Source organism: Lactiplantibacillus songbeiensis (genome assembly GCF_005405125.1).
GTDB classification, from domain to species: Bacteria; Bacillota; Bacilli; order Lactobacillales; family Lactobacillaceae; genus Lactiplantibacillus; species Lactiplantibacillus songbeiensis.
The window spans coordinates 1-90,983 of the sequence record NZ_BJDL01000021.1 but is presented as its reverse complement, the minus strand read 5'-3'; the positions used below and the strand labels follow the sequence as shown (position 1 = coordinate 90,983).

86 protein-coding genes, 1 other RNA gene and 1 pseudogene are annotated in these 90,983 nt (G+C 43.5%); 26 read left to right on the top strand and 62 right to left on the bottom strand.

Annotated features, from left to right (window positions below; all coding sequences use genetic code 11):
- Window positions 1-143: 143 nt before the first annotated feature.
- Entirely contained in the window at window positions 144-1,364 is a 1,221-nt protein-coding gene (locus FFM77_RS09000) for an MFS transporter (RefSeq protein ID WP_137635441.1), read from the bottom strand.
- Window positions 1,365-1,466: 102 nt separating this feature from the next.
- Between FFM77_RS09000 and FFM77_RS08995 the strand changes: the two genes are divergently transcribed.
- On the top strand, window positions 1,467-2,360 hold the full coding sequence (locus FFM77_RS08995; protein ID WP_137635440.1) for a helix-turn-helix domain-containing protein: 894 nt from the start codon (window positions 1,467-1,469) through the stop codon (window positions 2,358-2,360).
- A gap of 55 nt (window positions 2,361-2,415) precedes the next feature.
- On the opposite strand, the gene FFM77_RS08990 is transcribed toward FFM77_RS08995, so the two are convergent.
- The 3 genes from FFM77_RS08990 to FFM77_RS08980 all read right to left on the bottom strand — a co-directional run bounded on the left by FFM77_RS08990 (window position 2,416) and on the right by FFM77_RS08980 (window position 4,878).
- Window positions 2,416-3,786, bottom strand: coding sequence for an MFS transporter (locus tag FFM77_RS08990; RefSeq protein ID WP_137635439.1), 1,371 nt, complete (start codon window positions 3,784-3,786; stop codon window positions 2,416-2,418).
- A 136-nt stretch (window positions 3,787-3,922) separates the two neighbouring features.
- Window positions 3,923-4,210 carry an ArsR/SmtB family transcription factor gene (locus FFM77_RS08985; RefSeq protein WP_137635438.1) on the bottom strand — a complete coding sequence of 96 codons (288 nt, stop codon included), beginning with the start codon at window positions 4,208-4,210 and terminating at the stop codon, window positions 3,923-3,925.
- Between the two features lie 44 nt (window positions 4,211-4,254).
- Window positions 4,255-4,878, bottom strand: a complete 624-nt coding sequence (locus FFM77_RS08980; RefSeq protein ID WP_137635437.1) for a TetR/AcrR family transcriptional regulator — start codon at window positions 4,876-4,878, stop codon at window positions 4,255-4,257.
- Between the two features lie 33 nt (window positions 4,879-4,911).
- Between FFM77_RS08980 and FFM77_RS08975 the strand changes: the two genes are divergently transcribed.
- Window positions 4,912-5,175, top strand: a complete 264-nt coding sequence (locus FFM77_RS08975; RefSeq protein ID WP_223876811.1) for a kinase to dihydroxyacetone kinase — start codon at window positions 4,912-4,914, stop codon at window positions 5,173-5,175.
- Window positions 5,176-5,220: 45 nt separating this feature from the next.
- Here FFM77_RS08975 and FFM77_RS08970 read toward each other — a convergent pair whose 3' ends face one another.
- The 8 genes from FFM77_RS08970 to FFM77_RS08945 form a co-directional block, all read right to left on the bottom strand.
- Window positions 5,221-6,012 (bottom strand): hypothetical protein, encoded by a 792-nt coding sequence (locus FFM77_RS08970; protein ID WP_137635435.1) that lies wholly within the window; start codon window positions 6,010-6,012, stop codon window positions 5,221-5,223.
- Between the two features lie 331 nt (window positions 6,013-6,343).
- Complete coding sequence (locus FFM77_RS14310; RefSeq protein ID WP_171001594.1) at window positions 6,344-6,562, bottom strand: PBECR4 domain-containing protein; 219 nt, start codon at window positions 6,560-6,562, stop codon at window positions 6,344-6,346.
- A gap of 1,076 nt (window positions 6,563-7,638) precedes the next feature.
- The gene (locus FFM77_RS08965; RefSeq protein ID WP_137635434.1) at window positions 7,639-8,553 is read right to left on the bottom strand and encodes a hypothetical protein; all 915 of its coding nucleotides are present in this window, start codon (window positions 8,551-8,553) and stop codon (window positions 7,639-7,641) included.
- Window positions 8,554-8,558: 5 nt separating this feature from the next.
- Window positions 8,559-8,888, bottom strand: a complete 330-nt coding sequence (locus tag FFM77_RS14270; protein ID WP_307722471.1) for an ATP-binding cassette domain-containing protein — start codon at window positions 8,886-8,888, stop codon at window positions 8,559-8,561.
- Between the two features lie 5 nt (window positions 8,889-8,893).
- Entirely contained in the window at window positions 8,894-9,280 is a 387-nt protein-coding gene (locus tag FFM77_RS14265) for an ATP-binding cassette domain-containing protein (protein ID WP_307722470.1), read from the bottom strand.
- 89 nt (window positions 9,281-9,369) lie between these two features.
- Window positions 9,370-9,915 carry a helix-turn-helix domain-containing protein gene (locus FFM77_RS08955; protein WP_137635433.1) on the bottom strand — a complete coding sequence of 182 codons (546 nt, stop codon included), beginning with the start codon at window positions 9,913-9,915 and terminating at the stop codon, window positions 9,370-9,372.
- Between the two features lie 453 nt (window positions 9,916-10,368).
- Window positions 10,369-10,893 (bottom strand): hypothetical protein, encoded by a 525-nt coding sequence (locus FFM77_RS08950; protein ID WP_137635432.1) that lies wholly within the window; start codon window positions 10,891-10,893, stop codon window positions 10,369-10,371.
- Between the two features lies 1 nt (window position 10,894).
- Window positions 10,895-12,610: an MFS transporter gene (locus tag FFM77_RS08945; RefSeq protein ID WP_137635431.1), complete on the bottom strand. Its 1,716-nt coding sequence runs from the start codon at window positions 12,608-12,610 to the stop codon at window positions 10,895-10,897.
- A 90-nt stretch (window positions 12,611-12,700) separates the two neighbouring features.
- Between FFM77_RS08945 and FFM77_RS08940 the strand changes: the two genes are divergently transcribed.
- Window positions 12,701-13,240 (top strand): TetR/AcrR family transcriptional regulator, encoded by a 540-nt coding sequence (locus tag FFM77_RS08940; protein WP_137635430.1) that lies wholly within the window; start codon window positions 12,701-12,703, stop codon window positions 13,238-13,240.
- Between the two features lie 312 nt (window positions 13,241-13,552).
- Here FFM77_RS08940 and FFM77_RS14000 read toward each other — a convergent pair whose 3' ends face one another.
- From FFM77_RS14000 to FFM77_RS08915, 6 genes are all read right to left on the bottom strand, one after another.
- On the bottom strand, window positions 13,553-13,696 hold the full coding sequence (locus tag FFM77_RS14000) for a hypothetical protein (RefSeq protein ID WP_171001593.1): 144 nt from the start codon (window positions 13,694-13,696) through the stop codon (window positions 13,553-13,555).
- 407 nt (window positions 13,697-14,103) lie between these two features.
- The gene (locus FFM77_RS08935) at window positions 14,104-14,775 is read right to left on the bottom strand and encodes a bacteriocin immunity protein (RefSeq protein ID WP_137635429.1); all 672 of its coding nucleotides are present in this window, start codon (window positions 14,773-14,775) and stop codon (window positions 14,104-14,106) included.
- Window positions 14,776-14,874: 99 nt separating this feature from the next.
- Entirely contained in the window at window positions 14,875-15,870 is a 996-nt protein-coding gene (locus tag FFM77_RS08930; RefSeq protein WP_137635428.1) for a DUF4428 domain-containing protein, read from the bottom strand.
- 196 nt (window positions 15,871-16,066) lie between these two features.
- On the bottom strand, window positions 16,067-16,804 hold the full coding sequence (locus FFM77_RS08925) for an SDR family oxidoreductase (RefSeq protein WP_137635427.1): 738 nt from the start codon (window positions 16,802-16,804) through the stop codon (window positions 16,067-16,069).
- Window positions 16,805-16,824: 20 nt separating this feature from the next.
- Window positions 16,825-17,466 carry an NAD(P)H-binding protein gene (locus FFM77_RS08920; protein ID WP_137635426.1) on the bottom strand — a complete coding sequence of 214 codons (642 nt, stop codon included), beginning with the start codon at window positions 17,464-17,466 and terminating at the stop codon, window positions 16,825-16,827.
- Window positions 17,467-17,635: 169 nt separating this feature from the next.
- The gene (locus FFM77_RS08915) at window positions 17,636-17,992 is read right to left on the bottom strand and encodes a bacteriocin immunity protein (protein WP_137635425.1); all 357 of its coding nucleotides are present in this window, start codon (window positions 17,990-17,992) and stop codon (window positions 17,636-17,638) included.
- 226 nt (window positions 17,993-18,218) lie between these two features.
- Here FFM77_RS08915 and FFM77_RS13995 point away from each other — a divergent pair, with 226 nt between their 5' ends.
- The 4 genes from FFM77_RS13995 (at window position 18,219) to FFM77_RS08900 (ending at window position 20,430) form a co-directional block, all read left to right on the top strand.
- Entirely contained in the window at window positions 18,219-18,374 is a 156-nt protein-coding gene (locus tag FFM77_RS13995) for a hypothetical protein (protein WP_171001592.1), read from the top strand.
- A 258-nt stretch (window positions 18,375-18,632) separates the two neighbouring features.
- Window positions 18,633-18,980, top strand: a complete 348-nt coding sequence (locus tag FFM77_RS08910) for an iron chaperone (RefSeq protein WP_223876812.1) — start codon at window positions 18,633-18,635, stop codon at window positions 18,978-18,980.
- A gap of 102 nt (window positions 18,981-19,082) precedes the next feature.
- Window positions 19,083-20,027: an NADP-dependent oxidoreductase gene (locus FFM77_RS08905; RefSeq protein WP_137635423.1), complete on the top strand. Its 945-nt coding sequence runs from the start codon at window positions 19,083-19,085 to the stop codon at window positions 20,025-20,027.
- 154 nt (window positions 20,028-20,181) lie between these two features.
- Window positions 20,182-20,430 (top strand): hypothetical protein, encoded by a 249-nt coding sequence (locus tag FFM77_RS08900; RefSeq protein WP_137635422.1) that lies wholly within the window; start codon window positions 20,182-20,184, stop codon window positions 20,428-20,430.
- Between the two features lie 89 nt (window positions 20,431-20,519).
- Here FFM77_RS08900 and FFM77_RS08895 read toward each other — a convergent pair whose 3' ends face one another.
- The 14 genes and pseudogenes from FFM77_RS08895 to FFM77_RS08830 form a co-directional block, all read right to left on the bottom strand.
- On the bottom strand, window positions 20,520-21,605 hold the full coding sequence (locus FFM77_RS08895) for a GDSL-type esterase/lipase family protein (RefSeq protein WP_137635421.1): 1,086 nt from the start codon (window positions 21,603-21,605) through the stop codon (window positions 20,520-20,522).
- Window positions 21,606-21,718: 113 nt separating this feature from the next.
- Window positions 21,719-22,558, bottom strand: a complete 840-nt coding sequence (locus tag FFM77_RS08890) for an alpha/beta hydrolase (protein WP_137635420.1) — start codon at window positions 22,556-22,558, stop codon at window positions 21,719-21,721.
- A gap of 21 nt (window positions 22,559-22,579) precedes the next feature.
- On the bottom strand, window positions 22,580-23,152 hold the full coding sequence (locus tag FFM77_RS08885) for a sugar O-acetyltransferase (protein WP_137635419.1): 573 nt from the start codon (window positions 23,150-23,152) through the stop codon (window positions 22,580-22,582).
- 388 nt (window positions 23,153-23,540) lie between these two features.
- Window positions 23,541-27,575, bottom strand: a complete 4,035-nt coding sequence (locus FFM77_RS08880) for a BspA family leucine-rich repeat surface protein (RefSeq protein ID WP_137635418.1) — start codon at window positions 27,573-27,575, stop codon at window positions 23,541-23,543.
- A gap of 205 nt (window positions 27,576-27,780) precedes the next feature.
- Window positions 27,781-32,472 (bottom strand): BspA family leucine-rich repeat surface protein, encoded by a 4,692-nt coding sequence (locus FFM77_RS08875; RefSeq protein WP_171001591.1) that lies wholly within the window; start codon window positions 32,470-32,472, stop codon window positions 27,781-27,783.
- 277 nt (window positions 32,473-32,749) lie between these two features.
- Window positions 32,750-33,340, bottom strand: a pseudogene (locus FFM77_RS08870) (histidine phosphatase family protein).
- A gap of 119 nt (window positions 33,341-33,459) precedes the next feature.
- Window positions 33,460-35,613: an L-type lectin family protein gene (locus tag FFM77_RS08865; RefSeq protein ID WP_137635416.1), complete on the bottom strand. Its 2,154-nt coding sequence runs from the start codon at window positions 35,611-35,613 to the stop codon at window positions 33,460-33,462.
- A gap of 169 nt (window positions 35,614-35,782) precedes the next feature.
- Window positions 35,783-38,338 carry an ATP-binding protein gene (locus tag FFM77_RS08860; RefSeq protein WP_137635415.1) on the bottom strand — a complete coding sequence of 852 codons (2,556 nt, stop codon included), beginning with the start codon at window positions 38,336-38,338 and terminating at the stop codon, window positions 35,783-35,785.
- On the bottom strand, window positions 38,335-39,417 hold the full coding sequence (locus FFM77_RS08855; RefSeq protein ID WP_137635414.1) for a carbamoyl phosphate synthase small subunit: 1,083 nt from the start codon (window positions 39,415-39,417) through the stop codon (window positions 38,335-38,337). Before FFM77_RS08855 ends, FFM77_RS08860 begins: the two co-directional genes overlap by 4 nt.
- A gap of 33 nt (window positions 39,418-39,450) precedes the next feature.
- Window positions 39,451-39,981, bottom strand: a complete 531-nt coding sequence (gene pyrR / locus FFM77_RS08850; RefSeq protein ID WP_137635413.1) for a bifunctional pyr operon transcriptional regulator/uracil phosphoribosyltransferase PyrR — start codon at window positions 39,979-39,981, stop codon at window positions 39,451-39,453.
- A gap of 161 nt (window positions 39,982-40,142) precedes the next feature.
- Window positions 40,143-41,066 carry an RluA family pseudouridine synthase gene (locus FFM77_RS08845; RefSeq protein ID WP_137635412.1) on the bottom strand — a complete coding sequence of 308 codons (924 nt, stop codon included), beginning with the start codon at window positions 41,064-41,066 and terminating at the stop codon, window positions 40,143-40,145.
- 16 nt (window positions 41,067-41,082) lie between these two features.
- Window positions 41,083-41,532, bottom strand: coding sequence for a signal peptidase II (gene lspA, locus FFM77_RS08840; protein ID WP_137635411.1), 450 nt, complete (start codon window positions 41,530-41,532; stop codon window positions 41,083-41,085).
- Window positions 41,533-41,696: 164 nt separating this feature from the next.
- Window positions 41,697-43,352, bottom strand: coding sequence for a formate--tetrahydrofolate ligase (locus FFM77_RS08835; protein WP_137635410.1), 1,656 nt, complete (start codon window positions 43,350-43,352; stop codon window positions 41,697-41,699).
- 95 nt (window positions 43,353-43,447) lie between these two features.
- A complete protein-coding gene (locus FFM77_RS08830) occupies window positions 43,448-43,837 on the bottom strand; it encodes an EbsA family protein (RefSeq protein ID WP_137635409.1) in 390 nt (129 codons plus the stop codon).
- Between the two features lie 35 nt (window positions 43,838-43,872).
- On the opposite strand from FFM77_RS08830, the gene FFM77_RS08825 reads away from it, so the two are divergent.
- A complete protein-coding gene (locus FFM77_RS08825) occupies window positions 43,873-44,259 on the top strand; it encodes a ribonuclease HI family protein (protein WP_137635408.1) in 387 nt (128 codons plus the stop codon).
- Here FFM77_RS08825 and FFM77_RS08820 read toward each other — a convergent pair.
- The 8 genes from FFM77_RS08820 to FFM77_RS08785 all read right to left on the bottom strand — a co-directional run bounded on the left by FFM77_RS08820 (window position 44,256) and on the right by FFM77_RS08785 (window position 52,376).
- On the bottom strand, window positions 44,256-45,362 hold the full coding sequence (locus FFM77_RS08820) for an NAD(P)/FAD-dependent oxidoreductase (protein ID WP_137635407.1): 1,107 nt from the start codon (window positions 45,360-45,362) through the stop codon (window positions 44,256-44,258). The two genes, FFM77_RS08825 and FFM77_RS08820, sit on opposite strands and share 4 nt — an antisense overlap.
- 642 nt (window positions 45,363-46,004) lie before the next feature.
- A complete protein-coding gene (locus FFM77_RS08815; protein WP_137635406.1) occupies window positions 46,005-47,312 on the bottom strand; it encodes a DUF5776 domain-containing protein in 1,308 nt (435 codons plus the stop codon).
- A gap of 343 nt (window positions 47,313-47,655) precedes the next feature.
- A complete protein-coding gene (locus FFM77_RS08810; protein WP_137635405.1) occupies window positions 47,656-48,258 on the bottom strand; it encodes a nitroreductase family protein in 603 nt (200 codons plus the stop codon).
- A 198-nt stretch (window positions 48,259-48,456) separates the two neighbouring features.
- On the bottom strand, window positions 48,457-49,068 hold the full coding sequence (locus FFM77_RS08805) for a response regulator transcription factor (protein WP_137635404.1): 612 nt from the start codon (window positions 49,066-49,068) through the stop codon (window positions 48,457-48,459).
- Entirely contained in the window at window positions 49,065-50,096 is a 1,032-nt protein-coding gene (locus FFM77_RS08800; protein WP_379893207.1) for a sensor histidine kinase, read from the bottom strand. The genes FFM77_RS08805 and FFM77_RS08800 overlap by 4 nt, the downstream gene beginning before the upstream one ends.
- A gap of 73 nt (window positions 50,097-50,169) precedes the next feature.
- Window positions 50,170-50,928: an ABC transporter permease gene (locus FFM77_RS08795; protein WP_137635402.1), complete on the bottom strand. Its 759-nt coding sequence runs from the start codon at window positions 50,926-50,928 to the stop codon at window positions 50,170-50,172.
- Window positions 50,925-51,812: an ABC transporter ATP-binding protein gene (locus FFM77_RS08790; RefSeq protein ID WP_137635401.1), complete on the bottom strand. Its 888-nt coding sequence runs from the start codon at window positions 51,810-51,812 to the stop codon at window positions 50,925-50,927. The genes FFM77_RS08795 and FFM77_RS08790 overlap by 4 nt, the downstream gene beginning before the upstream one ends.
- Window positions 51,813-51,977: 165 nt before the next feature.
- Window positions 51,978-52,376 (bottom strand): hypothetical protein, encoded by a 399-nt coding sequence (locus tag FFM77_RS08785; RefSeq protein ID WP_137635400.1) that lies wholly within the window; start codon window positions 52,374-52,376, stop codon window positions 51,978-51,980.
- 178 nt (window positions 52,377-52,554) lie between these two features.
- On the opposite strand from FFM77_RS08785, the gene FFM77_RS08780 reads away from it, so the two are divergent.
- Entirely contained in the window at window positions 52,555-53,514 is a 960-nt protein-coding gene (locus tag FFM77_RS08780) for a cation diffusion facilitator family transporter (RefSeq protein WP_137635399.1), read from the top strand.
- A gap of 50 nt (window positions 53,515-53,564) precedes the next feature.
- Here the strand turns inward: FFM77_RS08780 and FFM77_RS08775 are convergent, their stop codons facing one another.
- The 4 genes from FFM77_RS08775 to FFM77_RS08760 all read right to left on the bottom strand — a co-directional run bounded on the left by FFM77_RS08775 (window position 53,565) and on the right by FFM77_RS08760 (window position 56,713).
- On the bottom strand, window positions 53,565-54,242 hold the full coding sequence (locus FFM77_RS08775; RefSeq protein ID WP_137635398.1) for an ATP-binding cassette domain-containing protein: 678 nt from the start codon (window positions 54,240-54,242) through the stop codon (window positions 53,565-53,567).
- Window positions 54,243-54,995: a hypothetical protein gene (locus FFM77_RS08770; RefSeq protein ID WP_137635397.1), complete on the bottom strand. Its 753-nt coding sequence runs from the start codon at window positions 54,993-54,995 to the stop codon at window positions 54,243-54,245. It lies immediately after the preceding gene.
- Between the two features lie 220 nt (window positions 54,996-55,215).
- A complete protein-coding gene (locus FFM77_RS08765) occupies window positions 55,216-55,722 on the bottom strand; it encodes an acyl-CoA thioesterase (RefSeq protein WP_137635396.1) in 507 nt (168 codons plus the stop codon).
- 79 nt (window positions 55,723-55,801) lie between these two features.
- A complete protein-coding gene (locus tag FFM77_RS08760; RefSeq protein WP_171001590.1) occupies window positions 55,802-56,713 on the bottom strand; it encodes a DMT family transporter in 912 nt (303 codons plus the stop codon).
- 253 nt (window positions 56,714-56,966) lie between these two features.
- Here FFM77_RS08760 and FFM77_RS08755 point away from each other — a divergent pair, with 253 nt between their 5' ends.
- Together FFM77_RS08755 and FFM77_RS08750 are read left to right on the top strand one after the other, a co-directional pair.
- Window positions 56,967-57,647: a TetR/AcrR family transcriptional regulator gene (locus tag FFM77_RS08755; protein WP_137635394.1), complete on the top strand. Its 681-nt coding sequence runs from the start codon at window positions 56,967-56,969 to the stop codon at window positions 57,645-57,647.
- 86 nt (window positions 57,648-57,733) lie between these two features.
- Window positions 57,734-59,479, top strand: a complete 1,746-nt coding sequence (locus FFM77_RS08750; protein ID WP_171001589.1) for a YhgE/Pip family protein — start codon at window positions 57,734-57,736, stop codon at window positions 59,477-59,479.
- Window positions 59,480-59,524: 45 nt separating this feature from the next.
- On the opposite strand, the gene FFM77_RS08745 is transcribed toward FFM77_RS08750, so the two are convergent.
- The gene (locus FFM77_RS08745) at window positions 59,525-59,845 is read right to left on the bottom strand and encodes a MazG nucleotide pyrophosphohydrolase domain-containing protein (RefSeq protein ID WP_137635392.1); all 321 of its coding nucleotides are present in this window, start codon (window positions 59,843-59,845) and stop codon (window positions 59,525-59,527) included.
- A gap of 352 nt (window positions 59,846-60,197) precedes the next feature.
- On the opposite strand from FFM77_RS08745, the gene tnpA reads away from it, so the two are divergent.
- Both tnpA and FFM77_RS08735 read left to right on the top strand, forming a co-directional pair.
- Window positions 60,198-60,617 carry an IS200/IS605 family transposase gene (gene tnpA, locus FFM77_RS08740; RefSeq protein ID WP_137635391.1) on the top strand — a complete coding sequence of 140 codons (420 nt, stop codon included), beginning with the start codon at window positions 60,198-60,200 and terminating at the stop codon, window positions 60,615-60,617.
- 82 nt (window positions 60,618-60,699) lie between these two features.
- The gene (locus FFM77_RS08735; protein ID WP_137635390.1) at window positions 60,700-61,452 is read left to right on the top strand and encodes an alpha/beta fold hydrolase; all 753 of its coding nucleotides are present in this window, start codon (window positions 60,700-60,702) and stop codon (window positions 61,450-61,452) included.
- Window positions 61,453-61,623: 171 nt separating this feature from the next.
- Here the strand turns inward: FFM77_RS08735 and FFM77_RS08730 are convergent, their stop codons facing one another.
- The 4 genes from FFM77_RS08730 to FFM77_RS08715 all read right to left on the bottom strand — a co-directional run bounded on the left by FFM77_RS08730 (window position 61,624) and on the right by FFM77_RS08715 (window position 64,380).
- Window positions 61,624-62,772 (bottom strand): THUMP domain-containing class I SAM-dependent RNA methyltransferase, encoded by a 1,149-nt coding sequence (locus FFM77_RS08730; RefSeq protein ID WP_137635389.1) that lies wholly within the window; start codon window positions 62,770-62,772, stop codon window positions 61,624-61,626.
- Window positions 62,773-63,000: 228 nt separating this feature from the next.
- An RNA gene (gene rnpB, locus FFM77_RS08725) (RNase P RNA component class B) lies at window positions 63,001-63,378 on the bottom strand.
- 15 nt (window positions 63,379-63,393) lie between these two features.
- Window positions 63,394-63,735 carry a cell division regulator GpsB gene (gpsB, locus tag FFM77_RS08720; protein WP_137635388.1) on the bottom strand — a complete coding sequence of 114 codons (342 nt, stop codon included), beginning with the start codon at window positions 63,733-63,735 and terminating at the stop codon, window positions 63,394-63,396.
- Window positions 63,736-63,810: 75 nt separating this feature from the next.
- Window positions 63,811-64,380 (bottom strand): SLOG family protein, encoded by a 570-nt coding sequence (locus tag FFM77_RS08715; RefSeq protein ID WP_137635387.1) that lies wholly within the window; start codon window positions 64,378-64,380, stop codon window positions 63,811-63,813.
- Window positions 64,381-64,486: 106 nt separating this feature from the next.
- Here FFM77_RS08715 and recU point away from each other — a divergent pair, with 106 nt between their 5' ends.
- The 3 genes from recU (at window position 64,487) to FFM77_RS08700 (ending at window position 68,022) form a co-directional block, all read left to right on the top strand.
- Window positions 64,487-65,110, top strand: a complete 624-nt coding sequence (gene recU / locus FFM77_RS08710) for a Holliday junction resolvase RecU (RefSeq protein WP_137635386.1) — start codon at window positions 64,487-64,489, stop codon at window positions 65,108-65,110.
- Window positions 65,111-65,121: 11 nt separating this feature from the next.
- The gene (locus FFM77_RS08705; protein ID WP_137635385.1) at window positions 65,122-67,410 is read left to right on the top strand and encodes a transglycosylase domain-containing protein; all 2,289 of its coding nucleotides are present in this window, start codon (window positions 65,122-65,124) and stop codon (window positions 67,408-67,410) included.
- 177 nt (window positions 67,411-67,587) lie between these two features.
- Window positions 67,588-68,022 carry a hypothetical protein gene (locus FFM77_RS08700; protein ID WP_137635384.1) on the top strand — a complete coding sequence of 145 codons (435 nt, stop codon included), beginning with the start codon at window positions 67,588-67,590 and terminating at the stop codon, window positions 68,020-68,022.
- Window positions 68,023-68,076: 54 nt separating this feature from the next.
- On the opposite strand, the gene FFM77_RS08695 is transcribed toward FFM77_RS08700, so the two are convergent.
- The 4 genes from FFM77_RS08695 to FFM77_RS08680 all read right to left on the bottom strand — a co-directional run bounded on the left by FFM77_RS08695 (window position 68,077) and on the right by FFM77_RS08680 (window position 73,471).
- Window positions 68,077-68,793: a DnaD domain-containing protein gene (locus FFM77_RS08695; RefSeq protein ID WP_137635383.1), complete on the bottom strand. Its 717-nt coding sequence runs from the start codon at window positions 68,791-68,793 to the stop codon at window positions 68,077-68,079.
- Between the two features lie 76 nt (window positions 68,794-68,869).
- Window positions 68,870-70,072 (bottom strand): pyridoxal phosphate-dependent aminotransferase, encoded by a 1,203-nt coding sequence (locus FFM77_RS08690; protein ID WP_137635382.1) that lies wholly within the window; start codon window positions 70,070-70,072, stop codon window positions 68,870-68,872.
- Window positions 70,073-70,094: 22 nt separating this feature from the next.
- Window positions 70,095-70,595 carry a cell wall elongation regulator TseB-like domain-containing protein gene (locus FFM77_RS08685; RefSeq protein ID WP_137635381.1) on the bottom strand — a complete coding sequence of 167 codons (501 nt, stop codon included), beginning with the start codon at window positions 70,593-70,595 and terminating at the stop codon, window positions 70,095-70,097.
- Window positions 70,596-70,669: 74 nt separating this feature from the next.
- A complete protein-coding gene (locus FFM77_RS08680; protein WP_137635380.1) occupies window positions 70,670-73,471 on the bottom strand; it encodes a helicase C-terminal domain-containing protein in 2,802 nt (933 codons plus the stop codon).
- Window positions 73,472-73,901: 430 nt separating this feature from the next.
- Between FFM77_RS08680 and mvk the strand changes: the two genes are divergently transcribed.
- The 6 genes from mvk to FFM77_RS08650 all read left to right on the top strand — a co-directional run bounded on the left by mvk (window position 73,902) and on the right by FFM77_RS08650 (window position 79,613).
- A complete protein-coding gene (mvk, locus tag FFM77_RS08675) occupies window positions 73,902-74,840 on the top strand; it encodes a mevalonate kinase (protein WP_137635379.1) in 939 nt (312 codons plus the stop codon).
- Window positions 74,841-74,854: 14 nt separating this feature from the next.
- Window positions 74,855-75,835 (top strand): diphosphomevalonate decarboxylase, encoded by a 981-nt coding sequence (gene mvaD, locus FFM77_RS08670; RefSeq protein ID WP_137635378.1) that lies wholly within the window; start codon window positions 74,855-74,857, stop codon window positions 75,833-75,835.
- Between the two features lie 74 nt (window positions 75,836-75,909).
- Window positions 75,910-77,001, top strand: coding sequence for a phosphomevalonate kinase (locus FFM77_RS08665; RefSeq protein WP_137635377.1), 1,092 nt, complete (start codon window positions 75,910-75,912; stop codon window positions 76,999-77,001).
- Window positions 77,002-77,070: 69 nt separating this feature from the next.
- On the top strand, window positions 77,071-78,111 hold the full coding sequence (gene fni / locus FFM77_RS08660) for a type 2 isopentenyl-diphosphate Delta-isomerase (protein WP_137635376.1): 1,041 nt from the start codon (window positions 77,071-77,073) through the stop codon (window positions 78,109-78,111).
- Between the two features lie 210 nt (window positions 78,112-78,321).
- Window positions 78,322-78,813, top strand: coding sequence for a DUF6978 family protein (locus tag FFM77_RS08655; protein WP_137635375.1), 492 nt, complete (start codon window positions 78,322-78,324; stop codon window positions 78,811-78,813).
- 20 nt (window positions 78,814-78,833) lie between these two features.
- On the top strand, window positions 78,834-79,613 hold the full coding sequence (locus tag FFM77_RS08650; RefSeq protein ID WP_137635374.1) for a DUF1828 domain-containing protein: 780 nt from the start codon (window positions 78,834-78,836) through the stop codon (window positions 79,611-79,613).
- A gap of 160 nt (window positions 79,614-79,773) precedes the next feature.
- Here the strand turns inward: FFM77_RS08650 and FFM77_RS08645 are convergent, their stop codons facing one another.
- A complete protein-coding gene (locus FFM77_RS08645; RefSeq protein ID WP_137635373.1) occupies window positions 79,774-80,547 on the bottom strand; it encodes an ABC transporter permease in 774 nt (257 codons plus the stop codon).
- Between the two features lie 16 nt (window positions 80,548-80,563).
- Window positions 80,564-81,496, bottom strand: a complete 933-nt coding sequence (locus tag FFM77_RS08640; protein ID WP_137635372.1) for an ATP-binding cassette domain-containing protein — start codon at window positions 81,494-81,496, stop codon at window positions 80,564-80,566.
- A 152-nt stretch (window positions 81,497-81,648) separates the two neighbouring features.
- Here FFM77_RS08640 and FFM77_RS08635 point away from each other — a divergent pair, with 152 nt between their 5' ends.
- On the top strand, window positions 81,649-82,167 hold the full coding sequence (locus tag FFM77_RS08635; protein WP_137635371.1) for a MarR family winged helix-turn-helix transcriptional regulator: 519 nt from the start codon (window positions 81,649-81,651) through the stop codon (window positions 82,165-82,167).
- Between the two features lie 450 nt (window positions 82,168-82,617).
- On the opposite strand, the gene FFM77_RS08630 is transcribed toward FFM77_RS08635, so the two are convergent.
- On the bottom strand, window positions 82,618-83,985 hold the full coding sequence (locus FFM77_RS08630; RefSeq protein WP_137635370.1) for an RsmF rRNA methyltransferase first C-terminal domain-containing protein: 1,368 nt from the start codon (window positions 83,983-83,985) through the stop codon (window positions 82,618-82,620).
- Window positions 83,986-84,127: 142 nt separating this feature from the next.
- Here FFM77_RS08630 and FFM77_RS08625 point away from each other — a divergent pair, with 142 nt between their 5' ends.
- Entirely contained in the window at window positions 84,128-84,937 is an 810-nt protein-coding gene (locus FFM77_RS08625; RefSeq protein WP_137635369.1) for a Cof-type HAD-IIB family hydrolase, read from the top strand.
- 75 nt (window positions 84,938-85,012) lie between these two features.
- Here the strand turns inward: FFM77_RS08625 and FFM77_RS08620 are convergent, their stop codons facing one another.
- The 6 genes from FFM77_RS08620 to lepB all read right to left on the bottom strand — a co-directional run bounded on the left by FFM77_RS08620 (window position 85,013) and on the right by lepB (window position 90,281).
- Window positions 85,013-85,282, bottom strand: a complete 270-nt coding sequence (locus FFM77_RS08620; RefSeq protein WP_137635368.1) for a hypothetical protein — start codon at window positions 85,280-85,282, stop codon at window positions 85,013-85,015.
- 138 nt (window positions 85,283-85,420) lie between these two features.
- Complete coding sequence (locus FFM77_RS08615; protein ID WP_137635367.1) at window positions 85,421-86,179, bottom strand: potassium channel family protein; 759 nt, start codon at window positions 86,177-86,179, stop codon at window positions 85,421-85,423.
- 218 nt (window positions 86,180-86,397) lie between these two features.
- Window positions 86,398-87,321, bottom strand: coding sequence for a cation diffusion facilitator family transporter (locus FFM77_RS08610; protein ID WP_137635366.1), 924 nt, complete (start codon window positions 87,319-87,321; stop codon window positions 86,398-86,400).
- 6 nt (window positions 87,322-87,327) lie between these two features.
- Entirely contained in the window at window positions 87,328-87,948 is a 621-nt protein-coding gene (locus tag FFM77_RS08605) for a TetR/AcrR family transcriptional regulator (RefSeq protein WP_171001588.1), read from the bottom strand.
- The gene (locus FFM77_RS08600; protein ID WP_137635364.1) at window positions 87,929-89,443 is read right to left on the bottom strand and encodes a YhgE/Pip family protein; all 1,515 of its coding nucleotides are present in this window, start codon (window positions 89,441-89,443) and stop codon (window positions 87,929-87,931) included. Before FFM77_RS08600 ends, FFM77_RS08605 begins: the two co-directional genes overlap by 20 nt.
- A gap of 211 nt (window positions 89,444-89,654) precedes the next feature.
- Entirely contained in the window at window positions 89,655-90,281 is a 627-nt protein-coding gene (gene lepB / locus FFM77_RS08595) for a signal peptidase I (protein ID WP_137635363.1), read from the bottom strand.
- A 161-nt stretch (window positions 90,282-90,442) separates the two neighbouring features.
- Here lepB and FFM77_RS08590 point away from each other — a divergent pair, with 161 nt between their 5' ends.
- Entirely contained in the window at window positions 90,443-90,676 is a 234-nt protein-coding gene (locus FFM77_RS08590; protein WP_137635362.1) for a type II toxin-antitoxin system prevent-host-death family antitoxin, read from the top strand.
- Entirely contained in the window at window positions 90,676-90,975 is a 300-nt protein-coding gene (locus FFM77_RS14305) for a type II toxin-antitoxin system RelE/ParE family toxin (protein WP_137635361.1), read from the top strand. The genes FFM77_RS08590 and FFM77_RS14305 overlap by 1 nt, the downstream gene beginning before the upstream one ends.
- The last annotated feature ends 8 nt before the right edge of the window (window positions 90,976-90,983 follow it).

Sequence of the window (90,983 nt, the reverse complement as noted above, 5' to 3'; positions counted from 1 at the left end):
ACAAACGTGGCCACCACGTTCCAGCCGATTCTGGACCAACCAGAGTGGCAATTTAAACCAACTAGCACCAAGCATAATTCTCTACATTTATTATACCGATAACTAAAACAACTGAATAGTCAAACCATCTATTAAACATTCGGTTATACCGTAAAATGTCGGTTTAAAATCACGAAAGCTAGCACCAGCAGACTAATCATCACGATGGCACTACCACCACTAATCACTAATATTAGTGGGGCCACTGATGCACCAATTGTTGCAATCAAAATACCAATTGGCATCACAATTTGAACTACGGCAAATTGAAACGCAAAATAACGACCTTGAATCGGCACTGGCACTCGTTTTTGCAAATAAACACTCATCGGGACTTCAGCAAAAATCAAACCAAATCCGAGTCCAAACGAAGCGACTGCAATGATCCCAATGCTTAAGCTAGACGCTCCCCAGAATACCCCAGCTAATCCAATTACACTTAACCAACCGCCAATACTAAGTAGTGCCACTGTACAAATCTTCAGTGGCTGTCGTAATGGCGGCAACCCAACAGTTAAACCACTGGCAATGATTGCGCCCAGTCCCATCAAGGCCTGTTGCCAGCCATATTGCTGCGTGGTCACGTGCATGATTTTCAATAACATCGTTGGGATGGCCATATTACCAATCGCTAAAACCAAATTGACAATAATCGCCAAGCCCATGACATACCATAAGACTGGTTGTAACTTTAACCATGGCCAAAGTAGCACGGGAGTAGCCTGATGAGTTATTGGCGCTGTATACAGTCCAAATTTCAAGCAGCTAACTAAAACTAACGTGATTAGAATCGTTAAAAACCGTAGTCCAATTAAATTAACCATCCCTAACACCGTTAGTAAAATGGTCCCGAGCATCGGTGCGAGTGTTTGAGCCAGCATCCCAGCAAACTGTTCCAACCCGTTTAACCGCTGCATTTGTGATGATGGCACCAACGTAACAATAGAAGCTTGGTACGTCGTTTGTTCTACTAATGCTAATAATTTAATCCCGATAAGCGCCAATATCGTATCAACTAGCCTCATCTTTGATGTTAAATTTAGATGGATAATCGCAAAATAACCACCAGTAACCAAGCCTTCCCAAACATAGGCCCACATTAAAAGTCGCCGATGACTTATTCGATCCACTAGTTGACCTAAAGGCCGCGCAAATAATAACGCTAACATTGGCGCGATTAACTGCGTTCCGGCAAACCAATTCACTGAAGCACTCGTCCGTAAAACATACAGATCAATGCCAAAACTGAAAATGCCACTCCCCAGACCTGTCACTAAATCCGCCGATGAGGCTAATATAAATTGCCGTGCAATATTCTTAACCAACTAAACCACGCCCTTTCAGTTACGATTAGGCTTAGTTTAGTTAAAAATATGCTACACTAGTCAATAAATTAGTGGCATTGATGCTACAAGGAGGCATTGGAAATGGAAGACTTAGGTACAACGATTCGCCAAATTCGTTTAAATAAAGGTTTCAGTCAAAAAGAAATCTACACCGGTATCATGTCACATTCATTTGCCGTACGTTTTGAACAAGGTGGTCATGATATCAGTGCAACTAAATTATTCGCTATTTTAGATAATCTCGCCATCTCCGTCGATGAGTTTCGCTTTATTCAGCAACAATACCAACTCAGTCCACTCGAACAAGCCTTAGCCAAGACCGAAGCAGATTATCAGCAACAAAACTTTCCCGCATTGACTGAGTGGGTTCGAACCCATCGCGATAGTGACCACCCTTTTGAACGATTAGTTGCCAGCTACAATAGTATTAAATTACTCGCCTTTGATCATCGCCATGTACCAATCACCCCAGCGGTCCGGCCAGCTTATGACAAATTATTAGCGACCAGCAATTGGACCTTACAAGAGTTACGCCTAATGTCACTACTTGTTCCCTTAGTGGCAACTAATCAAGGTATCGCTGCAATTCCTGCTCTGACAACTAAAGTCATCAAAAATAGTCGCCACTATTTGACACCGTTTGGAGATCCTTTTGATATTCAAGCTAAATTATTAGATTATTACGGGACAGTCTTTCAATGCGCTTTAAATTGGCAGGATTATGACCAAGCTCGACAACAAAAAGCTCATTTAATGGCCATAAAAGTTGCTAACCTAAGCTGGGATGGTCGGCTAGTTCAGCAATTTTGGCTAGCCATCTGGGAACTCTACTTTGGTGAGGTCACCACCGGTCAAGCTAATTTAGATAAAATCATGGCAATTGAAAATCTCTTTCCAATAGTTCCAGATACTAATTTGCGAACAATTTTAACAGTCCGCCAGTCAGAAGCTCAACAATATCGTGCCAACCACTGACTAACAAAAAGAAACTCGCATTCAGCAGTCACTGAAGGAGTCCCTTTATTATTGATTAATCCAAATTCACGACACGTTCGGCTGCCAAGTGCCATGACCAAATGACGCCCAAGAACGACAAGACCGCGGTTCCCAGCATGGTTGCCTGAAAACCACTACTAAAAGGCGTGCCCGAATATTGGTAAAAAATCATCACTGCCACCGTCGTGCCCAGTGCCCCGCCTAATAAGCGAAAGACATTATAAACACCCGCAGCTTTGCCAATCATCACTCGCGGTACTGCTCCCAGTACCGCTTTTTGCAACGCTGGCCCCGCCATTGACAAACCAACACCCGCAATCATTAAGGGTAAGACGAGCCAAAGATAACTTTGATGGACTAACAACGCAATCAATAAGTAACCGACGCCTTGTAATACCAAACCTAAAGTTGCTACCCAACGATCTCCAAAACGATCAACCGCACGCCCAGCAAACGGTGCCACGACCACTAATGTTCCAGTCCAAGGTAACAGCGCTAATCCGGCCGTTAATGCGGTGGCTCGTTGACTAACCTGCAAGTATTGCGGCAAAAAGAAAACGACGCCATACATCGATCCATACAGACAAGCCGTCGCTAGATTTCCCCCGGTAAACGTTGGATTATGAAAAAGGGTCAGTGGCAACATCGGTAAAGGATCAATTGCCTGCCGATAAATAAACCCAATCCCACAGCCCACACTGACGAGTCCAATTACTACCACCAGGCCAAGTTGGCTCGTACCGGTAACACTTGTCGAGGCCGACAACGCCCAAACTAGTCCAGCCATCGCCATAATAAGTAACAAATTATCAATCAGCTTGATTGGTTCATTTTGCCCATGACTTTCTGGTAAATGGTGCTGCGATAACCCAATTGCCATGATTCCGACGGGCACATTCAGCCAAAAGATCCACTGCCAAGTCAGTTGGGCCACAATCAAGCCGCCAAGTGATGGCCCAACAATTAACGCTAACCCACCAATACCACTCCATATGCCCAATGCGCGGCCTCGCTGGTTAGCTGGCACGGCATTGGTCAAAATTGCCATTGACATCGGCGTCATGACTGAAGCACCCAGCCCTTCGACAATTCGGGCCGCAATTAACCACTCGATGTTATTGGCCAGCGCACAGAGTACTGACCCAATCGTAAAAATGAAGATCCCCCAATTGTAGATTTTCCGGCGACCCCAACGTTCGCCTAAAGCCACACCAACCAATAAAACAGCAGCGATGGTAATATTGTACGCATTCAATGCCCATTGCAACAGTCCAACCGAAATTTGAAACTCCGTGCGAATCGCGGTTGAAGCAGTGGTCACTATCATCGCATCCATCATTGCCATAAAAAATCCCAACGATGTTAAACCTAGTACCCACCTATCTTTAACGGTTTCCTCGGTCATGCTTACATCCCCCTAGTGTTTTAAATAGTTCAAATATTTTTGAACTATTTAAACATAGCATTGCCCTTAGCCGCTGACAAGGACTAAAACAAAAAAGAGCCAATCTTGATGATTGCCTCCCCATTGGTCTAACGCTCTATAAGTTTTGCCAGAAATGTATTAAGTAGTGATCAAAAGTTACACGGTCTAATTTCACAAATTTTTCGCGGCCTACCTTACGTACCGTAATCAAACCGGCCTCCTGTAAAATCTTAAAATGATAAGACCCTGACGTCTTACTAATCTGCATCGCTTGCCCAATCTCTCCACAAGAAAGCGCCTGGTCATGTTGACTCAAATACTGGATAATCGCTAACCGAATTGGATCAGCCAGTGCCTTGAATACGTTAATACTAGCTTCAGTTGAATGTGTTTGTTTTGTCATATCTTTTATCCTACTAGAAATAAAATTTTACGCAAGTATTCGACTTAGTGTTTAACATCAGTAATTCCATCACAAATTTGCCGACCTTTTAACGTTAAATATGGATAGATCGTATTTATACTCAAAGTCGCCGTATCAACTGCCAGTTTAAATTCATATTTAGGCGAATATCTCATCTCCCATGCGTAATCCATAGTCAGTAATACAAGTATTAACTCATCATATTGCTGCTTTGACAGATCCTGACGAAAGATGTCAAACTTGACCATTTTGTCAAAGCACTGTTGATACGCAACATACAAGCGGTTGCGAAACGACTGCACGGTTGCCCTAAGCGTCTGATTATCGCCAACAATTGACTCAAAATCCATGAAAAAGAACTTGTTATGCGTCTTTAATGCCGCAGATTTATTGAAAATTTTAATCAGTTCCTTTAGTGCTTCCTCCCCGCTTACCGCAGAATCGTCCGCAAAACTAAGAAAATCTACCTCAATTTGTTGCTGAATAGCTACCAATAGATCTTCTTTATGATGAAAATGATAAGTCAAATTGCCGATAGTCGTTCCGGCTGCCTTAGCAATATCACGTAAAGAAATTGACTCATAACCACTTTCATTAAAAAGCGCGATTGCGGTTTCAACAATTCGTTTCTTAGTACTGCTTGTCATTCATATCACCTCATCTACTTAAAATTATAGCATATGGGAATAAATTTGAATCAATACAAATATGATACACAATGCTTAATCGATGGTCAGAATCTAGATGAGGACGAAATTAGAACTTACTTTCAAACTAATTTTAACGGTGATTGTCTCATCGCAGTTGGTGATGAGTCGCTAATAAAAATTCATTTTCATACCAATGAGCCATGGACAGTGCTCCAGTATTGTGGATCTTTAGGAGAAATATTCGATGTTGTAATAGAAGACATGGACCGTCAAGCTCGTGGTCTGAAAGGATAGCGGTTTCTAAAAAGGAACGATGGCTTTAGCCACCGCTCCTTAACTTTAATTAGGCATATTATAAAGGGTATAATAATTCTTACCGCCAACCTTAAAGTGCGTATACTGCACTAATGACGTCCCAGCGCCATGCGACGTCAGCTTCTTCTGCCGAACAAGTTTCAGTCGATATTGTGCCTGACCACGCTTAGCAACGCGTTTGTCAGGGACCCCTTTAACGTGATGCCGGTAATAGACTTTCTCAGTTCGACCGGTCCACTTTGTCTTGGTAATCTTCGCGGAACTATTTGGCTTTGGCTGCGTGCGGCTATTCCACTTCTTAAGGGCCGCAAAATGGGCCACATAGCCGTCCGTCGTGATGGTGAACCATGGGTCTTTACCCCAAGTTTGAGTCATTTTGCGGGTGAGCACACTGCCGGTTTCACGTGAGCCAATCGCCGTTTGGACTGGCATATACACTGGTGCCGCTATCGGTTTCAAATGAACCCTAGCGGTCGCACTAAAACTAGCTGTACCACCCGCATGCGCTTTCGGCCAATTTTGTCGCAATTTATAATTTAAGTTCAAAAAGTTAATGTCGCCCGATTGAACTTGAACGGTTTGACCGGCCTGATTCGTTACTGGAATATAATTGGCCTCCGCCTGAACGACCGTGTTCTTTGGGATCGTCACTTTTTGATTGGTCCCATAAATATTGATTTTAAATGTTTTAGTCGCCCGAAAGTAACCTACCGTTACGCCATGAATAACTGTGGCTGACGCTGACTGGGCTGTTCCGAACCCAACGACCCCTAATGCTAAAGCAACTGTTCCTAAAATAACACCTTTTAGTTTCACGTTGAATCCCCCTCAATTTACTGGTCAATCTTAATTGAAGTATACCACGATTTAACTAGTCGTACCGCCACACTCAACGTTCAAAGAGATTATTGGCCATAATCGTTCAACTTAAAAACTATTTTAAAAAATTAACAGAATTCAATACTATTCATGCTAGTACGACGATTTTTGGCATAACGATTATGCTTGGATTCAGTGTGTAGTGTTGTAGGTGTGAACTTTCTACTGCCTGGTCGAATCTCACGCAACCCCAAGATAAGATCTTCTGCGGGAAATTCCTTTAAGAAAACAATGTCCAGTCTTAAAGGATTAGGCTTTATGTTACTAGTCATGATGCAAAAATCGACATTTTGTGTAATAAAATATCATGCAGATAGTTATAATTCAAGAGACGATTACGGATGGAATCAAAATTGTGATGTTTACGAGTACTTGCCAATGTGAATTTTTCGTCGTCTATTTGATTAATTAAGTACTTGGCGTTGGATCTACCATTTGCCACTTTTTCCCATCCCATCAAGTGTGGCAGATCGTTCTGATTAAACACCACTCTAAATTCCTAAAGCTTTTTATAATTTGTGGTTATCAAGACCGCTTTCCCATGAAAATGATTGCGATAATCATCGAGGATTGCTTTGTAGTCAATGTCATTAAACCTATTTACTTGATAAAAAGCACTCTCGTCATTCATGATTCACGTCCTTTAAGGCAAAAAATAAAGATCAGCGCAAACTTTGCACTGACCTTTTTATGTATTGGGGTCGGACAAGTAGACGTCACTTGCCGGGACTAGTGGTCAGATACAAAGCCTCTGCCGGGCAACATGGCAACCTCCAGCCACACTCAAACATCCAACAAGAACCACTCACCATACCCTACTTTTAAAAGAGTCGTTCTTCATAGATTACTGTACATGTGCTCTAGTAAAATTGCAAGAAATAACCTTATCCTCCCTAGTTTATTTAAAACTGAATTTTTTTGTTTCACACGCATTCGAAAATCAACAAAATTAGGGCTATCCAATTCTTCTATACGTAGATCTAGAATTGTGAAAAAGTTTACTTTAGTGACATAATGATCCAAGTAATCTAAAAATTCTAAGGAGTAAATGTCACCATCAATCTTCATAGATTAACGATTGATGGTGACATTCCGGATACTTTCCTCATCCTTCTCAAATAATCATCTCACCCTTGCTTTCAGGTCTACTTCGACCATCTTTTCCTTTCCCACAGATTAGTCTGCTTCAGTTTGCCGAGAACTTGATAAACTAATCTTGTAAATATAAGTGCCATCTACAATCAGAATAAAAATGAACACCATAATACCTGTAACAGCTGGCCATTTGACAATTGACCACCAACTATCGTACATCTGCGTATGGGTAGCATATGACGCTTTCAAAACTAGCACAAAAAGCAAGGCATTCCTGATTACGCCCTGAACAAAGACTATCAAACCATAAATTCCTGCCTCGACCTCTTTCTCATGTAAAAGATTTTTCAAAGATAACCCAATAATCTGTAATTGACGACTACTAACCGTTCGCTCAGATTTTGAAATGACTGTTAGCGAAATGGTATTGGCCAAAATAATCAAAAATCATATACATAAAGTATGAAGCTACCAGTGAAAAATAAATAGCGGCACTGTCACTGATCGTAAAAGATCTTGTTTACTCAATACATGCCAATAGGCAATTTTAAACGTTTTAATAAGGGTCGCTGGAAAAATAGCAGTCAAAGTTTTTACTAACACAGGTAATATTAATCTTTCGGAGGCATTAGTTGCCATAATCATCACGAAAATTAATACTAGTAAAGCCTGTGAGTACGTGTTTTCTAACGATTGACTGCCAAACAATGCTGACAGGTACTCTGGTTTTCGGTAAAAAAGTGAATAGACACCAATTAAACTCCCACAGGTCGTCACACACCAAAGCCAGCCAATTATAGACAGTTCAAATTTTCGCTTTTTAATTAAGCTGTGCTGGTTATGCCCACTAGAAAAGAGTCGCTTTCCATTGATAAATCCGATAGTCCCAGTAAAAGTACCCAGAAGGACGATTGTTAAAATCAATGAACCAAGTTGTAATTTCATATTAATCGCTGGAAATTCACGCATTCCACGAGTAGTTATTACCCACGCGTAGTATTTATCAACAATTGGGAATGACAAAAAATATCCTAGGCACCCGCCTATCACGCCTGCGAAACTCATTTGGCTGCCAATCAGTAAGGCCAATTGTGGCGGATTTGCACCTAGTATCGCCCACAATTTATAGTCATCTTTGAACTTGTCGATTAAAAGTCTAATCACACCACTTATGACTAACACTAAAGTTATTAGGCCAAAAACGGCTGGCATTGCAAAAAAGCCTACAGGATTAAAGTTACCATAATCTAAATGAGCACTAATCGTGGAGGCGACGCCAATTAAAGTAAACCCTAAGACTAAACCGGCCGCTGTCAAAACAACTAACGACCCAACCCAGGCTTTCCAAGTATACCGAAGCTGCCAAATGATTAACTTTAGCATTCCACTCACCTTTTTCCTATTTCTTCGAGGAGTTCTGAAGCACTTGGTTTAATGAACGTCTTTATGAGTTGGCCATTCTTTAATACAAGTGCTCTATCGGTCTTAGACACCAAATCTACGTCATGCGTCACCATGACTACACATGCGCCATTATCAGCAAGCTTTCGCAAACGGTCAAAAATTATTTTTTTAGAATTCGTATCTACCGCACCAGTAGGTTCATCAGCAGAAATAATCTTTGCGTGCGTTACCAGGACACGAGCAATCGCCACCTTCTGCCGCTCGCCGCCAGACAAAGTCCCCACAAAACTAGCCAATTCGGCAGTAAAATTCAAGCTTTTTAACAGCCGTTCAACACTTGCTTTATCGACTTGTTTGCCAGACAGCGCAACGGTAACACGACATTTTCAAACACTGGTAAAGCGGGTACTAGATTATACGACTGGAAAATAAAACCAATCTTTGTTCGATGCATTCTTGCAGTCTTTGATGGCAACAATCGGTATGGATCGATAGCGTCAATCTTTATTGAACCTTGAGTCGGCTTCAAAAGTCCTGACATACATTTTAGCAAGGTCGATTTACCACTTCCTGATGGACCAACAATACTGATAAACTCATTTGCATATGCAAAAAATGAGATGCTTTTTAGAACGCTGATGAATTTACCTTTTCCCAAACTAAAATTCCTTGAAAGCTCTTGTACATTGATCACTTTTGCATTCATCACCTTAATCCTCCAACAATCTCAAAATTTTTTATATCCAAAGGTTGTCCGTCCTTTAAAAGGTAATTTCCTCCACACCTTTAGCAGACCTATTGTCTTGGTACCACCTCATACACAATTTCGTTTAAGTTATAACGATAATAGGTCCGTAAAAGATGGCCAGCATAAATAAGCAGTTGCTTGATAATCGGCAATGCCACTAACGCCACAATAAACATCACTAGACTGGCTAATAATCGACTGCTGGTGAATGGTTCAATTTGCTGAGCATTTTGCCAAAGAATAACGACGGGGGCGATTAGACCTGCTATCGCTAATCCTAAAATACCAAGTTGTAAAGGAATCAATACCACTAGTGCAATGATAAAAAGCAAAAAATTAACAATCAAACTGCCAATTAGCGCCAGTATATTAAATTTGTGGGCAATAATTCGATCTTCTCCGAAGAAGTAAGCAGCGTCAACACCGAAAAGGTCCGAAAGATCTTGAATCGCCTTAACCGGTGGCACATGTTTATCACTCTCCCAACGGGCGATTGTCTGCTGCGTGACATATAGTCTTTCGGCAACTTGCATTTGCGTTAATGCTAACTTTTCTCGTTGCTGTTTAATTCTTTTGCCAATTGTGTCAGCCATCCTTATCTCCTCCTTAGTTTCCACTTTAAGTAAACCAAAGAATTGGCTATTTAGCTAACAATTTATTTGATGATTGCCGTTATACTAAGGCTTATCGGTATTCACCACAAAAAGGTTTTCTGAGAGTGTCGCTTCGCTTGGCCCTCGTAATTATGATATGAAACGACCACCTTTCCAGTTATACTTAGTATGAAAATATTTTTATTATTCATCGTGTGCTTATAGGCGCTGTTTTTAAGTCCGTCAAGCCGAAAAAAACCAACGTAAGGCAATTACGTTGGCTACAAACATTTAAATACTAGCTAGTACTTTCAGCATACTAGTTTTTTAAACACTTTCGAGTGCTTGGGTTTAGTGCTTTCTAAATTCATTTTGTTTCAAATAAATGTGTCATATTCCTTACCGTCAACCTTAAAATGCATATACGACATTAGTGACATCGTCATCATCATTTTAGTCATCCCGTGAACGTCGGCGCTGATGCCGTTCTGTCTGCAATTGTTGATTAGCTTTAAGTGCTGCGGGATACGTGCGCCGAGCTAACCACCAGACCCAACCGCGTTGAACACCGAGGGTTACGCCAACGTACAATAATAACGTGACACTACTCCCCGTCCACAACTGGTCAACTGCAAGATGTCCCACCAAGCTCAAGACCCACCACAATAATGTCAGCCAATTGCCTTGCCGCATCACTAATCCGGCATCATTGACCCAGAAATGGTAAGACCAAGCCCGTAACAAAGCAAAGCCAACCGCACTAATCAGACTGAGACACCCAAAAATGACCGCTTGACTGCTTGTAATGGTAACCTGTTGCTTAGTCAAAGCATCACCAATCGAGGCCATTCCCATTAGCATAATTAAAATAAAGAAGTTTGCTTTGAACTGAATCACCCGTGGTGCCAGTTGCCGGCGAATAATCACGATAACTAGCCATCCTGCTAGGACCCAATTCGTTAGATTTAAATTTTGCAAATTAGTTACCCCCGTTAATTTTAGTCACATAGTCCCGCCGCTTTTTAAAGCAACCAATCAATAAGAGCATTACAAACGTTGTCGGCATCGCCACACGATATGGCTGTATAAAAGCCTGGGTTAAAGCTGACTTTGAAGTTGCTTTAACAGCTGCGACGGCACCGACCAATTGCCGATTTTCAGCGGTGACTTTGTGGGCCACTTGTTGCTTAACTTGGCGATGAAGCTGAGTTTTGACTTTGTTGGGCGCTGCTTGTAAATGCTGCTGCTTTAAAAGGGATCGATAGGTGGTTTGCACGAGCTTGTTTTCCTTGACCGCCGTAATAAAACGGTGCGGTGTGGTTGTCGATACCGTTTCAGTTGCGAGTTGCGTTTTGATTGCTTGCAACGTATCGCGCTTGGTCTTGGCCGAGACAGTCAACGTTGCCACCTCCGTTTTGGCAGCATGCCAAATATCATGTTTGGCAGTTACTAAGTTAGTTGACAAAGCCGCCACAAAGATGGCGACGGCCAACGAAGTTCCAATCTGCCGAAAAACGCCAATGACACTTTGCGATGCAGTTAAGAGTTTGCCGGTAAAATCGCCCGCCGCTAAAACAGTGATTGGGCCAATAATAATGCCATAACCAGCCCCAACTAGCAGTAACGCCACAAGAACTTGCCAATAGTGATTCGGGTTCATCACACTGAGCCCGACGTAACCGACAATAATCGCTAACGAGCCGGTCAGAATGACTAATCGTGGCCCAATTTTTGCCAAAATAAAGCCACTGAGCGGTGAAAATAAGAAGATCATCAGCGAGGCCGGCGTAATCATCAAAGCCGCCATCAATTCATGGTTACCCTGAACTTTTGTAAAGAAACTCGGCATTAAGACCAGCACGGCCACCATAAACAGTCCGGAAGCAACCGTTGCTAAGGCCGCGCCAGTAAATTGGCGATCCTTAAATAACGTTAATGGCACCATCGGCTGGACAACATGCGTTTCCAGCCACACAAAACACCCTAGCGCTAAGACGCTAATACCAATCAAGCTTAAACAAGCTAGGCTAGTCCAACCCCAATCATTCCCCTTCACTAACACAAGCGTCAAACTGAATAACATCAGCATTGAACTTAAACTCCCGCCAATATCTAAGCGTTCCTTGTTCGACCGGGGCTGCTGCCAGTCAAGCAGCCATGCACACAATCCTAACGACAGGATGACAAACGGCACGTTGATCAGGAAAATGCCACGCCAACCAAATAGTTGCGTTACCGCACCACCGATTGTCGGTCCTAAAGCTGCGGCCAAACCTTGTGTCACTCCTAATAATGCGATAGCGCCAGTCCGTTTTGCAATCGGTACACTTTGAATACCGATCGTCATGCTAGCCGGGAAGACAATGGCTGCTCCCAGGCTTTGAATTCCCCGGCCAATAATTAGCCAGCCAACATTAGCCGCAAAGCCGGAACTAAGTGAGCCAATTAAAAACAAACTCAATCCTAATAGGTAGATCCGGCTACGACCGTAAATATCGGCTAACCGTCCCAATGGAATCGTTAATGTGGCGAATAAAATCGTATACAGATTAAGTGCCCACGAAAGCTGTGATAAGCTAGTCGACAATCCCGTTTGCATCGCTGACAAGGCAATATTCATGACGGTCGTATCAAGCATACATAGAAAAATCCCAATAGCCATCGTCCCAACTAACTGTGTTGATTTTTTCATCATGGTCATCCCCCTTTAAGTGTTATCGCTAGTTTAGGTGACCCGATGACGATAAACTAGCTTTAGGTTACAGAAAAGGAGATGTTGTTACCTATGAATCCACAAGCCCGCAAACAACAGAACTTAAAAGCCATCTACCGAGCATTACTAGAATTGATGATGCAAAAACCCATGGCCGCCATCTCCATTACGGAGCTTTGCCAACGTGCCCAGGTCTCACGGACTTACTTCTACCGCCATTATCAAAATTTCAATCAGATTATTTTAGCTTATCAAACCCAAAGTATGTTGTCCTATCTCCGCCGGTTGCCGAAGAATTCAAAAGTTAATCTCGCTGATCTCATGACCCATTACTTCGAGCTCACCAAGTCGGAAGCTAACACCTACCGCCTCTTAATTCGTAATGACAAGCTAGACGTGCTGCTACAAACGTTTCAGACCGTCTTCCAGCTACTAATCAAACAGGATCGCATCGGGGGACATAGTTCGCGCTTAAACGAACCTTATTACTTAGAATTCTTTTCAGGTGCCGTTATCAATATGGCCGTCAACTGGGTGAACCGCGGTTTAGTCGAATCACCGCGCTACTTAGGTCAGACGGTCGCTCGGTTTGCGACCCATCAACATCACTAGTACCAGACTTCTACTCCAGGGTTACAAGCCCTATGTACTGGCCAGCGTCTCAAGTTTTTGTTTCGCATGCCTTACGAGCTCAACTCGGCCTAAAGTACAAAAAAAGGGTGTCAATCGCCACTGATTGGTAATTGACACCACTTACTTATTTTGATTCTAGCCTTTTTAGCTATCACAGACGCTTCACAAATTTAGAGCAGTGGCGGTTAATCAATTTAATGAATACAATGCTGAATTTCCTTGATTTTCAGATATGCTTCTCGTCCAAAAAAGCTTTGTTAAAGAACAGATACGTATTTAAGTCATACACATCTATTCATCACTTTCTTTAAGCATCTTCAATGTTTCAGCATACTTGTCTTTAGCGCGTTGTGCTGCAGCCAAAAACTTTGGATCAGTTGTTGTCAGTTCACTAGGTTCTGCCTTTACAATCGTTAATTTATCATCAGTTGGCATTTCAATCTTTACCTTGCTTTTCTTTGTCGGCTATAGTTGCTCAGCCATTTTACTCGGAATCGTTACAACTAACGATCCACCCATAGCAACAACTTTTCGTTCTTCGATATTTTTAATGTTAGATTATCACAACTTTTGAAGTAACTTAACATGAACAGATCTAAAATATCAAACATTTAGATTTATTAGATATCCGACATTTGGTTCTTATCCGTACCCTTGTCTCGGTTAGATATAACGTCTTGATCAATTTCTACGCCTAATCTGGTTGTGTATTCGATGAAATAAAAATTTGCCTAACTTCTTAGTGTACTTCAGCTTACTACACAGCGACCGGTGCCCTTTTGTTTTTATTAAATCAAAAATAAGGATGATTATAAAAAAAGCCTAGTTGGATGGCGCCTAATTCAAATTAATGTGCCGATAATCAATACAGAATCGGCGAGCCAATGTATATAGATTGAACTCCGTAGCGTATTTGCAGGCCGCCACGAAGCCGTCATTGGATAACGGGTAATACCAACTATTAAGGGATAAATCAAATTAAAATGATAGTGTGGAATATGCAAAGAACCAAATAGTATACAACCCATTATATTGACAATAGGCCACGCAAATTTTTTTAGTTTCGTTTGCGACAGTAAGTGAATCAGTGGTACTGAAATTGAGGCCATTCCAACTTCCTCGCCAACTATAGATATCATAATTGTAAAGATTATCCATATTCTTTCGATTAAAGGATAAGAATCTATCCCACTTGCATTGCTATTTAATGGCGCATTGTTGACTGACGTCAGACCTTGAGGATAAATGAGACTTATACACGAGACAAGCACCAGCTGAAAAACAAACAACAAAAGCGCATATTTTAACAATATTCGCAATTTAGGTGAAGACAACGGTTGGAAAAACAGTTTTAAATTTGAAAAACCATATAGTATTATCAAACTAACTATTCCAGCCGTAAGCATTGTCAACCAATTGAGATGATAATCAAGAAAAATTGCTCCCATATATCCAGCAACAAATAAAATGAACACTATAGGATAATTTCTTCTTTTGAAATCTAACTCTACCATATATTGGAGTCCTCCTACTACTAACAGCCATATTCAGCTCATTTTGGAAACGATTAACCGTCCGTTTAACAGATCCAACCCAATTCTGTCCCAATAACGTTAATGTGGCCTTGAAGTCATTTTGAAATTTTTATGATAATAGTGTGTGTGTTTAGCATTTTCTGCAGCTAAATCATGATTAGCAATATCAATCACATGGTCAAAACTAGCACACAGCTTTTTCATCCGTCGCTGAGCCCATGCCCAACGTAAACTATCCTTTTTAAGACGTCCATCAACCAAAGTAATCGTTTCCTCACGCTCTTGTGAAAAATACAAAACAACTTTGTACTCTGAAACTGTCGGTGTTACCGAATCGTTTTCATATCCAGGATAATAGCCACCATTAACAAACGCACCAACGACTTTAGTGTGCTCAATAATATCAACATTATGTTGTTTAACTTGATAGTCAATTAGATCGCGATAATCGTAAACCCGATAAACATATTTATAAATAATGTTTTTTAACGTTTCATCAAAAAATAACCTTTTCGATTGATCATCAAAATATAAGCTGCCGTATCGAGCCGTATGATGTTGTTTGAAATAAGTTTTTAACTGATGATACTCCGCTGTCCGTGCTTCCTCCCGCTCCTTAATGCGCGTTTGATGGTGCTGCCAAAATTCAGTGGCATCAATCGTCCGGCCCGCCTGTTGAGACGCTTTGACATGGTCGACTGTTAAAATTGAAGCAGCTTTATTGCCGATTGAATCTGGCTTCAATCCAACTTTTCCGGCACAAATTGCACAAATATGACCATCTTTTAAATACAATGTCTGACCGATATGTAAAACCTGCCCACAAATAGCACATTTAGCTCCCCAGCGATCATGGGTTTTAGCTAATACGACAATGATTACCACAATCATTGTCCCCGTGATACTGAGCCCCCAAATAGTTAGTTGCCATTGCCAAAATAGCCGTAACATTCGACCAACTGCTTGAAGTGCCATAATAGCAAGAAACAACGGACCAGCCCAGTATCCTATCGCACCAAAGAATCGTGAACAAAACCATCCTAGAAAAATAGCCCCTGAAATAGCTAGTAACATCTAACCACCCCTGACAAATATTAAACTCATTATAATTTCTATTTTTAATTTTAATTATACCCTGAACACTTAGATAATCTATAGACACAATTAATGATATTGATTTACGCCATCATTACATAATAAAAAACGTTTACTGATTTTAATCTTCATAATCGGTAAACGCCATAATCTTATTTAATTGTCGCTAACTTTTCTAAACTTCTTGTCGACTAGGCCGAATCAAGACTTCACTGATGGCGACACTGGCAGGTTGATCAATGGCATAAGCCACCGCATCCGCCACATTTTCAGCTTGCAAGCCAACACCGGGCTGCTTGGCTGCTGCTTCTAATTGGCTTTCCAATTGCGGATCACCCACGGTATGCATCAATTCGGTATTCACCATCCCGGGTGAGATGATGGTTGACCGAATCCCATGATCATTTTCTTCTTGCCGTAAACCTTCCATAATCGCCCGGACGGCATATTTAGTCCCGTTATAGACCGCTGAACCTGGATAAACGACATGGCCAGCCACTGAATCAGTAGTGATGATTAAGCCATCACCCTGCTTTTGCATCGTTGGCAATGCGGCACCAATCCCATTCAACACACCCATAATATTCACGTCCAGCATCCGTTGCCATTGATCATATTGGCGTAAGGCCAAATTACCTTGGGGCATAATCCCGGCATTGTTAAAGACAACATCAATACGGCCAAATTTAGCTAAAGCTAAGTCAACCACAGCTTGGACTTGATCACGTTTAGTTACATCAGCGGCTTGCGTGACAATTTCGGCACCAGCCAACGACTCGGCTAAGGCTGTTAACCGCTCCGCTCGTCGGGCCGCAATCACTAATTTAGCCCCGCCTTCAGCTAACTTTTTAACTGTTGCGGCGCCAATCCCACTACTAGCACCAAAAATAATGACAACTTTATCTTTAATCATTAATTAATCATCCTTTCAAATTACAGCCAACTTGGTTGGTCGCCATCAGTCCCAGGCTTATCCAACCCAATACTCTCACGCCGATACAGGCTCGGATCGGCAATCACTTTAATCATAAAATCAGCCACACTGGCACGTGAAACTTCGGTACCTTTAAAGCCGTCTGCCAAGGTCGTGGTTTCATAATCGATCTCATCCGTATTCGTTAACCAAGCTGGCCGAACTTCCGTATAGTCCAGTTTAGACGTGGCTAATAATTGCGCCGCTTCTCGAAAACCAGGCAAGAAGTCATGGATGGCCTGTTCATTCCAGTCGCCAAACTTCCCGGGCACTTCATGATGCGCCCCGAGCGCACTCATAAAAATCAATCGTGTTTGGTGAGCTTGTTGCATCGCGGTTAACAAATGCTTAGTCTGGGTCCCTAAGTCGACGCCACCAATATTGGAATAAACCACGTCAACCCCAGCCATTGCGGCCGTCAGCTTTTCAATGTCACTAACATCACCATCGACAAGCGTGACCCGGGCATTATCGGCATATTGTGCCAACCGCCGACTCTGCCGTAAATACAAGACCAGTTGATCGTCAGTTTCGGCTAACAAGCGGGCGGTCACAATTTGAGCAGTCGCACCGTGCGCGCCGACAATTAAGACTTTTTTCATTTCTTATCACTCCGATTTATCAATTGTTTAATTTCCAATGGTCTTATCATACAACCGACCTATCAAGATGTATAATGCCTAGTTTAAATAATGAGTTATCGAAAAACTGTATACTAAAAAATACGGGTTCAGTCCGGATTGACTAAGCTCGTATTGATACTGACAGCTATTAATGTTTTGGAATGGCCTCAAAACAGCCATAAAACTGGGCCTTATCCGCTGAATCCGTGTCATTTTGGTCCATTTGACTCGCTAAGTGACCAAACTCACTTAATTGTGTGATTAAACGCGCCTCATCACTAGTAAAGACCACCTGACCACCCGACGTGGTACACCGAATATAAGTGACTAAGTGCGTCACCATGATGGCCGGTTCATTGGCGGTATCGATTTTTTGATTAATCTCAGTCAAAACATCGATAATATCTAAAAGCTCAACTGACGGTGTGGGTCGCCGCAATAACCGTTGCAACAACTCCTGAATCGTATTCTTCGCAGCCAAGCGTGTTTTTAACGTTGCACTCATGCTGCCTGCCCCCTTCAAGTTTGTTTTTGGAACACCTTATATTCTAGGCAGTTCGTCACTAAAGGGGCATTTAAAGGTTCGTAACCTAACTAATTTAACCTATCTGGTACCAAACTATAAATCACTTTCTAAGAAATTCTTATTTAACGCTTATCAAAACTAAGTAGTGCCAACGTCACTTTCCAAGTAAACTAAAGTCATTCAATTACGAAAGGAACTGATACCTATGTTTAAACCTAATTCAACTTCAGTGACCACCTTGCCACAACGTTATACCATCACGAGTACATCACAATCGCAATCAACACGAGTCTATTCGACACCAATTGCCTATACGACCAAACAGCCAAGGACTTGGCAGTATCAGTTGGCGCTAAACTAGTCCGCTGTGCAACACCGTCAGCTGGCAACTTATATAACAATTAAGGCACTAACAAAAACTGAACCATTAGCTAAAGCATTATCTTGAACCGTCACGATTGGGAACCCCTCCCCAATTGCGGCGGCTTTTTATGCAGCTTTAATTGACACTCGTAAGCGGTTTCGCTACACTAACGACATCAACTTAAAAGTGAGGTCCTGAACTATGCCTGTCATGCTACAACCCAAATTAGAACCTTTTAGCGAATTTACTGATGCCATGACTGATGAGCATCAGCGTGATCAATTGATTACCGTACTAAATTGGGTCACCGAAACTTTTCCTAACCTAACCCCACGCTTTGCTTGGAACCAGCCGATGTTCATCGACCACGGTTCTTTTATGGTTGGGTTCAGTATCGCTAAACCGCATTTCAACATCGCCTTAGAACTGGTCACGTTAGATCAGTTCAGAGACCAGATAGAAGCTGCTGGCGATCATTGTACGAAGATGTTGTGGCAAGTAAAGTACGACCACCCGGTAAATTACGACCTACTACGGCTGGCAATTCAATACAATCTCACAACGAAACAAACCGTGACGACCTTCTGGCGACCTAAAAACTAACTAATCATGATGATTATTTTTCAAGCAATAAGGTTAAATCTTTGGAACTATTTAGTATTAATGATACGCTTACTAAATATTAGTAAAGTGGAGGATTTAACGATGCAAGCAGTGATCATTAACCAATATGGTGGCCCTGAAGAACTACAAATGGCGACCATTGCCAAACCAGCGATTTCAGCCGATGAAGTTTTAGTCGCCGTACAAGCGACCAGTATCAATCCGATCGACTGGAAAGCACGCCAAGGCTTTTTAAAAGGCATGTTCGATTGGCAAATGCCCGTTGTGCTAGGCTGGGACGTTGCCGGTACGATTGTCGCCACGGGGGCTCAAGTGACCCAATTTAAAGTTGGCGATGCCGTCTTTGCCCGTCCAGACATTTACAAGGATGGTCGCCGTGGGACTTACGCGCAATACGCAGCCGTCAAAGAAGATAAGCTCGCGTTAAAGCCAGCGGAACTCTCATTTGAACAAGCAGCGGCCTTGCCGTTAGCGGGCTTAACCGCCTATCAAGTCATTTATGACCGGTTAAACATCCAGGCTGGTGAGAAGATCTTGATTCAAGCTGGGGCTGGTGGCGTTGGCTTAGTCGCTATTCAATTGGCTAAGTATTTGGGGGCCGAAGTCGCGACGACGGCCAGTGCCAATCATGCCGACTTACTCAAGCAACTTGGTGCCGATCATATTATTGACTATCACACAACTGATATCAAAGACGTATTGCATGATTACGATGCTGTTTTTGATACGATCAACGCGATTGATGACGGACTGGCGATTTTAAAGCCCAGCGGCCAGCTTGTTACCATCGATGGTCAGCCGACCGAGGTTCAACAGCAGCAAGGTCCTGCCGTGTCAACTTGGTGGTTACAACCAAACGGCCGTGAGTTAGCGATTCTTGGTGACTTAGTTGTTCAAGGCCATCTCAAAGTGGTCATTGACCAAGTCTTTCCATTCACCACGGAAGGTTTACAAGCTGCTCACCGTCACAGTGAAAATAGTCACAGTGCCGGGAAATTGATTATCGATGTTCATCAAAAGGCTTAATTAGCCAAATAAAAAATGGTCGCAGAAATTAGCTTCTGCGGCCATTTTATATTATTGGGACTAACTTGTAGCCGACTTCTTGACGACCGTCAATTCTAACTTAATGCTTCACTAGTAAACTAAGGTTATAGAAATGGCATAAGGAGTGGTCCACATGCTACTAGATACTGACCCTAAAATTAAAACAATTAACCCCGTTAGATTGATAAAAGTTTTATATCCACTCATCATTGTCGAAACCGAGACTGGTGACTATGTTAAAGTCAATCTCAGACTAGAGCAATTAGCCGATCCCTTGTTTTGGGAAACAGCTCATCATATTGCTAAGTCCCAACTTTGGGTGCCACTAAGTAAAAGATTCCATCAACTTTTAGCCAACGATTGGTTAATACCAGCTGACTAATCATCGGTAACCATTAGTCTTAAGACGCTGACAAGACACAACTTGTTAGTAGCAACTAGTTGAACTTGCTAAGTTAATGCAAGTTCAACTTAACTTGTTAATGACAACTTCTGCTGTAACTGTTGCCATAACCATTGACCAAGCTGATGACCACCAGCAGCTGAAAAATGAGTCGCATCTCCACAGTCAAATTGGGCCGCTAACCGACAGTTATCCATCGAATCCGCCACATAACTAGCCAAGTCAATTGTCACTGGTTGCGTTCTTAAATAAGTATTCACAGCTTGGCGAATCTGTTCTTTGGCAGGTGACCAAGCTGGCAAATGGTCAACGACCGCCCCTTTAAACGGTGTAATGGTCAGTAGCGTTAGCGTAATCGCCTTTTGGGCCGCCAAGCGCTGAATATGTTGTAACCCAGCAATTAAGTCAGCCGCCGTTGGTAGCTCGTCCAGCGGCGTGCCGACCCCTGGTTGTAATAAATCATTAAGCCCAGCCATGGCGACTAAAACATCAACCGGTTGTTGTGCTAACAGTTGCGGTAAGCGTTCAATCCCGGCTGGACCAAAACTAGCCACCCATTCAGACGTCGAATGTCCAGTACGCAATAACCGATTCCCAGAAATACCGCCATTAATTAGGCCCCATTGATCAGGCTGAGCAAGTGCCAACGCCTGCATTAAACTGCCCGCATAATAGCCTTGATTCGTTAATGAATCACCAAAGCACATAATCGTCTTAGTTGGCGTTGTCCGTTCAACTTGAATGGCATCGACACCCCAGAAATATTGTTGTGTTGGCTTACTCCCTTTAAAAAGAGTTTGGTCTAAAGTTTGAGTTAAAGTCACCGGCTGCTTTTCTGGCGACCTAATCGTAATTGTTAACCATTCACCAGCCGTCACTGGATAATCGAGCCAATCCGTCCAGCAGCGTTGATGTGCCGGCACCAAAAATGACATTTGGCTATGCCAAGTTGCTGGTATCAAGGTATCGCTACCCACCTGAATACTAGTGATTGGTAGTGACCGTTTGCCAAAATCATTGGCGAGTTCTAGTCTAATTCGAGGTGCTGATAATGATTGCCAGACTTGTATCGTCTGCGACCCCGTCATATTCTGTAAAGACAAATTTGGAAAGTTAGCGACCATTTGCCGCCAAGCCGTTGTCACTGTCATCATACACACCCCCAGAATTTTTACACCACCGATTATCCTCCCAGTCTAGCATGGTTCAACTTCACCATTCAAAAAAGCCGGCGTAAATAGTTAATTTACGCCAGCTTTTTACAAACTCATTGCCACAAGAACCGATTAATCACGCGATCAACTTTAGGATTTTCATGTAGTTGACTATGTTGTGCCGACCGCCCATGAAATTCACATTCGCGATAACTCCGCGCTCGACCGGCCACTAAATACCGTAATGACCGTGACGACGCGTTACTAACACGACCGTCAGAATGACTACCATTATCCAAATTGCCATATACATTTAAGATGCTAACCTGATGTTTCGCCAACTTTTGCCGTAAAGCTAGTAACGGTCGATAACTCGCATTCATCGGCTTAGGCCGGCCATTTTTGGCCAACTTAATCTGGTTGGGCTCATCATCCATCCCAATAATTCCATCAAAATGTCCAGCAATATCCACAACCCGGTTCACTTTTGGTAACCCGCGTTGGCCGTCATATCTCAAAATTGCCGTCCATAACGTGAGATTTCCCATTGAATGGGCTACGGCATTATACCGTGTAAATGTGTGCCGCTGCTTAACTGCTAGTAGGACCTGCTTAAACCAGTGGCTCGTCGTCTGATAGTTGCTATTCTGGTTTTCCTTAAAAATAACTTGCACGATTGGCCGTTTAACCTTAGCTGGCCAATGCCCTTGCAATCTCACCTGACCAGTTTTACTGACAGTTGCTGTATACACTTTAGTCGCCCGTTTCTGACGTTGGGCGGCGGCAATCATACTTTGACTAGAACGACCACTTGCACCATAACCGTGCAAATAAAAAGTTGGGACAGCCCGACGACTACCTTTAGTATCGTGATTTTGTATGCCCCAATATGCACCGCCACCAACTAGTACTACTACTAACAAACCTAACCAAAATCCTAATTTACGACCCATGTCAATCCCCCTTATCTGAACCTAATCTGTTGGTAATTGCTTAATTATTTTAGCTGGTACACCCGCAACGACCGTATTGTCAGGCACATCTTTCGTGACCACGGCGCCCCCACCAACGACGGCATTCTCACCAATCGTGACTCCCGGTAACACGGTCACGCCAGCGCCTAACCACGCATTGCGTTTAATCACGACGCGGCGACCATAAAACCGATGCCGTAATGCCGGTTGCCGGTCTAACGGATGATTGACCGATACAAGTTGTACATTGGGTCCAATCAGCACGTCATCTTGAATCTCAATGCCACCGACATCAACAAAGGTACAATTCATATTAATAAAGACCCGTTCACCAATCCAAATATGATGACCAAAATCACTGTGAATCGGTAATAAAATCGTTGATGAACTCGGAATTGGTCGATCAATGATCTGACTAAAGGTCGTGCGAATTTTGGCGGCATCTGTAACACCTTGATTCAGTTTAGCCAAGGTCCGACTTGTCTGAACTTGGACCGCATCAATTTTCGCGACTTCCGGATCTATCCGGCGATCTAACATCTCACCAGCCAACGCTTTTTCAAAAATCGTCATTCTTTTTCCTCCCATTATCCAACTGAACTTCTTCAGTATACGGGGCGGGCAATCGAATGTTAAATGCTTATTTCACATCATTAGTCATACTTGCCAGGTATGATAGTCGCACTGAAAGTCACTATTCCGTCACAGTTTAATGATAATTCGACCATGTTTCTTTGCCATATTATTAACTCGTTCCCAACAACTTGCTTGGCAATAACCGACCTGACTTTGTTTTAATGATGTGTGGCTGGAGCTTCGTTATTTTAACCTTAATTATGGATTATGGCCAGTTATACGACTACCGATAGTCGTAAAAAGTCAGATATAATGTCGACTTTAATTAACCCTACCAAAAATGCTCAGCGCCGAATTTGGGTACTAAGCATTTTTGACACAAACATTATTTAATTCTTCGACGGAATCCTATTAAGCTTAATAGTCCAAGTAAATCAATCCCTAAGATGGTTAACCAAGCTGTAGTATGTGTGTCGCTCGTTTTGGGCAAAGTTGTTGTCGCCGTTTGATGATTAGGTGCCAATGAAATCTTGGCATTAGCGGGACTTAACTGATTCTGTTCCCGCCGACTAGTCACCATTGCGTTTGAACTTGACTCAGTCCCTTCTTTCACATCAATCGTAGTCTTGGTCATGATTGGTTCCATCTTCGCTTTGACCTCAGTAGTCTTCTTCACTGGTTTACTAGTGTCAACATTAATAGTCGAGACTGGAGATGGGACTGGCTGATGATTTTCAGCCGGCTGTTCTGGTACAACTACTGGTTGCGACGGTTCAGGCGCCGGACTTGGCTCTGGCTGCACATCCCCATTACCGGGATCAGTCGGATTAACTGGTGCAATAGCCGCGACCACAGTAATCAACGCTGTTTTGGTAATTGGCGTTAACTCTGGGTTCTTATCATACGTATAGCTAACTAAATATTGTCCTGGTTGCTGCCAATTAACGGTACCATCAACCTTTAAATCATTGATTGTGAGTAACTTGCCAGCGTAGTCCGTTGCATTTACTAAATTATCTTTAGCTTGCCACTGTTCACCAACCGTCAGCTGACTATTTTTAAGATCAACTTTAGCTTGATTGGCCAATACCGTTAAGGTCACCATCTTCTCATGAGTCTTACCAGTGCCATCAGTAAAACTAAATGTCACTAAATATTGACCAGCAGCGGTTAATACCGGTTTATCTGCAGTTTGCTTTGTCTTAGCATCAACTAAGGTAACATTCAAATTTTTAACTTGATGGCTAGCTTCATCCAAACCGATTGCGTGATGCAAGGCACTTGTCCAACGTGTCTTAGCATCCGCAATTAAAGTCACATTCTCGGCCGTAATTCCAGATTGTGGCGCCAGAAGGTTTAAGTCTAATGAGTCACTAAATGGCTGACCCTGATAAAGATAATAGACTTTATAAGTCCCAGGTTTCGACATATCAAGCTGACTTGTAGTTGCACCCGATGACTGATCTACAGCCTCATAAGTCAACGTATCTAAGTCGATTTGGTGCCCCCATTCATCTGTTGCATCTTTCACGTTGCTAATGGGTTGCCACTCCATATTGTTGGGACCCACATACTTTTCAAGCTGACTATTTTTCAAGTAAATGGCTACTGGCTGAGTAATCGTTACTACGGTTGTTTGTTTAACCGGATCATTACCGTACTTAGTCGTGTATTGATAAACGATCTGATAGACACCTGGCTTGTTTAAATCCGCATTTGAAGTACCAAGCAACTTTAAATCATTGAATTCAATTGGCTCGTTGAATTCATTAGTACCACCTACATAATTAGCTTGAGGTGTCCATGTCTGACCGTTTCCAGCAGTTAACGCCACTTTATCAGCTTTTACTTGGATTGCTGGTTCAGCCATTTTTATATAAGCTTGATTTTCAGCTGGCGTTTTATCTAATGTATAATTCTTCATTAACGCCGCTGACGTCATTAAGATCGGTTCAGCTCTTGATGTTAACGCCGGTTGGCTAAGCCATTGACCACCAAAAGTATTTGATTGCGTCGTGTCCGGTAGATTGGCACTGCCAAGATTATCAACCAAAACTGTGTTAGGACCTAGAACCAATTTGGTCAACCCGGTTGTATTATTCAAGAAGTCAGTTAAACGTGAAACACTTGTTGAATCAACTAAATCCCAGTTTGCTATCCACGGCTTCATATAATTGTCTGGGTTGCTTTCAGCAGGTGCAAATGTGTTTCCCAATACGTCCTTGACATAGATACTAGGACCCGTCTCAGTATCGCGCATATCAAAATTACTGATATCCAATGCTTTCAAAGCCGAATCATTATTGAATACCCAATTAAAATTAGTGACCTTACTGGTATCAAGATTTGAAACATTGATCGATGCCAAGTTTTCACAATTAGCAAATGCACCATCCATCTGATTTAAATTCGGTGTTTTAAAGTTACTCAAGTCTAGGCTTTGTAGTGTATGACAATTAGCAAACATCCGCGACATGTTTTGCAATTCAGGTGTTTCAAACTTGCTTAAGTCAATACTTTTTAGCTGAGCATCCCCGGTAAACATTCCTGACATGTCAGTCACTTTGCTAGTATCAAAGTGACTGACATCTATCTTCGTTAAATTAGGACAATACGAGAAAGCATCATGCATATCGGTAATATTACTTGTATCCATATCCCCTAGTGTTAAGCTCGTTAAATCCGTACAGCCACTAACCAAATTAGCTAGGCTATAATTATTTTCATTTAGTTTAAGTCCACTTAAATCAATGTTTGTTAAATGTTCACACCCCATAAACATGGATGCTATAGTGACTACTTCTACGTCTTTCAAAGGTGTCAAGTCAATATCAGTTAGTGATTGACAGTTCTCAAATGTTCCAGTAAGTCCCTCAACACTATCTGGATTTATCTTAGATAGATCAATACTGGATAACTTACTGCAACCTGCAAACATCCACTGCATATCCCCAACATTTCCAGGTGTCTTATTGGTAAAGTTAATACTTTCCAAATTACTACATCCCTTAAACATCGACGTACTTTGGTATTCAAGATAGCCTGTCTCCTGATCCTCACCAAGCTCGATATTTAGGTGAGTTAGGCTTGTACAGTCAGAAAACATTGATCTGCAAGCAACACCCACCTTTAATATATTTGTATCAAAAGAGCTTAGGCTAGAATCCCCCTCAAACATTCTCGTCTTATCAATCTGACTGATATCCATGCCATTAAAATTCACCCGAACTAAGCTGGGACAGTCCCAGAACATTGATCCTGCATTACACAAACTTGTTGTTGCTTTTTTCGGCATTGTAACTGTCGTCAATTTTTGACAATCTCGAAACATTTCATGAGCCGAAATTACATTAGACATATTCCAATCACTTAAGTCTAGATTATTCAAGCTAGCATTTGAACCAAACATTTGCTCCGTATTTTCAACATTGGAAAAATCTAAGTTCGCTATATTCTCATACGCCGTAACGTAAAACAAGTTTTCAAACATCTTTGTACAGTCCGTTGGTGCAATAACTTTATTATCAAAAACAACCTTAGTAACTGATTTTTGTTCCCACCATGGCCAATTATCCCCCATATTCTTACTATGAAAATCAATATAATTAAAATCGCCGGTACCAACAAAGTGTAGCTCATTATTCTCTACATACCATTCAGTGGTGTCACCACACTTGCCCGACGCAGTTGCAGAACTCGGTACACCGGTTCCCACAGCATCAGCGCTAAGTTTCAAGCTCTGAGGTTGAATAGATCGACTAAAATTACTCCTTAATTGTTTCTTCTGGAAATTAGTAACTTGATTAACTTGGTAAGATTGGCTTGTTACTGCTGCTTGATCAGGAACAACGGTTGTCTTTTCAGGCGTCACTGTTGGTGCTTGTTTGCTATCCGTACTTAAGCTCTCTGTAGTAGGCGTATCTTTTTCAGTTGACTCCTCTTTTGGAGCTTCACTCGATTTGTTTAAATCGCTTATATTATTGCTACTTTCCTCATCAACATTGGCTTTATTAGTATCATTCGTTGACTCGGACTTATTAGACGCTGCAGTCTCATCTGACTTACTGGTCGCAGTATTCACTGAATTATTATCTTTCTTTTCAGCACTACCACTTGATTGACTGTCATCCTTATCTGCCGCAGCATCTTTAACATCCTGAGACCCTTCGTCACTACCTGAATCTCCACTTGTTGTATTATTTTTTGATGAATTAGTCGAATTCAGTTCAACTTTTTTATCCGTCAGTTGTGAACTAGAGCTAGTAATCTGACTAGCTGAATCAGTCGTCTGAGTTGGCGTATTGTCAGCATGAACCTCTCGACTAGTAACACCACAACTTACCAGTAAAATACCAGCAAATAACCAGAACCGACCTTTTTTGTACATCTTATAATGTATCTTTGTATTTTCAAAACGCATTTAATACCCCTCCAAAGTTTAACCATTAAACGTTGTCGAAGCGTTTACATTTTAAGTATAGTATATAATTAACGCGATTAACAGTTTGATATTATAAAAAGCTTTAGTAATCATTATCTTCGGTTACTAAAGCTCTTTTCATGCTACGCCAAATCTGAATAATGCTTAACATCAATTAAGTTAATTTTTTTGAATATATAAACAATTACCTAGTCTTCCTTCTGAAACCTAAGAGACCCATCAAGCCTAATAAATTAATCCCTAATAGACTTATCCAGGTTGATGGTCGTGAATCATTAGTTTGGGGTAACAACTGCGATGACTTCTGACCATTAGCTGATGATAATTGTTGATTATCCGTATTCAATTTATTTGATACTCGCGGTTTAACAGCCGCCACATTTGAGTTTGATTCAGCTTCTTGCTGTAAATCAGCTTTGCGGACATTTGTTTCAGGTTTCAACTTTGATTTAATCTCAGTAGTTGGTTTGACTGATTTACCGGTATCAACATCAATAACTGGTTCTGGGTTAGACTGTGGGTCCTTATTTGTTTGCTCTGGTACCACTTCTGGATATACCGGTTCGGGATCTGGCTGAACATGACCACCTGAATCACCCGGATCGACTGGCGTAACCGCCGCAGCTACTGTAATCAATGCTGTCTTTGTAATCGGCGTTAGCTCTGGATTTTTATCATACATATAGTGAACTAAATATTGTCCTGGCTTCTGCCAGTTAACAGTCCCATCAACCTTTAAGTCATCAATCGTGATCGGTTTGCCAGTGTAATCAGTAGCACTAACAAAGTTATCTTTAGCATGCCATTGCGCACCAACTGTCAACTGACTATCCTTAGTTTTAATTGTCGCTTGATTAGCCAAAATCTTTAAATTAACAACTTTGTAAACCCGGTTTTCAACCCCATCAACAAAACTGAACGTAATTTGATAATTACCAGCCCGATGTGTGTTGATGGCGCTTACATTTTCACCACTGGCTTGATCAACTATTGATGTCTTGATAGTAGTTACTACTTGACCGTCTTCATCAATTGCAGTCGGTTGATGTAACGTGCTGTTCCACGTTGTTTTCGGATCTGCAATTAAAACACTATCTATCGCATCAACAGCTGCTTTTGATTTCAGTAGCGTCAAAAAGGCACTGCTAATAATATTGCCATTGTACAAATAGTCAATTCGATAACGACCGGGTTGAGTCATATCTAGCTGATTACTACGGGAACGCGCCAAGATTGGTGTAACTTGATAATCTAGCTTTTCTTTAATGCTTTTTCCAAGTTCATCGGTTGCCGTTAAAACATTGTTAGCCGGAGTCCATGTAGCATTTTTAAGTCCGATATACATTGAAATATCCGTAGACTTCAGCTTAATCTCAATCGGATAACCAACAATCAATGTCGCCTGATTAGTTGCAGTGTAAGCACCATCCGCCGTTTTATAAGCATAAGTAACCGTATACTTACCTGGACTCGTTAAATCTAACGGCTTATTCCATGTCACAACTATCTTATCTGCTGGGTTGCCCAATTCATCACTACTACTAGAAATATTGTTGCTTGCAGACCAAGTATTGGTCTTACCAATGGTGATTGGTACCTGAGTTTTCTTCAAGTTAATCGTCGGTTCTACCGTACGAAGGTAAGTTACTGGCTCAGTCCGAGTCTGATCTGAAGCATACAGGTTATCCGTTGTCAAAGTTTCCGCTGTCATCTGATTTAACCAATACCCCGTATAGGTTTCAGCATTTGTCGCCGATAGTCCAGCATTACCATCTATATCACTTAATACAGTATTCGGACCAAGCGTTAATTTGCCTAAATTAGTCGTCCCCTGCAAAAGATTTTCAATTGGGGAATATGTGTGATCACTTTCGATATATTTCTTTTCTCCTTCTACAGAGTCTAGCATTTCGGATAACTTTTCTGGCGTATCAATCGCCAATACTTTTTCTGAAAGCTTCATTCCCAACGGTTGTGCGTTACGCATATCAAAATAACTTAAATCTAATTCTGATAAGGAACCGTCATTTAAAAATGTTCCCCAAAAGTAATTAGTTGAACTGGTGTCAAGATTTCCTAAATTGATTTTTCTCAATGAATCACAATTAGCAAAAGTATAAGCTAGCATATCGATACCATCTGTCTTTAGCGAACTTAAATCAAGCTGTTCCAAATTTCTACAATTACTAAACGTAAATGACATATTCATCATTCCGTCAACCGCGAAGTCAGTGAAATCAACGCTTCTTAAATTTAAATCATTAAAAAATAAAAACATTAAGTCGGCATCTCCTCCAATCTGTATATTTGCTAAATTAACATTTTCTAGCGAATTACAGAAAGCAAAAGCCCCCCTCATGGAATTTAGAAAAGGCGCCTTAAGATTCGAAAGATCTACCTGTTTTAGAGACAAACAATCATCAAACATATTATCTATCGTTCTTAAATTTTCTGTGTTTAAAGCCGTCAATTTAAATTGTTCCAAAGACTCACACCCTGAAAAAGTTGCATCCATTTGACGAAGATAGGGAGAATCAATCTTGCCAAAGCTAAATAACTCTAATGAGCGACAATTCCTGAACATTTCTATTGTTGAATACAGTGATTTATACTCCGACAATTCACTTCCAATAGTTGCACTTTTTAATTGTGTACAATCAAGAAACATACCATCCATTTCTCGTATGCTTTCTAAATTAATCACCGGCATTTTAATCGACTTCAAGCCAGTACAACCTTCAAACATGTAAGATAAATCGCTAACCACATTGGCTTTAAATGAACTAAAGTCCAAATCTTGCAACCCTGTACAGCCACTGAACATCGAACTCATGTTGATTACATTTTCAACATTCAATGACAACAAATTAATTGTCGTTAAATCGGTACAATCTTTAAACATTCCAGAGGTGCTAGTTAAAGAACCACTGTTTATTGGTGTTAAATCAATTTGTTTCAAATTATTACAGCCATCGAACAAATGGTCGACATATCTTAGTTCAACATCCTTTAAGAAATCTAGACTTAAACTACTTAATCCTGTACAACCTTGAAACATGCCAGAAACGCTTTCTAAATTTGAAAACTTGTTTTCTACAAACGGACTTAAATCAAGTACTGTTAAACTTGTACAACCACTAAACATATAATCTAGTGAATTAGCTTCATCAACGTGTAACGGGGTTAGATCTACTGTTTTTAAACTCGAACAGTTTTCAAACAACCGAGTTAACGAGAAAATACTTTTAGATGCAAAAGGCATTAAGTCTATTTGCTCTAAACTTGTACAACCACTAAATAAAGAATCAATTGCAATAAGACTACTCATATCTAATGAGCTTAGGTCAACTGTCTTTACACTAGTACATTCTGCAAACAGACCTGCAAACGAAGTACACTGACTAGTATTAAAATGATTGAATCCAAAATCAACAAGCGAGTTACAACCATAAAACATAGTTTCAATCGCACCAATAAATGCTGGCGTTTCATTTTTATAATGGATTGTCTTCAAAGATTGACAATCCAAAAACAGTCCAATCACATTAATAGTATTACTCTTATCCCCAATAAGATTTACATTAACACTTTCAAGACCAGAGCAGCTACCAAAGAATCTTGAACAACTCCCTTTCAAATCAAATACATAATCACCGAAACTGGTAATTGCACTACAGTCAAAAAAGGTACGTGTATTTTCTGAAACATTGGCGAAAGTGAATCCATTGAAATTTACTTTCACTAAATTATAATCATCTTCAAACATTCGAGCTGAAGTCTGCAAACTTTTATTGATACTTTTTGGTAAATCAACTTCAACTAACCCATAACAATATAAAAATATCGCTTGCATAGATACTACATTACTAATGTTCCACATACTAATATCAATATTCTTAACATTGTAATCACCAGCAAACATGCTACTCATATCAGTAACATTATCTGTTTTTAGATTATCAAGCCCTTCAATAGTATTTCCTACAAAACCCTCAAACATCCTGCTAAGTGACTTTGAAGCAATAACTTCCCCATCAATGCTTATTTTATTAACAACATTAGGCCATTGATCAAAATCCTTTCGCCAGGCCCAGTTACCCGAACTAGTACTACCATCAAAAGTACCACCAACCAAATGTAGCTCCCCATCGTTAATATACCAAGTACAGTCTCCAATAACACCAGAATCCAAAGCTGTGTCTGGCACCATTGAAGTATCAACGCCAGTAACAGCTGATACTTGATTATCCTTAACTGCCACCTTATTGACCGAAGCTATCCCCTCAGAACGCAATTTTGGATTGGTCACTTCTCTACTCTGAATAGTGATTTTATTCGTATCAACTTGTTCTGGTTCATACTCTCCAGGACCAGCTTTTTTAGTATTAATTTCACCTTTTGATTGCGTTACAACATTCGAATTATCCTCAATATCGGTTTTAGGTGTATTTTGAGCCCCATCATGATCATCGCTTACCTTATCTTCATCTTCAGGATTTTCAGGTACTGTTTTTTCATCTTCACTACTTGTAGATTGTGTATCCGACTCATCAATACTATTCTTTTGTTCAGCATCGACATCGGCTTCAGATGTCCCCTGTACATTACTCTTGTGACTTATTTCGTCTGACTTAGTCTCATCTTGAATGACTGGTTTATCTTGATCAGCAGATAGTTCTACCCGCTGATCTGTTAATTGATTTGTTTTAGACGTGACCGTAACGATATCGCTTACTGACTTATCTGAACTTGCTGTATCGGCTCGTGCTGTCTGACTACTAACACCCCAACTCATCACCAAAATTCCTGCAAATATCCACGCACGTCCTTTTTTATACATCTTATAGTGTAGCTTAGTGTCACGTCCCATATTCATTTTCGACTCCTCCATATTTTAGAATCCTCTCAACAATTTATGTTCGACTAAGTAAACGCTTACATAAGTAGTATAGTATATTCTCAACACGATTAATAGTTCAACATTATCAAAAAATAACCAGTTAATGATAGTATCTACACAAATACGTTCACTTTACTAACTGGCAACATTCGAAACTAAAAGCTGTTATTAAATGATCACAAACATTTAATAACAGCTACTATCAAAACCACGTATTCATTTAAATAATCCTGGGACATTCTTTTACCACTTATCACCTAATCATCCAAGTTCCGCACACTAACAAACTCAAACTTCCCTCATCATACAAAAATTTCAACACTGCACAATTATTAACCCGGATTTGACGCCGTTGCATCTCCGTAGCAGCCAGCCAGCGTTGTAAGAACATATAACTCGCCCCACCATGGCTAACTGCCAACACCTGCTGATGATCTGGACGCGCCATGATCTTCGTCAGTGTCTGAACCATCCGCTCTTGAACCTGTTTACCCGACTCACCACCGAACTGCACAAAATAATCGTCATAACCGAGTTGCCCTGGCGAAAACTTCGGATTCAAGACTTCACTTTCACCCTCAAAAACGCCAAAATTCCACTCTTTCAATCCTTTTAAGCGCTGATACGACTGCTTAGTCACTAATTCCAACGTATCAACTGCACGTTCTTGGGTCGACGCATAGGCATGGTCAAATTTAAGGCCTTGTTGCTTAAAATAACGACCAACTGACTGTGCTTCCGCAATTCCTTGCGCAGTTAACGGTGAATCACACGCGCCTTAAATACGTTTTAGTTGATTAAATAACGTTTGTCCGTGCCGCATTAAATATAATGTTTTCGTCAAAACTATCGACCTCCATAAAATAACGATGTAACCGGTAACAATCATAGCGCACTTTTTAAATCAAGACACACAAAAATCCTGAACAACTCATCATCACTATTCAGGATTATCCTTAGTTCTTATTCAGTTGTCGGCACATCATTGAGTGTCCAGTGAATTGTCGTTTGATAGTTACCAGGAACTGCACCGCTGGAGACATTCAACAGAACTCCTTGATGTGGCGCCCACTGTGCAGCGATGTGTTGTTCGTCATCATCCGTTGTTGCCTCATGATCCATCACAATCACATTGTCCCGAATTAGCGACTGGTCCCGTGAACCATTATTGAAGACAACATCAACATTCAATGGCCGCTGATGCGCATCCACTGGTTGCGTCGCATGAGCTTGTAACTGCCAACGACTCCCCGTCCCACGTTCATCATCCACAACGACCTGCCAATCCGATTGGCGACCAATATGATGCTGCGGTTGGCCATTAACCGCAACCGGCTGAAAAGCACTCTGCGTGGCAACTTTGCTTAACGTTAATTGCCCACGGGGAACATTGATCGTTACTTGTACCTCGTTAGACTGCTGGGCAGTTTTATCAGTAACCCTCAGACTCATCTGATTAGTACCAGTATGCAAATAACGCCACGGGACAATTAGATTGAATTTACCAGAATTTCCCGTTTCGCTGTCACTCCAACTCCACTTTAGTTGGTCAGGGACTGTTAATACCTTATCATTCAACTTGACAGTCACTTGATCAATTCCTGCATTCGTCCACTCACCTAATCGATAAAAAATTCGACCATTTATCATCGCATTATGATGTCGATCAAAGGTCAAATTGCTAGTTACCTGGTCATCAGCCAATAGCAAGTGAACGAGTCGTTGACCAACCACATGATAGTCCGGGGCATCGACATTGATAATCTGGTTTAGCCCTCGGAAAGCTTGGTTAATCTGTTGCATTGTCACTATCGTATCTGGTTGCGTATTTTCCGCAACTCCGGTTAGAGTTAACCTAGCATGATTATTACTCGTCGACAAATCGTTAGCAAAGTCGAATTTCAAATGATTATTTTGAATATCACTAGCCGTTACCGTTTGTGTCTGACCATTGTCATAAGTCAAAACACCACTCTTGAATTTAAAATGAGCATCCAAAGGTAAGTCAGCCTGTATTTTTGACCATGCATGAACACCATTCAAATACTTTAAATCGTAGTCATATTGTAACTTGTCGCCAGTCGTCACTTGGCTGCCTTCCACGATATCTTGCTGTGTCGTCATATTTTTCAAGCTTAAAGTTGCACGAGCATTAACAACATCTGGGATTCCTTCAAAGATAACATAAGCTCGTTCATATCGTTTCCCCGTCGCACCGGTAAATCCCCAATAGACTTTATCATCAGCACTATGAAATTTATCACAATCGACTTCCGCTGTCTGCTGTGGCGCATTCGTTATCGTTCGACCGGTTGTTGGATCCTTGTCATCAAAAGTATACGTCATAAATCCATTACGGCTGCCACTTTTGGGTGCTTCCCATTGTAAAGACAAATGGTGCCATTTACCATTAGCCAGGGAAAGATTTGAAATAATGTGATTATGGTTTAATTTGTAAAAATAATTTCTAAAAAACCAACCACCATCTGAAATTGGACTATAGCTACTCGACTCACCAGGATAATTCTCCGCAATATGCATACCAACCGGTTCACCCATATCAAAAGCATCCCCAACTTTTTGACTTTGATTACTATTTGTATCAAATTCTAAGGCCCAACTATTTTGAATAGCAGTACCGGATATTGTCTGAGGATTAGTGCTGCTATTGTTATCAAAATCTTGTCCCCAAACACCCAACGACTCACCTTTATCTGTCTTAGAAATAGCATTGGTTCCATCCTTACTGTTCTGTAGTACCAATGCCATCCCATCTGCAGCTCTAGCCCCACCGCCACCGAAATACAGCCACATTGATGCCTTGGCATCCTTCTTCAAATCAAACTTATAGTTATCTTTTGACCAAATGGCTCCTAACTGATTTGGCTGTTGTGTAATATTAACAATATCGGCTTGATCCTTACCAGCTGGTGCCTGACTCACTTGCGCACTATTGCCATCAAATTTAGCTGTTTCAAAAATATTATTTAGCCGTATCCCCTGTGGTGCTGAATTACGAATATAGTCATCAACTTCCGCTGAAGCCGATAAACTCATCGTTCCCAAAAATAATCCACTCAAACCCACTAACAACAGACCCCCAAGTAGTGGTTTCATCTCTAACGCTCCTTCTAGCCTAACTTTTATATTGTAATTTAATTTACTAATATAATTTTATAAATATACCCTTAACTGTTTACACTAGCAGTATATCTACTATTGTTAGGTTTGGCAAGCCTGACCAACAAAAAAAGACCTAACATCGACTTGATATTAGGTCTAACTTTTAAAAATCAGTACTCTCATTACCCTCATTTAACGCATCTAACGCCGCTCGTAAAGTTGCCCCATACGCAATCACAGCCCCAGTCGCATGACCAGGTTCACCGGTGACTTCCGCTTCATCATAGATCTGTAATTGATTGTATGGAAAGGTATTGGCTTGAACGAAGACTCGCTTCAACTTAGCCAGGTCGGGATAATCATACATCACTTGACTGAGCGGCTCACCTAACTTAACGTGCAACAATAGTCGCGTGACACTTGACCCGCTGGCCTTACTAATCAGCGCTATCATCGCCAAGCTCATCGGCTCAATTGTTGCCAAATGCAGCTCTTCATCAATAATCGTTAACCGCACCGTGTATACGCCCGGCGTTCCATAGCTTAAAACGCGATGCTTAATTTCAATGGATAACGCTTCAATCGCCTTATTTTCAGCTTTGTCTTGAATCGGAAAGACTTCAATCGAGCCACGCACATTCGACCGCAAGTTATTGCCGGCAATAATTTCACTAATGCCAAAAATCTGAACATCTTTACCGTCTGTAATCACTTCGACGGCCGGCTGATCATTGGTCTTAATCTGCTCGCGTGGTAGGCTATTATCAATCTGAATCACATGATAGTCCAGATCGGTTAATATCTGGCCTAAATGTTCATCGTGATACGTCGTAAAGATAACGTCAGGATTTTCAATCGCCAAAACGTTCAAAATATCTGAGACTTGCTTGGGTTCAACATACCGCTTAGCCGCTAGTTGCGGTGTCATCGCAACACTATTCGGGTTAGCATTGATCAAAATCGGTTGATAATCGGCTTTTTTTAAGTAAAACAACAATTGTGAGACCAAGTAATCATTCCCATGATTCGTCCCAATCCGGTTCGGACCACTGCCAATGACAACCGCGCGCCGACCAGCTAACTGCTGACTCTCATTATCGTACTCGTAAGTCGAATAATAAGTATTTGTTTGCTCAGTAAACTCACCAGCAGTTGGCTCGATTTCCTTAAAGGTCGGGTGAATCTCATTTTCGATTGCAAAGTGACTGACCTTGGCTGGTTCTGTTTGCCAAGCCGCGGCCGCATCTTCATCGGTAAAGCCGAAATATTTCGCCCGGCCTAACGCATGGACATCAAAGGGATGCTCGCGCAAGGCTTGTTCGATTTCAATAATATGGCTGAGTTTATAAAAGTAAAACGCATCGATCTTCGTCAATTCTGCTAATTCGTCAATCTGATAACCCCGATTTAAGGCTTCCAGCAAGACCAACATCCGACCAGCTTGTGGGTGAATCAACCGTTGAATCAATTCACCTTCTGAGTATTGTTGCGGTTGATTAGCAATCACGTGATACCGCGATTCATCAGTGGCCCGCAACCCTTTTAATAGTGCTTCTTCGGTTGAGCGACCAACACCAATCACGGACCCGGTGGATTCCATCACGGTATCCAATTGATGACTAACTTTCTTCAACACATTGAACGGCCAGATGGGAATCCGGCAAACAATATGATCCAAGACCGGTTCAATCAATGCCGTCTGCTTACGATACCGCTTCGATAATTTGACCTCTGACAAGCTCACACCGACCATCAAGTTCGCCGCAATCGTGGCTAACGGATAGCCCGTCGCCCGGGCAGCCATCGCCATCGCGCGATCGAAGTACGGGGTAACTTTAATCACATAATATTGTTGTGTAACAGGATCTAACGCAAATTGCATATGACAAGGGCCAACGATATGCAACGCTTGCATGATTTCTAACGTGGCTTGGCGGAACTGTTGGTACTCTTGATCAGTAATCGTCTGCGTCGGCGCAAAGACGATCGAATCGGCTGAGTGAATTCCAACCGGATCAAAGTTTTCCATCCCAGAGATCAATAACGCGGTTCCTTTAGCATCCCGCATACCGATAAATTCAATTTCTTTATAGCCAACAATACTCTGTTCAACAATACATTGCTTGGTCGCTGACACCTTAAAGCCCATCGTCAGTGCCCGGACAAAGTCTTCTTCATCCTCACACAGTTGTCGACTCGCTTCAATCCGCGGGGCCACTGATTTGACAATGACTGGGAAACCCACGTGTGCCATCACTTCATCGGCTTCCGCTTGACTAGCCACTACTTGTGACGCAATCACTGGTTGACCCAGTGACTTTAGCCGATTACTCATGAGCGCTGGGTTAACAATCATATCAATCGTTTCAGCGTCCCATTGTAATAATTGCACCTGATTATTTTTAAGGACATTATTGCGAATCAGCGCTTGAATCAAGCTGACCCGTTGAATACCACCTAACGATGGAATCAGGCCATCAGGTTGTTCAGTCGCAATAATCTTTGTTAACGCGCCCACCGTTAAGGGTTCAATATACACTTTATCCGCAAAGTTATTTTCAGCGGCCACTGAAAATGGATTGTTGTCGACTAAGACGACCGCAATCCCAAGCTTACGAATGGCACTACCAATTTGCGTAATTGCAGCATCATGCTGGCCTTCACGACCAATATCATTGTGACCAGCACCGATGATTAATACTTTTTGTAAATTGTTCACCAGACTGGCCCCCTTGCTTGTTGCATCGATTCAACAAATTCATCAAAGACATCTAAAGCATCAGTGGGACCCGGGGCACCATCGGGAAAGAACTGCACTGAAAAAGCCGGAAAGTCCCGATAACGTAACCCTTGAATAGTCCCATCAATCAAGTCCACAAACGTTGTAATTAACTTATTGCGATCAATCGTCGTGGGATCAACGGCAAAGCCTTGCCCCTGTGAGGCGTAAATAATCTGATTGGTAATGACTTCGCGAATCGGATGATTGGCGCCATGATGTTCAGGCGACAACTTCATAATTTGCGCACCATTGGCCATTGCAAATAATTCATGGCCTAAGCCAATCGCAAATAATGGAATCCGATTTTGAATATTTTGAATCATCGTTAAAACGCTGTCCGGCAAGTCTTGTGGCTTCCCAGGACCCGTTGATAAGATGACTCCATCTGGATCTAAATTAATAATTTCTTCCGTTGTGGCCGTATAAGGCAAGACCGTGACGTTGCAAGCCCGTTTACTAAGCTCACGCAAAATACCATGCTTCAGTCCAAAGTCAATGACCACTACATTTAAGCCAGTTCCCGGATTAGGAAACGGCTTAGGGGTCGCAACCGCGGCAACTTGTTGGTTCGTCAACACGGTTGCCCCTAGCTGGTCAAAAGCATGGGCATCGGCGACATCGACGATGCTGGCTTTCATTGGCCCACTGGCACGTAACTGTTTGGCTAAATGGCGTGTATCAATATGGCTAATGCCTGGAATATTTTGTTGCTTCAAATATTGGTCCAGTGACCAGCGCCGTTGCCGGTTGGTCGAGATGCTAGCGACATCACGCACGACCACGCCTTTAACTGTCGGCAAGATTGACTCATAGCTGTCATGATTAATCCCGTAACTGCCAATTGTCGGCTGGGTAAACGCAATAATTTGATTATGATAAATTTGATTTGTAATAATTTCTTGATAGCCCGTCATGCTAGTATTAAACACGATTTCGCCAGTTGAAACCGCTGGTGACCCGAAACCTTCACCCAGGTAGGCACTGCCGTCTTCAAGAATCAAATAGCGGTCTGCCATGTCGATCCCTTCTCACTTTTTGACATAAAAATTCTAATTATCGTTAATAATTTCAATCCCGTCATGACCATCAACTTCAGTCACCGAGACTTTGATCCGTTCCTGCATCGCTGTTGGAATATTCTTGCCAATGAAGTCCGCGCGAATCGGGAGTTCTCGATGGCCACGGTCAACAAGGACCGCCAACGAAATACTTTGTGGCCGGCCGCCGCCCATTAATGCGTCTAAAGCGGCCCGAATCGTCCGCCCGGTGAATAGCACATCATCAACGAGAATGACCCGTTTATCGGCCACCGGAAAGGCCAATTGATATTTACCTGGCGCTAATGCGATATCTAATGGCTGGTCATCACGAAACGGGGTAATATCTAATTCGCCAACCGGTACAGTCGAACTTTCCAACTGTTGTAACCGTTCGGCAATCCGTTGCGCAATGTAGACGCCCCGGGTTTTAACCCCCACTAACACAATATCGCGAATCCCTTTATTTTGCTCGATGATTTCATACGTAATCCGCGTGAGTGCGCGTTTCATCGCCATGGAATCAACCACTTCTTTTTGCATGATCTGCCTCCCAATCTAAATGAATTGACTTTTCGGTCCTATCACTAGTCAAAAAAGACGACGGTCGGACATTAACTGTCACGACCGCCGACGAAAGTTGTTGGTTAACGTTGCCTTTCAGTCTCTCTGGGCCGGATTAAAGGACTCTCATTACTGTTAGATTAATGATTCAAGTCAGTTTTGTCAAGCTTCGCCAAAGTTGCGATAAAAATCGGCGGTAACGGCGCTTCAAACTGTAACATTTCACCAGTCACCGGGTGCTTGAACCCTAATAACTTAGCATGTAAAAACTGACCGTGACCTTTAATTGTTTTCTTCGGCCCATATAGCGGGTCACCCACTAACGGATGCCCAATTGATTGTAAATGGACCCGGATCTGATGGGTCCGTCCAGTTTCAAGCCGACAACTAATCAAGGTATAGTGCAAATAACGTTTCAATACTTTAAAATGCGTCACTGCGGGTCGACCATCCGCCACGATTGCTTGTTTTTTACGGTCCTTAGGTGACCGGCCAAGCGGCGCATTGATTGTCCCGGTTTCTTCTTTGATTACGCCATGGACTAACGCGACGTACTCCCGCAAATTAGTCTTGGCTTTGAGCTGTGCCGCTAACGACCGGTGGGCCCGGTCATTCTTGGCAACCATCAATAAACCTGACGTGTCCTTATCAATTCGATGCACGATTCCTGGTCGAAACTCGCCATTAATCGTTGACAACGGACTGTGATACAGCAAGGCATTGACCAAGGTCTGATCCGGATGCCCCGGTGCTGGATGAACCACCATCCCTTGCGGCTTATTCACTACGATAACGTCATCATCTTCATAGACGATATCTAATGGAATGTTCTCCGGCACCAGTTCAATCGACTTGACCGTTTGTGGCGCGACTTGAATCGCATCGCCGGCTTTGACCTTATATTTACTAGGTTGCAAAGCGCCATTAACGGTGACTTGACCGTCTTTGATCAACTTGTCGACTTGCGAGCGTGTCCAGATAGATTGTAAGCTCGCCAAGACCTTGTCTAACCGACCAACTTGTTCACTCACCGTAAAATTTTGTTCGGCGGTTGCTCCTGCCAAAAACGTCACTCCTTAATTACTTGTCAAACGACTCATCTCGTAAAACGGCGATCAACACTAAAATGACCCCGACCGTTAAACAAGTATCTGCAAAATTAAAAATTGGAAAATTGATAAAATCTAATTGGAACATATCAACGACATAGCCAATTCGAATCCGATCGATAAAGTTGCCTAAAGTCCCGGCAATCATAAAGACAATTCCAAACTCATACAGCCGATGCGTCCGTAACCGCCATAATAAGTACACCATGACCCCCAAAGCTACGATTGAGATGAGATAGAAAAAGCCCATTTTTCCTTGCAAGATGCTCCAAGCAGCCCCATCATTATGCAAATTAGTTAACGATAATAGCCCGGGTACCACCGTTTGGCTAGCCCCGAGTGCGATATGATTCACAATCGCTGATTTGATAACTTGATCAGCAACGACCAAGACGAACATTAAAACCCAATAAATCCACATATTCTGCTCCTCACAATCTGCTAAACTTGTTTAATTATACCAAAAGAAGCCCGCCTGTGCAGGGTCCAGCGGCAAATATCCGCTTTTTACCTATAAGCGCAAAACTGAGCAGTCAATACCGGGCATTCACCCTGGTATCACTGCTCAGTACCACTTATTTAACGTTAGAATAAACCTGAAATTTTACCATCGTCGCTAATATCCATATCCAAGGCAGCTGGATGTTTTGGTAGACCAGGCATCGTTAAGACGTTTCCAGTCAGGGCTACGATAAAGCCGGCCCCCAACTTAGGGACGAATTCACGAACATTGATCGTAAACCCGGTTGGTGCACCAAGTAATTTGGGGTTATCGCTCAATGAGTATTGCGTTTTAGCCATACAGATTGGCAATTGATCCCAGCCGCGTTTGGCAAAAGCTCGTAATTGGCGTTTGGCCTTGCCGGAGTATTCTACCTGAGCGCCACCATAAATCTTGGTCACAATCGTTTTGACTTTGTCTTCAATACTATCAGTCGTTGTATATAACGGGGTGAATTCACTCGGCTGATCGGCCAACTTAACAACGACTTCCGCTAAATCCGTTGCCCCGGCACCACCTTGACCCCAAACATCAGCTAATACCGCTTCAACGCCTTGTTCGGCACAGTAAGCTTTAACCGCCTTGATTTCAGCATCGGTATCAGCCGTAAATTCATTAATTGCGACGACTACGGGGACGCCATATTGTTGCATCGCATGAATATGATGACCTAAGTTAGCCGCGCCTTGTTGCAAGGCCGCCACATTTTCTTCGCCCAGATCAGCCAGAGCCACGCCACCATGCATCTTCAAAGCACGAATCGTTGCGACAATCACAACCGCATCAGGCGCTTGGCCCACGGCAGGCACGTTAATATCCATGAACTTTTCACCACCAAGGTCGGCCCCAAAGCCGGCTTCGGTCACCGTATAGTCGGCTAAGTTCAAACCGGCTTGTGTCGCCAACACACTGTTACAACCATGCGCGATATTAGCAAAGGGACCCCCGTGTACCATCGCTGGTGTATGGGCTAAAGTTTGAACTAAGTTTGGCCGCAATGCATCTTTTAACAGCAACGTAATTGCGCCACCCACTTGTAGATCAGCGACCGTTACCGGTTGGCGATCATGGGTATACCCAATCACAATCCGATTAATCCGCTGTTTTAAGTCAGCGATATTTTCTGAAAGACACAGAATCGCCATCAGTTCACTGGCCACCGTAATGTCGAAGCCATCTTCCCGGGGCACGCCAGAGGTTGGTCCACCAAGGCCAATCACGGTATGGCGTAGTGCTCGGTCATTGATATCTAACGTCCGTTTCCATTGAATCCGACGTTGATCAATACCTAACGCGTTACCTTGTTGAATATGATTATCAATTAACGCCGCTAACGTGTTGTTAGCCGCGGTTAAGGCATGCATATCACCGGTAAAGTGTAAATTAATATCTTCCATTGGAATAACTTGCGAATAACCACCACCCGTGGCACCGCCTTTCATCCCCATAACTGGGCCCAATGACGGTTCCCGCAAAGCAATCATGGTTGACTTACCAAGCTTGGTCAAGGCATCGCCTAAGCCAATCGTGACCGTCGACTTACCTTCACCCGCGGGCGTGGGGTTAATCGACGTCACTAAAATTAATTTACGTTTGGTATCTTTAACTGGCAATGGCAACTTAAGCTTAGCCTTGGCACTACCATATTGGTCAATCTCAGCCGCAGTTAAGCCGGCCTTGGCCGCAACTTCAGTAATTGGTTTTGGTGTGACCTGTTGTGCGATTTCAATGTCTTTCATTAATCTCTGACGCCCCTTTAGTTATAATAGTTACAGTATACCTGTTCATCACTAAAACATGAACAATTAATTCTCTTATTATCAACAAAGTTCGGTTATTTATCTAACTGAGCCAATTCAATCAACGCTTGGCGACTTTTCTTCGTCATTAAGAACTGATAACGATTGCGATCCACTTGAACGGCCACGCCGCCACGAATAGCCGTGATACTTTCTAGCTGGTCACGTGGAATGACTAGCCAAGAGCGGTTAAAGACGGTACTAAAAATCAACAAATTGCGGTCAATCGACACGCGTCGTAAACTAATCTGAACGGCAACTAACGCGATAAATAAAACTGCAATTAAGACTAATGGCCATTTAAAGGTTAAGATTTCGAGCCACCAAATAATGCCGACCATTAACACGAGTAAGGTCCACGACCAGACAATTAGACTAGATAATAGATTTGGTTGATACTTAAAGGTATGCTTAGAGTTACTCATGTGACCAAATTCCTTTCAAATGGAGTGAAACTAAAATGCAATTATATACTGACGCCGCGACGGAACCCCTAACTAAACGGAGCGCCGCGGGTATTTTACTGATCGACCAAGGCCGACAACACCAATATAAACAACCGTTACCCGTTGGCGATAATCATACCGCCGAATTTTTAGCAGCCATCGCTGGCTTTAAAACGCTGCTCGATACGTTTGGCCCCGGTCAATCCGTCTTCTTCTTTACTGACAGCCAAGTTGTCGCCGAAAGTGTCAGTAAAGCTTATAGCAAAAATTTTAACGTTGAATTACAAACACTTTTACACCTACAAGACCAATGCCAAGTGGTAATTACACAATGGATCCCGGAAAGTGAGAACCACGGTGCTCATCAACTGGCCCAACAAGGCTTGCATCTAAAACTTTAATCAGCATCTTCTAAATACGTCTCAATCGGTAACTGATACTGGTCCCAATCATGGGCACCGGTTAAGACGTAATCTGCTAATAGTTTACCAATCATTGGGCCGGTCGTTAAGCCAGATGACCCCAAACCGCTCGCCATGAGGATATGCGGATTATCTGGTAAGGCCCCGAAGAATGGTGCAAAGTCAGCAGTATAGGCGCGCGTGCCAACCTTAACTTGACTAATCTGTGCTTTCGTTAAGTTTTGGTCAAGCTTGTAGCCACTGGCAAACAAATCATCTTCAACTAAGTCAGAAACTTGTAAGTCATAGCCCTGATCATTTTCATGAGTAGCGCCGACAACCAACTTGCTACGGGTAAAGGGAATAAAGTCCCGTTCACCTTCCGGCATTAAGACTGGCACATCATCACCCCAAGTTTCGGGTAACTGTAATTCAATCAATTGGCCTTTTTGGGGACGAACCTTAGCGACAATATGCATCGGCAATAACATGGGTTTCAACCAAGCCCCTACAGCTAAAATTAATGTATCGTAACTTTGCTGCCCATGCGAAGTCATTAATTGTCCTTGATCACCAAGCGTGACCTTGCCCTTATGCCGGACGAGGTTGCGCTTTTCAGCATACTTTAATAAGTTATGTGCAAATTTATCGCCATCGACCCGCGCGCCGCCACTAATAAAGACACCAGGTTGCGGATTGGTCAATAATGGAATCCGTTGTTGCACTTCGGTAGCAGTCAACTTTTCAATCTCACCAATTTGAGGCGCAGCTTTGCGGCGTTCAATCGCCAAATCATACAACGCTTGTAGGTCGTCAGCGTTACTGCGGGTCACAATCGTGCCAGCTTGTTGATAGACTGAATACCCCATCTGCGTGTCTGCCACGATTTCAGGATATAACGCGGCACCCGCCTTAACTAATTGATACCAACGCTGATTACGGCGTTTCGACAACCAAGGTGAAATAATTCCCGCTGAGTTTTTGGTGGCCTGACCAATACCTTCATCATAAATAGTCACACTTAACGTTGGATCTGCACTTAAATAGTACGCAATGGTTGCCCCGACAATCCCACTACCAATAATCGTTACTTGCTTTTTCATTATGACTCAACCTCCACAACCGTTCTTAACTTCCATTTTAGCATACCCTAGTTCATCGCGTAGATGCGTTCATTAAAGTGACCATTCGATTTAAGATGACCGTTCTGGGTGATCCGGATTGACGCTAGAACATACGTGTCATCCAACTTATTATATGTCAATTTGCATTTCATTTATCACTTTTACAAAATCGGTAATCACTGTAAAATAGGAATATTGCCAATAACAATTAGTTACTGTTGAAACTGATTTCAACTGAGTGACATAATCGGTTCATTTAGTATTTAGTCAGCCTTATCATTTGAAAATGGCTTGTGATATTATTGACCGCTCCAGCATATATTTTCAGTCGTAAAAGGCTACTCAGCCCTAGATGACCATACTTGCGTATAGCAAAGTCGCCATTTGAAGCTATCATAGTAGGACATGCATATTTGTAGACAAATTTAATTTTGGAAATTCCGCTACTTAGCATTGTGCTATAAGCTCTTGGTATTAGCAACTAATCATCTCGCCACTTTCTCAGTAACTTAGGGCTCATAGCAAGACCCATCTTCACTAATTAGCAACTTGCTAGGTAGAGCCAACAAAAGTAATGAAAAAATCAACCAACAACTAAGTCGATTGATCTCTTAATGAAGTTTATTTAAATTTCACATAACTATGCAATGCGGTGATATAATGCCCATCACTTGTTTTATAGTAACGTGACCCAGTGGACCGTTTACCCACTCCGGTTACGGTTACCGTACTGCCTTTCTTAACTTTCGTTGACCGTTTGGATTTATTGAACGTTTTACTGTTGTACTTATAGAACGTCTTGGATGCTTTTAACGTCTTACCGCTTGGCATTGTTTCATAATAAGCATGATTGGATATTTCAACTTGCGCCGTAATGTAGCCGCCAGCTACTTTAATCCGATACAGATTACCGGTTTTGACAACTTTACCTTTTAACGTTGTCCCCTTTTTATAGGACTTGCCCGTCTTATGAGTTAACTTCACATCACTATAAACATTAGCCTTCTTACGCAATTTGTATGACCCATGTTGGCCGATCCAATAGGCCGCAATGTCTTGTGACTTGACCCATTTGTTTAAGCCAGCCAAGTAAACCAATTGTTTCGACTGATCAGTTGTTACTGCCTTTTTCGCGGTTATTTTATAACCTTTTTGTTTCGCTGAACTTGGAATCGTCGTCCCATCATAGTAAGTGCTGGCCTTCTTATATAGATAAGCGTGCTGACCAACGTTATAACTGCTATAAGCGTAACTCGTACCCAACCACCAGCTCAACGGATGATAACTAGAAACCGAACTCGAATTATACAATGAGTTATCGACATATTTACCTAAGGAAGATAAGTAATAACTATCCGTGTATTGCCATAATGAATATGTAATTGTCGGTTTATATGAATAATTCGCAATCCATTGGGCATCGAACGCTTGCCGGGCCGTGTTGGCGTAAGTCGTCGCAAAGCTTTGATAAGAATAGAAGATCAATTTTTTATTCGTCAACGACCGCATCTCGTTGTACCATGCTTTGACCGCGGCGTTAGCGGCACTACTCCCCATGGAAGACGTTTCAAAGTCTAAGATATAGAACTTCGCATGCTTGTTGGAACGGGCATAAAACGTCTTTGCTTCCGCTTTAGCCGTTGCCGTGCTGGTAAACGTCGCATAATCATACGAGCCAAATGGAATCCCGTATTTAACATACAAGTTCTCATTATTGGCATGATATAAATCTTCATACCCCGACCCATATTGCACCCGATTGATCACAAAGTCGGCCTGTGACTTCAGACTATTGACTTGGGTGCTGGTTAATTTACCCTGCCACTCTGAAATATCTGGCACGGCAGCATCGGCTTTCGTGGCGGCACTAAGCGTCAGCAAGCAGCCTAGTACCACCAAGACCCAAGTCCACTTTTTTGTTTCTTTCACAATTAAGTCACCTTTCCCTAAACAACTGAATTCATCTTACAACCCCTATCTTAACCGTGACTGATTGCGTTCCTGACACAAGCAGTTATCAATCGCTTTACAACCTTTTTACAGCATGAACAGTCTTATTACAGAATAGTTTTATGTCGATTGCTTTGATAGTTGATACCGACAACTATCCGTCAAAGTGTGATATTACTTGGTCGCCAGCAACCATTCAATGCAACTAACACTATCAGCGGTCCCCGGATTAGGTGGGCTACCGACACAATTACTTTATTGCTTGTGTATGACAAACACGAAAAAAGCCACCCCATAATCTGGGATGACTCAAGAATTATCTTTATTCGAAAATTTTAAAGCGGTCGCTGTCAGCCATAAATTCTTTATCACCAGCTGGGGCTTCAATCGATCCAAATGGCATTTGTGCCCGTAATTGCCAGTTAGCTGGCAGTTCAAAAGCTTTCGCAACTTGATCATCAATCAATGGATTGTAATGTTGCAAGTTAGCGCCAATTTGATTTTCAGCCAGGCTGACCCAAACACTATATTGGGCGTTCCCTTGCGCTTGTTCAGCCCAGTCGGCAAAGTTAGCGGCATATAAGGGGAAGTCAGCTTCATTTTGCTTAACAACATCAGTATCTGTAAAGTACAAGATCGTCCCGTAAGCGGCTTTGAAGCCATTCAACTTTTCAACAGTCTTCTGATAAGCGGCTTCAGTTGGGACTTCTGACTTCAACCGATCAGCCGTCATGTCCCATAATTGGTCATGATATTGATTGAATAAGATAACGGCACGAGTCGTCTGATTGTTGAACGCTGAAGGCGCATTCTTAATGGCTGTTTCAATCATTTGGGTTAAGTCTGCGTTACTAGCGGCAACATCCTTGCCTAATGCATAAATGGTCCGGCGGTTGGTTTGTAAAGCTGTGAATTTAGTTTCCATGGGTATCAACTTCCTTACTTTTAGTTTGTAGCATTAGTATATCACTTACTTTTTGTAAGTAAAGCGATTAATCAGCTTAATGATCAACAAAACCCGTTAAACCACTCTGCTACAACGGTTTAACGAGTTTAAATTTTTTATAGTTGTCACAATTTAAAACTAGTTGTTAGTAACAAGGTTCCTCAATAACTGACTTTTTCATGACGCTAACCATTTATTTCGCTGTGCCACTTGAACGGCCTCTAACCGATTGTGCACCCCTAGTTTGCTAAAAATTGCCGACAAATAATTACGAACCGTACCAGCCGATAAGTATAACTGTGCCGCAATCGCTTTAGTTGGTAACCCTTGTGCCGCCGCTTTTAAGACTGCTAGTTCGCGCTCCGTTAAGGGATTTTTATCTGCTGATAACATATTAACTACCAATTCCGGCGCATAGATTGTCGCACCATCCATCACTTGGCGAATCGCCGCAATCAAGTCATCACTGGGACTATCCTTCAATAAATAGCCTGCTACTTGCGCGGCCACGGCTCGCTCAAAATACGCTTTTTGCGCAAAAGTCGTCAAAATAATCACCTTGGTCGGTAGCTTGGCCGCCTGAATCTGATCAGCCACATCTAACCCCGACAACCCTGGCATTTCAATATCTAGAATCGCGACTTGCGGTTGTAACTGCTGAATTTCGGTCCAAGCAGTTTGCCCATCGCCAGCTGAGCCGACCACGTGCAAATCATCTTCTAATTCTAATAATTGTGTCAAAGCAGAGTTTAACATGCTTTGATCTTCAGCTAAATATAACTCAATCACGCTTTTGCCATCTCCTTGGGAATGTTTAAAATGAGTTGTGTGCCCCGACTAGGCGTTCCAATCGTAAACGTCCCGTGAGCTTCCAGCATCCGCGCTTGCATGCCAGTAATCCCATTAGCGCCATCCCGGGTCAACGAACCACCCTTACCATCATCTTGGATGATGACCTGATACCCCTGATCTGGTTCACTAAAGGTCACCTCGACTTGATGCGCATGGGCGTGACGAATCACATTCGTCAATGCCTCGGCCATCGTGGCGGCAAACACACCTTGAATCGTTGTTGGCCACTGAATGGCTAGCTTTTCGCCAGTCGTCGTCAACCAAACATTCGCGGCCAACAAGTTTCGATTTTGCGCTAACAAAACTTCACTAAGCGACCGCTGATGCAAGTTATTCACAATCGAACGAACCATTTGTAAATTCTGGCGACTCATCTGCTCAATATCATCAAGTTCGGCGGCAACTTTGTCAGGCGCTTTGACCAGCAACTTTTTAGCGAGCTCCGTTTTTAATGTAATCATCGAAAAGCTCTGCCCCAACGTATCATGCAAATCGCGCGCGATCCGCTCACGCTCGTCACGTTGCACAATTGTTTGTAACCGCCGATTAGTCTGGCGTAATTGCCGTTGCCGCAAAGTTGATCGCGAAAAGGTATACGACAATAGTGGCGAAATCATGGGGAAAATCAGCCCCATAACTTGCCCATTATGCCAGCCAAAGACATCTGGCGCAATCTGAGCAGCGTGCCAGATGCCGGCAATGATAAACGCATAGTAGCCCGTTAAAAACCAATAAAAAAATTTTTTCGGCTGGCGAGCTAAAATAAATGACACTTGCCACCCCGGGAAAATAATCAAATACAAATTTTCACCTAACATGGCAAATAAACCCGTCACGACCAATTCGAGCGGGATCGTCACTGGCCGCCAGCTATCTTTTTCGACGACTAAGACATATAACACTAAGAAAACCGCCAATAGACTGAGCCAAAACCAATCGGCGACCGTTTTAGCTGGCACGTACATAGCCACTGAATACGGTAAATACCCCAGCCAAATATAACTGGTCCACTCTAAATTTTTGAACTTGGTGGTCCATCTAGGCTTTGACAACCCCATCACCCCGTTTAAGTAATTGGCGCGTCCCGCCGACCGCGATGATGGTCAGTAAACCAATCCACGCGACGACCCCAATTACAGTTGTTGCATTAAGTGTAGCATGAGTGGCGACGGCACCCAACCAATTATTCACGAAATAAGTCGGCATTAACTTGCCAATTGGCTGCAGCCAACTTGGTAACATTGCCATTGGCCACCACAAGCCACTGATAATCGCCATTGGAAAAGTAATGAGGTTACTAACGACACTTAACGTTTCGGCACCATTAATGAATGACACCAATACACCAATCAACATCGTCGGCAATTGGCCAATCAACGCGACGCAAACAATCGTTAACCATTGACCAGCCGTTAAGCTAACGTGATTAAAGACAACGGCCAACCCACCTAAAATCACAATCGCCAGGGCATTCATCACCATACTCCATAAACCAATCGATAAATAGTAAGTCTTGACCCCCGTTGGTGTGAGCTGTAACCATTGCAATAAGCCCTGTTCACGGTCATGCATCAGGATCTGAGCGATGCCGAATAACGCACTAATCGTCCCGCTATAAACAATCATACTAGCCATATACTGTAAGTTAAAGCGCATCGGGACCGTCCCCGATACCATGACTTTTGTAAATAATAAATAGAATCCCGCTGGCATTAAGATTGAGAAAAATTGAAATGAGAAATTCCGTAAAATCAAGCGCCGACCATCAAATTTTAGTTGTGCGATTAATGTATTCATGCTTTAGCCCCCTTGGTTAGTTGAACAAAGATTGCTGACAATGATTCCCGATTAATTGTCACCTGCTGTAATTGCGCTAAATATGGGACGAGCGCTTGCAAAGTGGCATCCCCGTCCTCACTACTAATTTTGATGGCCTGATGACGACTGGTCACGGCGGTCACACCCGCCAAGTGGTCAAAAGTCGTCACTGGTAAAGTCGTTTGGAAGGTCATCACCACTTGCTGATAACGCTGTTGTAAGGCCGCAAAGGTCCCTTGAAAGACAAATCGGCCATCCTGTAATAATAAAATGCGATCGGCCACTTGTTCAATCTCCGGTAGATAATGACTGGTAATAATCATTGTTTTCCCCTGCGCTTTCAAGGCTTGAATACGTTGCCAGAAGGCCTGTTGTGCATTGGTATCCATTCCGACCGTTGGCTCATCTAGAAATAGTAAGTCCGGATTGCTGATTAAAGCTAAGGCAAACGTCACGCGGCGCAATTGGCCACCGGATAAAGCCGTTAACTGCTGCTGGGCAAATGCCGTTAGATCCAGATCGGTGATTAATTTTGCGGCCGATAAAGGTGCTGGATAACGGGTCGCTGCCATTGTTAACAAATCAGTCACGGTCACCCCACGAATCGCCATATCACCTTGTAACATCGAACCGATTTTTTGCTTCGCAATTAAACTCCCCGGTGCTTGGCCAAATACCGTTAACGCACCGCTATCAGCTGGACGCGTCCCTAATAATAAATTCAGTAAAGTCGTCTTACCGGCACCATTTTCCCCAATTAACCCGATGATTTCACCAGTCTTAATCGTTAAATCTAACTGGTTTAAAACCTGATGTTGCCCGTAACTAAAGCTCAGTTGTTCCGCTTGTATGATGGTTGCCATTTCAGTCATCCCCCTTTGAATAATCTTAGTTTAGCAAGTCAATCGGCTGACGCCTAGTTGGGTTTGTCATGACTTGTTAGTGACATTTGTCATGTTCTACTTAGTTTACATAACTTTAATTATTCAAAGGTGATTTTTGAAAAAATAAAAAAGCCAACCCAATCGTTAGCTTTTATCCGTCTGATGACCGCGATAGACTTGATACCACCAAAATGATCCTACCACTAGAAAGGCTAAAATAATCCCATCGATATAATTGAAAGTTGTCCCAATAAGCGGATTATAAAAAAACAAACACCCCACTGCTGGTAGATAAGTAAACCGCAACTTTTGCAAGGCCTGGATCTGCGTTGCATCCGTCGTTCGTTTAACTTGCCACCAGAGCCCCAATGACATTAACCACGCTAAAACTTCTGCCGTCATCACCAAGATTGGCGCACTCGCCGTTTGCTGCGTGGCTGAATACAGACCAATGATTAACACCCCATAGATGAATCCTAACAGTCCCTTAGATCGTACTAAACTTGCCAATCCCATCATCCCTTTATCTTTCGTTACTGTCATCATAACGAACTTAGGGACTAGTGACAACTAAATTCAGAAACTGCTTTTTGGTAAAGTTGCCGAACGTCCCTGCCGTCAATCCTTGAGCCAACGCCAAGCTAACGACTAGCTTTTACTTTAAAAAACATGCAACCGGTCGTATGTTAAGGCTTATTAAGCGAAAAAGGACTGAGTGATCATGCCCACGACTAATCATTGGCAAGTGATTCAACATCAAGTGGTTAAAAGTTTAAAATCAGCCCGGCGCCATTTATGGGGCAACGTTATCGTTTACTTAAGCCTCTTTCTGATTGAATATTACTACGCCCAGCTCGGCCACTCCCAGACATTGCGGGCCGATGCGTTCAACAATCTTTCGGGAATTGTGTCAACTGGCTTATTATTGACCGGCCTGTATATCGCCGCTGAAACGCATGATGATGATCTTTTTGGCGCGCCAATCTCACCAACCGAACAACAGACGCTAGGCCCGCGTATTCAGCAATCACGCTTTCGCTTTGAGACCATCTACACCCTCATCTCGGGGCTAATTATGATGGCGATTGCGCTGGAGATCATCTTCAAAGGCAGCCTGACCTTACTCCGTCAAGCTAAAGTGACCGCACCCTTACCAATCGCCGGCTTGGGGGCGGCTTTTTCTGGGCTAACCTTATTGATTCTATGGGGATTCAACCACTATTGGAGTCGCAAATTAAACAATGCCGCCCTGATTGCCGCCAGTCGCGATACTTTCAGTGACGCCTTAACGAGTCTGGTCACTGTTTTAACCGTGCTAGGAACCACCTGGCTCAAGTTGCCTTGGCTAGATAGTGTGGCCAGTATCTTACTCGGCATTTACATTTTTCACTCTGGTCTGCATATTTTCCAAGAAAGCAGTCTAAACTTAGTTGACTACTTTGATCCTTATTTGGAAGAACGTTATCAGGCCAAGCTTGAAAGCCTGCCCGCCGTTCAACAAGTCACCTTTTTGCGGGCTCATTACGACGGTAATCTCATTATGCTGGATGTGACCATTGCAATTGACCGCCAGTTAACAGTCGATAATATCTACGCGCTAACTCAGAAAATTAACACGCTGATGTGGGCTGAATTTGGCGTGATGGAAACCAATGTCATGGTTGTGCCCGCTGATCAGTAAAAGCCGCCAAAACGATGTACTCGCTTTGACGGCTTTGGTATTTATGATCATCAAACGGTTTGAAAAGCTTGCATGAACGCTGATGCTGGTGATGCAGCCTCAAAAGTCGCTCGATCAACACTCGCTTTAATTTGGTGATCTGACAGCCACAACACTTGATAAGCGGGAAAAGCAGCCAAGTCGCGAACATCATGCGTAATCATCAAATACGTCCGGTCAGGGTGCGCCCGCATCACAGCGAATAGTGTGGCCGCATGTTCCCGGTCAATCATAGCGGTGGGTTCATCCAAGACCACCAATTCGCGATCGACTTGTAGAAACAACAATAGTTGCACCAACTTGCGCTGACCACCAGACAAGTCATGGTAATGGCGATTCCAGATTGGTGTCAAAAAAGCTAACGTTGGCGCATCCACCAATGAGGCTAAATCAGCCAAGGTCAACCGACACCGCCCAGTCTCAATACCAAGTATCAAGACTGCCACATCACAAACACGAATCGAAGTTAACATTGGCAACTGTTGGTTGAGATAAATGTTCGTTAAATGCGGCGTAATCTGGCCTTGAAACGGACGTAATCCCAATAAAATATCCACTAGCGTGGTTTTTCCAGCGCCATTTTGACCAATTAGAAAGTTGACTTGGTGTTCTGGTAATTGAAAAGATAAGTCCTTGAAGAATGGCTGTGGCGCTTTAGGAAACGTATAAGTTAAATTTTCGATATCCATTTATAAGCCCTCCTCCGGCAACAGTTGCAAGTGACGATAACTGACCAACCCCACTAGTCCTAGTCCTAACCAAACTACTAAATAGCCTGGTAAGAAGCTACGCCAATCGCCAGTAACAAGCACGCTAAAACAATTCATGACTAAGTAGACTGGACTGAGCAAGTTCGCGGTAATGTTCGTCAGCGTCAAGTTTAACGCATGACCAATCGCCACAGACCCAATCATCACCGCTAAAGTCACCACATTAATGACGCCACTGACCGTTTGGTAACGTAGTCGAAAGCTCAAAATTGGCAGGCAGTAACCCCAAATCGGCACACTGACCAATAACAAAACACTCCATAATCGCCACAAGACGGCCACAAACGCGACCCGAAATAAGAACGCACTCACTACCGCAACCAGGCCCAAAATCACGCCAACAAGGATGAGATTAACGACTGCCTTACTGATAATGAACACACTAGGGTTGACCACTAATGACGCATACTGCTTTAAATAACCTTGTTCCCGTAACAAAACGACTTCACTGACCATCACCATCGTATTTGCCACGATAATCCAAGCAATGAATGGTAGTACTAGCTTGGTATATTGGACCAAACTCACCGTCTTAAAAAAATAACCATTTAAATTAAGGCCTAAAAATAAAATTGGTAGCCCGACTGTATACAACAACACGCTGACGTTGTCTAACATCACCTTCACAAAATAACGTGTGTAGAGCCAAACCTGAACGCTATACTTTCGCATCTTTACCACGCCCTCATTATCAAGCTAATCAAAATATTATTTTGTTGTTTTTTTAACATTATCAGCTTTAATTATTAGTCACAATGTTTTCGCGGCTATTCATCCCATTTTACTGATTGAAAGTTATTTTAAAATGTTTGCAAATTAAACAAAAAAGGCCACATCAGCTTTTATTGATGTAGTCCTTAAATTCAACTCAGTTTGTATAACTAGCCAATGATTAGTCTGCCCACGGAAAAGCCAAACTAATATTCTGATTAAAAGCCTCTTGGCGTTTCAACTTGGCCATACGCTCGGCCTGCCGTTGTTCATACCCCTGGCAAACGTATTGATATTCTGGCTTATCCGGTTCAATTGGCGGCAACGTAATGCCCCGTTCCGCCACTACGAATGATGAGAAGCAAGTCAAGCCTAAGAAGCGTTCGCCAGTCGCCAGATGTTCCCCGATAATCTTCGTGAAGACTTCGATTGAGCGATGCCCGACCCCTGACACATACGACTCCGTACACATCGAATCTTGTAATTGAAACGGCAAGATGAAGTTGACTTGGTCGACCGATGCCGTCACCGTTTGGACCCGTGCCACTCGCGACGCTGGAATCGATGAATTATCATCAATAATCGCCAAAATCTTACCGCCAAAAACGGTATCATGTTCATTTAAATCGGACGAAAAGACCCGATGATTGTTGACTGACAATGTTTGCGATACTTTTAAAGCTTCCATAGTCCACCTCGGCAATAAGTTAATTTCCTTTATTATACTAGAAAATGGGCAGTCGTGACGTTCCTATCCGAAAACGCCCTCATGAATGTCGAAACGGATGTGGCTTAACCACATACCGCGCTAGCACCCCACGCAAATCAAATTGGGCAATGACCGTGGCCAAAATAATCAGACTGCCGCCAATGACTAAATGTTGCGTTAATGGTTCTACTTGGAAGACAACCGAAATCAGACTGGCAAATAATGACTCGGTAATAAGAATCAGCCCGGCTGTCACCGTATCAGTATACTTTTGACTCGTAATCTGAATCACCTGCGCGGCAAAAGTCGCGATCACGCCAAGATATAGAACGGGACCAGTCGCCGCTAGCCAATCGATATGGGCCAGCTGATGACTATCAATGGTAAACGTATACAAAGTCCCGCAGATTGCTTGAACAAAACCTAACTGAAACGCAATTACTTGTGGCCGGGCATGCTTGGTCGCATAACCGTAGTAGGTCATCTGAAAAGCGAAGAAAATCGCGGTCAGTATCATCAAGATGTCACCAATATGTAGTTTGAAGCCATTCGTTAAAACCCCAGTCAGAATCAACATTCCCACCATACATAGGCCCATCGCCAGATAAATCTTCAGCGGTGGCACCTTTTTATAAAATAACCAGGCAATCAGCGGTAACAAAATCACGTATGCTGAGGTGATAAATGAACAATTGCTAGGCGTGGTGAATTCTAGACCGGTTGATTGTAATTGCACCACGACGAAGTTAAAAATCGCACAGACGGCACCAATCTTGAACTCCTGCCAAGTCATCGTATTGACGACTTTATGAAAAAATAAGTAAACTAACGCGGCCGAAATAAGGCCCCGTAAGGTATTGATCACAGCCGGTGGCATTTGCGCCGCAATCACCATTTTAATAAAGGTATAACTAGATCCCCACAATAAAGCCACTAAAACTAAATTTCGATTAGCACGGGCTGGCGTCATAATCCCACCTGATTTCAACAAGAATGTCTTTAATCATAGGCTTTTCTGAAAAGTCTGACAAGGGTTTTCATGACCTTTTATCATGATATTTATTTCGACCACTTATCTTCACCTCATGATTCACTTTTGGTTACTTGACTAATCAAACGAACTCCACTACTTTTTTAACCAACTAACCGACCAATTTTAGAATGAATCGTTCATTTCAAAAACCGACCGTGCTATGCTGACACGTAGAAATTGAGGTGATCCTATGCAGATTCAAACAAAACTTGCACCCGTTTTAACTAGTGCTAAAGCGCTATTTATCGTTCCCGGCTTTGCCGATACCAAAATGATTGATATTGCCCAAGCCGCTGATATTGCGGTTGGCACGTTATATCATTTATTTAGAAGTAAAGAAGACTTATTGCAAGCAGTCTTTACCGTCACACTTGACCCCGCGGCCCTAGACAAGGTCACTAACTTGCCAATTACGCCCCAAACCACACCGGATTTAATTCAAGCTACCCAACGCCGTTACCAGCAAGCGGCCACGCAACTCGACCGTTTAATGGCGACGGATCAACAAGCTGGCGCGTTTAGCCGCTTGACGAGCTACTTATTCACCACTTTTGATCAATTTGGTGCTTACTTTTTGATTCTCGAACGCAACGCCCAGCTCAATCCGCAACTCGTCAGTCTATACAAAGATTATCGTCAAGCGCTCTATCAAAACGTCGCTCATTATTTAACCGTCCTCGTTAGTCATGGCGTCGTAATCCCGCAACTTCAGCCTTACTATGACGCCCATCTGATTATTGATGAGATTTTCTGGTGGTCTGCCCACAAACGTTACGATGCTTTTGAACACCAAGCTAATAATTTTGACCCAGCATTAATGAAAAAGACCGTCATGACCCAACTGGCACGCAGTTATACCATGCCAGCTTAATTTGAATGATCGCGCTTAATCGTTTGCGCGATCATCGGCTTAAAAAATGAATGAATCGTTCATTTTACACTAAGGGGGCGGTTAAGATGTTCTTAACCGAATGGAAACACGTTTTACACACTAAAGGCTTGTTAAAAATCATTTTGGGGATTTTGTTGGTTCCAAGCTTTTACGCCGTTATTTTTCTAGCTTCACTTTGGAATCCTTATGCCAATGTCCGCCACTTGCCGGTTGGTGTGGTCAATCAAGATGTTCCGGTCACCAAAGCTGACCACCACTACCAGTTGGGTGCCAAGTTAACCCAGCAGCTCGTACGCAATCACAGTGCTGATTTTCATCGACTCACCATGGCGACCGCCCAACATCAGCTAAAAACTGGCAAAATCTACATGGTCATTACAATTCCCCGCCAGTTTTCAAGACAAGCCGCTACACTTGGCAGCGCTCATCCACAGGTTATCAAGTTGCATGACCAGACCAACGCCGGCTTTAGCTTTATTGCAATGAAAATGAACACCACCACCGCCACTAAAATTCAAACAGCCATTGAAAAGCAACTGACGACCAGTTATCTTCAAACAATGGGCCGTAACTTGCGTCAATCTGGTCATCAGCTGACTACTGCCAGTCATGCCTTAGCTCAAACGACGACCGGATTACGGGCTATCGCTACCGGTAATCAAACTGAAACGACTAATTTACAACAAACAACCGCGGGCACCGTCAAGCTCGCACATGGGTTAAGCCAACTTAAGCAGGGGTTGGCAGCCGCACAACCTGGCTTTGCCCAATTAACTGCGACTGATACTGCCCTGCAAACAGCCATGACCACTCAAAACCAAGCTTTACAGCAACTTAAACAAGCTCTAGCAACGGCACAGCCTAACTTACGCGTCATCCGCCAACAAATCGATCAGCTACAGGCTGCTAATCGCCTCAAATCAACTAAGTTAGTCGCCATGAACCGCCAGCTCACTCAGCAGCTGGCACAAGGCAATCAACAAGCACAAACGGCCTTAACTGCCACTCAGCTAGGTTTGGCCCACCTCCAAACTGCCGATACCCAGTTAACTACGGGCAGTACCCGGCTAACATCTAGCACACAGCAAGTTACCACCGGAAATCAGAAAATCACCACGGCGCTAAAAACTGGTGGTCAGCAATTAACAACGACCGGTCGGCGGACCACTCGCCAAGCCGACTTGACCGTTAATCCGATTAAGTTAAGCCATTACGATGCCACTCATGTTCAAAATAACGGCACTGGGATGGCGCCTTATCTGATGTCAGTGGCGTTATTCGTGGGCTGTATCACGTTTAACATTATTTACGATATGTTCACCCCACATCGCCGGCCTAAAACTGCCGGTGATTGGTGGGCACAAAAGATTCCCTTTTTATTTGAATTTACAGGCTTAGCCGCCACCGTGATGTTTGTCTTATTAGGGCTGATCAACCATCTTAATCCACTCGAAGCCATTCGTACCTATGCGTTTTGCCTACTAACCGTTTGGACCTTTGCCAGTATCGTCACCTACTTCAACCTGATCCTGGGTAAAACCGGTGCTTGGTTAATGTTGATTTTTATGATTATTCAGCTCGGCGGCTCAGCCGGAACCTACCCGATTCAACTCTCAAATTCATTTTTCCAGACACTCCACCCGTATTTACCAATGTCAATCTCAATCGATGCCTTTCGCAGTACCTTGTCCATCGGTAATTCTATTTGGCCTGAAATCACCATTTTTGTCGGCCTCATCATTGTCTTTAATTTACTGATGCTGTTGACTTTTCATGTGAACTTACCCAAGCTCAATCAACGTTTAAGCTAGACAAAAGCCCTCGATAGCGCTATCGAGGGCTTTTACTGACTCATTCTAGTTAATATGGAACCGAGCTTTTAGCTTAGCCTCACTGGCTGTCAACAATTGCTGCGGATCAACATCCATTTTGGCACTCATCACTAAGACTTGATCCAAGACATCGGCAAGCTCTTCTTCCAAGTTTGCTTGCAAATCGGCCGGCGTGGCAATTGGTTCACCGGGATGGTCTCGTCCCAACTTAATGGCCCGTACTGCCCGTGATAATTCACCAACTTCTTCAGTCAGAAAATTCAATCGAATAAACGGTGATAGGTCATACCAACCGCGTTGCTGATAAAAATCAATTAACCATTGTTGATGGCTACCTAAATCCACTCAAATCATCTCCAAAATAAGGCTTAAACTAATCATACCCTAAAACAGATAATTGTCTGCCACTTTTTTGCTAACTGACTGTTCTTGGCAAGCTGTTAACTTGCCATCAGCCTAAAACTCTGGCAAAGTAACCGTCAACCACGCCCGTTTAAAACCGGACGCTTGTGAGAACCACACCCCCTGGCATGGCGACCACAATTTGCTTAGATACAGCGTTAGCCTACGAATAGGACTTATCCGCTAATTACCAAAGCCTTTTAAGTCCGTAGGTTGCCAGACGGACTTGCTTCTTACTATGAGTATACTGTATCCATAACAAAATGTATTATAATAATATTTATGGAAGAAACATATGAGTAAAAACAATGGCGGAGAAATCCACGAGCGAGGCTATGTTTACAACTTTCATTTTCACTTGGTCTGGGTCACCAAATACCGGCACGAAGCATTTACAACGCCAAAGCTAGCCGCTGAGATGGCTGATATTCTAACGAAGATAGCCCGGCTAAACGAAGTGACCATTGAGCAGATGGCCGTAATGCCGGATCATATTCATTTACTACTAAGCTTTAAACCTAAGTATGCCCCAACCAATGTTGTCAAAGCATTCAAGGGCGGCTCAGCTCGCCTATTCTTTGAACGACATCCAGAGATAAAAAGTCAAAAGTTTTGGGGCGGACATCTCTGGTCTCCAAGTTACTTCATGAGTACTCTTGGTGATATGAGCAAGACGACCGTAGAAAACTATATTGCTAATCAGCGAAAAACATAATGGCATCCATCCCTTATTTGAAAGCAAGGAAATTCTGCCAAATTTATATTAAATATAAAAAAATAATAGTGAGGCCCTCGTCATGATTGAAATCCTGCAACGTCAAATCCAAGATATTCCAATTCTGGAAGTAGTTCCGGATAACTTCCGCCATCAAGCCCTGCCGCTCGTCGTCTTTTATCATGGGTGGCGGTCTGAAAAAGAGTTGGTGCTAACCCAAGCCCGCAAGTTGGCCCAACACAACTTGCGCGTCATTTTACCAGACGCTATGAATCACGGCGCGCGTCAACAACCCGTCAGCAGTCTGCCATCAGTCACGTTTTGGCAAAGTATCCAAGGCAATCTGGCCGAGTTTGAGTTGTTGATTAACTTTTATCAAACCCGCCATTTGATTCTCAACCACCAAATTGGGGTTGGCGGTTATTCCATGGGCGGGATGACGACTGGCGCATTACTCACTCAACATCCCGAAATCAAAGCTGCCACCATCATTATGGGCACGCCTAATCTCAATGCTTATGCTGAGCTAGTCCGAACAAGCGCTGCCAAGCATCAGCGTTACTTACCGCATGATATGGCCCAATTAACGAGTTGGCTTGATAACTACGACTTGAATCTGCATCCAGAAACCATTAATCACCGTCCAGTGCTATTCTGGCACGGGACGGACGATGAGCGGATTCCGTATCATCAGGCCCGTGACTTTTTCGACCAGGTCCATCAACAACCATATGCTGAACAGATCGCGTTCATTACCGGCTATCAAGCTAAGCATCTGGTGAAAGTCCCGTTAATGGAAAAAGTGGCGAATTTCTTTGATTATTATCTTAATTAATCAGCTTATTGATAGCTAGTCATACTAATTGGCAAACTCACAGTAGTTTCAAAAAATTTCAGACCCACTTCAAGGGCTCGCTCAAGTCATACCGAGTGGGCCTTTTTCAATAAAAAAATAGTTATGTGCCAGCCCCACCAAAAGGCTACCCCATAACTATCACGTTCAACTTTAGTTTTCAGTCCGAGCTGGGCGAATCCGTTTACCCCAATATTGGAAGTAATCGGTCCGTAATGCCCCGTTATACAATTTCCGACGCTTAGTGGCTTTCTTGCCGAAGTAATCTTCAAATTCTAGATCACTCGTCAAGATATATTTACTCCAACTAGGTAACTTCGCGTAAACTTGACCCATTTGCCGATATAAAATCCGCACCGTGTCACGATCACTTAACCGTTCCCCATAAGGTGGGTTGGCAATGATCACGCCATTGATCTTTTCGGTCGTAAAGTCTTTAACGGCTAATTGTTTGAACTGGATATCATGTAAAACACCCGCTTCTTGAGCATTTAACTTGGCAATATCGATCATCTTACCATCGATATCGTAACCACTAATATCTAAGTCCATGTCATAATCTGCTTGACTATCGGCTTCATCACGTAATTCTTGACTCAAGCCTTTCGGAACCCAATCCCACTTTTCACAAGCAAAAGCACGGTTGAAACCGGGTGCAATGTTACGCGCTAATAAGGCCGCTTCAATCGGGATTGTTCCCGACCCACAAACGGGATCAACAAATGGATTGTCTGGATACCACTTGGCTAACATGACCAAGGCCGCTGCCATGTTTTCCTTCAATGGCGCGCCACCTTTTTCTAACCGGTAGCCCCGTTTGAATAAGCTGGAACCAGTCGTGTCTAAGGTCAATAAGACTTTATCCTTATTGATAGCGACTTCTAATGGGAACAAAGCACCAGTTTCAGGTAAATGCCCATTCCGATGGTAAGTGCTGGCCAATTGGTTCACAATCGCTTTTTTAACGATTGATTGGACATCCGGCACACTGTGTAACTTGGAGTTACGTGATTTCCCTTCAACTGGGAATTCCGCATCCATTGGTAAGAGTTGGTCCCAAGGTAACGCCAAGGTCTTTTCGAAAAGTTCATCAAAGCTGTAAGCGTTAAATTCACCAACAATAATCTTTACCCGATCGGCAGTGCGTAACCATAAGTTGGTCCGTAAAATATCTTTGATGGTCCCGTTAAAACGCACCCGGCCATTTTCAACTTGCGTTTGGTAGCCTAAGTCGCGTAATTCGCGCCCAACCAAGGCTTCAATCCCGCTGGCACATGTTGCTAGTAATCTAAATTCTTCCATAGTTTCCTCCTGCCGTTTTGGCATGATGATTTATTTCTATTTTTATGTTAATTCAGTTAACACGTCTTCTACAGTTTAGCATAATTACCTAAGTTAAACGCGGTTCGACTACAATCCACACCGGATTTATTCATCGAGTAAGCATCCCTAAAACGTTCGGAAAATTTCCGTATAAAAAAACTGGGACAAAAGCGAACTTTTGTCCCAGCATTCTGTCGACATGTAAATCCCTGTAGGCCACGTTTTGTACCATACTGAAGCACAGACGTCAGTCAGTATGGCGGTAATCATCTATCTCAAGATTATTAATCTCCTCGACCACTTTGTTCAAATTCCAGTGTGGTCGACTCCCCTACCGTAAGTTTGGGTTTCCCGCTCGTGGGGTTTACCGCGTTCCAAACTAGCCGTTTCCAACTAGTTATCGTCACTGTGGCACTTTTCAGGCATACTCGGGCATAGCTTACACCTTAGCCGTTTTTGCCGCCGTAAACGATGCAAACATCGCTCCCCCGGTTTATAGCCGAGCACGGACACTACAAGCATCGCAGCTTGTGCGGGCATGGACCTTCCTCAATCAACATAAGTTGACCGCGATTACCCAGGATTTACACTGAATCACGTTTAGAGTCGGTGTGATTCATTTTGATTATTGTCTAATTGAGCACCAAAGACGTGGCGTTCCAAATTAGATAAACGTTTCAGAATATCCATGTTCGTCACCGTACTAGTTGGTTGTGAAGATGGACTGGTTCCGCCCACAGCGACTTGCTTAGTCAGTTCGTCAACTTTTGCGCGTAACCGTTCGTTTTCATCTGAAAGTTGTTGGTTATCTTTATTAAATGACTCATAGTCCTTAATGACATTATCTAAAAATCCATCCACATCTGCAGGATCATAACCCCGCATCTTTGGTTTGAATTCTTTTTGCAGGATGTCTTTGGGAGCAAAATTACGTTTAGCCATACTTAAAAACACCTCATTGTTATTCGCGCGACACCAAAATAGGCATCCGCATTACTTAAAACATTGTAGCAGACTTTATTCAAAATTAAAACCATTATTCTGTTTTTCTGCATACTCGGTCGCACTTTCTTGCAACCAATCAAAATCAATCAGTGTCAGCGGATACGGATGATCTTCGCTGAACTTTTGAATCAAATCATAGTCGTACGTAGGCTTACCGGGGTTATCTGGATCATACACCAAAGTCGCCGCATCGGTATGGGTTACCATGAATTCTTGATAGTTTTTTAATTGTTGTGGATTTTCATAAGATTGCTTACTAACTGCCGCATGGAAGTCCACCCGCGCTAATAATCCTTGTAACTTAGCTTGATTATTCTCATTCCAACGGCCACCAAATTCACCATAAGGTAGCATCATCGCGACTTTTAACTCCGGATAAGTTTGCTTTAATTCCAGACCGACTTCGGCACACCACTGTTCAATTCCCAGCTGACCGCCAGTAATCAACCAATCTACCCCATCTTCGATCTGACTGGTCAAATATTCGGTCAATGCATATTTAATCACTTTTAATTTATCGTCTTGTTCGCCAAAGACGTTTAATTCGTAGCTCCGATAACCGCTTAGCCATAATCGACTCACAAAAAAAGCTCCCTTCAACTTGACTAACAATTTCTTTAAAACATCACAGATATTTCACATTAGCCGCTTTAATGGTAAAATATGACAATATTAGGAGGTTGATAATTTGACGATTCGTTATCCCAACGGCAAGGCTTATCGCCAACCTTCCCCAAGCAACAAACCGCATTCTAAGTTTGCCAACGTTAACTTCGGCGATCGCGGAATGAGTTTGGAAGAAGAACTTAATGCCAGCAATACTTATTATCTGGAAAATGATATCGCAGTTATTCATAAAAAGCCAACGCCCATTCAAATCGTGAAAGTTGACTATCCGAACCGCGCCGCTGCCGTCATTCGTGAGGCTTATTTTCAACATGCCTCCACGACTGACTACAACGGGGTCTACCGTGGTAAATACTTGGACTTTGAAGCGAAGGAAACCAAAAGTAAAACGGCCTTCCCACTCAAAAACTTTCATGAACATCAAATCGAGCACATGCGCAAATGTTTGCAACAAGGCGGCATTTGTTTTGTCATCATCCGATTTGCCGTTTTAGAACGGTTATTTCTATTAAAAGCGACGGATCTCAACACTTACTGGGACCATCAAGCGGATGGCGGCCGTAAGTCCATCCCACTCGCTGATGTCGAACGTTTGGCTACAGAACTACACTATCAGCTTAATCCATTAATTCCATATTTGGATGCCGTGGATACTATCATTAATGTATCACCATCAAGTCACTAAAGGAGAACATCATGGCAGGTAACAATGATCAAGATTCACGGGTGGCGCGCAATCGCAACCAACCCCAACCCCCGAAACGACATTGGTTTCGTCGGATAATTCTAACATTAATTGCATTATTTGTGGTGGGCGCCCTCGCCGGTATTGGGTTATTTTTCTATTACGCACAGAGCTCGCCAACGATTACCGAAAGCAATCTCAAGAGTGAAAATGCCACCCGAATTTACGATGCCAACAACAAATTGATTGCTAACTTCGGGACTAGTAACCGGGAGTACGTCAAGTCTAATCAGATTCCCGCAACTTTAAAGAGTGCGGTGGTCTCTATTGAAGACCGTCGCTTCTATCAACATAAAGGGGTCGACTACTACCGGATTCTCGGCGCAGCTTTAGGTAATTTAAAAGGTAGCTCACTCGGCATGCAAGGCGGGAGTACCTTGACAATGCAGCTAGTTAAACTCTCCGTCTTTTCAACCAACACTTCGGACCGAAACTTACGGGTTAAAGCCCAAGAAGCCTGGTTAGCCTTAAATGTTGAAAAGCATTTCAGTAAAGCCCAGATTTTGGAATTCTATATTAATAAAGTTTACATGGGTAACGGGATTTACGGAATGGGTACCGCCGCTAAGTATTACTACGGCAAATCACTCAATAATTTAAATCTGAGTCAACTGGCCCTCTTAGCCGGGATGCCACAATCACCAACTTACTATAATCCATACACGTACCCAAGCTATGCGACGAACCGGCGTAACTTGGTCTTGCAAGCGATGTATGACAGTAAAGCCATCACTAAGCAGCAAGAAACCACAGCCGAAGCGGTGAACGTGAAGACGGGCCTTGCTAAGACCCATGGCAGCATCGTCACCCAGCAGAAAAAGCAAAAAGTGATTGATGCCTATTTGACGGAAGTTAGAGCGGACCTTAAGAAAAAGGGGTATGATCCGGCTACCAGCGGTGTCAAAGTCTATACCAACCTGAATATGAACGCCCAACAACGGTTGTATGACATCGCCAACACGTCTAAATATGTGAGCTATCCTGACAAGAACTTCCAATTAGGCGTTTCGGTCGTTGATTCTTATACTGGTAAAGTTTCCGCGATGATTGGTGGTCGTAAACATACTAACGTCACTTACGGCTTAAATCGAGCGGTCCAAACTGATCGTTCCAATGCGTCGACGATGAAGCCAATCCTTGACTACGGTCCAGCAATTGAATATGAAAGCTGGCCAACATACAAGACAGTTGCCGATACGAAATTTAAGTACCCTGGTGGCAACACATCTGTCAATGACTTTGATAACAATACCTTAGGCAATATGACAATGCGTTCCGCCCTCGTCCAATCGCGGAACATTCCCGCCGTGCGGACTTTAGCACAGGTTGGTCGGAATCGCGCGAAGACCTTCGCCAACCAACTTGGCATGAATCTCAAAGGGACCATTCCGTATTCAAGCGCGATTGGCGCTTATGTTTCATCCTTACAAGTGGCTGGTGCTTACGCCGCCTTTGCGAATGGTGGGACTTATCACAAGCCATACTACATTAACAAGATTGTGACTCAAGACAACCGCACCGTTAATTACACCAGTAATGGTAAACGTGTCATGAAGCAATCGACGGCCTATATGATTACGGACATGCTCAAAGACGTTATCAATTCCGCTTCTGGGACTGGGACGACTGCTAAGATCAACGGTGTCTACCAAGCTGGGAAGACTGGGACCGATGATTATCCAGATAATCTTAAAGGAACGGTACCTTCTGATGCAATGCTTGATTCTTGGATGGCCGGCTATACGAAGAATTATTCTGTCTCAGTCTGGACCGGGTATGATCGTAAGGATCAAGGTTATATCGATAATTCTAACGCTAAGATTTCACAAAATATTTATCGTGAAATGATGACTTACTTACAACAATATTCACCAAATTCCGATTGGGCCAAACCAAGCTCTGTCGGCACCGTTAAGAAAAACGGAATTGAAGAATTATACGTCGTTGGTCACCTCTTCTCTAATGCTGAAGCTAATTCCGGGACGACCGGTAGTAGCGTCAACAATGGGACGACCACCACGCAATCTTCATCAAGCGCGACGGATCATACGATGACCCAAAGTTCATCGAGTGCTTCCAATTCGAGTGAAACCGCCTCAAGTTCTAGCGAAGCTAGTTCGAGCGAAAGTTCGAGCGAAGCTGCTAGTTCCAGTGAAGCTAGTTCGAGCTCGCATGAAGCCTCCAGTTCAACGGCTGCCAGCTCCAGTTCAGCCGATAACAACCAACACGCTGGTCAATAGTCAGTAAATTTAAAGGCACGTCACAGCAAGCCCTAAACGGCCTGCCATGATGTGCCTTTTTTGTTATCGTCATTCATTCTGCGCAAGTTAACCATTTCGTTACCAAACCTTTACGTCATCATGCTAGTTAACGGACACCAAGTTCACTATGCTAAAGAAAAAAAGGATGGTGCACTCATGCGACTTAAGCATCCGTGGTTATTAGGACTAGCTGTACTGCAACCCTTGTTAGTCATTTATTATCGGCAACGACTCTTAACAGCTTTTTGGTTACCTTATCGAGACGTACCTCAGCTTTTACAAATCTTTGATCATTGGCGTGCGACCAATCAGGTGACCTTGGCCTTTTGTATCGGGCTACTTTGCCCACTGACTGCCTTTTTGGTAGTTAATCTTTATCCAGCTAACCACCAGCATCGATTTTCAAATTATTACGATTTACTTATCACCCCTGCCATCTTTTTAGAACTAAGCCTTCTGATCGATTTCATCAGTCATTACACGCTACTTAACCAGGCTGAACTACTATGGGTATTGGCTTACATCGGGACGTTAAGTTTAATTGTGCTAAGTCATTTAGGCTGTCGCTATTATCATTTGTTACACCACTAAAAAGGGCTCACTGACAACGGCATTTAACCGTCACATCAGTGAGCCCTTTTCCAATTAATGATCACCAAGCTTAAATAACGGAATCTTTGGCCCAGCATTCTCGCCAGTTTGTCGCTGATTGGCCTTCGGTACTTGATTCAAGCGCTTATTCAAGCCACTTTGCCGATCTGCTTCAATCTGCGCCGCCGTCGTTAAATTCTTCTTACTCCAGTTGAGCAAGATGCGATCCATATACTTTAAATTATAAACCTGACTCAAGACTGCTTCACGTAACGCCAGTTCAATAATCTCTGGCTGGTAATGATCTTCGTCAAACCATTTACTAATAAACTCCATCTCAAATGAGGACAAGGCCCGGCCAAATTCGCTTTCGATACTGCGAAAGACTTTTTGCCGCTGATTCCCATCATCGACCGCCGTTGATGCCACTGGTTTAGGCTTCGTTAACGCGACGGCTAATTTGTCGTAAATACCATCAAAATTATACCGGTCATGAATCTTTTTATCGGCGGCTGTCACAGATTCAATCGTTAGTAATTTTTTTGATAATAGTTCATGTAACCGTTGGAAGACCGTATTAGCAGGTTCTCCCATACTTTGGGCAACTAGATTAGCGTCAGGAAATTCACTGCCTTGATCCATCAACCGTTTGAATTGCAAATACACAACCAATTCTTCACTGGTCATCCCGATTTCATGATAATGCAATAACAACACGTTTGGTAACGTGGTTTGCCCGTCCTTGATTAGTGCTTGTGCTAGTGGTTCCATGTTAACCCCCTATAATAACAACAAACGGGCTGTTGATTAGTCCATTAACCAACGAGCCCGTTTGTTCAATTAACCGTTACTGTGCTGAATGTTCAGCGATTTTCTTGGTCATAAAGTCTTGCAACCGTTGATAAGCTTTACGTAATGAGGCCATATCAGTCGCATAGCTTAAGCGGATATGCCCAGGTAACCCAAAGGCTTCACCAGGAACCAGACCCACGTGAGCGTCTTGTAAGACCGCCGTACAGAAGGCTGGCGCATCGGCATACCCCGTTAAACGCAACGCTTCCGTCACATCAGGGAATAAGTAGAACGCCCCCGCTGGCTTACCAGCTGGCAACTTGAATCCTGGTAAACTTTTAATCAACGGATATAGTTCATTCAACCGTTGTTCAAAGCCTTGGCGCATCGTTTCAACAGAGGTCTGATCACCGCCAAAGGCTTCAATCGCAGCATATTGAGATACTGCTGCCGGATTACTTGAGGCATGGCCCAAGACCACGCCCATCTTCGCCATAATAGCTTTTGGCCCGGCCGCATAACCAATCCGCCAACCAGTCATCGAATACGCTTTAGAGACCCCGTTAATTAAGACCACGTGACTCATATCCGCATCACCCAGTTCTAGGACTGACGTGAATTGATTGCCATTGTATAACAGCTTCTCATAGATTTCATCAGCGATGACTAATACATCATGCTGAACAGCCCAGTTCACAATCGCCGTTAATTCCGCACGACTGAAGACTAACCCAGATGGATTTTGTGGCGAGTTCAAGACTAAGGCTTTCGTATGCGCCGTTCGTTGGGCTTCAAGGTCAGCGACGGTAAAGCGTAGTTGCCGATCCGTGCCGACTTCTACCGGCGTTCCGTTAGCTAACTTAACTTGTTCGGAGTAGCTGACCCAGTAAGGAACCGGCAATAAGACTTCATCACCCGGATTGATAATGACTTGGAACAACGTAAACAAGGCTAATTTAGCCCCATTGGTCACGACGATCTGGCTAGGGTCAAAGTGATAACCATGGTCGGCTTCAATCCGCTGACTGATGGCTTGCTTTAAAGCTGGTACCCCGGTTGCCGGCGTGTAAAAGCTGGCTTGCCCATTTTGAATACTCTCAATCGCCGCTTGTTTAATATTATCAGGCGTCTGATAATCAGGCTCCCCGATGCCTAAGTTAATGACATCAATGCCATCTGCTAGCATCTGTTTAGCCTGCGAACTAATTTTTAATGTCGCGGACGGTTGAATCTGCATCACTTTTCGCGATAACTCCATAAACGACCGGCTCCCTTTCAAGTTAAATATTAATAATTGATTTTAATTGATTCCCATTAGAATATTGTAGAACTTCGTAGCACAAGGCTTTTTTCGAATTCAAATATGTGACTTCCCAAACAACTTGGCCATTGTATTTACCAATCGTCGCCTTGATGACCTTACTAGGGTTACGCTTGGACCAAACCTTACGTAGCGCTTGGGTCCGTGTAAGCCCAGCCGATTGTTTCACAACCGTCGTTTGGTGCTTTTTCGACGTATTGATAATGGCATAAACGGGCACATTTTTCTTGTTAGTACCCGTCACCACGTAGTAACTCTGCGTGCCATTATATTGGCTGAACGCCGTTGTGGTCTTTAGCTTACCTTTGCTAACGGCGACGCTATAGGCCGTTTTTTGAGCGGTATGCATCGGTCGCTGAGCGGCCCAGAGTGTACCATAAATGGCGACGATCACAGCCAAAACAACTAACAAAATAATCATAATCAGCCGTTCTGGTCGGCGTCTTCGTTGAACTCTCATATTATCCCTGATCCTTTCAAAAAACAGATAGCTATATTATAGCAAATTCCAACTAGCGCGGAACGCTTTCTCAATTAGTTTTGAAAAAAGTTTGATAATTCGCTTGTAATTTCAGAAACTGACCCTTCAAACGGCGGTAAGGCTTTCGGCAAGGCCTTTAAAATCGTCTTACCATACCGTTTAGTGGCAAGCCGGTCATCTAAAATAATTGCGGCCCCAGTATCTTGTTCCGTCCGAATCAAACGTCCAATCCCTTGCCGCAACTTCAACGCGGCCTTGGGTAAGGCTTCGTTATAGAACGGATTTAGTTGGGCCTGCCGTAATTGTTGATAACGGGCTTTGGTCGTGGTCTGATCAGGAGATTCAAACGGTAATTGCGTCACAATTAAGAGTTCCAGTTGTTCCTGTGGCAAATCAATACCCTCCCAGAAACTGGCCGCCCCAAGTAAGATGGCATTATCCCCTTGCATAAAGCGCCGTAATAACTTTTCCCGACTGCCATTGACGCCCTGCGCTAAAATCTCGCGGTCAGCGGAAACGTTCGTCTGGTGCAAGCTGTAAAAGACGGCTTCAATCATGCTCAACGAATTAAACAAGATTAAGGTCTGCTTGGGCGCAGCATTCACAATCTCGCTAATGGCACGCGTTAAATAACTCACCCGTTGCTTACCACTCGGTTGTTCCGGACCACGGGCATCGGTGGCAATCATCAGCCGGGCCTGCTTTTGCAAGTCAAACGGCGTCGACAATTGATGATGTTCCGTAGTCGTCGGGTCAAGATCTAGCTGACTGTATACATATTGTGACTTACCAGTGGCAAATAGCGTCGCACCGGTAAATAATGGCGCACTGAAGTAAGGATAAAGTTGATCCTTGAAATAGCCCTTAGTATCAATCAAGCTGCCGGCAATCGTTAAGCTGCCACGATCATGCCATTGATTTAAGCTGACCCAGAAAACGCGTTGTTCGCGCGTGGCCGGAATTAACCAAGTCTGTAACAAATCATAGGCTTGGCGTAACGTTTGGAGTCGGTTGTAAAAGTCGTCCAAAACATGTTGCTCAGCCGGTAATATCTCCGTTTGGTCATGCTGATATTGCTCATTTAATTGCTGGAACTGCAAGAAACAATTTTCAATCGCCGTTTGCAGTTGCCGGACCAACGTGTTGTTCTCAGCAAAAAACTGGGTCACCGCTTCCGTCGTAATGGCGTATTCTAACGGTTGACTACCGCCCTTTTGCTTCGGCACAAAAGTTCGAGCCAAAGCCGCTTGTAATTGTTGTAAATGCAGATCAGTATCATTCAACGAATTATCTAACAGTTGCAAGCGATAATCGGCTTGGGGCTGTTCAGCAAATAACGACCGCAGATTCAACCCATGTTCTTGGTCAATCCGACTCGTCAAACTGTGGCAAGCCGCCATGTAAAAGTTAAAGTCAAAGCGTTGCCGCGACTCATGTAAGACGCCATCAGCCAAATGCTGCGCTTCATCGAGAACCAACAATGGCTGTTGCTGTCGACTACCTAATTGCGCGACGTGCCGCATTAAGTACGCATGATTCGTCACGATAAACGTGGCTTGCGCCGTCAGTTGATCCCGGAAACGTAAGAAATCTTCCTTAAAGAACGGGTCATCAGCCTTAAGCGCGGCCACCCCATGATGGGCGATCTCGCTAAAGTATGGCGCTTGATACGTGGATAGATGCAACTCATCTAAATCACCAGTCGTGGTCGTTGTCAGCCAGACCAAGACGCGTAATTTTAACAATTGCGTTTGCTTGGAATGTTCATGCAACGCTAACCCGCGATTAAACCGTTCCAAGTCAATATAATGTTGATTGCCTTTAATCACTACAGCCGTGACTGGATTTGGCAATAAGACATTCAGGAGCTGCACGCCTTGCGTTAACAATTGGTTTTGTAAAACGGTCGTTGCGGTACTGATAATCACTTGGTGTTCATTTTGCGCTAGGTACGCTAACGGCAACAAATAACCAAGCGTTTTTCCGGTTCCAGTCGGCGCTTCAATCATTAGTGGCGTGCTTTGATCGGCTTTTTTAGTGTAATGCCGATAGATTTGATTCATCATCCGCGCTTGTTGCGGCCGATACGTCAGATCATCCCCGAATAACTGTAACTTTTGCTTCTTCGTTAACGGATAACGGGCGTTACTACGACCTTCAGCATGCTGTGGCAGACTCTTCTTACGGAGTGCTAACCCATTACAGATCATTAAATCTTTCGGCAACCGGGTCGGATGCTGCTTACCTTGTTGTAACGCCAAAGCAAACAACTCACTCGTTTCACGTGGCAAGTCCGGTGTTAACCGTACCATCGCTTGTAAGGTGATCAATGGCAAGTGTGCTAACCGTTGCTGTAAGAAGATAAACAAGTGCGCCGTCGCAATGGCATCACTGTCGGCAGCATGCGGGTGTTGATGCTTAATATTCAGCAAACTACTCAAATCGCGTAACCGAAAACTCGGGGCCGTGGGTAATAGAATCTGGCTCAAGGAAACAGTATCGACTGCTTGAATGGGTAATTCAGGATAGCCAACCCGTTGCAGTTCCGCATTAATAAATGGCAAATCAAAATTAACATTATGCGCCACAAAAACAGTGCCTTGCAATAGGCTGTAAACAGTCCTAGCTAAGTCATCAAATGGCGGGGCTTTGCGAACCCGCGCATTGCTAATACCCGTCAAGTTTTCGATCACTGGCGGTACCGTGGTTAGTGGATTGACATCGGTCGCAAATGTATTAATTATTTTATTGTTTTTAACAAACGCACAACCGATTTGAATAATTCGGTCGCCGTCTTTAACACTAGTACCAGTCGTTTCAATATCGACGACGGCATAGGTGGTGTTTGGTTTCATAGGTCATTTCCCCAAATCAAAACTTAAGATTAAATTTCATCATAGCATATTATTATTTCAAGCTGTTGTATCAGCATTTCAGTAAAGATGCTCAAAATAAATTATAGCATAGCTAGTAGTAAAAAAATCCCATGATAATCAATTAAGATTGTCATGAGAGTTAATCGTGAGACCACAAGCTAGCCAGCATTCACAACTAGTTACGACCCTTACTTACAGTGACAAAAGATTAGCGTGATATCAGTCTTTAACTCGATTCAGTGATTGCTAACCTTTCAAATGAGTCACGACAATCACGGCCACTTCACCTAAATATCCAATGCCAACCGTGCGACCACTCGCTTCCCAACTAACTAGACCCGTGGAAAAATCCCGCATAATACGGTATTATTAACCTATTAATAATTCATTTAGAAAGGCAGCGACACGATTGAAAAATCTAGCTACCGGCACTAGTCATGCCAAAATTATTTTGATTGGTGAGCATGGGGTGGTTTACGGACAACCCGCCATTGCCTTACCCATCTCGACGATTCAGATGCAGGCCGTCATTCACGCACGTGATACGGTCCAAACCGTTAAGAGTCGCTACTTTAATGGGGACTTTCATGCCATGAGTGCCAACTTAGGCGGCATCCAATCCTTGATTCAGACCTTACTTAACCGTTTTGAAGCCCCAGATCAAGGTTTCGATATTCATATTACGAGCGATATCCCATCTGAACGCGGTATGGGGTCATCAGCCGCGGCAGCCGTTGCGGTCACGCGAGCGTTCTATGACTTTTTTGACCAGCCTTTGTCACAACAAGTTCTCCTAAAAACTGCAAATATTGCCGAAAGTTATACCCATGGGCAACCTAGTGGTCTCGATGTGGCAACGGCGAGCGCAAAGTCCCCCGTTTGGTTTATTAAAGGCCGCGAAAACTACCCGATCCCGGTTAAGATTCCAGGTTACCTGGTTATTGCGGACACTGGCATTAAAAGCCAGACTAAAATTGCGGTGTCGACCGTTAGAAACTTGTTAATGGTCGAAGGTGCACACATTCAACATCGCATCGACCATTTAGGCGTATTGACGCGCCAAACACGTGATGCGCTTGCTAACGGCGATTTAAGTGCCTTAGCAACCGCCCTCAATGGCGCACAAGATGATTTGCGCTCGTTAGGTGTCAGTCATCCGGCGTTAGAACAATTACTCGCGGTTGCCCGTCAAAATGGCGCTTTAGCAGCGAAGTTAACGGGGAGTGGTCAAGGCGGCTGTATGATTGCGGTGGCACCCGAAAAGGCCATTGCCAATACACTATCTCAAAAATTATCCGCAGCTGGGGCGACCGCAACTTGGGTTGAACCACTGCTCAATGACGATTAAAGCGGAGGATACTCATGTCGAAACTAGTTACGGCTAAAGCCCACACTAACATTGCGTTAGTTAAATACTGGGGTAAAAAAGATGCCGATTTAATGTTGCCACAAAACGGCAGTATCTCATTAACTTTGGATCACTTTTACACCGAAACAAGCGTGCAGTTCCAACCGCAATTAACGGCGGATCAGATTTATTTTGACGACCAGTTAATTGCGCCAGCTAAGGCCGCACGGATGACGACCTTTTTAGATCTCATTCGCCAGCGTAGTGGTCAGACTCATTTTGCTACCGTGCGGACCACTAATCATGTTCCCACTTCTGCTGGTCTCGCTTCATCAGCTTCCGGATTTGCCGCGCTGGCCGCAGCTGGCAGTCGCGCGGCTGGCTTAAATTTAACACCCATCGAACTCAGTCGGCTGGCACGCCGGGGGTCCGGTTCGGCCACCCGCTCAATTTTTGGTGGCTTTGCAGAATGGCATGCTGGTCATGATGATGCCAGCTCTTACGCTGAACCGCTCCAAGATCCGGTCGATTGGGATATTCAAATGATTGCGGTCGTTTTAAAAGCCACCAAGAAACCGATCAGTTCAACAGCTGGGATGGCTCGCGTTGTCGCGACTTCGCCCTACTATCCAGCTTGGGTTCAAACCGCTAACCACGACCTTGACGACATGCGCCAAGCCATCCTTAATAAAGATTTAACAACCGTTGGTGAGCTTGCCGAAACCAACGCCATGCGAATGCACGCCTTAAATCTGAGCGCCAAACCAGCATTTAACTATTTTACAGCTGACACGCTAACGGCGATTAAAGCCGTGCAAGACTTGCGTGCTAACGGGGTAAACTGTTATTATACTTTGGATGCGGGTCCCAATGTGAAGATTATTTGTGCCGGTCAAGATACACCAGTTATTATGACCGCCTTGCAACGTTACTTTGCGGCCGAACAATTGATTGTCGCCAAACCGGGACCTGGAATTTCAATTACGGAACACTAAAAATTTGCTTATTTTAAGTTGATTGGCTGGGTTGACTGCGACGTCCCCATTCAATCACGAAAGGACATGATGGTATGATTACGGTGAAAGCACCTGGAAAACTTTACATTGCAGGGGAATATGCAGTGGTTGAAAGTGGCTTTCCAGCGATTATCGTGGCGTTGAATCAGTTTGTGACCGCTACGATTTCACCTAGTGATACAGTTGGGAGTATCGTTTCAAAGCAATATCAAGAAAACTCCATTTATTGGCGGCGGCAAGGCGATGCGATGGTTTTTGATAACCGTGACAACCCCTTCCACTACATTCTTTCAGCCATTAGTTTAACGGAAAGTTATGCTCGTGAAGCCGGCCGTGAATTGGGTGTGTATCACTTGGGGATTAATAGTGAACTTGATAGCGCTGATGGCAAGAAATACGGCTTAGGCTCATCAGCCGCCGTAACAGTGGCGACGATTAAAGCCCTCTGCCAATTTTATAAGTTACCCATGGATAAAAGTAAGTTGTTTAAATTAGCCGCCATTGCGCATTTATCCGTTCAAGGCAACGGCTCATTAGGTGATATTGCCGCCAGTGTTTACGGGGGCTGGATTGCTTATCATTCCTTCGACCGGCAATGGCTACAAGTCCAACGTCAAAATTGCTCATTAACTGAACTACTGGCAATGACGTGGCCCGACTTAAAGATTGAGCTCTTAACGCCACCCGCTGACTTACGCTTAATGATTGGCTGGACCGGGTCACCCGCATCCACGTCACATCTGGTGGATAAAGTCGCCATGGTTAAGGCCAAACAACGAACTGAATATCAGACCTTTTTACAAGAAAGCAAAGCTTGTCTCAAACGGATGGTCCAAGGCTTCCATGCTGGTGACTTACAACAGATTCAGACTGAATTACGGCACAATCGTCAATTATTACAAGACTTAGGCGCATTCAGTCACGTCACCATTGAGACACCCATCTTGAAAAAAATGATTACGATTGCGGAAACTGCTGGTGCCGCGGCGAAGACTTCTGGCGCGGGTGGTGGCGATTGTGGTATCGTCCTCATTGACCAAGCCATTAAACCAACCACGATGCTCAAACAATGGGCACAAGAAGGCATTGAACGCCTAAACTTGAACGTCCATACCGTTAGCGACCAATCAATCTCAAACGTGTAATTCTTATCCGGGCGACAACCCAGTTTGTCGCCCGTTTTTGACCTAAAACTTTATTTGGAGGTGCGTTGCATGCCCCAAAATCAACAATCACATCGTAAAGATGAACATATTTCACTCGCGGAAAAATATTATCATGCCGCTGAACCGAATGCGTTTGACCAAGTTCGACTTCGCCATGACGCCCTACCCGAAACGGATGTCGCCACCATTGAGACAACCGCAACTGTAGGTAAATGGCAGTGGCCTTTCCCGCTATATATTGAAGCCATGACCGGGGGCTCAGTACAAACCGGGGCCCTCAATGCTCGGTTAAGCAAAATTGCGGCGGCTACCCACTTACCCATGGCGACCGGCTCACAAAGTGTCGCGATTAAGGATGCTAGTCTCGCCCCAACTTTTAGTTGTGTTCGCGATAACGATCCACATGGGTTAATTTTTGGTAATCTCGGCGCCGGTCATTCACTAACGGCAGCCCAAACGGCCATTAAGATGTTAACCGCGGATGCTCTTGAACTACATTTGAACGTTGTCCAAGAACTCGTCATGCCTGAAGGGGATCGTCGCTTTAAATGGCTGACTAACATTCAAGCGATCACCGCCGCCCTGCCGATTCCAGTGATCGTTAAAGAAGTGGGCTTTGGGATGTCACGGCCGACGATGACCAAGCTCTATCAAGCCGGGGTTCGTTACTTAGATCTAGGTGGTCACGGTGGCACTAACTTTGCCGACATTGAAAATCGCCGCCGCCCACAACGGGAAATGAGCTATTTAAGTAGCTTTGGCCTGTCGACAGTCGAATCACTATTAGCCGTCCAAGACCATCCCGCTGATCTGACTATTTTAGCGACCGGTGGCATTCGAACACCTTTAGATGCCATTAAAGCGCTGATTCTCGGCGCCGATGCCGTGGGAATGGCTGGCGTCGTCTTGCATGAAGTCTTGCATCACACGGACGCTGAAGTCATTCAGTGGTTGCAAGACTGGCAAGCTCAGTTTAAATTATTGATGGCGTTGGTTGGTGCGACAACGATTGCTGATCTACATCAGATGACAGATAAGTTGATTTTATCGCCTGAACTATTAGCCTACCAAACAACATTAAAAAAATAACACATGCAAAAGCGGCTTCCAAACAAGTATCAGGAGGCCGCTTTTCATGTGTTTATAACCATTTACATCAAGAAAAGGGGCTAAATTTGAAATTGATTTTTTAAAATAATTCAAATCATTTAATTAGAATGTATCATTTGCAGTGTCTAATTTGGCTACTTCAGCGTACAATCAGTATCAAGCAAACACATAAAAATCAGAGGTGTCAAAGTGGACTTTAAAGACGTTCGACAAATGATTAATGAGTTGAAAATGATTGCAAATATAACCCCTGGTGAGGCGATCGCTGTACCTGTAAAAAATGACAAGACTTGTATTAATTTACATGGTACAAACTATGATTACTTATTCGACTTAAATCGAAAAGGACATCGCAAACCCAAGTGCACCTACCAGTTACGTGATGCCAATGCTAAAAGTAAAATTTTATTTCGAATCGACTTAATTGGCCGCCCACATCCCAATCCGGCCGGTGATTATGCTTACGCAGATAAAACACTCGACTGTCCACATGTCCATTTAGCAGATTTCCCAGTATACGGTATCGCAGTTGCTTTACCGTTAGATTCTCCAGAAGTTCATATGAATCTAAGTCCAAGTGACATCAATAACTTAGTTAAATGTTTAAAAGTAACCTTTGAACGCTTAAATGTTGCTAATCGCACCGACTTCAAATACAATTTGGAAGACGATATCTTATAAGTCCATTGGAGGTGGTAGCCATGCATATCAGTACACAGTCTTTGCAACAGGCCTATTTAGATTGGGCAACACAAAAACAGACTTTTGAGACTAAAGCCAATTTTACAACGATTCGCACGCCCTTTGTAGATATGTACCACGATACGATTGAACTTGTTATCGAGTACCAAGCAGGACAATATATCCTAAGTGATGATGGTTATACACTTGATGAACTAGATACCTTAGATTTACGGTTAGGTTCTGGTCGGGCTTCAAAAAAAAGGCAAGCTTATTTTAACCAGATCTGCTTGAACTTTGGCATTCAGGTTCACCAAGGGGAACTACAAATTAGATTTACGGACCTCACGACCATACCACAGAAACAATTTCAATTAGTACAAGGCATGCTTCAAATTATGGATATGCTTCAGACTTCTCGTGATCGGGTTTCAGATTACTTTTTAGAAGATATTAGAAATTACTTTTTTGAAAAAGAACTTAGCTTTGTCGAAGATATGAGTTTTCAAGGTCAGACCGGTAATATGATAAATTTCAATTATATCTTTGGGAAAAAATCAATTAACGATAAAGCCAAAGCCATCAAAGCGGTTAATCATCCTAAATCAACCGCCTACGAATCTCCTTTAATGGGCATCATCGATGTACGCGACAGTCGTCCAGATACGGATTTCTATGTATTAGCTAATGATACCGAAAGTATCTCGGATAAGTTTATTAGTTCTTTCGAGAACTATTCGATTCCTGTTTTACAATGGTCCAAGCGAGATGACTGGATTAAAACATTTAAGCCGTCATAAGTCTTTAAAAATTTTGTTTATCAAAGTAGACCGTCCCAAACCGAAAAGATTGGTTTGGGGCGGTCTACTTTGGAAAATTTGACGCGTTTCCTATGTCCTGTTTTAAGCTATCGAATCATTTAATAGCCTCATCGTTTTATATAACTTGCTGGCATCAATCCTAATTACGGTCATATGCCCAAACAGCTAACGGCGCAAAAATCAAAACAATCACCACATCAACCCCTAGCACTAGCCCGGCTTCGTGCGTCCAGCTCCCAGTCGCCAAGATTTGCCGAATCGCCGTAATCACATAGGTCACGGGATTCAAATGTGCGATCACTTGCAACGGCTTCGTTAACGAATGAAGTGGCACAAACGCATTTGACATGAATGATAGCACTAACATGGCAATTAACGAAAAACTTTGGACGGCAGAAGCACTCTTCGCCAACAACCCCACTAACGCAAACAGCCATGACAAGGCCCAGCCGGTAAAAATCGCTAATAAGGCAATCACGATAATCCAGCCAAACCCAACAGCTGGTCGCCACCCCATCAGATAGCCCGTCGTCAATGACGTTATCGTGGCAATCACCAACCGTAAGCTGTCGGCAAACAGTTGCCCCGCTAACGGTGCGATATGCGCCATCGGTAATGATTTGAAGCGATCAAACACGCCCGAATCGAGATCTTCTCTGATTTGTGGTCCCGACCCCGAAGCCGCTGATAACATGGTTTGCATTAAAATCCCCGGCACAATCGTTGGTAGATAAGCTTGAACCCCGCCGGCAATCGCCCCACCAAATAAATAGCCAAACATCAGCATAAACATCACCGGTTGGACAATAACATCCATAAACCGATCTGGATTATGCACCGTCTTCAATAAATTACGATAAGCCATGGTGGCCGTATTCATGATTAAACTGCCATTGTGTTTTTGTACATCCATCTTGCATCCTTCTTTCTTAATTCTTACCGACCGTTAAATCCATAAAGACATCATCTAATGACGGCTCCTGGACAGCTAACTGGGTGATCTTAATCTTGGCCTGGTTGAGCATGGTTAAAATCGTATTCAACTGGTTGACCTGATTCAGTCGCATACTTAATGCTGAGTCGGTCTGCTGGATCTGTCCCACTTGAGGCGTTAATAATTGAACTGCGGCGGTAATTTGTGCAGTCTGACAAACCTTAAATGTCAGCTTAGACCCACCGATTTGCTGCTTCAGTTCAGCTGGTGTTCCCATTTTCACCAACTTACCGTGATCAATAATGGCTAAATGATCCGCTAGTTGGTCCGCTTCATCTAAATATTGGGTCGTCAAAATAATCGTTGAGCCTTGCTTAACCAGCCGCCGAATCGTGTCCCACATCTGTGTCCGGGTCCGTGGGTCTAAGCCAGTCGTCGGTTCATCCAAAAAGATCAGTGTGGGGCGCGTAATCAAGCTAACCGCTAAATCCAATCGCCGCCGCATTCCACCAGAGAAATTTTTTAACGCTTTATCAGCTGAATTGACCAGTGAGAATTCGTTCAATAATTCAGTGGTTCGTTGCTTGGCATCTGATCGTGATAAACCATTCAATCGGGCAAAAATCATCAAATTCTCACGCGCCGAAATATCTTCATCAACGGAAGCGTATTGACCAGTCAAGCCAAACATTGATCGTGCCAAGCGCCCTTCTTTAACTGTATCGTGACCAAAAATCATGACCTGACCAGCATCCGCCTTCAATAATGTTGTCATCATTCGTAACGTGGTCGTCTTCCCCGCACCATTAGGACCCAGTAACCCAAAGACTTCGCCGGGTCGGACCTTGAATGACACATCATCAACCACTGTTTTTTTTCCAAACTGCTTCGTCAAGTGACTAACTTCAATTGCATTGATTGCTGCCATATTAATTCCCTCTTAAGTTTTGTTTTTTTTAATCAGGTCCCCCTGACTAAAAATATAATAAGGTCCCCTGACTATTTTGTCAATCTTTTTTTCAAAATCTAGCGGCGCTGTATCTCGTTGTCGAGTATAATGGCTGTAAGGGAGGCGTTCAGATGCCTAATTTAAGTAAACAAAAAAACGTCGCCGGCAAACTGATTGAATTTGGTATGGTCCGCCAAACGGCCGATGAGATTACTCACCGTCGTCACCAAAATAAAGGTGAGCACCAATTACGGTTTCAAGGCCAGGGTAAGATTCTCTTGGCCTTGGCACAGACAGACGGTCAGTCCCAAAAAGAACTAGCGACCCGCCTTAACTTAACCGCACAATCAACTGCCGAATTCGTCAACAAACTCGTAAAAAAACAACTAGTTACTAAAGAAAAGTCCACGGCCGATCGTCGTAAAACGATTATTCGCCTGACCGATTCGGGTCGGCAAACGGCCGCAACTGAATCAGTCAAAGTACCTGAGTTTCTAAATGCCTTAACTGATACCGAACTTGACCAATTCGCAACTATTTTGACAAAGATCAACGCTAGTCTTTATGATGAAATCAACACCTACAACCCAAGCTGGCATACCAAGTTTCAACAAACCGTGGCTGATACGTTACGCGACTGGTTTCTTTAATTTGGGACAACAAAAAATGCGATCAATCCAACTAAGGACTGATCGCATTTTTAAGATGATTAACACCACTACAGCTGAACTAGTGTATCACCCCGCTTAAAATAGAGCCGCTGCTAAGCTAGTTAAACAAACATTCGCGCCACTGACTATTTTAGTCAATACTAGTTTAAACTAGCATTAACTGGAGGTGTCGACCATGTTCACTTGCGAAAATTGCGGCAAACCTTTACAAAAACGGGATAACGCCTATTTTTTAATGCAAGTTCCGTCACGATCACTCGCTGAACTGCAGACTTTTTTGAAAACTAACGCCGTGGTTTATTGTCCAGAATGTCTGGAACTCATTTATCGACGTAGCCCATCACATCAAGATCAACCAACCGTTTAAACCCAAACTCATGCGACCAACAAAAAAGCTGCGACCCTTATTTAGGGCCGCAGTCATTTTGCTTATAAACTGGTATTTTCATCAGTGGCTAAGAAGCGCAGCCCTTTCGGAAAGAAGTTCTTCACCGTGTGACCGACGATTTTACCGAAACCAACCGGTAAGCCATCACAAGTTAAAGCGGCAAACCCATTTTTCCCGGCCTGGTCGAGGTCAAAGGTCTCACCATGGACATACTTTTGCCATTGTTTAATCGTTATCGCAACTTTCGGCAAAGGTAAATCATCACTTGCGAGTGCTAAGGCATAACTCGGTTCGAAACGTTTCTTTTTAAACGTTCCCAGCTGAATCCCTGGTCGAAAGACTTTTAACCGGCGCGTCACCGGCATCATTTCGGGGACTCCGTACAATTGGTCACCATGTACTTGTAAGGCTAAGCTAGGTAACTCTGTCACATTCAATTGTTGTTGCGCTTGTGTCCATAACTGGCGCTCGCTAGGCTTCAAGCTATCACGAACAGTCCGTAAGTCTTTGACTTTATCCGCTCCGCGATAGACTAACTTCGCAATAAAATGTCCCTCGCCCCGCATCAAATGTGGGAATAATCGCGCCGCCTTTTTCAATTCTGGGTTGCCATCTGCCCACTCCGGCTTAGCATCGACCATCCCAGCGACCTTTTCAATCGGTTCTAATTCAAAGTCCGGATACGTTTTAAGCAACCAAGCCATCATCTGTTCATCTTCTTCGGGCGCAAACGTACACGTTGAATAGATCAGATGACCCCCGGGCCGCATCATTTTAACCGTTTCCGTTAAGATTTCGCGTTGTCGGGCCGCACATTCCGCGGGGTAATCCACATTCCAATATTGCATTGCATCCGGGTCTTTACGGAACATCCCTTCACCCGAACACGGCGCATCTACTAAGATTCGGTCAAAGAAATGTGGAAAGGCTTTGGCTAGGTGCGCGGGGGTCTCATTCGTAATCACCGTATTTCGGGCACCATAACGTTCGACATTATCCCCTAAAGCGGTCACCCGTTTCGGATTAATCTCGTTAGTCACAAGTAATCCAGTTTGCTTTAAATAGCTTAGCAAATGAGTCGTCTTACCACCGGGCGCGGCGCATAAGTCTAAGACGCGTTCATTTAGTTCCGGCCGAGCGACCTCGCCAACGGTCATGGCACTCGGTTCTTGACTATAGACAGCCCCGGCTAAATGTTCGAGCGCATTGCCGTTCACTTTGCCATAATACCCAATCTTGCTATAGGCAATGGGATCAGTCATCTTTGCTTGCATTGCGGGTGTCACAAGCTTGTTTGGATTGACCCGAAACCCTTTTTCAACGGGATCATCAAATGCCGCAAAAAAAGCGGCCGCTTGATCACCTAATAAAGCTTGATATTTTGTGATAAATTCTGCTGGTAACTGCACATTTTTTCCTCCTCGAAAATCATTTCTTAACTAGGTTACCATACTTTTCCCACCGCCTGACACGTTATGATTCGCCTTTTTTCAGAAAATATGCTAAATTGTAATGACTAAGCTAATCTGGATAATTGAGGTGACTTTTGGAATGGAAAGAAAATTAATTGCGTTAGATTTAGACGGGACGACTTTAAATGCCGCCTCTCAACTTAATTCGGCCACTATCCAAACAATGCAGCGCCTGCAAGCGGCGGGCCACATCGTCAGTATCATCACTGGTCGGTCGTACCAAGGCTCACAACATATTTATGATGACTTGCACTTGAACAGCCCGATGATCAACTTTAATGGGTCGCTTGGTCACCTCCCACATCAAAGCTGGGATTCCGAATATCAGTTTACGTTAAATAAAGCGGTCGTTTTAGCCTTGGTCAAATATCGTGAACAATTGGGCATCAACCAGATCATTGCCGAGAACAAGACCAGCACCATGACCGCGGGGCAAGATATTGTCGCTGGCAAGTTCTTTCCAGAAATTGCGGATAGTCCGCGGTTAACTCCCGAAACCTTAACACGCAACCCCAACTCGCTCGTCTTATTAGTCCAACTCGACCGGCGTTCCGCCATTGTTGATTGGATTAATGACCATTTCGGTGAAGTCGTGGATGTTGGTGTTTGGGGCGGACCTGATGCCATCTTAGAAGTCACCTCAAAGGGTGTGCACAAAGCTAAAGGGGTGGCCTACTTAGCTGACTATTTCCACATCAATCGGCAAAACGTGATTGCGTTTGGCGATGAACATAATGACTTAGAAATGTTGCAATACGCCGGGCTGGGCGTCGCTATGACTAACGGCACCGACGCCATTAAATCAATTGCAGACGATGTCACCACTTATGATAATGATCAAAACGGGGTGGCTCGTTATTTAACACATTATTTTGGTATGGCTGAATAACCGCATTCAAATAGGGCCCAGAAATTTTAAACGAATTTCTGGACCCTATTTTTGTCGTCAAAAAACAGCTTTTGTTTAGACGTGGTATCGATGCGCACGATACCAACAAGCGAGGCCAATGCCACCGCTAGCAGTCACAATCGCGGCACCAGTCAAATTGACTTTCAGTAGTCGGGCTTGTTTCGTCTGTGGCAGTGGTCGTACCCGACTGTCGTCAATTTCCAAGGACGATTGCGTCACGGTGGTTCTCACTGGTCCCGCCAAGCCGGCAGCCACCACCGTTCCACTAGTCCCCAATAACAGCAAGCCAGTGGTAATAACCGCCAATAACCAATGATTTTTCATACTAGCCCCTCCATTCACAGCGTCACCAACCTGAATTAGTCTCAAATTTACCGCACCGCTTGCTAAATGAAAAGGAAAGTTTCTCATTTGTTAACCTGCCGAATACAAAAAAGATGGCCGACTGAATCAGGCCACCCTTTAATGCTTATGTTTTAATCGGTTCAAGTCCGCCTGTAATTGATCAACCTTAGTGGTTAACTGGTCGATTTTTGTCAGTAATAAGTTCACCTCAGTTGAGGTTACGGTGACTTCGGCTTTCTCCGCTTGTTGCGTATCAGTGGTAAAGAAATCCGTAATCGTACTCGTTAACAACCCGATAAACCCAATCCCACCGAACATTAACCCTACAGCGATCACTTTGCCAACCGGGGTATGTGGCGTATCATCACCATAACCGACCGTTGTCGCCGTTGTAATCGCCCACCAGAGCGAGTCTGATAAGCTTTGATGCTCGAAGACAGAAAACAATAAGGCACTCAGGACAATAATTGCAATACTGATCGAGAATAAATAGATAAACCCGGTGCTATAAATAAAGCGATGAAAATCATGCGTCCACTTGCCATCCCAACCGAGTCGATAGAAGAGATGATGGTAGCGGATCAACCGTGCCAAGCGTCCTAACCGGAATAACGCAAATACTGGATGCATCGGGATAATCCCTAACAAATCAAAGGCGGAATGAATTAAAAACGTCTTTCGATTAGATGTTGTGGCAAAACGACTCACATAGTCAACCGCGAAAACACCTAATAGGGCATCCGCAATGTGCTTTTCAAACTGCCAATCGCCCCAATGAAACGTCAGTAAAATCACATTGACTACTGACCACAATGTCAAGATTGTCACGATAACATGATAGCACATGATTAATCGTGTCCATTTATGCTTTTTCATTGGCTCACACCCCATCACTTTAAGTTTAATTATAATATAGTCTGAATATAAACTGATTACTAGTCCTAAAATCAAGATAGCTATCAGTTCAATAACTTGCTAGTGACAATTAACTATTTGAAGCACCCAAATATTAGCTAACATCTATGTATTTTACGCCAACCGAGCGTTAATAACTGCTAAGTTTTATTAACACTTTCGGTTGACGCCATGACCATTTAGCTTGGCCAAAATTCAATCCAACAATACAATAAACTTTCCTGACTAGCCAATCGCTGACACAACTTTTGCCGTAGCTGAACCGTATCTATAACAGTTAACTGTGGTGCGACTTGAATTGCGAGTTCCAAAACAATACTATCGCCAACATAACGCCCATGAACGGCCTTAATCCCCTGAACGCCCGGCACTGTTAAGATTAGTGCCGCAATGCCAACTTGTCTCTCAGGATCAAAACCATTTGACAACTTAGCCGCGCTGCGACTTAAAATCTGTCCACCAGTCCAACAAATATAACCACCCAACCCCACCGCGCTTAATGTATCAATAAGCGGCCAGTGTGTCACCATGGTCAGACACAACGCCAGCACCGTCACCCCAGACGTCACCGCATCGCTAAAGTAATCCTGCGCCGAGGCCAGCAACGCTGAATCTGAAAAACGTTGTCCTTGCCAATGATTCAAACCCGCTTCAACTAATAAGATCACCGCAGAAGCCCCAGCTGGATACAACACTATCCCACTCAACGTGCCACGACCCAGTTGCCAGACTGACCAAGTCTGACGCAAGGCTAACCAGATACAATTAAGCCCGACCAGTACCATTGACAATCCCGATAAAAAGACCGCTAACGATTCAAATTGCCAGTGTCCTTCCACATGATAGGCATCGCTCGGTTTGGCGGCAAAGTGCAAACCAACTAATAACAGGATTGTCGCAAAACTACCCGTCACATTATTTTCACCATCGGCAAGTAACACTGCTGCATGTGTTTGCCAACCAACCAGCAACTCAATCCCCGCAATTAGCACATACAATCCTAGATTCAAGCTGAGCCAATGCTGGGCACGCTTTATCTTCATCCGATTAGCAGCGGTAGTCGTCGCTGAGATCAGTGGCCCAGAAAGCCTTATTTTTGCCATGGTGCGTTACTGGCCCGGCTGTTGCCAAGCCACGATGGTCGCTAAATCTTGCGGGGACAAGCTACGACTACGTAAAAATACCCGATAGGCCGTCACAACATCCACTGGTTCCGCTTGCTGCAACCAGTAGCTTAAAATCGTCATGATATTTTGGATAATCAACTCTCGTGCCAACGTTCCGGTAATTAATTGTTCTGGCGCCACGACAGTCGTCTGTTCAGCCGTGTCCCTCACCACTAAAGTCGCAATCACATCATGGATTTTAGGCAGCAAAGCTGAGTCCGGACACTGCATGAGACTCGTCACAGTGGCACGCTGGGCCGCCAAATAAACTAGCATTGCGTAAAACGCATTATCCTGTTCATCCGCCGATAAAGCCGTTAACTTTGGCTTGGAGAACTGACCAAAAATCGTTGTTAACGTCTGAATCAGTTGATCTTCACACGCCGCTAGTAAATCAAATTTATCCAGATAATACCGATAAAAGGTCCCCCGAGCAACCTGGGCCGTCGTTAAGATATCCCCAACTGTTACCTGTTGAAATGCCTGCTGCTGTAATCTCGCTATCAATGCTTGTTGCAACCGCCGTTTTGTCTTAAGCGTACGATCATTTGTCTGATTCATCATCTTCCACAACCTCCCAATCATCAAATTGCCGTTGATGAATCTTTAAATAAAACTTAAAGATAATCAATAAATTAACCACTACTAATATGCTAGCCATAACGATGAGATCAGTTCCAATGCCACCGCCTAATGAAATCGCGTGCCGCAAGCCATCAATCAAATAGGTCATCGGCAAATACGGCGTTAAGCGACTGGCAAAACTGCTCGTCAATTGGACTGGATATAAACCAGCCGACGCCGACAATTGTAAGACTAAAATAATCGTCACCAACCAGGTTCCAAAACCACCTAACCAAATTTGCAAACCAAAAATAATCGTTAGAAACATCAAACTGCCTAATAACAACAAGCTGAATAAGTCACCATTAGATTGAGCTTTCAGCCCGATGCCCCCACGCAACACACCGTATAGCAACCCAGCTTGCAAGCCACTAACAAGCCCAACCACTGAACACTTACTGCTCCACCAAGCCACACTACTACGGGGTCGCCGATAGGGCGTAACCGCATCAAACATTGTCCCAACCGCAATCCCACCAACAAATAAACCAATGGCAATCGCAAATGGTGCCATGCCCGTACCATTATTGGGAACGGGCGCTTCATCCGTCAATTTAGTCTGGACTGGATTGGCAATGACAGTCGCATTTTGCGTCCGTGTTTGGACCGCGTTTAACCGTTGACCACTTGCCGCTAACTTAGCGGCCGCAGTCTGACTACCTAGTTGCAACCGGCCCGCCCCTTGAAGGCCAAATTGTGTACCGGTCTGCAGTTTGACCGCCCCACTAGCCAATTGACCTAGTCCTCGACTGAACGGCCGCATACCTAAATTAGCCGCTGCATGGTTATCTAACTGTGACAAGCCATCCGATAGCTGCTGTTCGCCAACCAGCGTTTGCTGTTCACCCGTTTGTAACTGACCGGCACCTTTAGCAAGCTGGGCATCACCAGCACTAGCAGTCTGCAACCCATGCTTGACGCCGGCTAAAATCGTCAATAATTGCTGTGTGTAAAGCTTGGTCACTTGCGCTGCCACTTTGGATTCAATCTTAGCGGCCGCCCCAGTCGTCATTTTTGACACAATAAAATTACGGCCGGAGCTAATCCGATAATCAATCATTAACCGTTGCGGATGCGCACTTAACAGGGTGGTTGCATGCGCTGAAAAATCACGCGGAATCGTAACAATCATATAGTAACGACCCGTTTTCAAGCCCCGTTCAGCCGTTTGGCGGCTAACTTCATGATAGTCGAGTGTATCGGATTGCTTGAGATTCTCAACCAATTGTCGCCCGATTGCTAGCTCGTGACCATGATCACGCTGACGTTGATCATGATTAACTAGTGCCACCGGAATATCTGCTAATTTACCATACGTGTTCCACATTGATGATAGATACAACCAGCAATAAAGTGCTGGGATTAACGCAATCGCGACCAGCACGATAATCATCCCATGATCATGCCATAAATGCTGCCATTCACTTTTAAACATTGCAACCCCTCCTCGTCTTAACTAGATGCGATGTTCAATATCGTAGTTTAGGCGGGGCCGCCGACAACTTCAATAAACAGCTTAAGCGTTTTTGTCTAACTTTAAGTATAACGGCTACCCATTATCATGGATGGTTAAGAACAATCAGAACCAATATTAAGTGTCCAAACTAAAAAAGGACCTCGAATGCACTCATTCGAAGTCCTAAAGCTTATGGTTGATACGCATTAATCGCTTGGCGCCGACTTTGCCATGGCCAGGCTTTCACGACCCCAATCATCTTACGCTGGGGAACAAATCCCCAATAGCGGCCATCACTAGACACGCTACGATGATCACCCATCACAAAGTAATGTCCTTTGGGAACCCGATTGTTTTTCGGTTTAGCCGATAACTGCCAGTCCGGCTGATCATGCGCCAAACTCGTTAGGGTCCACCCTGTCACTTGACCATGCGAATTGGCCATGTATGTCCCGGTTGTCTGCTGGAAACTACTTTTGAGGTAAGTCTGCTTGATCAACCGATGATTAACATATAATTGGCCAGTTTTCGTATACGTCACCGTATCGCCAGGCATGCCAATCACTCGTTTGACGTAAACGGTGTTCGGTGTCGTGGCATCCGGACTCACCCCATGAGCATCAAAAACGACCACCGAACCAGCCTTGATCCGACCAGTTTTGAACGCCACCACCCGTTCGTTATTTTGTAAGTTAGGCTGCATCGATTTGCCATCGACCCGCACCATGGTAAACCAAAATTGACGGATCAACATTGCCAATCCTAATCCAAAGATGATCGGTAAAATCCAACTTAAGCTACTCTTGATTATTTTCACTAAAATTCTCCCTTAATTCCGTATAGTGCGTATATTATACTTTAATGTTCAAGTAAAGACAGCTATAATCATTAGAAAATAATTACGTCTAATTTTAAGTAATTTTTAACTGCAAAATCAACGTTAAACCAGTATACTATATTCATTGGAGGTGTTCCATAATGATCAACATTAAACCGGTCTCAGAACTACGTGATTATAATAAGATTTTAAAAGAAGTCGCACCCAATAAGCCAGTATTCTTAACTAAAAATGGTTACGGAAAATATGCGGTTGTCGATTTAGATGAATACGAAAAGATGAAAGCCGGGCTTGAGCTACTTTCACAATTAAAGCAAGCAGAAAAAGGGCCTTTTTACGATTTTAACACCATTTCTAAGGAGCTGCTTAGTTGATGAAAAAATATCACTTAGAAATCTCAGTAGACGCTCGTCATGATTTAACTAATTTGAATCAGTATCTGTCTAAGAATTTCGATTCGAGGTCAATTACAACTGCCCACAAGAAAATTATTGACCATTTACGACTCTTAGAAGATTTCCCACAAGCTGGTCAATCATGTCGCAATCTACTACCAATTCTTGATGGTTATTTTTACTTACAGATCTCTAAGTCCATTTTTTTCCCCGGATTTAAAATTGAAGTGCAACACCCGGTAAGGTACACAAAAAGGTCATGGAGACCTATACTTTAATCACCACG

Coding starts and splice junctions, on each gene's coding strand:
- FFM77_RS08690 (WP_137635382.1), bottom strand. CDS start 70,072: ATGGAGTTATCGCGAAAAGTGATGCAGATTCAACCGTCCGCGACATTA.
- FFM77_RS08755 (WP_137635394.1), top strand. CDS start 56,967: ATGCAGATTCAAACAAAACTTGCACCCGTTTTAACTAGTGCTAAAGCG.
- FFM77_RS08985 (WP_137635438.1), bottom strand. CDS start 4,210: ATGACAAAACAAACACATTCAACTGAAGCTAGTATTAACGTATTCAAG.
- FFM77_RS08920 (WP_137635426.1), bottom strand. CDS start 17,466: ATGAAAAAAGTCTTAATTGTCGGCGCGCACGGTGCGACTGCTCAAATT.
- FFM77_RS08855 (WP_137635414.1), bottom strand. CDS start 39,417: ATGGCAGACCGCTATTTGATTCTTGAAGACGGCAGTGCCTACCTGGGT.
- FFM77_RS08665 (WP_137635377.1), top strand. CDS start 75,910: ATGATTACGGTGAAAGCACCTGGAAAACTTTACATTGCAGGGGAATAT.
- FFM77_RS08825 (WP_137635408.1), top strand. CDS start 43,873: ATGCAATTATATACTGACGCCGCGACGGAACCCCTAACTAAACGGAGC.
- FFM77_RS08760 (WP_171001590.1), bottom strand. CDS start 56,713: ATGACGCCAGCCCGTGCTAATCGAAATTTAGTTTTAGTGGCTTTATTG.
- FFM77_RS08695 (WP_137635383.1), bottom strand. CDS start 68,793: ATGGAACCACTAGCACAAGCACTAATCAAGGACGGGCAAACCACGTTA.
- FFM77_RS08705 (WP_137635385.1), top strand. CDS start 65,122: ATGGCAGGTAACAATGATCAAGATTCACGGGTGGCGCGCAATCGCAAC.
- FFM77_RS08955 (WP_137635433.1), bottom strand. CDS start 9,915: ATGGCTGACACAATTGGCAAAAGAATTAAACAGCAACGAGAAAAGTTA.
- FFM77_RS13995 (WP_171001592.1), top strand. CDS start 18,219: ATGTTTAAACCTAATTCAACTTCAGTGACCACCTTGCCACAACGTTAT.
- FFM77_RS08885 (WP_137635419.1), bottom strand. CDS start 23,152: ATGACGATTTTTGAAAAAGCGTTGGCTGGTGAGATGTTAGATCGCCGG.
- FFM77_RS08780 (WP_137635399.1), top strand. CDS start 52,555: ATGCCCACGACTAATCATTGGCAAGTGATTCAACATCAAGTGGTTAAA.
- lspA (WP_137635411.1), bottom strand. CDS start 41,532: ATGTGGATTTATTGGGTTTTAATGTTCGTCTTGGTCGTTGCTGATCAA.
- FFM77_RS08945 (WP_137635431.1), bottom strand. CDS start 12,610: ATGATGAAAAAATCAACACAGTTAGTTGGGACGATGGCTATTGGGATT.
- FFM77_RS08685 (WP_137635381.1), bottom strand. CDS start 70,595: ATGAGAGTTCAACGAAGACGCCGACCAGAACGGCTGATTATGATTATT.
- FFM77_RS08900 (WP_137635422.1), top strand. CDS start 20,182: ATGCTACTAGATACTGACCCTAAAATTAAAACAATTAACCCCGTTAGA.
- FFM77_RS08790 (WP_137635401.1), bottom strand. CDS start 51,812: ATGGCAACCATCATACAAGCGGAACAACTGAGCTTTAGTTACGGGCAA.
- fni (WP_137635376.1), top strand. CDS start 77,071: ATGCCCCAAAATCAACAATCACATCGTAAAGATGAACATATTTCACTC.
- FFM77_RS08635 (WP_137635371.1), top strand. CDS start 81,649: ATGCCTAATTTAAGTAAACAAAAAAACGTCGCCGGCAAACTGATTGAA.
- FFM77_RS08650 (WP_137635374.1), top strand. CDS start 78,834: ATGCATATCAGTACACAGTCTTTGCAACAGGCCTATTTAGATTGGGCA.
- FFM77_RS08925 (WP_137635427.1), bottom strand. CDS start 16,804: ATGATTAAAGATAAAGTTGTCATTATTTTTGGTGCTAGTAGTGGGATT.
- FFM77_RS08835 (WP_137635410.1), bottom strand. CDS start 43,352: ATGAAAGACATTGAAATCGCACAACAGGTCACACCAAAACCAATTACT.
- FFM77_RS08615 (WP_137635367.1), bottom strand. CDS start 86,179: ATGAAAAAGCATAAATGGACACGATTAATCATGTGCTATCATGTTATC.
- FFM77_RS08910 (WP_223876812.1), top strand. CDS start 18,633: ATGACTGATGAGCATCAGCGTGATCAATTGATTACCGTACTAAATTGG.
- FFM77_RS08915 (WP_137635425.1), bottom strand. CDS start 17,992: ATGAGTGCAACGTTAAAAACACGCTTGGCTGCGAAGAATACGATTCAG.
- tnpA (WP_137635391.1), top strand. CDS start 60,198: ATGAGTAAAAACAATGGCGGAGAAATCCACGAGCGAGGCTATGTTTAC.
- FFM77_RS08770 (WP_137635397.1), bottom strand. CDS start 54,995: ATGCGAAAGTATAGCGTTCAGGTTTGGCTCTACACACGTTATTTTGTG.
- FFM77_RS14000 (WP_171001593.1), bottom strand. CDS start 13,696: ATGCCAACTGATGATAAATTAACGATTGTAAAGGCAGAACCTAGTGAA.
- FFM77_RS08750 (WP_171001589.1), top strand. CDS start 57,734: ATGTTCTTAACCGAATGGAAACACGTTTTACACACTAAAGGCTTGTTA.
- FFM77_RS14265 (WP_307722470.1), bottom strand. CDS start 9,280: ATGAATGCAAAAGTGATCAATGTACAAGAGCTTTCAAGGAATTTTAGT.
- FFM77_RS08905 (WP_137635423.1), top strand. CDS start 19,083: ATGCAAGCAGTGATCATTAACCAATATGGTGGCCCTGAAGAACTACAA.
- FFM77_RS08995 (WP_137635440.1), top strand. CDS start 1,467: ATGGAAGACTTAGGTACAACGATTCGCCAAATTCGTTTAAATAAAGGT.
- mvaD (WP_137635378.1), top strand. CDS start 74,855: ATGTCGAAACTAGTTACGGCTAAAGCCCACACTAACATTGCGTTAGTT.
- pyrR (WP_137635413.1), bottom strand. CDS start 39,981: ATGCAAAAAGAAGTGGTTGATTCCATGGCGATGAAACGCGCACTCACG.
- FFM77_RS08980 (WP_137635437.1), bottom strand. CDS start 4,878: ATGACAAGCAGTACTAAGAAACGAATTGTTGAAACCGCAATCGCGCTT.
- FFM77_RS08795 (WP_137635402.1), bottom strand. CDS start 50,928: ATGAATACATTAATCGCACAACTAAAATTTGATGGTCGGCGCTTGATT.
- FFM77_RS08890 (WP_137635420.1), bottom strand. CDS start 22,558: ATGGGTCGTAAATTAGGATTTTGGTTAGGTTTGTTAGTAGTAGTACTA.
- FFM77_RS08965 (WP_137635434.1), bottom strand. CDS start 8,553: ATGCTAAAGTTAATCATTTGGCAGCTTCGGTATACTTGGAAAGCCTGG.
- FFM77_RS08810 (WP_137635405.1), bottom strand. CDS start 48,258: ATGGAAACTAAATTCACAGCTTTACAAACCAACCGCCGGACCATTTAT.
- FFM77_RS08880 (WP_137635418.1), bottom strand. CDS start 27,575: ATGCGTTTTGAAAATACAAAGATACATTATAAGATGTACAAAAAAGGT.
- FFM77_RS08975 (WP_223876811.1), top strand. CDS start 4,912: ATGGGAATAAATTTGAATCAATACAAATATGATACACAATGCTTAATC.
- FFM77_RS08875 (WP_171001591.1), bottom strand. CDS start 32,472: ATGAATATGGGACGTGACACTAAGCTACACTATAAGATGTATAAAAAA.
- FFM77_RS08865 (WP_137635416.1), bottom strand. CDS start 35,613: ATGAAACCACTACTTGGGGGTCTGTTGTTAGTGGGTTTGAGTGGATTA.
- FFM77_RS08775 (WP_137635398.1), bottom strand. CDS start 54,242: ATGGATATCGAAAATTTAACTTATACGTTTCCTAAAGCGCCACAGCCA.
- FFM77_RS08680 (WP_137635380.1), bottom strand. CDS start 73,471: ATGAAACCAAACACCACCTATGCCGTCGTCGATATTGAAACGACTGGT.
- FFM77_RS08640 (WP_137635372.1), bottom strand. CDS start 81,496: ATGGCAGCAATCAATGCAATTGAAGTTAGTCACTTGACGAAGCAGTTT.
- FFM77_RS08600 (WP_137635364.1), bottom strand. CDS start 89,443: ATGTTTAAAAGTGAATGGCAGCATTTATGGCATGATCATGGGATGATT.
- FFM77_RS08830 (WP_137635409.1), bottom strand. CDS start 43,837: ATGAGTAACTCTAAGCATACCTTTAAGTATCAACCAAATCTATTATCT.
- FFM77_RS08620 (WP_137635368.1), bottom strand. CDS start 85,282: ATGAAAAATCATTGGTTATTGGCGGTTATTACCACTGGCTTGCTGTTA.
- FFM77_RS08990 (WP_137635439.1), bottom strand. CDS start 3,786: ATGACCGAGGAAACCGTTAAAGATAGGTGGGTACTAGGTTTAACATCG.
- FFM77_RS08930 (WP_137635428.1), bottom strand. CDS start 15,870: ATGTTACTAGCTATTTCAGGGGCTATTTTTCTAGGATGGTTTTGTTCA.
- FFM77_RS08610 (WP_137635366.1), bottom strand. CDS start 87,321: ATGGCAAAAATAAGGCTTTCTGGGCCACTGATCTCAGCGACGACTACC.
- FFM77_RS08590 (WP_137635362.1), top strand. CDS start 90,443: ATGATCAACATTAAACCGGTCTCAGAACTACGTGATTATAATAAGATT.
- FFM77_RS08735 (WP_137635390.1), top strand. CDS start 60,700: ATGATTGAAATCCTGCAACGTCAAATCCAAGATATTCCAATTCTGGAA.
- FFM77_RS08895 (WP_137635421.1), bottom strand. CDS start 21,605: ATGATGACAGTGACAACGGCTTGGCGGCAAATGGTCGCTAACTTTCCA.
- FFM77_RS08785 (WP_137635400.1), bottom strand. CDS start 52,376: ATGACAGTAACGAAAGATAAAGGGATGATGGGATTGGCAAGTTTAGTA.
- FFM77_RS08645 (WP_137635373.1), bottom strand. CDS start 80,547: ATGGATGTACAAAAACACAATGGCAGTTTAATCATGAATACGGCCACC.
- FFM77_RS08730 (WP_137635389.1), bottom strand. CDS start 62,772: ATGGAAGAATTTAGATTACTAGCAACATGTGCCAGCGGGATTGAAGCC.
- FFM77_RS08625 (WP_137635369.1), top strand. CDS start 84,128: ATGGAAAGAAAATTAATTGCGTTAGATTTAGACGGGACGACTTTAAAT.
- FFM77_RS08940 (WP_137635430.1), top strand. CDS start 12,701: ATGAATCCACAAGCCCGCAAACAACAGAACTTAAAAGCCATCTACCGA.
- FFM77_RS08800 (WP_379893207.1), bottom strand. CDS start 50,096: ATGTACGTGCCAGCTAAAACGGTCGCCGATTGGTTTTGGCTCAGTCTA.
- FFM77_RS08700 (WP_137635384.1), top strand. CDS start 67,588: ATGCGACTTAAGCATCCGTGGTTATTAGGACTAGCTGTACTGCAACCC.
- FFM77_RS08935 (WP_137635429.1), bottom strand. CDS start 14,775: ATGGTAGAGTTAGATTTCAAAAGAAGAAATTATCCTATAGTGTTCATT.
- gpsB (WP_137635388.1), bottom strand. CDS start 63,735: ATGGCTAAACGTAATTTTGCTCCCAAAGACATCCTGCAAAAAGAATTC.
- FFM77_RS08605 (WP_171001588.1), bottom strand. CDS start 87,948: ATGATGAATCAGACAAATGATCGTACGCTTAAGACAAAACGGCGGTTG.
- FFM77_RS08820 (WP_137635407.1), bottom strand. CDS start 45,362: ATGAAAAAGCAAGTAACGATTATTGGTAGTGGGATTGTCGGGGCAACC.
- FFM77_RS08765 (WP_137635396.1), bottom strand. CDS start 55,722: ATGGAAGCTTTAAAAGTATCGCAAACATTGTCAGTCAACAATCATCGG.
- FFM77_RS14305 (WP_137635361.1), top strand. CDS start 90,676: ATGAAAAAATATCACTTAGAAATCTCAGTAGACGCTCGTCATGATTTA.